Below are 115,343 nucleotides of genomic sequence, written 5' to 3'. Positions count from 1 at the left end.
GGTAATGATTTCTATCGTAATGACGTCGCGGTAGCGAACCGTTCTCGTATGAATGTACCGTTCCTGCTGGCGGATGCTGCGCTGGATAAAGTCTTCCTGGAAGAATCCGTTGCCGCAGGCTTGCATGCGCTGAAAGGCCATCGCGTAGTGGGCGGCATGCGTGCGTCGATCTACAACGCCATGCCGTTGGAAGGCGTGAAAGCGCTGACTGAATTTATGGCTGACTTCGCACGTCGCCACGGTTAATTAATACGACCTCGCTATACCCTAAATAATTCGAGTTTCAGGCAGGCGGCAAGAGAAGGCATCCCGATGAGCTTACTCAAGTAAGTGATTCGGGTGACAAATCTGCCGGGAGCAGATTTGAACGCTGCTTGCAGCGGCCCTTCAGGGCGAGGCCCACGACGGGCCGAGTATTTGAACGTAGCCAACGCACATGCAACTTGAAGTATGACGGGTATATACATTTTTATAAACCCCGGGCTTGCCGGGGTTTTTATGTCCACGTTGAAAGAATAGGCTTTACATGCAGGAATCCCTGACCCTACAACCCATCAAACTGATTAACGGTACCCTTAACCTTCCAGGCTCAAAAAGCGTCTCTAACCGCGCGCTGTTGCTGGCCGCCTTGTCCGAAGGCAAGACCCGCCTGACTAACCTGTTAGACAGTGACGATGTCCGCCATATGCTGACTGCGTTAACGGCGCTGGGCGTGGAATACCATCTGTCCTCCGATCGGACCGTGTGTGAAATTACCGGTCTGGGGGGCGCGTTTACGGCGTCGCAACCGCTGGAGCTGTTTTTAGGGAACGCGGGTACAGCAATGCGCCCACTGGCTGCCGCGCTGTGCCTGACGGATGGCGACATTGTGCTGACGGGTGAACCCCGTATGAAAGAACGGCCAATCGGGCATCTGGTCGACGCACTGCGTCAGGGCGGGGCGAAAATTGATTATCTGGAGCAGGAAAACTATCCACCGCTGCGTCTGCACGGCGGTTTTCAGGGCGGCGAAATCAGTGTCGATGGTAGCGTATCCAGCCAGTTCCTGACGGCGCTGTTGATGACTGCGCCTCTGGCCGCGCAGGATACGCAAATCAGCATTCAGGGCGATCTGGTTTCTAAACCGTATATCGATATCACGCTGCATATGATGAAAGCGTTTGGTATTGAAGTGCGTAATGAGAACTATCAACGCTTTTTTGTTGCGGGGCGCCAGCAGTATCGCTCTCCGGGCGACTATCTGGTGGAAGGCGATGCGTCATCAGCGTCTTATTTCCTAGCGGCCGCGGCGATTAAAGGCGGCGTTGTGCGCGTGACCGGTGTTGGCCGTAATAGCGTGCAGGGCGATATTCGCTTCGCCGATGTTCTGGAAAGCATGGGGGCGATCGTGCGCTGGGGTGAGGATTATATTGAATGTGAACGCGGCGAACTGCACGCGATCGATATGGATATGAACCACATTCCTGATGCTGCGATGACTATCGCGACGGCGGCGCTTTTCGCACAGGGCGGTACGACTACGCTGCGTAATATCTATAACTGGCGTGTGAAAGAGACGGATCGTCTGGCCGCCATGGCGATTGAACTGCGTAAAGTGGGCGCGGAAGTGGAAGAGGGTAACGACTACATTCGCATTACGCCGCCAGCCAAGCTGAAAGCGGCAGAAATCGGGACATACAACGATCACCGTATGGCGATGTGTTTCTCGCTGGTGGCACTGTCGGACACGCCGGTCACGATTCTCGATCCGAAATGTACCGCCAAAACCTTTCCCGACTACTTCGAACAGCTGGCGCGCCTCAGCGAACTGGCTTAATGCTTCTCTAAGGCACGGTCTCCGTGCCTTTTTTCTTACCCTGTTTATCTCAAACGGCGCTCTGTTTTTCTTCCTGAATTGCGCACTGCATTCAGAGAATGCCTTATTTTTCCCACCATTCCGGCATTGGGGTAACCTTTCTTTGCATTGATGCGTATAATGAGGCTCCGTGATGCCCTAAACGGCATAAGCGGAACTTCCCAGTATTAAAGGAGAGAGAAATGACGGTGATGGCACCGGTAGTTACGGTTGACGGACCGAGCGGCGCAGGCAAAGGTACCTTGTGTAAGGCATTGGCTGAAGCTTTACAGTGGAATTTGCTGGACTCGGGAGCTATCTATCGTGTTTTGGCTCTGGCAGCGTTACACCACCATGTCGATATCGGTTCGGAAGACGCGCTGGTCCCGCTGGCCTCTCATCTTGATGTGCGCTTTGTTGCCGAAGGTGGGCAGCTAAAAGTCATTCTGGAAGGCGAAGACGTTAGCCACGAAATTCGTACCGAAGCGGTAGGTAATACGGCTTCTCAGGCTGCAGCGTTTCCTCGCGTTCGTGAAGCCTTGTTACGTCGGCAACGCGCTTTCCGTGAGGCTCCGGGGTTGATTGCCGATGGTCGTGATATGGGAACGGTGGTCTTTCCTGATGCGCCAGTGAAGATTTTCCTGGACGCCAGCGCGGAAGAACGCGCACAACGTCGCATGCTACAGTTGCAGGGGAAGGGCTTTAATGTTAACTTTGAACGTCTTTTGTCTGAGATAAAAGAACGGGATGAGCGCGATCGCAACCGCCCCGTTGCACCGTTAGTACCGGCTGCCGATGCGTTGGTGCTGGATTCAACGGAAATGACAATTGATGAGGTGATAGCGCGCGCGTTGGCTTATGCCCGCGAAATTTTAGCGTAATCACAGAACACAGAATTTTTACCTCGCTGTAAGGATGCACAGCGGGGCATGTTAAACAACCCCATCGAGCAGGATGCCAGATGGACGTTAAATTGAAACCCTTAAGATTATCAACATGACTGAATCTTTTGCTCAACTCTTTGAAGAATCCCTGAAAGAAATCGAAACCCGTCCTGGTTCCATCGTACGCGGTGTTGTTGTTGCTATTGACAAAGATGTCGTACTGGTTGACGCCGGTCTGAAATCTGAATCTGCCATTCCGGTAGAGCAATTCAAAAATGCACAGGGCGAACTGGAAATTCAGGTTGGTGATGAAGTTGACGTTGCTCTGGACGCTATCGAAGATGGCTTCGGTGAAACGCTGCTTTCTCGCGAAAAAGCTAAACGTCATGAAGCATGGCTGACGCTGGAAAAAGCCTACGAAGAAGCTGCAACTGTTACCGGTATTATCAACGGTAAAGTTAAAGGCGGTTTCACTGTTGAGCTGAACGGCATTCGTGCGTTCCTGCCAGGTTCTCTGGTAGACGTTCGTCCGGTTCGCGATACGCTGCATCTGGAAGGCAAAGAGCTTGAGTTCAAAGTTATCAAGCTGGATCAGAAACGCAACAACGTTGTTGTTTCCCGCCGTGCAGTTATCGAATCTGAAAACAGCGCTGAGCGCGATCAACTGCTGGAAAACCTGCAGGAAGGCATGGAAGTTAAAGGTATCGTTAAGAACCTTACTGACTACGGTGCATTCGTTGATCTGGGCGGCGTTGATGGCCTGCTGCATATCACTGATATGGCTTGGAAACGTGTTAAACATCCAAGCGAAATCGTCAATGTGGGCGACGAAATCACTGTTAAAGTGCTGAAGTTCGACCGCGAGCGTACTCGTGTATCTCTGGGCCTGAAACAGCTGGGCGAAGATCCATGGGTTGCTATCGCTAAACGTTACCCAGAAAGCACGCGTCTGACTGGCCGCGTGACTAACCTGACTGACTACGGCTGCTTCGTTGAAATCGAAGAAGGCGTTGAAGGCCTGGTACACGTTTCCGAAATGGATTGGACCAACAAAAACATCCACCCATCCAAAGTTGTTAACGTTGGTGATGTAGTGGAAGTGATGGTTCTGGATATCGACGAAGAACGTCGTCGTATCTCTCTGGGCCTGAAACAGTGCAAATCTAACCCATGGCAGCTGTTCGCAGAAACCCACAACAAGGGCGACCGCGTTGAAGGTAAAATCAAGTCTATCACTGACTTCGGTATCTTCATCGGCCTGGACGGCGGCATCGATGGTCTGGTGCACCTGTCCGACATCTCCTGGAACGTGGCTGGCGAAGAAGCCGTTCGCGAATACAAGAAAGGTGATGAAATCGCCGCTGTTGTTCTGCAGGTTGACGCAGAGCGCGAGCGTATCTCTCTGGGCGTGAAACAACTGGCTGAAGATCCGTTCAATAACTACCTGTCTGTTAACAAGAAAGGTGCTATTGTTACTGGTAAAGTTACAGCAGTTGACGCCAAAGGTGCTACAGTTGAATTAGCAGACGGCGTAGAAGGCTACCTGCGTGCTTCTGAAGCTTCTCGTGACCGCGTTGAAGACGCAACACTGGTACTGAACGTTGGCGACAGCGTTGAAGCGAAATACACCGGTGTTGATCGTAAAAACCGCGTTGTTAGCCTGTCTGTTCGTGCGAAAGACGAAGCTGACGAGAAAGATGCAATCGCAACTGTCAACAACAAGCCTGAAGAAAGCAATTTCTCCAACGCGATGGCAGAAGCGTTCAAAGCAGCTAAAGGCGAGTAATCACAACGGTAGAATGAGCAACGTAAGTTGCTCATTCTTGTAACGGTAGTCAGTTATCCTGGTTATTGATAGCCACGCATTTGGAGGAGCTATGACCAAGTCTGAACTTATTGAAAGGCTTGCTGGACAGCAATCTCATATCCCGGCCAAAGTGGTTGAGGATGCAGTGAAAGAAATGCTTGAACAAATGGCTTCTACGTTAGCCGAAGGCGATCGTATAGAAATCCGTGGGTTTGGCAGCTTCTCACTTCACTACCGTGCACCGCGTGTAGGTCGTAATCCGAAAACGGGTGATAAAGTTGAGCTGGAAGGTAAGTACGTCCCTCACTTTAAGCCAGGTAAGGAACTCCGCGACCGCGCTAACATTTATGGTTAATCGTTAGTCATAAATGCCAGCCTTATAGAAGCACCCTTTATTGGGTGCTTTTTTTATGCTTATCATTCTTCTTCTTTTTTCTGAAATGCTGCACGACAGATGATTTGGCCTGATAACCAATCAGGGACTATCTTACGCTGCACGCCTCTTCTTTCCCGCTTATTCGATCGACTCAGTGACCGTCCACACACGAAATATGAATTTTTTGATTTCCAACCGTTTGGATGTTGAAGTTTTGACGGTTGTTACCTATTTTTCATTCGGTACATTAACATTTCTAATGCGTTACCTCTAAATAAGGAAAGTGTATGAGTGAAGCGTGTGGTCATTCCGGCGGCATAAGCTGTTCCTGTTGCAGTCCTCTGTGGAAATCATTTCTCCCTAAAACGTCAATTGATATTCCGGAAGAAGAAAATAGTCTGTTTACCGAAACGAAATTATTCCGCTCTGCGCCAAATAAAGATGGTAGTCCTGGAAAAGCGATTCTGACGCTAGAGGATGGGCAGGACGTGGCGGTTGAAGCGATGGGGATTCATGACGGACTGGTGGTTGCAACGGGGGCATACCAAGATGTGAAGGCCAAAATGCCGAAAAACACATCGGAGCACCTATTATCAGGTAAGCAAGCACTGTTGCCAGGCCTGATTGAACCGCATGTACATATCATTAATACGGCGATGCTATCTGCTATCGGCAATGACGTTAGCCCGTTTGAAGAACAGATATTACGCAAAGATTATAATAGGGACTGGGTGACATCCCATCTAGCTGAGAAAGCAACATCGAATACGGACAAAAACGATACTTGGCTTGTCGGCTTTGGCGCCGATCCCTCTTTGTTTATTGGTGGAGAGAAGGAATTTAATGCTGCCGTTCTTGATGATTATGTGACGGATAAACGACCCGTTTTTGTCATCAATGCCTCGATGCACATTGCCTATATCAATACCTGTGCCATTAAACTTGTCAAAACTAAAGGCGTTGTTGCTCCATCGGACGGTATCCTGAAAGAAATTGACGGGATACAACCTGTCGTGAATGTCATTGTTAGCAGTTATCCCAAAGAAAAATTGGCACTCATGCTAATTAAAGCGGTTAATACATTGTTTGGTGTGGCGAGTAAACGCGGTGTGACTTATATGCTCGATGCGGGCGTTGAACCCAAAGGTACTCAGCCGGGCTTCGATCAAGTGAGTTTTCTGGACAAATGGGCGCATCTGCCGGGCTGTCCCGTGCGGATTGGTGGCGCGCTGCTCGTGACAAGTGATAGTGATTTCAAGAGTCACGTGGTGGGTTCTTACTCCCCAGGATACGGTGACGAACACTTTCACTTACCGTATATCAAGATTATTTCGGATGGCTCTAATCAAGGGCTGACGGGATATCAATCCTCGCCATATTGCTGTAACAGCCGCTATGAAAAAACGCCGAGTGAAACAAATGTTGGTGCTTTCAACTTCAATCCTCTCACGAGCATCAATACGTTGGTGGGTAGCGTTGTGCAACATAAATGGCCGTTGATGATTCATACGAATGGTGATGAAGCCATTCGGCTGACGTTAGCGTCATTTAAAGAGGCTGGTGTGACATCGGCTACTTATGAACAGCGCCGCGATCGTTTGGAACATGCATCCCTGCTGACCGATGACCATCTGTCTGAAATGAAGCTACGCGGTATTTCACCGAGTTTCTTGATTGGTCATGTGGGGTATTGGGGCTGGGAATTTCAGCAAACCATATTGGGAGAGGAGCGCGCAGATCACCTCGACCGCTGCCAATCCGCTCTTAATCACGGGATGAGGATTACGCTACACAGCGATAACGGTGTTACGCCGCTCGGCCCGCTGCGCATGATGGAACAGGCTATTTCACGAGTGATGGAAGGCGCACCTCAACAGGCGACTGCTGCTGTGTTGCGTGAGCAAGAACGGATTTCCCGTTTCGCCGCGCTGAAAGCCGCAACCTATGATGCCGCCTGGCAATGTCATGCAGATCGGTGGGTCGGTTCGCTCGTTGCAGGTAAATGTGCTGATTTTGTGATTCTGGCGGATTCTCCGCTGACCTATGACTCAGCAGATAAGAATAATCCGGTCAAAGATATGCGTGATATCCCGGTTCTGGAAACCTGGAAAGGGGGGCGTAAAGTGCATTCAGGCGCTGGTCATTCTTAACGTCGCATCATGCTAAAGCCCCGCGTTATCATTGACCGATAACGCGGGGAAAGGCTTACTTATTGTGGCGATCTTTCAGACGATTGATGATGGTCGCCAGATCTAAATCCTGATCCTGCAACAGCACCAGCAGGTGGTACATTAAATCCGCGGCTTCATTGGTCAGCTCTTCGCGATCATGTACCGTTGCCGCGAGTGCGGTTTCCAGTCCTTCCTCACCCACTTTCTGCGCAATACGCTTGGTGCCGCTGGCATACAGGCGTGCGGTATACGAGCTATCCGGGTCAGCGTGCTTACGCTCGGCCAGCAGTTGCTCCAACTGGTAGAGGAACGTCCAGTCGCTGGCAGCAGGCGAGAAGCAGCTGCTGGTGCCCAGATGACAGGTTGGCCCGATGGGGTTAACCAGAATCAGCAGCGTATCATTATCGCAGTCTGGCGTAATCGAGACGACATTCAGGAAATGGCCGGAAGATTCGCCTTTGGTCCACAGCCGCTGCTTGGTACGTGAGAAAAATGTGACTTTACCGCTCTTCTCCGTGGCCTGTAAGGCGTCCTGATTCATGTAGCCTAGCATCAACACTTCACCGGATACCGCGTGTTGCACGACAACCGGCAGCATGCCGTCCGTTTTTTCCCAATCGAGTTGGTTCCGTTGTTCGTCGTTTAGAAAGCACTCTTCGCTTAACACACTCGAATCTCCACACCCTGTTGCTTAAGATATTGTTTCAGTTCGCCAATATTAATAATTTGCTTATGAAACACCGATGCTGCCAGCGCGCCATCTACATGAGCGGTTTGGAATGCATCCAGAAAATGTTCCATGGTGCCTGCGCCGCCGGAAGCGATAAGCGGAACATTGCAGACATCACGTACCAGATTGAGCTGGTGTAAATCATAGCCGTTGCGCACGCCGTCCTGATTCATCATGTTCAGGACAATCTCACCCGCGCCGCGCTTTTGCACTTCCTCTACCCAATCCAGCGTTTCCCAGGTGGTGACTTTGGTGCGCGCTTCATCGCCTGTGTACTGATTAACGTGGTAGCGACCCGTCGCGGCATCGTGCCAGGTATCAATCCCGACGACGATGCACTGCACGCCATAACGATCGGCCAATCGGGTAATCAACTCAGGGTCAGCCAGCGCTGGTGAGTTGATGGAAATTTTATCCGCGCCGAAAGAGAGAATTTGGCCTGCTTCTTCCACGCTTTTAATACCGCCCGCCACGCAAAAGGGAATATCGATGACTTCGGCAACGCGGGATACCCAACTTTTATCGACCACGCGGCCATCGGAAGAGGCGGTAATATCATAAAACACGAGCTCATCCGCACCTTCCTGCGCGTAGCGCTGCGCCAGCGGCACGATGTCACCGATGATTTCGTGATTGCGGAACTGCACACCTTTGACGACCTGGCCGTTACGCACGTCCAGACAGGGGATTATCCGTTTTGCCAGCATGAAATAGCCTCCGCGACGTTAAATTTACCTTCCAGCAGCGCACGACCCACGATCACGCCTTGCACACCGCTACCGCGCAAATTGGCGATATCTTCCAGGTTGCCGATGCCGCCGGATGCCTGAAAGGCGATCTGCGGATAGCGCTGGCTGATTTCACGATAGAGTTCGACGTTGGAACCGCTCAGCGTACCGTCACGGGAAATGTCAGTACACAGTACATGCTTCAGACCGAACGGCAGATATTGTTCGACGACCTGCTCAAGCGTGGCGTCAGAATTTTCTTGCCAGCCGCTGATGGCGACGAACTTTGTGCCGTTGGCGTCAATACGCACGTCCAACGCCAGCACCAGCGCTTCTGCACCGTAGCGAGTGAACCATTGCTGAACCAATTCCGGCTGTTTAACGGCGGTGGAGCCGATAACGACACGGCTGGCACCGGCTTTTAATAACGCCTCCACGTCCTGTTCGGTGCGGATACCGCCGCCGATCTGAACCGGTACGCTAACGCCAGCCAACAGCGTGGTTAATAGCGGAATCTGGCGGGCAGAAGGATCTTTTGCGCCAGTCAAATCCACCAAGTGCAGCACGCCAGCCCCTTGCTGCTGGTAATCCTGCAGGCGGGGAAGCGGATCGCTGCCGTACTGGCGCTGTTGGCCATAATCACCCTGATGCAGACGGACAACCTGTCCATCAATCAGATCTAATGCGGGAATAATCATGACGCTCTACATCTCCAGAAAGTTTTTCAGCAGTTGCGCACCCGCAGCACCAGAGCGCTCTGGGTGGAATTGCACGCCAAAGAAATTATCTTTTTCCAGCGCGGCAGTGAACGCTTCGCCGTAGTTGGCTTGGGCAATCGTGTTTTCGCACACTGGCATGGCGTAGCTGTGAACGAAATAGAAATAGGCACCGTCATCGATATCGCGGAATAAACGGTGTCCGGCCTTCGGAATCACCTGATTCCAGCCCATGTGTGGTAGCGGCAAGCCGTGGTCAACCATCTTTTGCACCGGTGAATCGACAATCCCCAGCGTGGGGATGCCACCATTTTCGTCGCTGTGTGTCCCCAGCAATTGCATGCCGAGGCAAATACCGAGAACCGGTTGAGTACAGGCTTTGATCAGCGCGATCAGTTCACGTTCTTCCAGTTGATTCATCGCCGCCTGCGCGGTGCCAACGCCCGGCAGAAACAGCTTATCTGCCTGCAGGACTATCTCGGCCTCGCGACTGACTACGGGGGTATACCCCAATCGCTGAACGGCATAGGTGACTGAAGAGAGGTTGGCGCAGCCGGTATCAAGAATGACGACCTTCATCAGAGCACTCCTTTCGAGCTCGGCAGCGTATCACCTTCGACGCGAATTGCCTGACGCAGCGTGCGTCCGAAGACTTTAAACAGGCTTTCCACACGGTGATGATCGTTACGCCCCTTGGTTTTCAGGTGGAGCGTACAGGCCATGGAATAAGACAGCGAGCGGAAGAAGTGCTCGACCATTTCCGTGCTCAGGTCTCCTACGCGCTGGTAGCTGAACTCCGCCTTATATTCCAGATGCGGACGCCCGGAAATATCCAGTGCGCAGCGCGCCAGACATTCATCCATTGGCAAGACAAAGCCAAAACGGCCGATGCCACGTTTGTCGCCCAGCGCTTTATTCAGCGCCTCACCCAGCGCCAGCCCGGTATCTTCCACCGTGTGATGATCGTCAATGTACAGATCGCCTTTCACTTCAATATTCATGCGGAAGCCGCCGTGGGTGGCGATTTGATCCAGCATGTGATCGAAGAAGCCGACGCCAGTGTTAATTTTGCTGCCGCCTTCCTGATCCAGCCAGACGTTCACGTCAATTGCGGTCTCGCGCGTGACGCGGTTAACGTGGGCATGGCGATTGCGTTTGGTTAACTGGTTGGTAATCGCTTGCCAGTTCAGCCCGCCGCGCTGGTAGAGCAGGCCGGTAATGCCCATGTTTTGCGCCAGTTGGATATCGGTCTGGCGGTCGCCGATGACGTAGCTATTTGCCACATCCATCAGGCCATTATTCAAATAGCTGGTGACCAGTTCGGTTCTGGGTTTGCGGCAAGCGCAGTTATCCGCCGGTAAGTGTGGGCAAATCAGCACTTGTTCAAACTGGATGCCCTGCGATGTCAGAATCTGCATCATCAGGTTATGTGGTGGATCGAAGGTTTCCTGCGGAAAGCTCTCGGTTCCCAGCCCATCCTGATTTGTGATCATCACCAGCGTATAACCGGCCTTTTGCAGCGCCAGCAGCGAGGGAATGACATCTGGTTCCAGCGCCAGTTTATCCAGACGGTCAACCTGAAAATCCTCAGGTGGTTCAGCAATCAATGTTCCGTCACGGTCGATAAAGAGGTATTTCTGGCCCACGTGAGCTCCTTAAAATTAAGCGTTGATGCCCGGCAGTGATTGTAATGCAGCAACAACGCGTTCGCATTCGTAGCGGTTGCCGATAGTAATGCGCAAACAGCCCGCAAGGCTCGGTTGCTTATTTTGGTCACGCAGAATAATGCCCTGATCCCACAGCGTTTTAAATACTGAAGGGGAGGCGGTAAAGCGCACCAGCAGATAGTTGCTTTCGCTGGGGAAGATTTCTTCAATGCAGGGAATGCCTTTTAAGGCATCGCTCAGCCAGCGGCGAGCGGACGTAATCTCCTCAACATTCGCCTTCATTTTGGCGATCCCTTCGCGGCTCAGCGCCTGCGCCGCAATATCCGCCACAGGGGTGGACAACGGATAAGGTGCAATAACTTTCAGCAAAAGCTGAATCACTTCAGGGTTTGCCAGCGTAAAGCCACAGCGCAATCCGGCGAGCGAAAAGGCTTTGGACAAGGTACGCAGAATCACCAAATGAGGAAACTCGTCCAGCCAGACTGCGGTAGTCGCCTGCGGGCAGAATTCAATATAGGCTTCATCGATAACGACCAGCGCTTTTCCCTGTGCCATCGTGAGCAACTGACGTAAATCTTCCTGCGCAATCAGGTTGCCGGTCGGGTTATTCGGGCTGCAAACGTAAATGACTTTGGTGGCGTCCAGCTGTGCCTCGATCGCCTCAAGATCCAACTGCCAGTCTGCTTTGCTGGCTACGGTGCGGCGTTCCACGCCAAACGTCTCGGCGCTGACGGCATACATACCGTAGGTTGGCGGACAGAACAGGATGGCGTCTTTCCCCGGTTCGCAGAACGCACGGATCAATAATTCGATCCCTTCGTCGGCACCGCGGCTGACCAGAACCTGCTCGGGCTGAACACCCGCATACTCGGCGTAACGGTTGATGACCTGTACCGGCTGACATTCCGGGTAGCGGTTCAGCGTTTGTAACGTCAACTGAAATTCCGGTGCTTCAGGGTATTCATTGGCATTCAGCCAGACATCGCCGTTGCCGCCTAGACGACGGGCAGACTGGTAGGGGGTTAACGCACGGACGTTGGCACGTGCCAGTTCTTCAATGCTGCTCATGCTTGCTCCTTCAGTGCTGCGACACGCAGGGTAACGGCGTTTTTGTGGGCAGTCAGCTGTTCGGCCTGTGCCAAAATTTCTATCGTCGGTGCCAGTTGCAGTAACCCCTGCGGCGTGAGCTGCTGTACGGTCATGCGCTTCTGGAAATCGGCCAGACCCAGACTTGAATAGGTTGAGGTATAACCATAGGTCGGCAGAACATGGTTAGTACCGGAGGCGTAGTCGCCAGCGGACTCCGGCGACCAGTCGCCAAGGAACACGGAACCGGCGCTGGTGATGCTATCAACCAGTGATTCGGCATCGCGCGTCTGGATGATCAGGTGCTCTGGGCCATATTGATTGCTGATCTCAACGCACTGCGCCAAATCACGTGCGACGATGACGCGGCTGCTGGCAAGTGCCTGACGCGCGATGTCTGCACGGGACAGTTGCGTGAGCTGTTCTTCAACGGCGTCCGCCACGGCTTTAGCCATTGCCGCGTCTGGCGTGAGCAGAATGACCTGTGAATCTGGGCCGTGCTCTGCCTGCGATAGCAGGTCGGAGGCAACAAACGCGGGCGTTGCGCCGCTGTCGGCGATCACCAGCACTTCGGATGGGCCAGCGGGCATATCAATGGCTGCGCCATCAAGCTGTTGGCTAACCTGACGCTTGGCTTCCGTGACGTACGCATTGCCAGGGCCAAAAATTTTGTCCACTTTCGGCACGCTCTCTGTGCCAAACGCCATCGCAGCAATCGCTTGCGCGCCGCCGAGCTGAAAGACTTCTTTAATGCCGCACAGTTGGGCGGCATACAGAATTTCATCGGCAATCGGCGGCGGCGAGCACAGTACGACGCGACCGCAGCCGGCGATGCGCGAAGGCGTTCCCAACATCAACACGGTTGACGGCAGCGGGGCGGAACCACCAGGAATATACAGGCCGACCGTTGCGATAGGGCGAGTGAGCTGCTGGCAGCGCACGCCCGGCTGCGTTTCGATATCGACAGCCGGCAACTTTTGCGCGTTGTGGAATGTCTCGATATTACGCACGGCGATCGCCATCGCCTGTTTGACGTCATCACCCAGACGCGCCGCGGCTGCGGCGATCTCGGCATCGGTGACGCGAATCGCCTCTACCTGAACTTTGTCAAACTGGGCGCTGTAGTCGCGCAGGGCGCTATCACCACGGCTTTTTACGTTTGCCAGAATATCGCTCACGATGGCGGTGATGCGGTCTGACGCGGAAATGGCCGGGCGAGTCAGTAGCTGACGCTGCTCTTCTGCTGAGCAGCGCTGCCAGTCGACGAGCGTGCTGAAACTGCCGGTGCTGTTGGTGTTATCAGCCATCGCCATCACTCCATCATTTTTTCAATAGGCAGAACCAGAATGGAGCTGGCTCCCAACGATTTCAGTTTTTCCATCGTTTCCCAGAACAGCGTTTCGCTGCTGACCATGTGCATGGCGACGCGACTTTGGTCACCCGCCAGCGGCAGAATGGTCGGACGCTCGGCACCGGGCAGCAGGGAAATGACTTCTTCCAGACGTTCGCTAGGCGCGTGCAGCATGATGTATTTTGATTCGCGCGCCTGAATCACGCCCTGCATACGGGTCAGCAGTTTATCGATCAGCAGCTGTTTCTCTTCTGGCATCTCGCCGTCGCGCTGAATCAGGCAGGCTTTGGAGCGGTAAATCACTTCCACTTCACGCAGGCCGTTGGCTTCCAGCGTGGCACCGGTTGATACCAAATCGCAGATAGCATCGGCCAGACCGGCACGTGGCGCAACTTCAACGGAACCGTTAAGCAGACAGGATTTGAAACTGACAGATTTTCTGTCGAGATATTGTTTGAGCAGGTGAGGATAAGAGGTGGCGATACGTTTGTTTTGCAGACATTCAGGACCGGTATAGGCTTCGTCCAGCGGCATCGCCAGCGACAGGCGGCAGCCGCCAAAGTCCAGACGGCGCAGCGTGAAGTAACGCGGATCTTCGCCCTGAGCGCGGCGGTTTAACAGTTCTTCTTCCAGCACGTTTTCGCCGATGATGCCCAGATCGACTACGCCATCCATCACCAGACCGGGGATATCGTCATCGCGCACGCGCAGGATATCAATCGGCATATTTTCTGCGAACGCGATCAGACGCTGTTGCTGTAAGTTGATTTTGATCCCGCAGCGCGCCAGCAGTTCGCGTGAATCGTCGCTCAGGCGGCCTGACTTCTGCATTGCTATCCGTAAACGTGTTTTATCCAGCATGGAAACCTCATTAACCTGTCAAATTTAAATTTTTGGAAATAGAGCGAGCATAAAAAACGTCGGGAACGTTTTTTAACGTTGCATAGCAACGGCCTGCAAGGTGCGCGCAAGGATAGCGCGCATAAAAAAACCCTCGGAAGATGATCTTCCGAGGGCTCTCTTTGTGTTCTGCGCCACTGGAAGATCTTAACGTCTTCCAGCACCAACTGCCCGAAAGACTAATCAGGATGATGGTGATGATGGTGGTTAAACAGAACGCGTGTCATAAGTTGTCTCTTGGTTGTGTCAGTATTTATTAAATCAATAACGATTTGTCTGTCGAATAACCTAAACCATGTTCGGGTTGTTGTGCAACATTTTTTTAGCAGATGTAGGCAGTTCATTTTGGGTTGTGTGATGCGCCTGCCTAACCGCACGGGATGTCGGCTTGTGATAGGCAGAAAGGGTTGCTGAAATCGGACAGGCAGCCGTAGCGATAGGTATGAAAGCCGTTTACTCTGTAGACGTGCGTAGTGTTACTTAACAAGCTCCTTGCAGGGGAGAACGGCTGATGAAAAAAGTATCGATTGTTGGATTGGGCTGGCTGGGTATGCCGCTGGCTCTGGCGTTAAATGGACACGGCTACCACGTAACGGGAACAAAAACCACTCAGGACGGCGTTGAGGCCGCACGTATGAGCGGCATTGAGTGCTATCAATTGTCTCTGACGCCAGAACTGGAATGTGACGCTGACGAGCTTAGTGCGTTATTACAACAGGTTGATGTCTTGATCGTGACGTTGCCCGCCAGCCGAACGGCGGAGGGGGGGGAAGGGTATGCCCAAGCGGTACAGCAGTTGGTGAATATGGCGCGTGTGTTTCATGTCCCGCGCATTATCTTTACCAGTTCAACCTCGGTCTATGGTGATGGCAGCGGCACGGTAAGAGAAAACTCGCCGCTACGGCCGACGACGATCGCTGGGAAGACGCTGGCGTCCCTCGAACAGTGGTTACAGCATTTGCCTGATACGTCGGTGGATATCCTGCGTTTGGCGGGACTCGTCGGCGGCGATCGCCATCCCGGACGTTTTCTTGCCGGTAAAACCAATCTGCCGCGTGGCAATCATGGCGTGAATCTGGTGCATCAGGAAGATGTGCTGGCGGCCATTCTGCTGCTGCTTAAGCTACCGAACGGTGGACATATCTATAACCTGTGTGCAGCAGAGCACCCGGCCAGACAGGATTTTTATCCTGAACAAGCGCGCAGACTGCATCTGTCTCCACCGCAGTTTGCCCCCGTGACCGAGAGCGATCAGGGCCGGATTGTTGATGGGCTGCGTATCTGCCATGAACTTGGGTTTGACTATCAATACCCTAATCCTTCAACAATGCCGTTGAACGAAGGTTAGCGGAACTGACCGCAACGCGCATCACGGATTTTGATATCACGGTTTTTGATACTACGGATAGGGTGCTTGATACGCCCGGATGCGCATGAGGTTATCCGGGCGTGAGAGGTTAAAATGACGTCCAGTCACTTTCTGACGAAGCGGTTTTCTTGTCCGCCGTGGACACACGTTTTGGCAACGCATGTCGTGGCGTAGACGATGATGTACGTGAAGCGGTGCGGTTGTCAGATTGGGACACGCGGAAGTGTTCGAGTAACTTCTCTAACAACACGGCCTGCTCTTCCAGCGAGTTGGCGGAAATAGAGGATTCCATCACCAGCGAGGCGTTCTGCTGCGTCGTGGTGTCCAGCTCGCTGATGGCCTGTGCAATTTGTCCAATCCCCCGGCTCTGTTCTTCGGAGGCGGATGAGATTTCCCCCATGATGTCGTTCACGCGAGATACGGAAGCAACGATTTGCTCCATGGTTTCTCCGGCAACCGCAACCAGATGGCTACCCGCACTGGTACGTTCGACCGATTCTGAGATCAGAGCTTCGATGTCTTTGGCTGCCTGAGAGCTGCGCTGCGACAAACTGCGGACCTCGCCTGCCACAACGGCAAAACCACGGCCTTGTTCGCCGGCGCGTGCGGCTTCTACCGCGGCGTTCAGCGCCAGAATGTTGGTCTGGAAGGCAATGCTGTTGATGACGGTGGTGATATCGGCGATTTTCCTAGAGCTGGCTGCGATATTGTCCATGGTCGTCACAACCTGTTTCACAACCTCACCGCCTTTAAGGGCATTTTTGGAGGCATCGGCGGCGATCTGGCTGGCATGCTTGGCGTTATCGGCGTTGTTTTTCACCGTCGACGTCAGTTCTTCCATACTGGCTGCGGTTTCCACTACGGCGGCCGACTGCTGCTCGGTACGTGATGAAAGATCGCTATTGCCTGTGGCGATTTTGCTTGCCGATTGGCTGACGCTGCCGACGCTGTCTCGCACTTCGGAGATAACGTGGCGCAGTTGCTCATTCATCGTGCCCATCGCGAGGGTAAGCCGACCGAGTTCATCGTGACGATCGGTATGAATCGAGGTCGTGAGATCGCCACTGGCAATACGTTCCGCCAGCGACAGGTTATGAATGATAGGTCTGGTGATAATTCGGGTGATGTAGATCGAAATAATGATACCAATGATGACGGCGATAAGGCCGATAATCATCGTAACGGTAGCGGAATGATAGGCCAGTTCATCGTTTTTCGCTTTGATAATAGCCGTCAGCGCGTTGATATCTGCGCTGCTTTTCGTTCCGGCTCTCATGACCAGATATTCTGCTTTTTTCACGTCATCGAACGCGGTGTAATAGTCTGCATTAAGCTGTTGGTACTGCTTAATGTTATTTCGTAATGCATCGGCCTGGCTTTTAAGGTCGGCAGGTAAAATCGGCAGTGCCTGATAGGCTGATTCCGTTTCGGCATAACGGTTATTCAGTGCCGTTAATGTCTTCTCATCTTTTGTTATTTGCAGTTCATAACTCAGCTTTTGTACTTCACTTAACAAGAAAGCCAACTTGCTAAGAGCGTAATAAGCATCGTTATCGGGGAATGAACTGGTGCTATGAATGGCCTGTGTAACGGGCTCTAGCGTGGCTTGTGTATGCAGTTGGGTGACTTTGTCCTGAATCCCAACGGCCTTTTGCGTCGCCACGGACATAGCGGATACTGAGGTCTGAAAACCCTCTAAATTTTCTTTTAAGCTGTTAATGTGGCCTGACTCGTCGGCGCTCCAGTCCAGCGTTTTTGCACTGTCTGTTAAATCGGTCGCGCTTTTAACAAAATTTGCCAGAATATCTTTTGTTTTCTCATCGGGCGCGTAGAAATATTTAACGCGATTTATTTTTGCCTGAAATACCTCAATATTGACGCTGTAAATAAGATTGGTTTTTTCATAGATATCTTTAATGTCTTTAAATCTTTTTGTACTCAGCGATGAGGCAATAATCACGAGTAATAAAATAATGCCAAATCCCGCATACAGCTTATGAGCAATTTTTGTGTTACGAATTCGACTGGCAAGATGCTGCATTATAACTCTCCATGTATGACGCTTTTTAGTAAAAACAATGACTACGTTTTATTGCTAACCACTATTTCACTGCTGACGGCTATTTCACTGCGAACGACAATGTCATTTTCCACTACTCAATTTCATGTCCCACTACTATTTCATGTCCCACTACTATGAGTTATCGGGCTGTGTTATCGCGATGTTAGTGTCAAAGTCGGGGATAATAACATTCTGTGATGGGTATCAAGGCAGGCTGTGCAAATGCATAGTGTTTTATGTTAATAATGACAAAATAACGTAGCTAGCTGATTATTCGATGATTTATTTATCGTTGAGATAATATTGTTCTATTGAGTTCAGCCCTGACGGAATATCAGGGCTGAGAGGTTGAGCGTTAGAACGTTGTCCAGCTGGAGTCTTGCGATTGTTTTGATGCAGGCAGCAGGCGTTTCTGCTGTGGCGGCAAACCAGGGATATTGGCTTTTGGTTTACGCCCCTCGTGATCGGATAGGCGGAAGTTCGCTACCATGCTTTCCAGGATGGCAGACTGTTCCTCCAGCGAGTTAGCGGAGATCGAGGATTCCATCACCAGCGCCGCATTCTGCTGCGTCGTGGTGTCCAGTTCGCTGATGGCGCGGGAGATTTGCTCAATGCCGCGGCTTTGCTCATCGGAAGCCGAAGCGATTTCCCCCATGATGTCGTTAACCCGCGAGACGGAGGAGACAATCTGATCCATCGCGGTACCCGCATTCGCGACCAGCTGTGTGCCCACATTGATGCGTGACACCGATTCTGATATCAGGCTGGCGATCTCTTTTGCGGCTTGCGATGTGCGTTGAGAAAGCGTCCGTACCTCGCTGGCAACCACGGCGAATCCACGACCTTGTTCACCGGCTCTTGCGGCTTCTACAGCGGCGTTAAGCGCCAGAATATTGGTCTGGAAAGCAATGCTGTTGATAACGGCGGTAATATCGGCAATCTTGCGTGAACTGTCTGAAATGCCTGACATGGTATCCACCACATCTCGTACCACTTCGCCGCCTTTGTGCGCATTTTGTGATGCTTCCGTGCTAATTTGGCTCGCCTGTTTGGCGTTCTCGGCATTGTTTTTTACGGTCGACGTCAGTTCTTCCATGCTGGCGGCGGTTTCCACGACGGCGGCAGACTGTTGCTCGGTGCGCGAAGAGAGGTCGCTATTACCGGCGGCAATCTTGGCCGCAGAGGCGGACACGCTGTCCACGCTGTCACGCACATCACTGATCATATGGCGCAACTTTTCATTCATCCGCCCCATGGCGGCCGTTAACTGGCCCAGCTCATCATCACGGTCAGCCTCGATCGTTGAGGTCAGATCGCCGGCGGCGATTTTTTCCGCCAGAGAAAGGTTATGAATTACGGGGCGGGTGATTTGGCGGGTAATCAGCAGCGAGATGATAATGCCGATCACCACGGCGATGAGGCCAATGATCATTGTGATGGTCGCGGAGCCGTATGCCAGCGCGTCATTCTTCTCTTTGACGATAGTGATAATCGCTTTAATGGAGGCGCTGCTTTTATCCCCGCCGACCTTCACACCGTCTTCTGCTTTTTTCAGGTCGTTGACGCTCTGGAAGTAATCACTGTTGAGTTTTTTATAACTGGTGACATAGCTTCGCAAGCCCTCTACGGCAACCTTCTGCTCAGGCGTCAGCGCCGCAACGGCAGCCTGATAGCTGCTGTCAACGCGGCTAAAAGCCTCATCGAGCTTCTTCGCGGCATCAGCATTTTGCTTAAGCTGCAACTCGTAGGAGAGCGGCTTCAGTTCTGAAACCTGTGTTGCCAGATCCTCAGTCAGAGACTGTGTGGCGCTATCAGAAGGCTGTTGGCGCAGTGTGGTGTAAAAATCTGCGGTAATGTTTTGCCCGTTGGCGGCGCTGATTTTGTCGCGGTTCTCTACTACGCGCTGCGTGGCTTTTCCCATCTCGGTGATAGCGTTCTGGAATTCAGTCAGGTTCTGGTCAAGGTCATTGATGAGAGCAGCCCCTTCTGGGCTCCATGAGAGTGTTTTTGCTTCGGTGGTTAATTCTGATGCGTGCTTAACGAAGCCTGCCATGGTTTCACGCGATTTTTCATCATAAGAATAAAAATACTTCAGGCGGTTTATTTTGGCCTGAAAAACTTCGATGTTGATGTTGTAAATAAGATTGGTTTTTTCATAAATATCACGAATTTCTCTGAAGCGACCTGCGCTCAGTAGCGATGCAATGATGACCAGTAGCAGGATGACCCCGAACCCAAGATAAAGCTTTTGGGATATTTTAAGATTTCTGATTTTTTTGGCTAAGAACATGACATCTCTCCGGGGATAAATTACTGGTGTCGGTAACAATCAATAAAGGTATGACCCATAGTGCTTATCGGATTTATGATGAATTTTTTTAGTGTGAGAGAAGAAACTAATAATAATTTGTGAGGCTTATCTCTCGCGACTGGACAACTGCACAGCAGACGCCGGTTGAATTACCAATATGTGTTACTGCAATCGTTTAAGAATACACACAGTGAATCGTGATTATTTTTTTAATTTTTAAAAAATAGAGAAGAAAGTAGCTGAATTAGAAATATATTGAAATATAAATGGGATGAAAATAACGAATGGTTAAATTTGTTCTTAATATCGGTAGATCTGACAGACTGATTAGTGGGGTTATTCTTTGTCCGGGGCTTTTTTCGCACTTTTTATCGTATGTGTCTCACATTGGCGTCTGTCCCTGGTGGTGTCGGATACCCTCTGGTGACAAATTCGCCGCCAGAGGATAGGGGCTACCTAGTGGGGGTGCTTTGTACGATACAGCCGACGTGGGTGACCAATCTTTCCGTAACGCATTTCGATATCGAGAAACTGGTTTTCAACGCAAAACTCCAGATAGCGGCGTGCCGTCGTTTTACTCAACCCGGTTTTTTCGACGATATCATCGACTGAATACAGTACCTCACCGCTATCGCTGGCAAAAATCTGCTTGATCAGCCCCAACGTGTTCTCCTCAATGCCTTTTGCTGACGAGGAGGGGGCGGCGCCGGACGATTGCAGCTGATAGAGAATATCGACGTTCTGCTGATCGACAATTTTGTACGTGTGCTGAGTCTTCACGAATTGAATAAATCGCTCCAGTGAAGAGCGCAGCCGCGGGTAGGAGAGTGGCTTGATGATATAGTCAAAAGCCCCACAGCGAATGGCCTGCGCGCAGGTATTCATATCGCTGGCGGCGGTAATAAAGATGACGGAACAGTCCATTCCTTTGAGCAGTTGGCTTTCAATCAGCGACACCCCTTCGCCGTCGGGCAAATAGTTATCGAGCAGAATCAGGCGTGGCCTGTGCTGCTGAAGGAGTTTTTTGGCTTCAAAAAGCGTAGCGGCAATCCCGACGACACGCAGATTGAAATGTTTTTCAATAAATTCAGCATGAATAGTTGCCAGCTTACTTTCATCTTCAACGATTAAGACATCGAAATGTTCAGTGTGCTGCATGGTGTGAATCCCTGTTATTATCTGAAACATAAAATAAAATCTGGCACCCGTTATACCTCAAGTGGCCTGTACGTTGTTCAATACACGTCGCTCAAATCATTGGGGGGATATCGGTATAAATAGAGAAAATACGCTGCCATTCGGCTGGTTGGCCGAAACTTCGATAATTCCCTGCGCCTGATTAACGTAGCTAGCCACCAGATGCAGCCCTAGCCCGTGATCGCCCTGCGTTTTACTGGTTACACCCATTTCAAACAGGCTATCGGCAATCGCCGGATCGATACCCGTTCCCTGATCGGCGACTTCAATGACTAGCTCTTGTTCGCTGTCATAGATATACACCTCGACAGGATAATGTGGCGCTGTTGTGGCTAATGTGGCTTCCATCGCGTTATCCAGCAAATTACCAATGATGGACATGAGCTCCGTCTCGCTCAGCGCGGGGGGAATATGGGTGAGCTGACAGCGTGGATCGAAAACAATTTCGATGCCTTTTTCCCGAGCCGTCGCGTACTTACCCAGCAGTAGCCCACAGAGCGCAGGTGAACAGAAGCGGCGGGAAACAAAATCCAGCACCACCTGCGCGCTTTCCGACTGCGCTTCAATATATTTGATCGCTTCGTCATAGCGTTTCAGATGCAGCAGCCCGGCCAGCGTCGCCGTCCAGTTCAACTGCTCATGGCGCAGAATGCGCAGGCTGTTCGCGTAACGCTTCACCTGACTGAGCTGCATGCTAAGCGTATGGATATCGTTCTTACTGCGGAAGCTAATGACCCAGCCCTGAAGCTCGTCTTCCAGCATAATTCGCACCCGGCTGGCAATCACGGTGGCGTGATTAAAGCGACAGATCTCATCGTGGGTATCGCTGTTCCACATGGACTCGCCGGAGAAAAAAGGCACGGGTTTAATCACGGTATCAATCGGCTTGCCGCGCAACAGATAAGAGGGGGCGTTCAGCCCGAGAATTTCTTTGGCGGCATGGTTAATGGCAGCGATACGGTGCTGTTTATCGATGGCGATAACCCCTTCGTAGATCGATTCGAGCAGGGCTTTCTGCTGTCTGACCAGCATGCGAATCTCAAGGGGTTCGAGGCCAAACATCTGCTTTTTCAGATTCCGCGAGAACCACCAGGAAAAGATAAACAGCGCGACAAACAGCGCCAGAATCGCCAGCAGAATATGCGCCAGCTTACTGAACGTCAGGTTGTCGATGTGAGTTTTCAGATAACCAACAGAGACAATACCGATAACCTGACCATCAGCGACGATTGGCGCTTTGCTGCGTAGTGAGACGCCTATGCTGCCGTGGCGCACGGTGATCACGCTTTTTCCCGCTAATACGTCGAAATTATCACCGCCGACCATCTGCGTGCCGACGAGCTTGTCGCTTTCCGCGTATTCAGAATGAAACAGATGACGTGCCTGATTATCGCCGATCACGATATAGCTGGCATCGCTACGCTGTTTTAATTGCTGAGCGAGACTGTATATCTGTTTGATATCTCTATTTTTTACCGATTCAATCAGCGTCGGGATGATGGCGATCTCTCTGGCCTGTACCTGCGCGCGCGTACCCAGTTCGGAATACAGTTGCTTATCGATATCGTGGTAATAATAAATGCCTGTCATCAGAAGTAACATAGAGAAGAAGACGATCAAATAGATAAATAATTTGATATGAAAGGAAAGTCTCAATCTCATGATGTGTGGTTGCCTGACGGTAAACGAGAAATAGCTGCTGAATTTATCACGAAAGGTAATAAGAATGGACTGAGAGGAAAAAACTTGTGAGCAATAACACGTTTAAATAGATTGCTACCACTATGGCAGTAAGAATAAAGAGATAAAATTAAACGACTCTTTTTTCTTTAGCAAACAACTTAATTACTTTTTATCAACATAATCATTTTTAGGAAATAAAAACCATAAACACCATAAAAACCTTAAAATTTATTTTGAGTGTAAATTCGGCTAACTGCCTGCGTAATAAACGATTTTCGAATATAAACCATAAAAACCATAAACACCTTTAAAACTCATTTTTTAATTTGAAGGGAATCACATAATAATATGCACCTGGCCCCTATGATGCGCTGACAAAATAAAACGGGGAGTGAGTTATGAGTACGACTGATGATTCATATATTGTTGTAAATAATGAGACGGCTGGGAAGGTCTCATTAAAGGAAAAATGGTGGCACATTCTTGATACCTATAAAGTAGGTATTATTCCGGTGCCGCTCTTTGTGCTGGCGGGGGTATTAATCGGTATCGACTGCCTGAACGGCAAGCTGCCGAGCGACATCGTTGTGATGGTGGCGACGCTGGCATTCTTCGGGTTTGCCTGTGGTGAATTTGGCAAGCGTCTGCCAATTATCGGCAAGATGGGGGCAGCGGCAATCTGTGCGACCTTCATTCCTTCGGCGATGGTGCATTATGGCCTGCTGCCGGACGTTGTTGTTGAATCCACGACCAAGTTCTATAAAAGTACCAATATCCTGTATCTCTACATCTGCTGCATCATTGTCGGCAGCATCATGAGTATGAATCGGCAGACGCTGATTCAGGGCTTCCTGCGCATTTTCTTCCCTATGCTGTGCGGTGAGGTTGCCGGGATGCTGGTGGGCATGGGCGTAGGTATTGCGCTCGGCCTGGATCCGTTCCAAATCTTCTTCTTCCTGATTCTGCCGATTATGGCGGGCGGAGTGGGTGAAGGTGCAATTCCGCTGTCTATCGGTTATGCCACGATTCTGCATATGGATCAGGGCGTTGCGCTGGGACGCGTCTTACCTATCGTGATGCTGGGCAGCCTGACTGCCATCATCCTCGCGGGCGTGCTGAATCAGTTGGGTAAACGCTATCCACACCTGACCGGTGAAGGTGAGCTGATGCCGAATAAAGGCAATAATCTGGGCGGCGGCGCAAGCAGCACTCCGGCTTCTGCTTTTAGCGGCAAAGCAGACGTTACGACCATTGCCTCAGGCGCGCTGCTGGCCATCCTGCTGTATATGGTGGGCATGCTCGGCCACAAAGTGATTGGCCTGCCTGCACCGGTTGGCATGCTGTTCGCTGCGGTGCTGGTGAAGTTGGCTCACGGCGTTTCACCGAAAATGTTGGAAGGCTCTCAGGTCGTTTATAAATTCTTCCAGACCTCTGTGACGTATCCGATTCTGTTTGCCGTTGGCGTGGCGATTACGCCGTGGCAGGAACTGGTGAACGCTTTTACGATTCAAAATCTGCTGGTGATTATTTCTACCGTGGTAACGCTGGTCGCGACTGGCTTCTTTGTGGGTAGAAAAATCGGTATGCACCCAATTGATGTTGCCATTATCTCCTGCTGCCAGAGCGGACAGGGCGGTACCGGTGACGTTGCGATTCTGACGGCAGGTAACCGTATGGTGCTGATGCCTTTCGCGCAGATTGCCACACGTATCGGCGGCGCGATTAACGTTTCGGTTTCACTGCTGGTGCTCGCCAACTTTTTAGTCTGATGTCATGCAGAAAATAAAAGGTACCGAGCCAGAAAATAGTGTGTTGAAGAAATAAGTGAGTTAACGAAATAAAAACCGCCAATACGCGTGGGTTTATTTTGCACAGGAAATATTATGAAACTTGCAAGCTATCGTTATAACGGTAAAGACAGTTACGGCATTTATACGCCAACGGGATTAATCGATCTCGGCAGTAAAATTGGTCACCGTTACCCCGATCTGAAAGCATTACTGGCGCAGAATGCATTACAGGTTGCGCATGAACTCAGTATGAGTACACCGGATATTGCGGTCGCAGATGTGACGTTCTTACCGGTTATTACCGCGCCAGGGAAAATACTGTGTGTGGGAATGAATTATGCCGCTAAACGTCAGGAATTTAATGAACTGAATCCCGCGCCAACGCTATTTGTGCGCTTTGCGGATTCGCAAACTGGACACGCGACGCCTGTCATCAAGCCGCATTATTCCAGCGAGTTTGATTATGAAGGCGAACTGGCGGTCATTATCGGTAAAGGCGGACAGAATATTGCTCAGGATGTCGCGCTTTCTCATGTCGCGGGTTACAGCTGTTACATGGACGGCTCTGCGCGTGACTGGCAGCACAGTTGGTTTACCGCAGGCAAAAACTGGCAGAAAACCGGCGCGTTCGGTCCTTATCTGACCACCACGGATGAAATTCCCGATCCGCATGTGCTGGCGATCCGTACGTATCTGAATGGCCGTATGGTGCAGGACGACAACACCAGCAGCATGATCCACAAAGTGGCTGAATTGATTGAATACATCAGCACCTTTACTGAACTGAGCCCAGGCGATGTGATCATCACCGGTTCACCGGGCGGTGTGGGGAAAAAACGCAATCCGCCGCTGTTTATGCACGCGGGTGACTGCATTGAAGTGGAAATCGAGAACATTGGCCATTTGCGCAACACGATAGTGGATGCTGCTGCGCCGTTGAAATCGGTTCCGACCGCTGCGGAAGCCGTTGCGCACTGAGTGCAAATGTAAGTACCTGGCTGTCGGCGTTAAAACCGGCAGCCTGCAATGATCGCCCTAAATAATTCGAGTTGCAGGAAGAACCCTGATGTATGCCAATGATTCCGTCTTTTTTGACACGCTGGATGTGCGCCTTCGGGAGCAGGAGAGGAATGCGGTACGCCACTTCCTTGCACACTGCCAGCTCGGCATGGATGACGATATTGACATCGTGGTGGTTGGCAAACTGGGCGGGCGACTGATTGCCTGCGCAGGACTGGCCTCCAACACCATTAAATGCGTTGCGGTCGACCCTGAATTCAGACACCTCAATCTGGGCGTGCAGGTGGTGAATGAAGTGATGCAGCAGGCAGCGCAGCGCGGGCATTTCCACCTGTTTCTCTATACCCGGCCGGAGAATGTCGACATCTTTCGCGGATGTGGTTTCTACCCGCTGGCGCGCTATCAGGACAGCGCGGTACTGATGGAAAACACGCCGATTGGCATTCAGCAGTATTGCCAGTCTCTGGCGGCTTTTGCGCACCCTGAACCGCTTGCGACGCGGGCAGATAAAAAGATCGGCGCGATTGTCATGAATGCGAATCCCTTCACGCTGGGGCATCGCTATCTGGCAGAGCATGCGGCGCAGTCGTGCGACTGGCTGCACGTCTTCGTGGTACGGGAAGACGTTTCCTTTTTCCCGTTTAGCGAACGTCTGGAAATGGTACAGCGCGGCGTGGAACACATCCGCAATCTGACGGTACATGCTGGCTCACACTACATGATCTCTAAAGCGACGTTTCCCGGCTATTTCCTGAAAGAAGAGAAGCTGATCACCCGTGCCCATGCGGCGTTGGATTTAATCATTTTCAGGAAATATATCGCGCCAGCGCTCGGGATCACCCAGCGCTTCGTCGGCACCGAACCCTTTTGCCCGGTGACGTATCAGTACAATCAGGACATGCACTACTGGCTGGAAAAAGACCAGACGGTGTCTTCCCCAGCGCTAAACGTGATTGAAATTGAACGTAAGCGGCAAACCTCAGGGCTGGCCATTTCCGCCTCGGAAGTCAGGAAATTACTCAAACTTCGGCAGTACAGCCGTATTCAGGACATCGTGCCGGCCTCAACGTTTGAACATTTACAGCACTACTACGAACCCGAATACGCGTAATTAAAATTAATCAGGATAAATCTATGAAGATTGTTAAGGAGTCCCTGGCGGGCACCTTTGAATCCAGCGATTTGCTGGTCAAAGTGGCACCGGCAGACGGGAAACTCACCGTGGTCATTAACAGCGAAGTCATGAAACAGTTCGGCCACCAAATCAAACAGGTTGTAGATGAGACGCTGAAGGCGCTAGGCGTACAGGAAGGGACGATCATTGTGGATGACAAAGGCGCGCTGGATTGCGTCATCCGTGCTCGCGTGCAAAGTGCGGTACTGCGTGCGACAGACGGACAGCAGATTGAATGGGAGACATTATAATGAATAAACTTCGCCGCAGTATGCTGTTCCTCCCCGGCGCTAACGCCGCCATGTTGTCCAATGCGTTCATCTATAAGCCTGACTCCATTATGTTCGACCTGGAAGACGCCGTTTCCCTGCGGGAGAAAGATACCGCACGCCTGCTGGTTTTCCATGCGCTCCAACACCCGATGTACCGCGACATTGAAACCGTCGTGCGTATCAACCAGCTCAGTACGCCGTTTGGCCTGCTGGATCTTGAAGCGGCCGTGCGCGGCGGTGCCGATGTGATTCGCCTGCCGAAAACGGATTCCACCGATGATGTGGATGAATTGGAACACCATCTGGTTCGTATCGAAAAAGCCTGCGGGCGTGAAGTCGGTTCCACGCGCATCATGGCCGCGATCGAGTCTGCGGTCGGTGTCATTAACGCGGTCGCGATTGCACGTTCTTCCGAACGTATGATCGGAATTGCGCTGGCGGCGTTTGATTACGTGATGGATATGCAAACGGAACGTGGTGACGGCACGGAGCTGTTTTATGCCCGCTGCGCGGTATTGCACGCGGCCCGCGCTGCTGGTATCGACGCCTTCGACGTGGTCTATCCCAATGTTAATGACGATGCAGGCTTCCTGAAAGAGGTCGATCTGATCCGCAAGCTGGGCTTCAACGGTAAATCCCTGATTAACCCGCGCCAAATTGAGCTGCTACACAACGCCTATGCTCCCACGCAGGATGAAGTGGACTATTCCCATCTGGTGATCAAAGCCGCCGAAGAGGGCGAACGTGCCGGTCTGGGCGTTATTTCCCTGAACGGAAAAATGATCGACGGGCCGATTATCGACCACGCCAGAAGGGTGCTGGAACGTGCTCAGGCCTCCGGCGTTCGCAAATAGCCGTTGCGCGATTACACCGCAACGGCCGCTCTCAGGAATCACAGGATTAGACAATGAGTCATTTTATTGAAGCACTGCAAAAGCAGTACCCGGAAAAACGTCATCTGCAACCCTTCGTCAACGCCAATCAGAATACGCCGTGGCTGAATGATGTCGCACAAAAACATGAACGTAAACTGTGCGTCGATCTGGAAGAGGCGATTCGTCACAGCGGACTGAAAGACGGGATGACGATCTCTTTCCACCACCATTTCCGCGAAGGCGATAAAGTCATTAATCGGGTGATTGATACGCTGGCACGGATGGGTTTTCGCGATCTGACGCTGGCTTCCAGCTCGCTGATGAGCTGTAACGCATCGCTGATCGACCACATTAAAGCGGGCGTGGTCAGCCGGATTTATACCTCCGGGATGCGCGGCAAGCTGGCTGATGCTATTTCTCACGGACTCATGAAAGAACCAGTACAGATCCATTCTCACGGCGGCCGTGTGCATTTGCTGCAAAGCGGTGAACTGAATATCGATGTCGCTTTTCTGGGCGTACCGTGCAGCGATGAATTTGGTAACGCCAACGGCACCGTCGGGAAATCCAGCTGCGGCTCGCTGGGCTATGCGATGGTTGACGCACAGTTTGCCCGTAAAGTGGTATTGCTGACCGAAAGTCTGGTGCCGTTCCCCAATATGCCAGCCAGCATCGTGCAGGATCAGGTGGACTATATCGTTCAGGTTGATGAAGTCGGCGATCCGGCCAAAATCAGCGTGGGCGCGGCGCGCGTCACCAGTAATCCGCGTGAGCTGCTGATTGCTCGTTCAGCGGCAGACGTCATTGAACATGCTGGCTATTTCAAAAACGGTTTCTCTATCCAGACTGGTTCTGGTGCAGCCTCGACGGCCTGTACGCGTTTCCTTGAAGACAGAATGCGTCAGCAGAATATCGTGGCGCGCTTTGCCCTCGGCGGGATCACCGGCGGTATTGTCGATTTGCACGAAAAAGGGCTGATCGAAAAACTGATCGATACCCAGTGTTTCGATGCCAATGCGGCGGCGTCGCTGGCGAAGAACCCAAATCACGTAGAGATTTCCACTAACGTTTACGCCAATCCAAGTTCTAAAGCGGCCTGCTGCGATCAGTTGGATATGGTGATTCTCAGCGCGCTGGAAATTGACACCGATTTTAATGTCAACGTGATCACCGGCTCCGACGGTGTGATGCGCGGCGCGTCCGGTGGTCACTGTGACGTCGCGACGGCCGCAAACCTGACCATTGTCGTGGCACCACTGATTCGTAGCCGTATCCCGACCGTGGTACGCCAGGTGACGACGCGCGTTACGCCGGGAGAAAGCATTGACGTACTGGTGACCGATCACGGAATTGCCGTCAACCCGGCGCGCCCTGAAGTTGCTGAACGTCTGAAACAGGCAGGGCTGACGGTGATGACGATTGAGGCGCTTTACCAGCGTGCGATTGAGCTGGTTGGTGAACCTCGTGCTATTGAGTTTCACGATCGCATCGTCGGCGTTATTCGCTATCGTGATGGCAGCGTGATTGACGTCGTTCGTCAGGTGAAAGAAGCCGACGAATAAACGTGAACGCATGAGGGAATCGATGATGACAAATGCTGTTTCCATCTCGCTGGAAACCTTACTCGCGGCGAAGGAACGCCGCGCAGTTCGCCAGCAAGAATGGCTCGCCCGGCACGGTGCGACGCTGGTGTCGCTGACGCTGGTTACGCCGGGACCGGTAAAAGATAGCGATGGTTATCGGCAGGTGATGGCCGAAGCGATCAAGGCATTCACGTTTCTATGTCAGACCAGAGGTTGGATGGTGCTGGAGCAGCAGACATGCTGGCTGGCCACCGGGGCGGAAGGGCTGTGGGCGATTACCAAAGATGCGCTGTCGGTGAAAGCGGCGACTATTGCGCTGGAAGATAGTCATGAACTGGGACGGCTGTGGGATTTCGATATCTTCAGCCCGGAAGAGGGATCGATTGGCCGGTCGATGTTGGCGCACCGTGGGCGCACCTGCCTGTTGTGCGATCAAATGGCGCACGCCTGTAGCCGTTCGCGCCGCCATTCGCTGCCTGAGCTACTCGAGCACATTGAGGAAAAGGTCAATGCCTACTTTACGCCAGCCTGACGGTGTACTGTCGGTCGCGGTGTCCCGCTCCGCCGCCTGCGATTATCGGGAATGTGACCCGTTACCGGACATCGACCTGCGGGTCGCGCACGCGCTGACGATGGAAGTGATGCTGACGCCAAAGCCCGGTCTGGTGGATCGCGCGAATAACGGCGCTCATCGTGATATGGATGTAGCGCTGTTTCAGACCAGTATTCAGGCGATTTCGCCCTGGTTTCGGCAGTTTACCGATGCGGGGTATCAGCACGCTAACACACCGCTAGCGCAACTGCTGTCTCAGGTTCGGCCTATCGGCATCGCCTGCGAACAGGCGATGCTGTCAGCGACGAAAGGCGTAAATACCCATAAAGGTGGGATTTTCGCGTTTGGCCTGCTGTGCACCGCCGCTGGCTGGCTGGCAGGACGAGGAGAGCCTGTGACGCAGCGCAGCCTGTGCGACAGCGTTGCCGCAATGTGTCACGATTTGGTGCGTAATGAGCTGGAGACCTGCGCCGGCGCGGCAACGGCGGGTGAGTATCTCTATCAACGTCATGGCCTGACGGGCGCGCGGGGAGAAGCCGCCAGCGGTTTCAATACTGTATGCCAGTATGCTTTACCTGCTTTACAGCAGGCTATTGCCGCCGGGGCGGATGACGAAACCGCACTGTTACACACGCTGCTGGTATTGATGGCCCACAATCCTGACACCAATGTCGTTTCTCGTGGTGGAATGGACGGGCTGGTGTTTGTGCAAAATTACGCGCAGAAGTTACTTGTTGGCCCGCTGGATCGGCAGGCGCTCATAAAGATGGATGACGCGCTGATTGCCAGAAACCTTAGCCCGGGCGGCAGTGCCGATTTGCTGGCGTTAACCTGGCTGCTGTATCACTATCCCGCCGAATAGCGCTGCGGTGCCAATACACTGGGGCAGAAGGGGCGCATAATGGGAATGTTGTACTCATCAACGATGTACAAGAAAACGCCATTATCTGATCGCTTCTGCTCACTTTTTTTCTATTATTCCGCTAAAGTAGTTGGGCAAACTGCCGATATCGTTTGCACCAATCTATATCGTACGATTTCAGACGCTCCGCATAATCGTTTTCAATATGCAGCCAGTACGGTGGCATCGTAGTGGCACACATGGGACTTGAAAGATAACGGAGAGGCGTGCATCAATATAAGCCATTGGCACATAATCCATGCAAAAATGGTGGGGATGAAAGCGGTGAATGAAAATTTGAAAGAGCAGTTTGTTAAGCGCAACAAACTGGCTATCTGTGCAACACTGCGCGAATTAAAGAAGAATGACACGTCTCTGATGGTTCATCATTCTCACGGCCAGTTCATCAGTAAAATTCTTGACGTTGTCCCTGACAACAATCTGTTTGTCTTCGATTTAGGCGGCATTGAACGCGAAAACAACCGCGCACTGTATGCCGGTTCGCTGTCTTTTGTCGCAGAGCCTGCTGGCGCAAAAGTCGAATTTAATGCCGAAATCGCGAAAACGGTGACGTACGACGGGCTGCCAGCCTTCAGCGCGCAGATTCCTGAGCTGCTTTATCTTATCCAACGTAGAACCTATTTCCGCATCAATACGCCGCTGTGGCCGCCGTTGACGTGCCGTGGCGAGCTGCCGGATGAGAGTGTTTTCCTGTTTACGATTAAAGATCTCTCTCTGGGTGGGTTGAGTCTGTATACCGACCGTGACACCACCGGGCTGTTGACCGAAGGCGACATCATTAAAAGCGTGGAGATGGATCTTGCCGATCACGGCTTCTTCTGCGTCGATTTGCAGTTCGTCGGTCAGGCCATGGTGAAGGTTGTCGATAACAAAGGCGAAGTGAAACTCACGCAGCGTCTGAGCTTCAAATTCCCTTCACTGAACGCGGCACAGGAGCGGGATCTTCAGCAGGTGATTTTTGAGCTGGAAAGATTACAAAACGAAAAGAAAAAGCGGTTCCAGGAATTGTAATTTTTAAGCGCGACCTTTTAGTTTGGGCTTTACACATAACAGCAACGTTTTTCATTACAAGTATTAACGTATTTACCCTGAAATGATTCAGGCTGCGGAGCAAAATATGATTGTTTTGCATGCGAAAAATCACTATGCACGCCGCTTGATGTAGGACGGGGATAAATAAATTGTTTCCAACGTTCTCAGAGCCTTGTCAGATGAGATCGTCTGGTGCAGAATACGCGCCTTGCAAAATAACCGACGTCTAATAGCGTCGGTTATTTTTTTACATTTATGCTCGTCATACTTCAGGTTACAGGGGTATTGGTGTGGTTTCTTACCTTCTCTGTAGCTCAGGTTTGCTGGGTATAGGGTCTTCAACCAAAGAGGCCGGACAACGATCCGGATAGATAATTTTGTGTGTGCCTGTGAGCACAGTGAGGAAAGGAAAGATGGGGCAATCAGTAAGTTTCGCACCGGTGCCCGCCGGTTTGGGCTGCAAAGGTATTGGTTATGGCGCGACGCCGTCGCAAGTTATTTCTGGTGCTGTTACAGCTACCTCTTCTCATCGTGATTCAGGCGAGCCCTGTATCCATTCATTTGTATCCGGTGCGTATGCTCCTGCCGTAATGAACGGAGGTGTACGCCATGTCGCTTGATACCTCTCTGCCTAACGCTGGCGCCAAACGTGCCCAGTTAAAAAGAACGCTTACGCTGTGGCCCGTTGTTATGATGGGGCTGGCGTACATGCAGCCGATGACCATTTTTGATACCTTCGGTATCGTATCTGGCCTGACCGACGGCCATGTGGCGACCGCCTATGCATTTGCGCTGGTCGCTATTTTGTTCACGGCGCTGAGCTATGGCAAATTGGTAAAACGTTTCCCGTCTGCGGGTTCTGCTTATACCTATGCGCAAAAAGCGATCAGCCCACACGTTGGGTTTATGGTCGGCTGGTCATCACTGCTGGACTATCTGTTCATGCCGATGATCAACATTCTGTTGGCGAAAATCTATCTGGAAGCGATCTTCCCCGGCGTGCCGTCATGGATTTTTGTCGCGGCGCTGGTTGGGTTGATGACGCTGTTTAACCTGCGTGGCATCAATCTGGTGGCTAACCTGAACTCCATTATCGTGGTGGTACAGGTGGCTATCATGGCGGTGTTCCTGGGTCTGGTGATCCACGGTGTTTATCTGGGGGAAGGTGCGGGTACGCTGACCAGCACGCGTCCGTTCTGGTCTGAGAACGCGCACGTGGTGCCGATGATTACCGGGGCAACCATTCTCTGCTTCTCGTTCCTGGGTTTTGACGGCATCAGCTCGCTGTCGGAAGAAACGCAGGATGCCGGTCGGGTGATTCCAAAAGCCATCTTCTTGACGGCGCTGATCGGCGGCGTGATCTTTGTTGCCGTGGCGTACTTCCTGCAACTGTATTTCCCGGATATTTCCCGCTTTAAAGAGCCGGATGCGTCTCAGCCTGAAATCATGCTGTATGTTGCGGGTAAATTCTTCCAGTCTATTATTCTGGTGTTCTCCTGCGTTACCGTGCTGGCATCCGGTATGGCCGCCCACGCTGGTGTCTCCCGTCTGATGTATGTGATGGGGCGCGATGGTGTGTTCCCTGAGCGTTTCTTTGGCTATATTCACCCGAAATGGCGCACGCCAGCGCTGAACGTCCTGCTGGTTGGCGTGATCGCACTGTCTGCAGTGTCGTTCGATCTGGTGACGGCAACCGCGTTGATTAACTTCGGTGCGCTGGTGGCGTTTACGTTCGTGAACCTGTCGGTTATTTCACAGTTCTATATTCGTGAACGTCGTAACCGTACCGTGAAAGACACCATTAACTTCCTCGTGCTGCCAGTGCTGGGTGCGTTGACGGTAGGGGCGCTGTGGGTGAATCTGGAAGCCAGCTCGATGACGCTGGGTCTGGTGTGGGCAACGATCGGGTTACTCTATCTGGCGTTTGTGACGCGCAGCTTCCGTCAGCCAGTACCGCAATGCAGTGAAGAGCCGGTGTAAGCCACCGACAACTTGCATGAAAGAAAAAGCGGAGCCAGTGTGCTCCGCTTTTTTTATGGTGTGCCATCTCTGGCCGCTACCCTTACGGCCGTTGTGTCAGCAACGTTGAAGCACGTGCTCTATGTTTCTTACTCGTTATCCCACCAGCTTCTGCGCATAAGCGTACAGGGCTTTTAACTGCGCCATCTTCTCTTTATCGTCTTCATGAAGCTGATACAGATTGCTGAGTTCTGACAGATAGTCTTGCAAGCGTTCCGGTGTAAATACCGCACGCCGATGCTGCAACCAGCGTTGCTGTTCACGGTCATCCAGTGTGCCGGGGAAATTGCGGGCGCGATAGCGGAAAAACAGCGGTTCCAGGCGATTATCAGCAAATGTGAGATCCAACGCGGGGAGATTCTGCGGGGCGGTCTCCTGAATAATCTTCATCGCCATGCGGTCGGCATCGCCAAAGAAGCCATCATAAAGGCGTAAATCGACATCATCAGACGCGACAAAGGCGGGCGCTTCGGCAAACAGCTCGACCACTTTTTCCCTGACGCTCGCGTTGTTACGCAGCAGCGCCAGATTGTCCAGACAGCGTTGACGATCGATGCCCAGTCTTTCCGCGTCTTCCGGTCGTAAGGTATTGGCTGGCGCTAAGACCGGGCACTTATTGATGTGCACCAGTTTGAGCGGAACCGCACTCTGATCGGCTTCCAGCGCATCCCGACGGGTGTATAACCGTTCACGCAATGTCTCGCTATCCAGCTCCAGCAGCGGCGTCATATCGCCAGCCAGATCGCACATGATGACCGCATTACGGTTGTCCGGGTGCCAGGCGAGCGGTACCACCCAACTGGTGTTGCTCCTTGCCGCGCCAAACATACCAGACACGTGCACGAGCGGTTTCATCTGCGGAATATCAATCAGCGCGGAAATTTTGTTTTTGTTACGCAGCGTGAACAGGTACTCAAACAGCTTGGGCTGTGCCTGCTTAAACAGTTTAGCCATGGCGATGGTGGCATAAACGTCGGACATCGCATCATGCGCCTGCTCGTGCGAAATACCGTTTGCTTTCGTCAGGTGCTCAAGGCGGAAGCTGGGCAGGCCGTCATCATTTTCAGGCCAGACGATGCCTTCCGGCCGTAGGGCATAGCAGGCGCGTAGCGCATCCAGCAAATCCCAGCGAGAATTACCGTTTTGCCAACTGTAAGCGTAAGGATCGTAGAAGTTACGGTAGAAAATATTCCGGCTGACTTCATCATCAAAGCGAATGTTGTTGTAGCCCATAATACAGGTGCTGGGCACGCTGAACGCGTCGTGGATCTGACGAGCAAACTCCACCTCATTGACGCCTTTTGCCAACGCGACCTGCGGAGTAATGCCGGTGATCATCACCGCTTCCGGCTCCGGCAGGTAATCATCGGCCGGGCGACAATAAATGACCAGCGGCTCACCGATAATATTGAAATCCATATCGGTACGGACACCCGCAAACTGCGCGGGGCGATCGCGCGCCGGATGTTTACCGAATGTCTCGTAGTCGTGTATGAAAAAAGTGGGTTGTGTTTTCTCGGCCATATATGCAGTTAGCTTTAGCTACGTGTATGCGCTGAACCTGAAATCAGGCAAAACAGTCTGGAAAACGGCAAGGATACCATTTAATCGACTTTCCTGTGGCGCTTTCCTGATTTGCATCACTTCTCTGACGTACATCAATAGACGAGTAGACATAATCGCTAGGCATGACTGTGTCCATTCGGTTACAATTTTCTTTTTAATGCGAATGATAATTAAATTCTTTATTACCCCGTAGAACACGCTGCGGGGTAGCGTTCGGCAACAAACAGCAAAATGGAGAACACACTTATGCGGTTAAATGCGGTGCGATTAAATGCGGCGTTTGCAGTGAAGGCGACGTTACTGGCATCTATGTTTGTTCTGGCTGGCTGCGATCAGCAGGCATCGTCTTCAGAGGGAAGTCACACGGTAAGCATTGAGCATGCGCAGGGCACCACACAGGTTCCACAGCCGCCGAAGAAAGTGATTGTGTTTGATCCTGCCTCATTGGATACGCTGGATGCGTTGAAAGTCGAGGGGATCGCCGGTGTACCGAAAAGCAGCACGCCGTTGCCTGCGTTTTTATCAAAATACAACAGTGATGCTTACCTGAACGCCGGGACGTTGTTTGAACCAGCCTATGAAGCGCTGAGCAGCGCTAAACCTGACCTGATTATTGCCGGTGGGCGTACGCGTGATGCCTACGACAAGCTGAGCGGTATTGCACCGACGATTTCGATGGATGTGGATGAGCACCAGTTTATGACGAGCTTCATCCAGCGCATCGAGCAACTGGGCACCATCTTCGGCAAAGAAGAAGAAGCGAAAAAACAGATTGGTGACTTTAAACAGCAGATCGCTCAAACGCGCGCCAAAACGGAAAATGCGGGCAATGCGCTGGTTCTGATGGTCAGCGGTGGAAAAATGTCTGCCTATGGGCCTAAATCGCGCTTTGGCTTTGTGTTTGATGAATTAGGTTTCAAACCTGCGACCGAGTTCCCGGAATCCGGGCGCCACGGCAACGTGGTGACCTCAGAATTCTTACTGAACGTGAACCCGGAATGGCTGTTTATCCTTGACCGTGACAGTGCGATTGGTCGCCCGGGTGGGGAATCTGCCCAGCAGGTGCTGGATAATCCGCTGATTCACAAAACCAACGCCTGGAAAAATAATCGCGTGATCTACCTGGATTCAGCATCGCTGTATATCGCCGGGGGGCTGCAAAGCTATAAAAACCTGGTGAGTACCGTCAGCGACGCGCTGGATAAGAAATAACGGCAGATTACGGCAGAACCAATGAAGTCTTTTTATTATTCGCTGGGTCTTGTGTTTCTGGCCTGCATGATTGTTGTCAGCCTGTTTGTTGGGGCAGGGCAGTTGACGATGCAGGCCGTCTGGAACGACCCGGAAATGCGCGATATTTTCTTTATCAGCCGCGTTCCCCGTACGTTGGCTTTGCTGCTGGCTGGCAGCGCCATGAGTGTTGCCGGTCTCATCATGCAACTGCTGACGCAAAACCGTTTTGTTGAACCGTCTCTGGCGGGAACGACACAGTCGGCCAGCTTAGGTTTGCTGGTGGTGATGATCGCCGTGCCCAGCGCGACGATTTTCACCAAGATGGTGGTGGCAAGTCTGTTTGCGTTGGGGGGCACTTTCCTGTTCATGATGCTGCTCCAACGGATTGTGCTGAAATCCGCACTGGTGGTGCCGCTGGTCGGCATTATGCTGGGCGCGGTTATTAGCTCAATTACCACGTTTGGCGCGATGTATTTTGATCTGTTACAGGCACTTGGCAACTGGGAATCGGGCGACTTTTCCGGTGTTCTGCAAGGACGTTATGAACTGCTTTGGCTGGTTGGCATATTAACGCTGGTGGCCTGCTGGATCGCTGACCGTTTCACTGTCGCAGGTATGGGGCGTGAATTTTCCGTCAATGTCGGCCTTAACTATCGGCAGGTAATGCTGATGGGGCTGTGCATTATTGCGGTTGTCAGCGGCGTGGTGGTTGTGGTGGTTGGCAGCCTGCCGTTTATCGGGCTGATCGTGCCGAACCTGATCAGCATGATAATGGGCGACAATGTGCGCAAAACGATTCCGTGGGTGTGCCTGCTCGGCGGCGGCTTGGTGCTGTGCTGCGATATTATCAGCCGCGTGATTCGCTATCCTTTCGAGATTCCGGTGAGCGTGATTCTTGGTGTCATTGGCGCTGCCGTTTTCCTTCTCCTATTGCTAAGCCAGAAACGCCATGTCAGTCAATGAACGTAATACGGTGCTGACCGGAACCGTCAGCGAAAAACGTACAGGGTTATCACCGACGCAGCGGCTAATGTGGTTGGCGGGTGCCGCTGCCGTGGTGATCGTGCTGTTCATGACCATCAATCTGGGCAGCAACCTGCGTTATATTTTAACGCACCGCGGGCTGATGCTGACAACGATGCTGCTGGTGGCGTTTGCCGCCAGTGCGTCCACGGTGTTGTTCCAAACGGTGACGAATAACCGGGTGCTGACGCCGTCGATTATGGGATTTGAGGCTCTGTTTATCCTGATTCAGACCTCGCTGGTGTTTGTTTTCGGCATTAGCGGCATTCCGGGGCTGGGTGTTGAAGGCAAATTCGTTCTTGAGACGCTGCTGCTCATTCTCTTCTCTGCGCTGCTGTATCGCTGGCTGTTTACCGGCAGCCGCAATAATTTGCACCTGGTCCTACTGGTCGGGATTATCTGCGGCACGCTGTTTCGCAGCATGGCGGGCTTAATGCAGCGTCTGCTGACGCCCGGGGAATTCGCTATTTTACAGGGACGAATGTTCGCCACCTTCACCCGCACTGTCCCCGAACTGGTGGCGCTGTCGGTTGTGATTACGCTGGTGGTCGCGGTGGTGATCTGGCGCATGCGTTTCCGGTTTGATGTGTTGGCACTGGGACGTAACAACGCGATTAATCTTGGTATTGACTACAAGCGTAGTGTCACGATCATTCTGCTGCTGGTTTCCGTTCTGGTCGCCATTTCGACGGCGTTGGTCGGCCCGCTCACCTTTTTAGGCTTTATGGTCGCGAACCTGGCTTATTTAGTGATTGGCTCCAGCCAGCATCGCCTGTTGCTGCCAGCGGCTTTCCTGCTGGGTGTCATTTCACTGGTTGGCGGACAACTGGTGCTTGAGCATCTGCTGGATATGTCCGGGGCGCTGTCGGTCGTTATCGAATTTGTGGGTGGGTCGCTGTTCATTGTGTTGCTACTGAAAAAGGTTTCCGTGTGATTGAGATCGGCAATGTAACTAAAACGTATAATAACGTGACGGTATTAAATAATGTCACGGCGACGGTGCCTCGCGGCGGCGTCACGTCGATTATCGGCCCGAACGGTGCAGGGAAGTCGACATTGTTGTCCATCATCAGCCGCTTGCTGGAAGCGGATCGCGGACAGGTAAAAGTTAATGGCATGGATGTGATGACAACACCAAGCGACAAGCTGGCGACGTGTTTGTCCGTGCTGCGGCAGGAAAACCAGTTTACCAGCCGTTTAACGGTGGCAGAGCTGGTAGGTTTTGGCCGTTATCCTTACACCAAAGGGCGGTTGAACGCTGACGATCGTGAGCGCATCAGCGCCGCGTTGGCGTTCCTCAATCTGACTGAATTGAAAGATCGTTTTTTAGATGAACTTTCCGGTGGTCAACGGCAGCGTGCTTATGTCGCGATGGTGCTGTGTCAGGACACCGAATACGTATTGCTGGATGAACCGCTGAATAATCTGGATATGAAACACGCGGTGGCGATGATGAAACAGATTCGCCGTGCGGCCGATGAGCTAGGCAAAACCATCGTGCTGGTTATCCACGATATCAACTTTGCCTCTGCCTATTCGGACTACATTATTGCGATGCGTAAAGGACAGATTATCTACACGGGAAAACCAGAGGACATCATGGTGTCCGACGTCCTGGAAGATATTTTCGATACTGAAGTTGCCATCGAAGAGGTTCATAATCAGCGTATCGCGGTATATTACCGCTAGTTTGATGACAGATTATCCGCTCAGCGGGGTGTTAGCGCAAAGGGCGTAAGCACTGCTTGAAAGACGCTGGGTATAACCTGTATGGTGAATGCATAAAGAATTTATGTATGACTTAAGGTAAGGGTAAAAGATGGATAAGGACACTAAGCCGTGTTTCCAGGATGTACTGGAATTCGTGCGCATGTTTCGTCGTAAAAACAAACTTCAGCGTGAAATCGTCGACAACGAAAAGAAAATTCGCGATAACCAGAAGCGCGTTCTGCTGCTGGACAACCTGAGCGAATATCTGAAACCGGGTATGTCCATTGAGGACGTGCAAAATATCATCGCCAACATGCGCAGTGATTATGAAGATCGCGTTGATGACTACATCATCAAGAACGCGGATCTGTCGAAAGAACGCCGTGAACTGTCCAAGAAATTGAAAGCGATGGGCGAAGTTAAGTAACGTAACGCCCCGTTTTACGGTAAAACCGCTTTCTGCTGTAAATTATTTCCTACTGTAAAAGGATCGCTTCTGCGGTCCTTTTTCTTTTGGCTTTTGCGCCACAACCTGCTTTTTTGCTTATCCGCTTGTTTGACCGTCGGTGGTGACTGTTAATGATTTTGTCGCTGCTGATGATGTCAAACGCCCCCAAAATTGGAATCCAGCTCGCACGCCGAACGCCATTTTTCGCAAGTTAATCACTTTCTTGCGAGGCGTTTTCCTACCTGCATTTTTCGTTCTGTTGCATGAGGTTGAGTTATTGCAACATTCCTGAGCGAACAACAGGGAACGAGGGAAGGATGTGTCATGGCAAGGGACGATATCAGTAAAAAAAGGGATGATGTCAGTAAATAGTCTGGCGTGGGCCAGCGTGCTGGGTATCCTGCCGCTGCTTTTTTTGCCGCAGCTCCCAGCGCAAACACTGCTGTGGTGGGGGGTGGGGCTATCTATCTGTGTGGTATTGGGTGGATATCGTCATGCAAGCGTACGGTTTGTCGCCCTTGTTGCCGTGAGTTTTTGTTGGGCAGCGTTGAATGCGCAAACCCTGCTGCTACAAATCGATCGTTTCACGCAGGATTCGGTTAATGCTGTCGTGACAATAAGCAGCATACGGTTCAGTGAACACGGGGATGAGGGGATCACGGTTCGGCTGGAAGAGATCAATCAGCGGCGAATCTTCCCGCCGCTGTATGCACAACTGACCGTATCACCAGCGATGGAAAACTGGTGCGGCGGCCAACGCTGGGCGATAACCGCCAGTTTTCGACCTATCCATAGTCGGCTAAATGAAGGTGGCTTTGATAGCCAGCGCTGGGCGATAGCCAAACGGCAACCGCTATCGGGGCGTGTACTCGTGGCAAAGGTGGCTGATAGCCGCTGTGATTTCCGCCAGCGTACGATCACCCAGGCGGAACAGCAGGTGCAGGGGTTACCGTGGCGTTCTATTTTACTGGCGCTGACGTTCGGCGAGATGAAAACGGTTAGCTCAGCGCTCAAGGCGCTCTTTCAGAATACCGGGACGATGCACCTGATGGCGATCTCCGGCCTCCATATCGTGCTTGCGGGGCTGGTTGGCTGGGGAATGGCGCGGGTGTTGCAGTATGGCTTTCCCGTTCAGTGGATTGGCTATCGTTTCCCATTGCTCACGAGCGCGGTGGTTGCCTGGGGATATGTCTGGCTGGCAGGAGGAAACCCTCCTGCGGTGCGATCTGCTCTGGCACTTAGCGTGTGGGTTTGCTTAAAAGTGTGGAGCGTTAACTGTTCAGCTTGGCAGGTCTGGCTATGGTGCGTTGCGCTGATTCTGGTCAGCGATCCGTTGAGCGTGCTGTCAGACAGTTTCTGGCTATCGTGCCTCGCGGTGGCATCGCTGATTTTCTGGTTTCAGTGGGCACCGCTTCCTCATCGATTACAGACGCGGCGCCGATGGTTCTGGCTACGTTGGATCCACCTGCAAACGGGAATCACTCTGCTGTTGATGCCCTTGCAGCTTCATATTTTCCACGGTTTTAGCATTACCTCTCTGCCGGCCAATCTATGGGCGGTGCCTTTAGTGTCGTTCGTGACGACGCCGCTTATTTTGCTGGCGTTGAGCACGATGGCATTCGCGCCGCTGAGCGGCATGCTCTGGTGGCTGGCGGATGTTTCGCTGCGTGTGGTGTTCGCACCGCTGACGTATTTGCAAACGGGTTGGGTATATCTTGATGCATCACTGCTGCTAGGAAGCGTCGCGGGGTGGGGAGCCGTTGTCATATGGCGCTTTCGCTGGTGGCGTATTCATCCGGCGAGTGTCGGCGTGCTGATTCTGGTTTTATTGGCCTTCCGCATAAAGAGCGATGAACCGGATTGGCGTGTGGACATGCTGGATGTCGGGCATGGTCTGGCCATCGTGATTGAGCAACGTGGAAAGGCGGTACTGTACGATACGGGAAACCGTTGGGAAGGGGGCGATATGGCGATGCGAGAAATTCTGCCTTACTTACGCTGGCGGGGCGTCGACGTGGAAAACATTATCCTGAGCCACAGCCACATGGATCATATCGGGGGACTGGAGACGCTACAGAAAGCCTACCCTGAAGCTACGACATATAGCGCCACCAACGCGATTAATCATCGCTCTTGTCTACGCGGTGAGCGTTGGCGTTGGCAGGATCTCACGTTTACCGTGCTGTGGCCGCCAGCACTCGTTGAACGAGCGGAAAACAACCACTCCTGTGTGATCCGCGTTGATGATGGTAAATACCGTGTTTTATTAACGGGCGATCTGGAATCGGATGCGGAAAGGGCGCTGATTCGGTTAGAACGCAGTGACCTGCGTGCGAATTTGTTACAAATCCCTCATCATGGCAGTAAGACATCCTCCTCGCCTCCCTTCATTCGTGCAGTTAATGCCGAGTTCGTTATCGCCTCGGCGGCACGCTATAACCCGTGGCGGCTGCCTTCAGTAAAGATTGTCGAACGATATCGACAATATGGTTACTCATGGCTTGATACCGCATCATTTGGTCAGCTAAGTGCGCGTTTTTTCAGCGATTCATGGCACATTCTACGGTTCAGGGATCACATATCGCCTCGTTGGTATCATCAGTGGTTTGGCGTAGGGCGGTATAATGAGTAAAATAGTCGGCTATTTCTTTCCGCTTCAGGTTTACTACATGCTGAATGATAAAGATCTCTCCACCTGGCAGACCTTCCGTCGCCTTTGGCCGATGATCTCTCCTTTTAAAGCAGGGCTTGGTGTTGCTGCGATTGCTCTCGTTATTAACGCCGCCAGCGATACATTAATGCTCTCTCTGCTTAAACCCTTGTTAGATGACGGATTCGGCAAGGCGGAACGTGCCGTATTGATCTGGATGCCGCTGGTTGTCATTGGCCTTATGATATTGCGTGGGGTGTCAGGATTTATATCCAGCTACTGCGTCGCCTGGGTTTCAGGCAAAGTGGTGATGAATATGCGCCGCCGTCTCTTCGCCCATATCATGGGTATGCCGGTGTCGTTCTTCGATCAGCAATCAACCGGGACGCTGCTCTCCCGCATCACTTATGATTCAGAACAGGTTGCGGCCTCTGCGTCCGGCGCGTTGGTGACGGTTGTCAGGGAAGGGGCATCGATTATCGGCCTGTTCGTTCTGATGTTCTACTACAGTTGGCAGCTGTCTATCATTCTGATTGTGATTGCGCCGATCGTGTCGATCGCTATGCGCGTGGTGTCTAAACGGTTCCGCAGTATCAGTAAAAATATGCAGGACACCATGGGGCACGTCACCACCAGCACGGAGCAAATGCTGAAAGGCCACAAAGAAGTGCTGATGTTTGGCGGCCAGGATGTTGAGACTAAACGTTTCGATCAGGTCAGCAACCGGATGCGCCAACAGGGAATGAAACTGGTATCTGCCTCCTCCATTTCCGATCCTATCATCCAACTGATCGCTTCTCTGGCGCTGGCATTTGTTCTGTATGCCGCCAGCTTTCCTAGCGTAATGGAAACGTTGACTGCCGGGACGATCACGGTGGTGTTCTCTTCCATGATCGCGCTGATGCGCCCGTTAAAATCACTGACTAACGTTAACGCGCAGTTCCAACGCGGGATGGCTGCATGCCAGACGCTGTTCGCGATTCTGGATATGGAGCAGGAGCGCGATACGGGTAAACGCGAAATCGAGCGTGCGAAAGGCGAACTCGAATTCCGTCAGGTGAATTTTGCTTATCCTGGGAAAGAAAATCTGGCGCTGAAGGATATCAATCTGCATATCCCAGCGGGGAAAACGGTGGCGTTGGTTGGGCGCTCTGGTTCGGGTAAATCAACGATTGCCAGTTTGATCACGCGTTTTTACGATATTCAATCAGGAGAAATTCTGCTTGATGGGCACGATCTACGCGAGTATCGCCTGTCGTCTTTGCGTAATCAGGTGGCGCTGGTTTCTCAAAACGTGCATCTGTTCAACGATACGATAGCGAACAACATCGCCTATGCCCGCAATGAACACTATAGCCGTGAAGAAATTGAGCGTGCGGCGACAATGGCCTATGCGATGGATTTCATCAATAAGATGGAACACGGTTTGGATACGATCATTGGTGAAAATGGCGTGATGCTTTCTGGCGGACAGCGGCAGCGTATCGCGATTGCCCGCGCTTTGCTGCGCGATAGCCCGATCCTGATCTTGGATGAGGCCACATCGGCGTTGGATACGGAATCGGAACGCGCGATTCAGGCGGCATTAGACGAACTGCAAAAAGATCGTACCTCACTGGTGATTGCACACCGTCTCTCCACGATTGAAAAAGCGGATGAGATTTTGGTCGTTGAAGATGGCAGAATCATTGAACGTGGTAACCATGTTGCATTACTGGCGGCGAATGGTGCTTATGCCCAGCTACACAGAATGCAGTTTGGCGAATGATTGAGCGTATCTGGTCTGGTCGCTCGCGGCTTTATTGGCTGTTGCTGCCGTTTTCATGGCTATACGGATTCATCACGTTTCTGATCCGCCAGAGCTATCGGCTGGGGTGGCGGAAAAGCTGGCGATCTCCCGTTCCTGTCGTGGTTGTAGGAAACCTGACGGCAGGCGGCAACGGGAAGACTCCGCTGGTCATTTGGCTTGTCGAGCATCTACAGCGCAGAGGTTATCGTGTCGGCGTGGTGTCACGTGGTTACGGTGGGAAAGCTGAACATTATCCTCTGCTGCTGGATGGAGCAGTGACGACGGCGCAGGCTGGCGATGAGCCTGTGCTGATTTTTCAGCGCACTGGCGCGCCCGTTGCGGTGGCCCCTCGTCGCCGGGATGCCGTGAGTGCGTTATTGGCGCAGCACACGCTAGATGTGGTGATCACCGATGATGGATTACAGCACTATGCGTTGGAAAGAGATATTGAGCTGGTTGTGATTGATGGAGTGCGGCGTTTTGGCAATGGATGGTGGCTGCCCGCAGGTCCAATGCGGGAAAGAGAAAGCCGTCTGGCCTCGGTGGATGCAGTCATTGTTAACGGCGGTACGCCGCGAGCAAACGAGATAGGCATGACATTAACCGCGGGTATGGCGGTTAACTTACTTTCTGGTGAGTCCCGACCGTTGAGTCAGTTGCAGGATGTGGTCGCGATGGCGGGCATCGGACATCCACCGCGTTTTTTTGCTACGCTGCGTGAGGCTGGCGTCAGCATTGCACGTGAAATTGCTTTTGCTGACCATCAATCATACCAGCCAGAACAGCTCAGCTCGTTGACTCAGGATGCGACACAGCCGCTGCTGATGACGGAAAAAGATGCCGTAAAATGTAAGGCATTTGCTCAGGGTAACTGGTGGTATCTGCCCGTTGATGCCGTGCTGGCTGAGCCCCACAGCACGCAGTTGCTCGATAAACTGGAAAATGTGATTAAACGGCATACTAGTAATAGAACATAAATCGAACCTGTACCACGGTTTTAGATATCTTCCTGAAGGTATCGCCATAGTAGATCGCTGCCATAGCGAGAAAGAGCATGCCGATCATCGATCGGCCAAAGATGGAGGAAGCATGGATCACCGTTTACTTGAGATTGTTGCCTGCCCTGTTTGTAATGGTCGGCTGTATTTTAATAAAGAGAAACTGGAGCTGATATGCAAGGTCGATGGTTTGGCCTATCCGGTTCGTGATGGCATCCCTGTGTTGCTGGAAAACGAGGCGCGTAAACTCGGCGCGGACGAGATAACGCAATGACCTTTACCGTAATCATTCCTGCGCGTTTTGCGTCAAGCCGACTGCCCGGTAAGCCGCTGGCGGACATCAATGGCAAACCAATGGTCGTCCATGTGATGGAACGGGCGTTGGAATCGGGTGCGCAGCGCGTTATTGTCGCTACCGACCATCCTGATGTTGAAACGGCTGTGCGGCAAGCGGGCGGTGAAGTGTGCCTGACCCGCGCCGATCATAATTCCGGCACGGAGCGTCTGGCTGAAGTCATTGAGCGCTACGGTTTTACCGACGATGACATCATCGTTAATGTTCAGGGCGATGAACCACTCATTCCTTCCGTGATCATTCGTCAGGTGGCAGAAAACCTCGCAGCCAGTAAAGCGGGAATGGCAACGCTGGCGGTGCCGATTGAAACCAGCGAAGAAGCATTCAACCCGAATGCAGTAAAAGTGGTTACCGACGCCGAGGGATACGCGCTGTATTTTTCCCGTGCGACGATTCCTTGGGACAGAGAGCGTTTTGCTCAGTCGAAAGAAACCATTGGCGATCATTTCCTGCGTCATATCGGCATTTATGCCTACCGTGCGGGGTTTGTGCGCCGTTATGTCAGTTGGGCCCCGAGCCAACTGGAGCAAATCGAATTACTGGAGCAACTGCGCGTGCTGTGGTACGGCGAGAAGATTCACGTTGCGGTTGCGAAAGCGGTGCCTAGCGTCGGCGTGGATACGCCAGAAGATCTGGCCCGTGTGCGGCACGTCATGGCGAATCAGTAAGCTGTAAGCCCTATCACGCTATGCTGCGATAAATACGTCATGGGGGAATCTATTCTTACCGGAATAGATTTTTCCCATGACGTTTTTTCTTTATACGACATATTATCTTTTAAATGATTTAGCACTTATTTAGATAAGTATTCTTAAAAACTCTCAAATTACGCTGTACCGCTTTATTCCATAGACGATTTATTTTCATTCTGAATTGATGAATAGCGAGTGGAACTTTTATTTTCATATTTAAATGCTACTATCAATTCGCCATGTTTTTGCATGGCGTTTTTGTTATTTCAACTAAGGATGGTAATGATATGAATGCTAAACGTTATATCGCAAAATTTTTTCTCGGCGGTATGCTGATGGGAGCTGCGGCCAGCAGCAGCGCGGCGGTGTATTACATGGCGCCCAACGGTAATGACGCGAATAACGGCAGTAAAAACTCCCCCTGGAAAACGATCGATCGCGCGCAGAAAACATTAAATCCCGGTGACCGTCTGTGGATCCGTGGCGGTAACTACGTGTTTACCAAGGGGCTGAACGTCTGTGCAACGCGTACTGATGTGGTGAACGCGATTACGCTGAACAAGAGCGGTACTGAAGGTAAGCGCATTGAGTATTGGGCGTACAGCGGAGAAGTGCCCGTGTTTGATTTCAGTCAGATGCAGGATGATTGCCGCGTCAAAGGCTTCAACGTTGTGGCAGATTGGATCTCTCTGAAAGGACTGGAAATAACCGGTGTCCCGCAGCGCAATAACCTTAACCATGAATCCTGGGGGGTGTGGATTCGGGGCAGCAATAATATATTCGAACAGTTAAATATCCACCATATTATGGGTACGGGTTTGTTTATCCAGCGTGGGGGATATAACCTGGTATTGAATAGTGACTCCCACCATAATTACGATCCGCTAACCTCTAATGGCGCTGGTCAAAGTGGTGATGGATTTGGTGCGCATATTCCGGCTAATCAACCAGGTAATATTTTCCGCGGTTGCCGGGCATGGTCAAACTCGGATGATGGCTTCGATTTAATTAATGCCTATTCTCCGGTGCTGATTGAAAACTCCTGGGCGTGGTCACACGGTTATTTGCCGGGAACGACGCAGTCGCTGCCAGCAGGTAATGGTAATGGCTTTAAAATCGGTGGCTACGGTGGCGTTTATGTGGCAAATGCGGTGAAGCATACCGTGCGTAACTCGGTTGCGTTTTTAAATAAAGCAGCCGGTTTTTATGCTAACCACCATCCGGTAGCGAACGATTTCTTTAACAACACTGGCTATAAAAATAACCCCAACTTTAATATCCGCGGTATTGATGCAAACGGAAAAGCAATTGGATTAGGTACGCTACGCAATAACGTTTCTCATGGCGGTAAAGACCTGTCGTTCTCCGATGGAGCGAACATGCGCTATAACTCATGGGATCTGAAAATTGCGGTATCAGATTCTGATTTCGAGAGCGTGTCCGTGACCGGATGGGATGCACCGCGTCAGGCAGATGGCAGCTTGCCGGTACTGAAGAGTCTGCATCTTGCGTCGGGTAGTGCGCTAATCAACAAGGGTGGGGATGTCAAACTGCCTTACAAAGGTTCAGCGCCAGATCTGGGTGCCTTTGAACGCGAATAATGGCGGCGTATTAATTCACTAGCCTGTCACTCACAATGTTCCCTGCTCGTCAGCAGGGAACATCGCTGCAACAACTCTGGCAAGGCGTGTTCCCTGTCGGAGTTGATCCCCGTTTATACTCTAACTAAGTCGAGTTTCAGGACAAAACGTTAGCGCTTTAAACAACGCACATGCAACTTGAAGTATGACGAGTATATTTGATCTGCGTTGAAGTATTTGTCGCCTGCTCGCCGCATCATGGTGGATGGAGTCATTTGGCTCAACGGAGGTATAGCTGTTTATGGAACAGTTGAAATCGGAGCTTAGCACGGTGTTGGGGGAAAGCCTCAGCCGGCTTGAGCGTATAAGCGAACAGCCCTATGCAGATCTGTATGCCTTGTATGATAAAGAAGGAAACGCGATACCCTTGTTGGCTAAGAGCTATGTATGCCAGGGGGTGGCTCAGCAGGAAGCCTACAAGCTCTCGATGCTGGCGCGTGAGGGGGATGTCCGTTTACCAACTGTTTACGGGTTGGTGTTGACGCAACAGCAGCCTTATCGGGAGCTGTTGCTGATTGAGCGCTTGCGCGGTGTGTCGGTGGAGGCGCCACCACGAAGCGGCCAGCGCTGGACGCTGCTGATGGATCAGATTGTTGAAAGCATATTAGCCTGGCACCGCATTGATAGTCATGGTTGTGTTGGTTCTGTCGATAGCACACAGGACAACGATTGGGTCAGTTGGTACCAACAGCGTGTGGAAGTGCTGTGGTCGACGTTACTCAACGTCAGTGCGCCACAGCTGACGCAACAAGATCGGGGCGTACTTTATCGTTCTCGCCAGTGTTTGGCGATGCTATTTGAAGATTTCGAGGATGGCTGTGTACTGGTTCACGGCAACCTTTCGCTGCGCAGCATGTTGAAAGACGCGCGTAGCGATCAACTGTTGGCGATGATTAATCCAGGCATGATGCTGTGGGCGCCCAGAGAGTATGAACTCTTCCGGCTTTGTGAATCCGGCATGCCGGAGCAGTTGCTTTATCACTACCTGAAACAGGCGCCGGTCGCCGAGTCCTTTGTCTACCGACGCTGGTTGTATGCTATCTGGGAAGCCGTGGCCCGCTATATTCACACGGGCCAATTAGACCGTCAGCTCTTTGATATGGCTTCCCGAGAGCTGTCCCCTTGGCTGGAATGAGTCTGTGGCTGTTCGGCGTTGTGCGGTGTCGTCGAGGTTCCCTTCAGCGCTTGCCAGAGGCGACCAAGTGTTTCATACCAGACGCGCTCGCTGTGCGATAAATAGTAAGCGGATGGAAAAATTTTCTCCCACGGGTTGAGCGCGGACGTGATCGCCATCTGATTCGCCGGAGCCGGAATTGGTGCCAGCCCCTGAGCCTGGAAGAATCGTATGGCGCGAGGCAGGTGGTTGGCCGAGGTCACCAATAAGAAAGGGCGATCGCCAACAATCTTGGCGGTTGCCGCCGCTTCTTCTTCCGTATCCCTTGGCGTATCCAGAATGACGATATCCTGTTGCGGAATCCCCAGACTCTCTGCTACCAGCGCCGCGGTTTTCGCACTACTGACAGGGTTACCCTGTGCCGCCCCGCCGGTAAAAATCAATTTTGCGCCGGGGTTGGCATGATACAGGCGGACACCTTCCGTCACGCGCGGGAGGCTGTTGCTGATCAGATTGGAGCTGGGTGCCCATTCCGCGTTATAGGTATACCCCCCGCCTAGCACGACGATATAGTCGGCTTTGCTCGCCTGCGGCGTTTGCCGCCAGGTCGGGTAGTGTGATTCCAGTGGTAACAACAGCCTATCGGCGACAGGTTGCAGACTGAGCAGAATAAGCGCCAGCCAACTGGCTAATATTATCGTTCTTCCCGTGCGCTGCCGTTGGGTAAACCAGAGCAGCAGCAGGCCGACACCCATCAGAAGCAATAGCAATGGCAGAGGCTGCAGAAGGCCACCGACGAACTTTTTGAGTGTGAAAAGCATAAAATTGCATTCCTTTTGAGTGAAAAACCCGCATCCGGGAAGATATCATGCGGTAAGGCCATTTATTCTAAGCCAGCCTGTGCCAAAATGGCAGGCTGGAAAAATCGCATCGCGCAGACATATGCTGCACGAGCTCCCCCGTTTATATGATGCGGAACAATGACTGATGCAGGATCGCAATTTTAACGATATCGCCGAAAAATTTGCTCAGAATATCTATGGCACAACGAAGGGGAAGCTTCGGCTGGCGGTATTGTGGCAGGATCTTAGCGAGCTTTTGACCCAGCTTCCGGCACGGCCGTTGCGTATCCTTGATGCGGGGGGCGGTGAAGGGCAGATGGCGTGTCGTCTGGCGGCTTTAGGACATCAGGTATTGTTGTGCGATGTTTCCGATGAGATGATTCAGCGCGCCAAAAATGCGGCAGCAGCGCAGGGCGTTACCCATAATATGCGTTTTGTGCAGTGTGCCGCGCAGGATATCGCGCAATATATGGAAAGCCCCGCCGATCTGATATTGTTCCACGCGGTGCTGGAGTGGGTCGCGCAACCGCAGCAGATGCTGAAAATATTGTATGATTGCCTGTCGCCGGGGGGCGCGCTGTCTTTGATGTTTTATAACCATCATGGGCTGTTGATGCGTAACATGGTGCTGGGCAACTTTGATTATGTTCAGGCCGGCATGCCGAAGAACAAGCGGCGTTCGCTATCGCCAGATCACCCGCTGGATCCGCAAGAGGTGTACGGCTGGCTTGATGAAATGGGGCTGACCATTAGCGGAAAAACTGGCGTGCGTGTGTTTCATGACTACCTGCAGAATAAGCAGCAGCAAATTGATAAGTTTGCCGACATTCTGGAACTCGAACAGCGGTATTGTCGGCAAGAACCTTTTGTGAGTTTGGGTCGTTATATCCATGTCATGGCGCATAAACCCGATTTGAAGGATGCATTATGAGTGATTTTTCCCAGACTGTACCCGAACTGGTCGCCTGGGCACGAAAAAACGATTTCTCCATTTCCCTCCCCACCGAACGCCTGGCGTTTTTGATGGCGATCGCCACCCTTAACGGCGAGCGCATGGATGGTGAAATGAGTGAAGGTGAGCTGATTGATGCCTTCCGCCATGTGAGTCAGGGATTTGATCAGACGAACGAAACCATTACTGTTCGCGCCAATAACGCGATTAACGATCTGGTGCGCCAGCGGTTGCTTAACCGTTTTACCAGCGAACAGGCGGAAGGCAATGCGATTTATCGTCTGACGCCGCTGGGGATTGGCATTACCGATTATTACATCCGGCAGCGTGAGTTCTCGACGCTACGCCTTTCTATGCAGCTTTCTATCGTGGCGCAGGAGTTAGGCCGTGCGGCCGATGCAGCGGAAGAAGGCGGCGATGAGTTCCATTGGCATCGCAACGTGTTTGCGCCGCTGAAATATTCCGTCGCTGAAATTTTTGACAGTATCGATCTGTCACAGCGCGTGATGGATGAGCAGCAGCAGGGTGTGAAAGACGATATCGCGGCGCTGTTAAATCAGGACTGGCGGGCAGCGATCAGCAGTTGTGAACAACTGCTGACGGAAACCTCGTCTACGTTGCGTGAATTGCAGGATACGCTGGAAGCCGCGGGCGACAAGTTGCAGGCGAGCCTGTTGAGCATTCAGGATGCGATTATGAATAATGCGCATAATCTGGAATCTGTCGACAAACTGGTGTTTGACCTGCAAAACAAGCTCGATCGTATTGTGAGCTGGGGACAGCAAACGATAGACCTGTGGATTGGTTACGACCGTCACGTACATAAGTTTATCCGTACCGCGATTGATATGGATAAAAACCGCGTCTTTGCCCAGCGCTTGCGTCAGTCGGTGCAGAGCTATTTCGATAGCCCCTGGGCGCTGACGTTCGCCAACGCGGATCGTCTGCTGGATATGCGTGACGAAGAGCTGACGCTACGTAGTGAAGAAGTAACCGGTGAATTGCCGCCGGAGCTGGAATACGAAGAGTTTAGTGAAATGCGCGAGCAGTTGATCGCGCTGGTCGAGCAGGCGCTGCATAAATATAAAGCGCAACAGATTCCGCTGGACTTGGGGGAAGTGATGCGTGAATACCTCGCGCAGCATCCTCGCTCGCGGCATTTTGATGTTGCCCGAATCGTGGTCGACCAGGCAGTACGTCTGGGCGTAGCCGAAACAGATTTCACCGGATTGCCTGCACTGTGGCAGGCGATCAATGATTACGGAGCCAAGGTGCAGGCCCATGTCATCGACAAATATTGAACAATTTATGCCAGTGAAGCTGGCAACCGCGCTGTCGAATAACCTCTTTCCTGCGCTGGACAGCCAATTGCGCGCCGGGCGTCATATTGGCATTGAAGAGTTGGAGAACCACGTATTTCTGATGGATTTTCAGGAAGTGCTGGAGGAATTCTACAGCCGCTACAACGTGGAGTTGATCCGCGCGCCAGAAGGCTTTTTCTATCTGCGTCCGCGTTCCACCACGCTGATCCCTCGCTCGGTGCTGTCCGAGCTGGATATGATGGTAGGGAAAATTCTCTGCTATCTCTACCTGAGCCCGGAGCGTTTGGCGCACGAAGGCATTTTCAGCCAGCAGGAACTGTATGAAGAGCTGCTGAGTCTGGCGGATGAAAGCAAGCTGTTGAAGTTGGTTAACCAGCGCTCTACCGGTTCCGATCTGGATCGCCAAAAGTTGCAGGAAAAAGTCAGAACCTCGCTGAACCGCTTGCGTCGGCTAGGCATGATCTACTTTATGGGGAATGACAGCAGCAAATTCAGAATTACCGAATCGGTATTCCGCTTCGGGGCTGATGTGCGCAGCGGCGATGATGCCCGCGAAGCACAGCTACGCATGATTCGCGATGGTGAAGCGATGCCTGTTGAAGGTAGTTTGTCGCTGAAAGATGACAGCGACGATAACGATCGCACCGATGATACCGCGCCAGAAACGGGCGAGGATGAATAAGTGTTGAGGATGAACAGGAATGATTGAACGCGGTAAATTTCGCTCACTAACGCTGGTCAACTGGAACGGCTTTTTCGCCCGCACCTTCGATCTGGATGAACTGGTTACCACGCTATCCGGCGGTAACGGTGCCGGGAAATCCACGACGATGGCCGCCTTTATTACGGCGCTGATCCCTGACCTGACGCTGCTGCACTTCAGAAACACCACCGAAGCCGGTGCCACTAGCGGTTCTCGCGATAAAGGTCTGCACGGTAAATTACGTGCCGGTGTCTGCTACTCCACGCTGGATGTCGTTAACTCGCGTCATCAGCGCGTGCTGGTTGGCGTTCGCCTCCAACAGGTTGCAGGGCGCGATCGTAAAGTCGATATCAAACCTTTCACCATTCAGGGATTACCGACGGCGATACAGCCGACGCAAATCCTGACGCAGGTGGTCGGCGATCGTCAGGCACGGGTGCTCTCGTTGCAGGAGTTGAAAGATCGCGTTGAGGAAATGGAAGGCGTTCAGTTCAAGCAGTTTAACTCCATCACCGACTATCACTCGCTGATGTTTGATTTGGGCGTGGTGCCGCGTCGTCTGCGTTCTGCTTCTGACCGTAGCAAATTCTATCGCCTGATCGAAGCCTCGCTGTACGGCGGTATCTCCAGCGCCATTACTCGCTCGCTGCGTGATTATTTACTGCCGGAAAACAGCGGCGTGCGTAAAGCGTTTCAGGATATGGAAGCGGCGCTGCGTGAAAACCGCATGACGCTGGAAGCGATTCGAGTCACCCAGTCCGATCGCGATCTGTTTAAACACCTGATTTCCGAAGCGACGTCCTATGTTGCCGCTGACTATATGCGTCATGCCAATGAGCGACGCATCCATCTTGATGGGGCGCTGGAATTGCGCCGAGATCTGTTCTCCAGCCGTAAGCAACTGTCGAGCGAACAGTACCGTCATGTGGAAATGGCGCGAGAACTCGCTGAGCAGAGCGGTGCGGAAGGCGACCTGGAAACGGATTATCAGGCAGCCAGCGACCACCTGAATCTGGTGCAAACCGCGATGCGCCAGCAGGAAAAAATCGAGCGCTATAACGCCGATCTGGAAGAACTAAGCTATCGCCTTGAAGAACAGAACGAGGTGGTAGAAGAAGCGCGTGAGCAGCAGGCGGAAAACGAAGAACGCGCCGATGCTGCTGAGCTGGAAGTGGATGAACTGAAAAGCCAGCTTGCCGATTATCAGCAGGCGCTGGATGTACAGCAAACGCGTGCCATTCAGTACCAGCAGGCGCAACAGGCGTTGGAGCGCGCTCGCACATTGTGCCAGTTGCCGGATTTAACGGCAGATAACGCGGACGAGTGGCTGGACAGTTATCAGGCCAAAGAGCAGGAAGCGACAGAAATTCTGCTGATGCTGGAGCAGAAACTGAGCGTCGCCGATGCGGCGCACGGCCAGTTTGAACAAGCCTATCAACTGGTGAGCAAGATAGCCGGTGCGGTTAACCGTAACGAAGCTTGGCAGGTCGCACGTGATTTGCTGCGCGACAGCTCTTCGCAACGCTATCAGGCGGAGCGGGTACAGCCGTTGCGGATGCGCCTGTCCGAGCTTGAACAGCGCCTGCGTGAACAGCAGGATGCCGAGCGACTATTGCAGGATTTCAGCAAGCGTAACGGTCAGGATTATCAGCCGGAAGAGCTGGAGTCGCTCCAGCAAGAGCTTGATGCCCGTATCGAAACCCTGTCGTCGCTAGTGGCGGAGGCGGGTGAACGCCGCATGGCGCTGCGTCAGGAGCTGGAACAAATCCAGCAGCGTATTCAGAAGCTGACGACGCGTGCGCCTGTCTGGCTGGCTGCGCAGGAAATGCTGACGCAGTTGAGCGAGCAAAGCGGCGAAACGTTTGAAGATAGCCGTCAGGTGACGGAATTCATGCAGCAGTTGCTTGAGCGTGAGCGTGAAACGACCGTTGAGCGTGACGATATCGCTAGCCGCAAACGGCAGATTGAAGCGCAGATTGAGCGACTGAGTCAGCCGGGTGGTTCCGAAGATCCGCGCTTAAACGCATTGGCGGAACGCTTTGGCGGTGTGCTGCTATCTGAAATTTATGATGACGTGACGCTGGATGATGCGCCGTTCTTCTCGGCACTTTATGGCCCGTCCCGTCATGCCATTGTGGTCGCCGATCTCTCGCTGGTACGTGAACAGCTTGCTGGTCTGGAAGATTGCCCGGAAGATCTGTATCTGATCGAGGGGGATCCGCAGTCGTTTGATGACAGCGTATTTGCCGTTGAAGAACTGGAACGCGCCGTCGTCGTCAAAGTCGCGGAGCGCCAGTGGCGTTATTCCCGCTTCCCGGAAGTGCCGCTGTTTGGTCGCGCCGCGCGGGAAATGCGTCTGGAAAGCCTGCGTGATGAGCGCGAAACGCTGGCCGAGCAGTACGCGACGCTGTCGTTTGACGTGCAGAAAACGCAGCGCTTGCACCAGTCCTTCAGCCGGTTCATCGGTACACATCTGGCTGTCGTTTTTGATGAAGATCCCGAAGCGGAAATTCGTACACTCAGTTCCCGTCGCGGCGAGTTGGATCGTGCGATTGCCAGCTTTGATGGTGAGAACCAGCAGCAACGTCAGCAATATGAACAAGCGAAAGAAGCCAGCGTACAGCTGAATAAACTGATCCCGCGTATTAGCCTGCTGTGCGACGATACATTGCAGGATCGCGTGGAGGAGATTCGTGCGGAGCTGGATGAGACTGAAGAATCTGCCCGCTTCATTCAACAGCACGGTGCGACACTGGCTAAGCTGGAACCGCTGGTTTCTGTCTTGCAAAGTGACCCGCAGCAGCATGAGCAGTTGCAGGAAGATTATGCTCAGGCACAGAACGCGCAGCGCCAGGCAAAACAGCAGGCGTTTTCGCTGACCGAAGTTGTACAGCGTCGTGCGCACTTCAGCTATGCCGATTCGGCCGGCATGCTGGGTGAAAATTCCGGTTTGAATGACAAACTGCGCCATCGTCTGGAACTGGCTGAGGCGGAACGGACAAAAGCACGCGAACAGCTCCGCCAGCATCAGGCTCAGTTGACGCAGTACAGTCAGGTTCAGGCATCGTTGAAGAGCGCTTACGATGCCAAGCAGGACATGCTGAAGGAGCTGACGCAAGAGCTTCAGGATATCGGCGTACGTGCGGATGCCGACGCCGAAGCGCGCGCCCGTCAGCGCCGTGATGAGCTGCATGCCGCATTAAGCACCAACCGCTCGCGGCGTAATCAGTTGGAAAAACAGATTACGTTCTGTGAAGCCGAAATGGACAGTTTGCAGAAGAAATTGCGCAAGCTGGAGCGTGATTATCACCAGATGCGTGAGCAGGTTGTTACGGCGAAAGCAGGCTGGTGTGCGGTCATGCGTTTGGTGAAAGACAACGGCGTTGAGCGTCGCCTGCACCGTCGTGAGCTCGCCTATATGGAAGGCGATGAACTGCGTTCCATGTCGGATAAGGCGCTGGGGGCGCTGCGTCTGGCGGTTGCAGATAACGAACATCTGCGCGATGTGCTGCGGCTTTCCGAAGATCCGAAGCGGCCGGAGCGCAAGATCCAGTTCTACATTGCCGTTTACCAGCACCTGCGCGAGCGTATCCGTCAGGATATTATCCGCACTGATGACCCGGTAGAGGCGATTGAGCAGATGGAGATCGAGCTTAACCGTCTGACGGAAGAGCTAACGGCGCGTGAACAGATGCTGGCCATCAGTTCACGCAGCGTGGCAAACATCATTCGTAAAACGATCCAGCGTGAGCAGAACCGTATTCGTATGCTGAACCAGGGGCTGCAAGCGGTAGCGTTTGGTCAGGTGAAGAGTGTTCGTCTCAACGTCAACGTGCGGGAAACGCATACCACGCTGCTCAATGTGTTGTCCGAACAGCAGGAAATGCATCAGGATCTGTTTAACAGCAACCGCCTGACCTTCTCGGAAGCGTTGGCAAAACTGTATCAACGCCTGAATCCTGAAATTGATATGGGGCAGCGCACGCCGCAAACGATCGGCGAAGAGCTGCTGGACTACCGCAACTACCTTGAAATGGAAGTTGAGGTTAACCGTGGTGCGGATGGCTGGCTGCGAGCGGAAAGTGGGGCGCTGTCTACCGGGGAAGCGATTGGTACCGGGATGTCGATTCTGGTCATGGTAGTGCAGAGCTGGGAAGAAGAGTCTAAGCGTCTGCGTGGCAAAGATATTATTCCGTGTCGTCTGCTCTTCCTCGATGAGGCCGCGCGTCTGGATGCCAAATCGATCGCCACGCTGTTCGAGCTTTGCGATCGTCTGGAAATGCAGTTGGTTATCGCAGCACCGGAAAATATCAGCCCTGAGAAAGGGACCACCTATAAGCTGGTGCGTAAAGTCTACCAGAACAACGAGCACGTCCATGTAGTCGGGCTGCGTGGTTTTGGAGCAGAAGCCCCTGAGACGCAGGAGCAAGCCTCATAGTGGGGAGCGATAACGTTTATCGCAGCAAACCTTACTGCTCTTTTCCTCTATAATGATAAAGCCGCTTTTTTAAGCGGCTTTATTTTTACGTAAAAAGAATGCTGACAGTGAATAAGTTCATCAAGCTCGAAAGATAATAACCAGAAGAAGAAGCAAAAATATTTTTCTCTTTATATACTGACGGTAAAACGATGGCAGGCTGCGGAAGGATTTGCGGTTGTATATTGTACAGTGGCGACCGTAAATAACGGGCGCGATATAAAAACGATCATATTTCATTCTTTATCGTTTTCTACAATGGAAAACGAAAAAATGAGTTTACGCCAGTGCGAGCGAATCCGGTTTGTTATTTCCATGTTCAACGTGGATTGTCGTAAAAGCATAGTGATTAATAAGTACAGGGGATAAATGGATGTTGTTGTTACATAAACGAAAAATGGTCAGGCTGCTGTTGCGCGTGGGTTGTATTTGGGTCGGAAGCCTGTCTCCTTCGTTTTCGGTGCTGGCAGCATCTCCGGCGGTGATATCTGGCTTATCGCAAAGCTCGGGCGCAGTTTCTGTAGAAAAGAGTCGTGCAGGGCTTCTTTCAGCGCTGCCGCACGGCGTGTCGGTACATTATCTCTCTGATTTATCATCGCTTTATGCCCAACATCAGATGCAACCGATGTGGGCGGATAATCGCGCGGTGCAACAGTTTCAACAGCAGCTTGCCGAATTGGCGATAGCGGGCGTACAGCCGCAGTTCACTACGTGGGTGACCTGGCTGACCGATCCGCAATTGACCGGGTTTGCGCGCGATGTCGTGCTATCGGATGCAATGCTGGGCTATTTGCAGTTTGTTTCTGGCGTGGAGCGTAACGGCAATGACTGGCTGTACAGCAGCGTGCCTTATCGTCTGCAATCGCCTGCGTTGAATATCGTTTCTCAATGGCAACAGGCCGTAAAATCCGGCACCAGCGCGGCTTATGTGGTTTCGCTGGCACCGCAGCATTCACAGTACGCCAAAATGCATGAGGCGCTGAAGACGATGCTCACGGACAATCGCCCGTGGCCGAGTCTGAATTTGACGGAATCTCTGCGTCCGGAACAGCAGAGCCGAGAGCTGGCGGTACTGCGTGAAATTCTGCAGCGTACTGGCATGCTGTCGTCAACGGAGAGCATTACGCTGTTTAACGAAAATGCCGCCGCGACGACGATACCGGCAGGTCAGTCTCCGTTGGTCGAGAATGGTGCTGCTATCTACACGGGTGAACTGGTTGAAGCGGTGAAACGCTTCCAGCATTGGCAAGGGCTGGAGGACGACGGCGTTATCGGTAAGCGTACCCGTGATTGGCTCAATGTTTCCCCACAAATGCGCGCGACGCTGCTGGCGCTGAATATCCAACGCCTGCGCCTGCTACCGGATAATGTTCACACCGGTATTATGGTGAATATCCCCAATTATTCGCTGATCTATTATCAGGACGGCGCTGAACGCTTATCGTCACGCGTTATTGTTGGGCAGCCCAAGCGTAAGACGCCGTTGATGAGCAGCTCGCTGTATAACGTGGTGGTCAATCCACCGTGGAATGTCCCTACGACGCTGATTCGACAGGATATCATTCCTAAAGTAGTACGCGATCCCGGTTATTTACAGCGTCATGGCTATACGGTGTTGTCCGGCTGGAGTCAGGATGCAGAAGTGATTGATCCATCGATGATCGATTGGCAGATTGTATCACCAGAGCGCTTCCCCTATCGCTTACGTCAGGCTCCTGGCGCGAACAATTCGCTGGGGCGCTATAAATTTAATATGCCAAATTCGGAAGCGATTTATCTGCACGATACGCCCAATCACAACCTGTTCCAGCGTGATATTCGGGCGCTGAGTTCCGGCTGTGTGCGGGTCAATAAGGCATCGGAATTGGCTAGTATGCTATTGCAGGATGCGGGATGGAATAATAGTCGAATTTCTTCCACGCTGGATCAGGGGAACACGACCTTTGTTTCAATGAAGCACCGGATTCCGGTTAATCTCTACTATCTGACAGCGTGGGTAGCGGAGGATGGCAGGCCTCAATTCCGCACAGATATTTACAATTATGATGATACTGCCCGAGCCGGGACGAAAGTTCTCTCCAAAGCAGGGTTATTGCTTCAGTAAGTATTGAAAATACGGGCATTAGTCGTCTTGGTATTTTATCGTTTTACGGGGGATCGATGCGATCTCCCGCAAACCCGTAAGCAAAGCGGGTTGACTCACTTTTCTCTGGCAGTTAAGGTTCAAGGCGGTGCGCTTTTTGCCTCCTTTTATACCGTTATTTTAGCCAGGGTACTCGTTCTATGGATCACATTGACAATCATCGCCGTAAGTGGCTTGCACTGGGTGGTGCCGCGTTTGGTATCGCACTGCTTCCCGGTCAGGCATTTGCAACGTTATCTACGCCCCGACCACGAATTTTGACGCTGGACAATCTGAATACCGGAGAACGGCTAAAAACGGAATTTTTTGATGGTAAACGGTATAACAAATCAGAACTCTCCCGCCTGAATCACTTTTTCCGCGACTATCGCGCCAATAAAATCAAAACGATTGATCCACAACTTTTCGATCAGCTCTATCGCTTACAGGTAATGTTGGGCACCAACAAGCCCGTACAGCTGATTTCTGGTTATCGCGCGATTGATACAAATAATGAATTACGTGCGCATAGCAGAGGTGTGGCAAAGCAGAGCTACCACACGAAGGGGCAGGCGATGGATTTCCATATTGAAGGCGTTCAACTGGCCAACATTCGTAAAGCGGCGATGAAGATGCGTGCCGGTGGGGTTGGCTACTATCCGCGCAGTGACTTCGTTCACATCGATACCGGCCCGGTTCGTACCTGGTAATTCGCTACCGCAGCACTATATTTTTTCTGATACGGCTCGCTTACAGCGCGAGCCGCTCAGCTTATTCTTATTCAACATGGAGTGATATGAAATATCAAATTGTCTCAGTGACGGCATTTAGCCAGAACTGCACGTTGTTATGGTGTGAAAAAACCAATGACGCGGCGATCGTCGATCCCGGTGGTGATGCAGAGAAAATTAAACGCGCCGTTGCGGACGCAGGGATTTCGGTTAAGCAGATTTTGTTAACGCACGGACACCTGGATCATGTGGGTGCGGCAGCGGAATTGGCCGAACACTATCAGGTAGCAATTATTGGCCCGCAGATTGAAGATGCCTTCTGGCTGGAAGGGCTACCGGCACAGAGCCGGATGTTTGGTCTGGAAGAGTGCGCACCGCTGACGCCATCGCGTTGGCTACAGGAAGGGGATGAGGTCAGCCTGGGCGAAACCACGCTGGCGGTTTTCCACTGTCCTGGCCATACACCCGGCCATATCGTTTTCTTTGATGCAGCATCGCGTCTGGCACAGGTGGGCGACGTTATTTTCAACGGTGGTGTAGGGCGTACCGATTTTCCACAGGGAGATCATCAGGCGCTGATCGCATCTATCAAGAATAAGCTGCTGCCGCTGGGTGACGATGTGACGTTTATTCCAGGGCACGGCCCGATGTCAACGTTAGGACATGAGCGCAAAACGAACCCTTTCCTGCGTGAAGATGCCGCGATTTGGTAGTTTAAGCTCCCTTTATCAGCAAAAGGGCAGAAATGAAAAAGCCGACACACTGTGTCGGCTTTTTTGATCGCTAAACGATCAGAGTACAGCAACAATTGCTTCGCAGAGCGGTGCCATATTTTCCGGCGTCATTCCTGCAACGTTGATACGGCCAGAATTCACCGCGTAAACGCCGAATTCGTCACGCAGACGCAGAACCTGCTCTTTGGTCAAGCCGCTGAATGAGAACATCCCATTCTGGTCGATGATGAAGGAGAAATCCTGCTGCGCGCCTTTTTCCTGCAAGGTATTAACGAACAGCTGACGCATACGCTGAATGCGTTCACGCATTGCCGTTAATTCCTGCACCCAAATGGTTTTCAGCGCGTCGTTGCCCAGAATAGTAGCCACAACGGTCGCACCGTGTGACGGCGGGTTAGAGTAGTTTGCGCGAATAGCGGCTTTCACCTGACTGAATGCTTTGTCTGCCGTTGCAGCATCGGCAGCAACCAGCGTGCAGGCACCGACGCGCTCATTGTACAAACCGAAGTTTTTAGAGTACGAGCTGCATACGATCAGTTCATCGTGCTTCGCGGCAAAGAGGCGCAGGCCTTCCGCATCTTCTTCGAGCCCACGGGCAAAGCCCTGATAGGCGAAGTCAAACAGCGGCAGCCAGCCTTTGGCTACTGACAGCTCGGCCAGCGTAGCCCACTGCTCAGCGGTAGGATCGATACCGGTTGGGTTATGGCAACAGCCGTGGAACAGCACCACGTCACCCGCTTGGGCTGCGCTCAGGCTATTCAGCAAGCCATCAAAATCCAGCGCATGGTTCGCTGCATCGTAGTAGTCATACTGGCACACTTCCAAACCGACAGCGGAGAAGACGTTGTTGTGATTTGGCCAGGTTGGGTTGCTGATCCAAATGCGCTTTGCAGACGTCTGATTGGCAATGAAATCAGCGGCTACGCGCAACGCACCGGTTCCGCCTGGCGTTTGCGCCGTGCGGGCACGTTTGTCGGCAATGATGGCATTCTGCTTGCCAAACAACAGCTCCTGCGTGCACTGACCGAATGCTGGCAGACCGTCAATGCCCAGATAGTTTTTGGTGGTTTCATTTTCCAGCAGATACTGTTCTGCTTTTTTTACGCTGGTCAGAACCGGAGTTTTACCGGTTTCATCTTTATAGACACCAATACCCAGATTGATTTTATTCGCGCGGTCATCGGCGCGGAAAAGATCGGTCAGCCCGAGAATAGGATCGGCCGGTGCGGCAGAGATATTTTCAAACATTGCCAGAATGTTCCATAACTGAGATGAAATAAGAATTCTCAGAGTACCGTCAGTAAAAGGCTTTGCCAACCGTTGATGTTAAAAAGAAAGGGAAATAACAGGGAGAAGGAGAGAGACGAAATAAAAGACTGGTTAGGCGAGAATAATTGGCGCAGCGTGGCGTAAAACAGAAGCAAAAAAATGTGAGGGGGTGTTTTTCAGTATTGCTGGCGACGGTCCGGAAAGAGGCTATCTAGCACGCAATAAAAAAGACAGAGCCGAGGCTCTGTCTTTTCCTGCAGTACGAACGATTAACTCGTTACGTTATGCTGAGGCAACTTAGAACTGGTAAACAACACCGACGTTCACGATATCGCCGTTCTCTTGACCGAATGATTTGGTACGGTCTTTATCGAGCAGGGTGATATCGTACTCAACATAGGTAGAGAAGTTTTTGTTGAATGCGTAAGTACCGCCGATGCTTGCGTATTTAACAGCGTAGTCGTTTGCGACGTTTTCGATCTTGTCTTTACGTGTTACGTAAGCGATGGTTGGAGTCAAACCGAAATCGAAGTTGTACTGTGCAACCAATTCGAAGATTTTGCTCTCATCAGCAATTCCAAATGTGCTGCTAGAACGGAAGAAATTACGAGCTTCGCCGTAAGTTGCTGCAACGTAGATGTTGTTTGCGTCGTATTTCAGACCAGTAGCCCATACGTCAGCGCGGTCACCTTTAGCGCCAAAAGCCGCAGCCTGCTGACCTTGAGTACGGTCATACGTACCATAAGATGCAACCATACCTACGCCGAAATCGGTATCATAAGACAGAGAAGTCGCCCATGCATCACCGTGTTGACGATCTAATCTTGCAATCGCAGCATTACCGCCATCGTTAGTGGTATCTTTAGCAACGTATTGCAGACCGAAACCTAAGCCATCAACCAGACCAAAGAAGTTAGAGGTATTATAAGTTGCGGCGTTGCCGATACGGCCAGTCAGAGTATCAGTGACGCTGCTATCGCCGCCGTTTTCTGGCAGCACGTCGGTATAAGCCAGACCGTTATAAGCTACACCTACGTTACGACCGTAGTCGAAAGAACCGAAGTCACCAAATTTCAGACCCGCAAACGCTTTACGGGTTTTGCCTGTAGAAGCATTATCGCTTTCAGTATCGTTACCGTCGAACTGATATTCGAAAGTACCGTAGCCTGTCAGGTCGCTGGTGATCTGAGTCTGACCTTTAAAGCCCAGACGTGCATAGGTGTTGTCTTCATTTTGAGTGCTTTGGTTATTGAAAGTATAACCCGCGTGTACACGACCAGTCAGATCCAGCTTGTTCGCATCTTTATTATAGATTTCTGCTGCGTTGGCGGTGCCTGCGACTAACAGAGCTGGGATTACTACTGCAAGAATGTTGCGTTTCATCATTATTACCCTCATTGGTGTTATTTAGACACCTGCCACTGCCATAAATAATTCTTTACGGAACTATTCCTGAAAGTTTGGTGTCTTCCTGTGTCTGAACGCAGTTTTCCATTCACTCGCGAGTTAATCCACCCTAAAGATGCTACAAACTTCGTAATCGAGTAACAAATGGAAATAATGTGTGTCTAAATGTAAAATTCAGGGAACTTTGTGAGACATAACAAAAATTAAAAAAAAAGAGCCGGGAAACCCGACTCTTCTTTTCTACATATTTGTTTTACTTATATTAAATTTTTATTTAGAAACTGGCGTTCCTTGGTGTGCGTGGGAAAGGAATGACATCGCGCACATTTTGTACACCGGTAACATAAGCAATCAGGCGCTCAAAACCTAAACCGAAACCGGAATGGGGAATGGTGCCGTAACGACGTAAATCACGATACCACCAGTAATCTTCTTTATTCAGTCCCATCTCTTCCAGACGGCTATCCAACTGAGCCAGACGCTCTTCACGCTGAGAGCCACCGATGATTTCACCGATTCCCGGTGCCAGAACATCCATCGCGGCAACGGTTTTACCGTCGTCATTCATACGCATGTAGAAGGCTTTGATGTCTTTCGGGTAGTTTTTAACGACAACCGGTGCTTTGAAGTGTTGCTCCGCCAGATAACGTTCATGCTCGGAGGAGAGGTCAACGCCCCAGTAAACCGGATTCTCGAATTGTTTCCCGCAGTTCAGCAGGATTTCGACGGCATCGGTGTAATCCACCTGAGCGAAATCGGAGCTGACGAATTTTTCCAGTCGGGTGATGGCTTCTTTATCTACGCGCTCGGCAAAAAACGCCATATCATCGGCACGCTCGTTCAGTACGGCCTGGAAAACATATTTCAGCAGGTTCTCAGCCAGACCCGCGACGTCATCCAATGTGGCAAAAGCGACTTCCGGTTCGATCATCCAAAACTCAGCCAGATGGCGGCTGGTGTTAGAATTTTCCGCGCGGAACGTGGGGCCAAAGGTATAGACGTTGGACAGTGCACAGGCGTAAGTTTCGCCATTCAACTGGCCAGATACGGTCAGGAACGCTTCTTTACCGAAGAAATCTTCACTGAAATCCACTTTGCCCTGTTCGGTACGCGGCAGGTTTTCCAGATCGAGGGTAGATACGCGGAACATTTCACCCGCGCCTTCGGTATCGGATGCGGTAATCAGCGGAGTCGATACCCAGAAGTAGCCGTTCTCGTGGAAGAAACGGTGAATGGCCTGCGCCAGCGTATGGCGAACGCGCGCAACGGCGCCGATCAGGTTGGTACGCGGACGCAGGTGGGCGACTTCACGCAGGTATTCGATGCTGTGACGCTTTGCCGCCATCGGATAAGTATCGGGATCGTCAACCCAGCCGACGACGTTGACGTTGGTTGCTTGCAGTTCGAAGCTCTGGCCTTCACCCGGAGAGGCGACGACGTTACCGGTGATTTCTACAGAGCAACCGGTGGTCAGGCGCAGTACGTCATCCTGATAATTGGAGAGATTATTATTAACGACAGCCTGTAACGGATTAAAGCAGGAGCCGTCATAAACGGCGATAAAGGAGATACCGGCTTTAGAATCTCTCCGGGTACGTACCCAGCCGCGCACGGTGACTTCGCTGTCAACGGCGACACGGCCTTGCAGTACATCGACTACAGGCACTACGCTCATAAAATTCTCTCTTTAATTAATCGTGTTTAAGAAATATATCGTGTTTAAAACGCCAAATGGCCCAATCCGAGCCATTTGCTATGTTACTTGCGATGCAACAGGACACAAGCAGAAATCACCGGAATGGCGCGAAGTTTTCGCGTATTACAGTGAATCTGCTGCAAAGTTGGTCAAATACCCGTCATACTTCAAGTTGCATGTGCGTTGGCTACGTTCACTCACCCGAATCACTTACTTAAGTAAGCTCATCGGGATTCCCTCTCTTGCCGCCTTCCTGAAACTCGAATTATTTAGGGTATACGGGAAAGCTTAACTGGCCTTTTTCACGCGGGGTAAGTCAAACGCTTTGCGTAACTCACACACGAAGTTCTGATCCTGGCAGATGGTTTTACCCGGACTATCGGAGAGCTTTGCCACTGGCTTGCCGTTGCATTCCACCAGTTTGATGACGATATTCAGCGGTTTCACGCCGGGGATATCACACGTCAGGCGTGTGCCGATGCCAAACACCAGATTCACGCGCTGCCCGAAATGGCGATACAGCGCTAGCGCTTTATCCAGATTCAGATTGTCGGAGAAGACCAGCGTTTTGCTCATCGGATCGATACTCAGGCGCTGATAATGTGCGATGGCTTTCTCTCCCCAATCGACCGGGTCGCCGGAGTCGTGACGTAGCCCCTGATAGGCTTCGGCGAACGGTAAGTCGAAATCGCGCAGGAAGGCATCCATAGTGATGCAATCGGTCAATGCGATGCCTAAATGCGAGGGATATTCATGCAACCACATTTGCAGCGCGGCGCGCTGGCTGTTGGCCAACGTTGGACTAATTTGCTGGTGAGCCTGAAACCACTCGTGCGCCTGTGTGCCGACTGGCGTGATATCCAAACGGCGCGCCAGATCGTAATTGCTGGTGCCGATGAGGTAAGGGAAATCAGCTTGCAGTGCAGTCACAATTGTCTGCTGGACATCGCGAGAGAAACGCCGGCGTGTGCCGAAGTCCATTAGCTTGAACTGGCTAAGATCCACATCCGCGCTGTGCCGGCGGAAGCTTTCCAGTGAGGCTGACAATTGAACGAGCGCTTGTTCAGCCGTAACGTTGGGCGAACGATGCCGATGAACGACTTCACTGATCACCGCCAATAGGGGAACTTCCCACAAAATTACTTCACGCCACGGTCCGGTGATACGGATATCCAGCTTGCCAGCATTATTTTTGATCGAAACCTGCTGCGGATTGAAACGAAAGCTTCGCAGCCAGTGCAAATAATCCGGCTTAAAGAATGGCAGAGAAGAAAGATAGACAAACTCGTCGTCACTTAATGACAAGAAGCGCATCAGATCGACCTGATGGGCTATGTCGTCGGCATAAATGCCTAATAACTCATCACCGCGGCAGCGAAATTCAGCCGCAACGTCAACATCATAATAGTGATGATACACCGCCTGTTGCATATGCAGCTTGTAGGCATCGGTATCCAGCAATGCGTGTAGAATCGGGGAAGTGTGCAAAGTCATAATGCGTTACAGCATCCTCGTAAGATGCATATCCACCATCGGGACAATCAGCAATGTCCGGTCAGTATACCTTGATTATCTGTTTATTACATTACGACAACATAGCGAGACGTGCGGGAGCGAACCACGGTACGATGATTATCCTCATTATTTTGTCGTGGTAACATTAAGATAACAGGCTTAGACTTGATCTTTGATGCTTATGACGAGGTGGAAACTTTATATGAATCAACAGCCGCAAATAAAATATCGCCATGACTACCGTGCGCCGGATTACATCATTACTGATATTGCATTGGATTTCGATCTCCATGCCGAGAAAACTCGCGTAAAAGCCGTTAGTCAGGTGGTGTTGCAGGGGAATGCTGGCGCGCCGTTGAAGCTGGATGGTGAAGGGTTAACGCTGGTTAGCCTGAGCGTGGATGGACAGCCGTGGACACATTATCAGCAGCAGGACGATGGCCTGATTCTGACGCAATTGCCCGCGCGTTTTACGCTCAGCATCGAAACGGACATCAATCCTGCCGCCAATAGCGCGTTGGAAGGGTTATACCTCTCTGGTGAAGCACTGTGTACGCAGTGTGAGGCCGAAGGTTTCCGCCACATTACCTACTATCTCGACCGACCGGACGTGCTGGCAAAATTCACCACGCGCATTACGGCCGATAAAGCACGCTATCCTTATTTACTCTCTAACGGCAATCGTATCGCGCAAGGTGAGCTGGAAGGCGGTCGCCATTGGATTGAGTGGCAGGATCCGTTCCCGAAACCGGCTTATTTGTTCGCGCTGGTTGCCGGCGATTTTGATGTCCTTCAGGATCGCTTCACGACACGTTCTGGCCGTGATGTTGCGCTGGAGTTGTATGTTGATCGTGGCAACCTCGATCGCGCGGGCTGGGCGATGACCTCGCTGCAAAATGCGATGAAGTGGGACGAAGAGCGTTTCGGTCTGGAATACGATCTCGACATTTATATGATCGTCGCCGTTGATTTCTTCAACATGGGGGCGATGGAGAACAAAGGGCTGAACGTATTCAATTCTAAATACGTGCTGGCCAAAGCTGAAACCGCGACGGATAAAGATTATCTGAACATTGAAGCGGTGATCGGCCATGAATATTTCCACAACTGGACGGGTAACCGCGTGACTTGCCGCGACTGGTTCCAGCTTAGCCTGAAAGAAGGGCTGACGGTGTTCCGCGATCAGGAGTTCAGCTCCGATCTGGGGTCGCGCCCGGTGAACCGTATCGATAACGTACGTGTGATGCGCGGTGCGCAGTTTGCCGAAGATGCCAGCCCGATGTCCCATCCGATTCGTCCCGATCAGGTGATCGAGATGAATAACTTCTACACGCTGACGGTCTATGAAAAGGGATCGGAAGTGATCCGCATGATGCACACCTTATTAGGTGAAGAAGGCTTCCAGGCTGGTATTCGTCTGTATTTTGAGCGTCACGACGGCAGCGCGGCGACCTGTGATGATTTTGTGCAGGCGATGGAGGATGCTTCCGGTGTCGATCTCACGCAGTTCCGCCGCTGGTACAGCCAGTCGGGTACGCCGGTGCTGACCGTACGTGATGATTACGATCCGCAGACGCAACAATATCTGCTGAGCGTGAGCCAGATGACCCCAGTCGGTGCCGACAAACAGCCGAAGTTACCGCTGCACATTCCGTTGGATATCGAACTGTACGACCCGCAAGGGCAGGTCATTCCGCTACAGAAAGACGGCCAGCTGTTGGCATCGGTACTCAATGTGACCGAATCCGAACAGACGTTCATTTTCGATCAGGTACCTTGCCGCCCGATTCCTTCTTTATTACGTGAATTTTCTGCGCCGGTAAAACTGAACTATGCCTGGAGCGATGAACAACTGACGTTCCTGATGCGTCATGCGAGCAATGCGTTCTCACGTTGGGATGCGGCACAGAGCCTGTTGGCCAACTATATTCGTCTGAACGTTTCCCGTTACCAGCAGAAGCAGCCGCTTTCCGTGCCGATGCATGTTGTCGATGCTTTCCGCGGTGTGTTGCTGGATGACAAACTGGATCCGATGCTGGCTTCTCAGATTCTGACGTTGCCGAGCGAAAACGAGATTGCGGAACTGTTTGATATTATCGATCCAACGGCGATCGCTGCCGTACGCGACAGCATGACGCATACGATGGCGAAAGAGATGGCGGATGAGTGGCTGGCGGTATACCACGCGAATCAGGCGCCACAGTATCGCATCGAACATGCGGATATGGGTAAACGCGCGCTGCGCAACGTCTGCCTGCATTATCTGGCATTCAGCGATGAAGCGCAGGCGGATAAACTGGTGCAGGTGCAGTTCCGTCAGGCGGATAACATGACCGATTCGCTGGCGGCGCTGTCGGCGGCGGTTGAAGCGCAGTTACCCGTGCGTGATGAGTTGCTGACGCAGTTTGATAACCGTTGGCATCAGGATGGTTTGGTTATGGATAAATGGTTTGTGCTGCAAGCCACCAGCCCGGCAGCCGATGTACTTACCCGCGTGCGTGAACTGCTGCAACACCGTTCATTCAGCCTGAACAACCCTAACCGGCTGCGTTCGCTGGTGGGAGCGTTTGCGGCCGCCAATCCATCGGCTTTCCATGCTGAAGACGGCAGTGGCTATCGTTTCCTGACGGAAATTCTGAGCGATCTGAACACCCGCAATCCGCAGGTCGCGGCACGGATGATTGAACCGTTGATCCGCCTGAAACGCTATGATGCTAAGCGTCAGGCGCAAATGCGTCAGGCGCTGGAGCAACTGAAGACGTTGGAAAATCTGTCTGGCGATCTGTTCGAGAAGATCAGCAAGGCACTGCAAGACTAATCCTGTCACGCGATTGACACAGCCACACGCGGTATCCTGCCGCGTGTGGCGATTATTTCCACATCACGATTTCCACGTCCCGCAAACGTTTTACTTTCCGCAAAGATGGAATTACCATCACCGCCCGTGAGTTAAACCGTAATCCACGATTGCTTACTTTCAGCGTAGGCAAGATACCTTTGCGATAGGGATCTCAGGAGACAATATGTTCTATCCCGTTATCAAAAAAGCCCTGTTTCAGCTCGATCCAGAGCGTGCGCATGAGCTGACCTTCCAACAATTACGTCGTATTACCAACACGCCTTTTGAATTTCTCGTCCGTCAGTCTGTTCCAACTAAACCGGTTACCTGCATGGGGTTATCTTTTAAAAACCCACTCGGTCTGGCGGCGGGATTAGATAAAGATGGCGAATGTATTGATGCATTAGGCGCAATGGGATTTGGTTTTATTGAAGTAGGGACGGTAACGCCGCGTCCACAATCTGGTAATGATAAGCCGAGATTATTCCGCGTAGTGGAAGCGGAGGGATTGATCAACCGGATGGGTTTCAATAATAAAGGCGTGGATTATCTGGTTGAGAATGTAAAGAAAACACACTTTGGCGGTGTATTAGGGATCAACATCGGCAAGAATAAAGATACGCCAGTTGAGCAAGGTAAAGACGATTATTTGATCTGCATGGATAAGGTTTATGCTCACGCTGGCTATATCGCGATCAATATTTCGTCCCCCAATACGCCGGGATTACGCAGCTTGCAATATGGTGAAGCGCTGGACGATCTTTTGCTGGCGATAAAGAACAAGCAGGCAGAATTAAAAGAGAAACATCAAAAATATGTCCCCGTGGCGGTAAAGATCGCGCCGGATCTTTCGGAAGAAGAATTGATCCAAATTGCCGATAGTCTGGTGCGTCATAACATCGACGGTGTGATTGCCACGAATACCACGCTCGACAGAAAACTGATTCAGGGATTAAACCATTGCGGGCAGACGGGGGGATTAAGTGGACGTCCGTTGCAGACAAGCAGCACGGAAATTATCCGCCGTTTGTCACAGGAATTAGCAGGGCGTTTACCGATTATTGGCGTTGGCGGAATTGATTCTTTGGTCGCCGCACGCGAAAAAATGGCGGCTGGCGCATCGCTGGTGCAGATATATTCGGGCTTTATTTTCCACGGCCCTCGTCTGATTAAAGATATCGTTACACATATTTAATCCGAAAGTCCTTTCATTTTTAGCTGGGGGTTTATTTATCCCCCCAGCTAGTCTATATTTTATCCGTTTGCGTAAATAATCTATCAACCGATGTCTGATCTTCTTACCGCGACGTTTATGTTGGCGAACGATTAATGGAGTGTAAGAAAACACCATCAGCCATTTCTGATATTTCTACTGTGAAGACGAAGGGTAAATAATATGAAGTTAAAACCTGACGATAACTGGCGCTGGTATTTTGATACTGAACACGATCGCCTGATGTTGGATCTGGCTAACGGCATGTTATTCCGTTCTCGTTTCCCCTCTAAAATGTTAACGCCGGATGCTTTCAATGAATGCGCATTCTGCGTTGACGACGCTGCGTTATTTTTTACTTATAACGACAAATGTCAGAAAGCAGCGCTGCACCGCGACCTTCAAGGCGAATTAGTCTTGAACGCGCTAGTGGCGACCCGATTCCTCAAACCGTTAATGCCTAAAAGCTGGCATTTCATCCAACAGCCGGATGCCGTGACCCATTCGCCGCAGGCGGGGGACATTGTGCAGGTTCAGCTCACTGAGACCCATGAAACGGCCTGTTTCCTGGTAGCGGAAGCGGGGGATAAAGCCTGCCTCTGCCTGTTGGCGCAAGAACAGCTGTCATTAAATGGGAAAACGATGGGATTGGGTGATGCTATAAAAATCATGCACGACAGGTTAATGCCTGCCGCTATTCAACATAGCGCTGAGTGGGAAACCGCATTAGGTGAAGGCACGTCGGCATTTGAGTATGCCAAGGTCGTTTAGACCTTCGGCGATACCCGTCATACTTCAGCTGAATATACGCTGGCTTTTGTCTATTGCAGATGCTTTTTATTGCAAATGAAGGTCACTCTGTGGAATACAGCTACAGCTAAGAATCTCGCCGTTTCCCCTGATGGCGCTTTGCTTCAGAGCAGAAACCTCTCCGCTGACTAACGTCAATTTACAGCACCCGCACAGTCCTGCACGGCAAGAGTAGGGGACCCGAATGCCCTGTTGCTCTAACTGCTCCAGTAAAATCTGCTGATTGTTCCCTTGTAACGCTTTTCCCTGATAGTGAATGGTGACGGCCTGTTCGCTTTTTTCGGGAACCGCAAGGCTTTCGACTACCTGACCAGAACCGTAAGGACGTGGCGGCTTGGTCGCTAAAACTTCCAGCGTATCGCCTACGCGAATGATACCCGTATTTCGGGCGACCAGATTTTGCCCAAAATCAACGTCGCCGTTTTCGGCAGTGCGGAACGATTGCAGCGTTGCCAGCGGTTCTCCTGATGGGTGCTTACGACCGCGTTCAATGCTGACGGTGGTGAAAATGCAGCGGCTACAAGGTTTGACGACGTCAAAAATAACCTCGCCAATACGAATGGTCTTCCAGCTGTCTTCAGCAAAGGCGTCCGCACCCGTTACCACCAGATTGGGGCGAAATTGTTCGATCTTAATACCGGCGGAACAGCGTTGGCGCAGGGCTTGAAATGATGCGTCATTGATTAACAAAAACGGATAGCCGTCAGCAAATGCCAGAGGAACGTCTGGATAATGCTTAACCCGCCGCGACGGTTCATTGCCCACCCAGCGCAGTTGGACGGCGCGCTGAAAATAATGGCTTAACCATGTGTTGATGGCATCGGGAGCGACGATCGCCGTAAAGTGCGTGCCCCAGACTTCCGTCGGCTGCGGTGCGGCGGTGAAATCGGCGAAGCGTATCGTGGCCGTTTGACCATCCGGTGCAGCAATAAACAGCCCGTCCGGCAGTAATGCCGGTGTAAACAGCACCATTTGTGGATACTGGCGAGCGGTAATAAATGTGCCATCCGATTCGGTAATCATGAAGGCACGATCGTTCGCCAAACCGCTGACAGACGCCATCGCGTGGGACAACTGTAGCCCCCGCATCGATTTTACCGGATGAATATAAAGCCGCGTTACGCCAATCACTAATCAGTTCCTTGCCAAAGTAAAACGGCAACTTTATGACAAGCGTCTGGGATTAGCTATAATGCGCCTCAATTTCTTTTTTTTTACATATTTTGGTGATAGTGACGACATGAATGCTTTGTTTGCCAGCACGGCGCGGGGACTGGAAGAGTTATTGAAAAGCGAACTCGAATCATTGGGCGCACAGTCCTGTACGGTGGTGCAGGGTGGTGTCCATTTTGAGGGTGACAACCGCCTGCTGTACCGGAGCCTGCTGTGGAGCCGTCTGGCGTCGCGTATTCTGCTGCCGCTGAATGAATTCAAGGTACATAGCGATCTGGATTTGTATCTGGGCGTGCAGGCCATTGACTGGTCAACGGTCTTCAGCATCGATAAAACCTTTGCCGTGCATTTTACCGGTACCAATGAAGATATCCGCAACAGCCAGTATGGCGCGTTAAAAGTCAAAGATGCGATTGTGGATAGCTTCACGCGTAAAACCGGGCAGCGGCCGGACGTGGCGAAACAGCAGCCGGATATTCGCGTTAACGTCTTTTTGCAGCGCGACACGGCCAGCGTGTCGCTGGATTTAAGCGGTGAGGGCTTGCACCAGCGCGGTTACCGCGATCTGGCGGGGCTGGCGCCGCTAAAAGAAAACCTGGCCGCGGCGATTGTATTACGTTCCGGTTGGCAAAACGGTACGCCTCTTGTTGATCCGATGTGTGGTTCCGGTACGTTGCTGATCGAAGCGGCGATGATCGCCTCCGATCGCGCGCCCGGTTTGCATCGCACACACTGGGGATTTAACGCCTGGTTAAAGCACGATGCCGAACTGTGGCGTGAAGTGACGTCGGAAGCGCAGCAGCGCGCCCGTCAGGGGTTGCAGACAACTACGTCACGCTTCTTCGGATCGGATAATGACCGTCGGGTAATTGACATCGCCAAAGCCAATGCACGTCGTGCAGGCGTGGCCGAACTGATTTCTTTTGGCGTCAAAGATGCGGCACAGCTACAGAACCCGCTGCCGGAAGGTCCTAAGGGTACGGTCATCAGCAACCCGCCTTACGGTGAGCGTCTGGAAAGTGAACCCGCGCTGATTGCCCTGCATAATATGCTGGGCCGTAAGATGAAAAGTGATTTTGGCGGCTGGCAACTCTCGCTGTTCAGCGCGTCGCCGGAGCTGTTGAGCTGTCTGCAACTGCGTGCTGAACGCCAATTCAAGGCGAAAAACGGCCCATTGGACTGTGTACAGAAGAATTATCAACTGGCAGAAACACAGAGCGAATCCGCAGGGCAAATCGCAGAAGACTTTGCCAACCGCCTGCGTAAGAACCTGCGCAAGCTGGATAAATGGGCGAAGCAGCAGGGGATTGAATGCTATCGCCTCTATGATGCCGATTTGCCTGAATATAATGTGGCGGTCGATCGCTACGGCAGTTGGGTTGTCGTACAAGAGTATGCGCCACCGAAAACTGTTGATGTTCAAAAAGCCCGTCAGCGCCTGTTTGATGTCATTAACGCGACGCTGAGCGTGTTGGAATTGCCGTCGAACCGTCTGGTGCTGAAAACGCGTGAACGTCAGAAAGGCAAAAACCAGTATGAAAAGCTGGCGCAGAAAGGCGACTTCCTGCTGATGGAAGAGTTTGGCGCCAAGCTGTGGGTCAACCTGACCGACTACCTCGATACTGGTTTGTTCCTCGACCACCGTATCGCTCGCAAAATGCTGGGTGAGATGAGCCGTGGCAAAGATTTCCTTAACCTGTTTGCCTACACCGGCACGGCGAGTGTGCACGCGGGACTGGGCGGCGCACGTTCAACGACGACCGTCGATATGTCACGCACCTATCTGGAATGGGCGGAGAAAAACCTGCGGGTGAATGGCCTGACCGGGCGTCAGCATCGCCTGATTCAGGCGGATTGCTTGTCATGGTTACATAACGCCAATGAACAGTTCGATGTGATCTTCATTGACCCGCCGACTTTCTCTAACTCAAAACGCATGGAAGAATCGTTTGATGTGCAGCGCGATCATCTGGCGTTGATGAAAGATCTCAAACGTCTGCTGCGTCGTGGCGGCACCATCATGTTCTCGAACAATAAACGCGGCTTCCAGATGGATAGCGTTGGCCTGACCGCGCTGGGGCTGAATGCCAAAGAAATTACCGCGCAGACCCAATCGCAGGATTTTGCCCGTAATCGTCAGATTCATAACTGCTGGCTGCTGACGCATGCCGGTGAGGAAAAGTAACCGATGTCTTTAATCAGTGTTTCAGGTGCGTGGCTGTCGTTCAGCGATGCGCCGCTGTTGGATAACACCGAACTCCATATCGAAGAGAATGAACGCGTTTGTCTGGTTGGACGTAATGGCGCGGGCAAATCAACCCTGCTAAAAATTCTGGCCAAAGAAATCCCGCTGGATGATGGTCGTATTACCTATGAGCAGGATCTGATTGTTGCGCGTTTACAACAGGATCCTCCGCGTGATGTTGCGGGTAGCGTCTTTGATTTTGTCGCCGAAGGGGTGGCCGCGCAGGCGGGTTACCTGAAAGATTACCATGCCATGCTGCGCCTGGTAGAGAGCGACCCGAGCGAAAAGAACCTGAATCAGCTGGCTAAGTTGCAGGATGTTCTGGAGCATCAGGGCCTGTGGCAACTGGAAAGTCGCATTCACGAAGTGCTGGAACAGCTTGGTTTGTCAGCCGATGCGCCATTGGCGTCGCTTTCTGGCGGCTGGCTGCGTAAAGCGGCGCTGGGTAGAGCGCTGGTGAGTTCACCGCGTGTGCTGCTGCTGGATGAACCGACCAACCATCTGGATATCGAGACGATTGACTGGCTGGAAACTTTCCTGAAAACGTTCCAGGGCAGCATTATCTTTATCTCCCATGACCGTTCGTTTATTCGCAACATGGCAACCCGCATTGTCGATCTTGACCGAGGCAAACTGGTTTCCTGGCCGGGCAACTACGATAAATATCTGGAAGGGAAAGAAGAAGCGCTGCGGGTGGAAGATCTGCAAAATGCGGAGTTCGATCGCAAGCTGGCGCAGGAAGAAGTGTGGATCCGTCAGGGCATCAAAGCCCGTCGTACCCGCAACGAAGGCCGTGTACGTGCGCTGAAGGCTATGCGTCAAGAACGTGCTCAGCGCCGTGAAGTGATGGGCTCGGCGAAAATGCAGGTTGAAGAGGCCGCCCGCTCCGGCAAGATTGTATTTGAGCTGGAAGACGTGAACTATCTGGTTGATCAGGGCCCTCAGGGTGAAAGGAAAGTCCTGGCGCGCAATTTCTCCGCTCAGGTACAGCGCGGCGACAAAATTGCGTTGGTGGGGCCGAATGGCTGCGGTAAAACCACGCTGCTAAAATTGATGCTGGGTGACCTGGAACCGATCAGCGGCCGCGTACATTGCGGGACGAAGCTGGAAGTCGCCTATTTCGATCAGCATCGTGCCGAACTCGATCCAGAACGTACGGTGATGGACAATCTGGCGGAAGGTAAACAGGAAGTCATGGTCAACGGTCGCTCACGTCATGTACTGGGCTATTTGCAGGACTTCCTGTTTCACCCCAAACGCGCCATGACGCCGGTAAAAGCGCTGTCAGGCGGGGAACGTAACCGCCTGCTGCTGGCGCGTTTGTTCCTCAAACCCAGCAACCTGCTGATTCTTGATGAACCGACCAACGATCTGGATGTGGAAACGCTGGAACTGCTGGAAGAGTTGATCGAAAGCTATCAGGGAACCGTTCTGCTGGTCAGCCACGATCGTCAGTTTGTCGATAATTCGGTGACCGAATGCTGGATTTTTGAAGGTGAAGGCAAGATTTCTCGCTTCGTCGGTGGATATTACGATGCACAGCAGCAGCGTGCTACGGCAACGCCCCTGAGAACGACGACTGCGCCGGCGGCGGCTACAACCACGACGGCAGCGAGTACCGCACCGTCCGCTAAACGCAGCACAGGAAAATTAAGTTATAACCAGCAGCGCGAATTAGATCAGTTGCCGCAACGTCTTGAGCAACTGGAGCAGGACATTGCATCGTTGCAGACGCAGATGAATGATGCGGGTTTTTTTAGCCGCCCACGTGAAGAGACGCAGCAGGTCTTAAACGCTCTGGCGGAAGCGGAAAGCGCGCTGGAAACCTGCTTCGAACGTTGGGAAGAGTTGGAAGCGCAGAAAAACGGCTAATCCACGTGATTGCATGACCCCATCAAGGCGGACGTAATGTCCGCATTGATGGGGTTTTCAGTCATACGCTGACGAGTTTTGAAGGAGATAATGCGTGTGTTCCCATCACGATAGGCATGACCCTGGTCTTCAACCAAAACAAAGTCATCAACATGAGCCTGCACATGGGCACCGCTATGAACACGAACATCATCACCATGATGACTATATGCTTTGCCCGCAGTGCGACCTGCTGGTGGAACTGCCTGAACTCTTGCACGGCCAGAAGGCGACCTGCCCACGTTGTAAAACTGCACTAACCAGCCGACAGACGGAACCACGCAAGCGGCCGGTTGGCTACGCGGTGAGCGCGCTATTCATGCTATTGCTGGCAAACCTCTTCCCCTTCGTTTCTATGCGCGTGGCGGGAATCACCAGCGAAATTACCCTGATACAAATTCCCAAAGTGATGGTGGCGGAAAACTATGCCAGCGTCGCGACGCTGTTTATGCTTTTTGTTCAGTTGGTTCCGGCCTTAAGTATGCTGACCCTCATTCTGCTTTGTCTGCACGCCTCGCTGCCGCTGGCGTTGAAAAAAAGCATGGGTAAGATGCTGTTCCATCTCAAAAGCTGGGGAATGGCGGAGATTTTTCTGGCTGGCGTGCTGGTCAGTTTTGTCAAACTGATGGCCTATGGCGATATCGGCATCGGTACCAGTTTTATGCCTTTTGTCCTGTTTTGTCTGTTGCAACTGCTGGCTTTCCAAAGTCTCGACCGCCGCTGGTTATGGAATGACATCGTGCCACCTCCGGCCTTGCCTGCGCCCCCGGTCTTGGGGGAAAGCGGGCTATCGCAAGGGCTACGCTCGTGCTCATGTTGCACCGCTATTCTGCCAGCCAGTCAGTTAATCTGCCCGCGCTGCCACTCACGTGGACATGCTCGCAAGAAGCATAGCCTGCAATGGACGCTGGCCCTGCTGATCACTTCTGTGATGCTGTATATCCCCTCGAATCTGCTGCCGATCATGGTGACTGAAGCCTTCGGCGATCGCATGGGATCGACGATTATGTCGGGTGTCATCCTGCTGTGGGGAATGGGATCTTACCCTGTCGCGATGGTGATTTTTGTCGCCAGCGTCATGGTGCCATCGCTAAAAATGTTGGCCTTAGGCTGGCTTTGTTGGCAGGCCAACGGCAAAACCAAAAAAGCGGAAGACAGCGAGCGGATGCATGTCATCTATGAGATGGTTGAGTTTGTCGGACGCTGGTCGATGATTGATGTGTTTGTGATTGCTGTCCTGTCTGCGATGGTGCGCATTGGGCGCCTGATGAGTATTTATCCCGCCGTTGGGGCGGTGCTGTTCGCGGCCGTGGTGATTTTGACCATGTTTGCCGCGATGATGTTTGATCCCCGTTTGTTGTGGGATCGTCGCAATGATGTTCTTCATAAGGAGCCTGCCGTTGGCGAAAGATAATCATGCCGTTGCGGATGTAGAAACGATTAAACGCTGGTCGCCGGTCTGGATTGTGCCGATTGTCACGGTGCTAATCGGCGCCTGGATACTGTTTTACCATTTCAGTCATCAAGGGCCACAAATCACGCTGATGACCAGCAACGCCGAGGGCATTGAAGCGGGAAAAACTGCGATCAAGAGCCGTAGCGTAGACGTTGGGGTGGTAGAGAGCGTGGTACTGAGCGACGACCTTCATCAAGTGGAAATTAAAGCGCGTCTGCATGACGGCATGGAGAAACTGCTAAAGCAGGACTCCGCTTTCTGGGTGGTGAAACCACAAATTGGTCGGGAAGGGGTTTCCGGATTGGGGACGCTGCTATCCGGCGCGTACATTGAGCTCCAGCCCGGAGCCAATAAGGATGAGAAACGCGAGTTTACCTTACTGGATGCGCCGCCGCTGGCCTCGCCGGATGCGAAAGGCATCAGGGTGATACTGGACAGTGAACAATCCGGGCAATTGAATGCGGGCGATCCGGTCCTGTTCCGCGGCTACCGTGTGGGATCGGTGGAAACCAGCGAGTTCGATCCGAAAGCGCGTAAGATGCGCTATCAGCTGTTTATTTCAGCACCGTATGACGGGTTGGTCACCAGCAATGTTCGTTTTTGGAAAGACAGCGGCGTTGCATTTGATATGTCGGCACAGGGTATGCGTGTCGAAATGGGCTCGCTGACCACGCTGTTTAGCGGTGGCGTCAGCTTTGATGTCCCAGCCGGATGGGAACTGGGTGATGCGGCCAAGACCATGGCGCAATATCGGCTCTTTGATAGTCAGCGTAGCATTCAGGACTCGCTGTATACCGAATATAAAGAATATCTGCTGTTCTTCAGCGAATCGATCCGGGGCTTACAGGCGGGGGCTCCGGTTGAATTTCGTGGTATTCGACTGGGTACGGTTGCCGAAGCGCCATTTTTCCCAAAAAATATGAAGCAGGATCTGGATGATGATTATCGCATTCCGGTGCTGATTCGTATTGAACCCGATCGCTTCGAGAAGAAGATTGGCGGCTCGTTTGATTTTGAACAGCACCTAAAACAAGCCCAATCGCTGGGACTACGCGCCTCGATGAAGTCGGCTAACCTCCTGACGGGCGCGCTCTATATCGATTTCGATTTTTATCCAAAAGAGAAAGTGGATAAAAATCTATTGGTTCTGGATGGCTATCCAATTCTGCCTACCATTGACGGCGGTCTGTCACAGATCCAGCAGAAGCTGATGGCGGTGTTAGATAAGGTGAACAACCTGCCGCTGAATCCGATGGTCAATGAAGCGACGAAGACGCTGACGGAAAGTCAGGCCACGCTGCGTGAAATGCAAAAAACGCTGGCGACGCTAAACAAGCTGACGTCCAGCAAAGCGATGCAGGATCTGCCGGAAGACATGCAAAAAACGCTGCTTGAACTGAATCGCAGTATGAAAGGCTTCCAGCCCGGTTCACCGGCGTATAACAAGATGGTGGCGGATATGCAGCGGTTGGATCAGGTGTTGCGAGAGCTACAGCCTGTGCTGCGTACCCTGAACGAGAAAAGCAACGCCTTGGTGTTTGAAGCCTCGGGTAGCCAGGATCCTCAACCGAAGAGGGCAAAACAATGATGAAAGCATGGACACTGGCTTTGGTGTTGGTGTTGAGCGCGTGCAGCAGTAGCAATACGCAGAAAACGTATTATCAACTGCCGATCATCGCGGATACCAATACAGTGCAGGTTGCGGTGACTCAGGGTCACCCGCTTTGGGTTGAACATGTCAGCGTGGCGGACTACCTCGTCAATGCAGGCTTGGTCTACCAGACTAACGACGTGCAGTATGTCATTGCCAGCAACAACCTGTGGGCCAGCCCTCTGGATCAGCAATTGCAGCAGGCGCTGGTGACGAACCTGGGGCATAAACTGCCCGGTTGGGTCGTGACCACACAGCCGCAGGGAAGCGATCAGGCGGTGCTGAACGTCGCTGTTACGGGGTTTCATGGCCGCTATGATGGCAACGTTATCGTACGTGGAGAGTGGATGCTGACCTATCAGGGAAAAGTGGTTAAGCGCCCCTTTAGCGTAGTGCTGCCACAAACGGAAGACGGCTATGACGCGTTGGTCAGAACGTTGGCGCAAGGCTGGCAGCAGGTTTCTCAGTCGGTTGCCCAGCAGGTAGCGGCGCTGAACTAGCTGTTACTTGGCAAGAATCGTTACAGGTGCTCGGTATCGTCCGATCATAATTTGAAACAATGACGTTTCTAAAAAATCAGGCCTCTAAAGATGTAATGCTGTGATTGCATTACGTTTTTAGAGGTTTTTTATTATTTTCAATTGGTTACGATTTTTCGTTATTGAGTGGGGAAAATTCCTATTTTGGATCACAAATATGACACTGGCGTGAATTTTGCGCCTTGACCTTTGGCGACAGAATCGGTATTGATAGTCTGTGGTTGCTTATAAAGTAATCATTGTTTTCTTTCCACCAGATAAATAATGAGGGAAATAAGGCATGAAGAGACAGAAACGCGATCGCCTGGAACGGGCTCATTCACGTGGTTATCAAGCAGGTATTGTCGGTAGACCAAAGGAATTTTGTCCTTATCAATCAATTAATGCTCGGTCTTACTGGTTGGGAGGCTGGCGAAAAGCCATGGAAGACAGGGCTGTTACCGCTTAGCGCGCCTTGTCATTAGAGGGAACGCCTCCGCTTTTGCGGAGGCTTTTGTTTTTAGGGGCCAAATGCCCTGATTCTTCTTCTCTCTGTTCGTCGATGTAAAGCCATCGACAGACACGACCTACGAACGTCATCAACGCACGTCATAGACAGACACGACCAATAAACCTGTCAGGTTTCAGATAACGATCTGGGGTGTTGTCATTTCTGTAACGTTATTTACCTATTAATTTCGATTTCGATCATTTTTATCATGATTTTTAGTCTTTATTGTTCGATATCGTCTTTATATTGAGTGAATAGGGTGATTTTTCATTATTTTTTGTTAAAAAATCTATCATTACTACCTGGATGGTATGGTTCAGAACGCCAATGTAGTGTAATTTTTTATTCGGAATTTTCTGAAAAGCGGTTAGAGAGAAATATATAGTGAAATTACGAACCAGAATTGCACTGCTATGCGGTACGACCTTGTTAGGGATGTTAATTTTATCTGCGGTGGCGCTGAATACGCTCTATAAAACGATGATGAGCGAACGCATCGGCCAGCTTTCTACGTTAGTTCAACTGGCTCACTCGGCGGCACAAAAGGCATATGACCTTGAAAAAAGCGGTCAGCTGTCGCACGAGGAAGCGGAAAAAGAGGCTAAACGCGCGATCGGCAGTTTCCATCAGGGCGATCGCTATTTCTTCGTGCGCGGTTACACGAATGATGTGAACTACGTTCATCCTAATCCTAAACGTATCGGCATCATCGACGCCAATGGCGGCAAAGAGGCAGGGGAACGCTATCGTGCTTCGCTTCAGGGCAATACGATCGGCACCGTGATTGCTGAAGGGACGCGCCCGGGGCAGCAGAATAAGGTTGAGAAACTGTATGCCGTCATTAAATTTGAGCCTTGGGACTGGACGATTGGGTACGGTGATTACATTGACGATATCCAGCAAACATTCTGGCGCAATGCGCTGATCCTGTTGTCCTTAGGGTTGGTTCTGCTGTTAATCATTTCCGCGTTTGCGTGGAACATGTTCCGTACGCTGATGCGTCAGCTTGGCGGTGAGCCGCAGTATGCCGTGGATGTCGTACGCGAAATTGCGGAAGGTAATTTACGCGTCGATGTTGAAACAAAGCCGGGCGATCAAACCAGCATTCTTTACGCTATCCGCGCGATGCGCGACAACCTGTCGCATCTGGTTAATCAGGTTCGCAGCAGTACCAACTCCATTGCTACTGCTTCAACACAAATCGCATCAGGTAACGGCGATTTGTCTGCGCGTACTGAGTCGCAGGCTAGCGCATTAGAACAGACGGCTGCGGCAATGGAACAACTGACCGCGACGGTGAAACAGAATGCGGACAATGCACGCTATGCGAATGAACTCGCGGTATCAGCGTCGGACGTGGCAGTGCGCGGTGGTGACGTTGTCAGCCGGGTTGTCGTGACGATGGACTCCATCAGCCTGTCGTCGCGTAAAATTGTGGATATCATCGGGGTTATCGACAGCATCGCTTTCCAGACAAACATTCTGGCGTTGAATGCGGCGGTAGAAGCGGCACGCGCCGGTGAACAAGGCCGTGGCTTCGCCGTGGTCGCGAGTGAAGTCCGCACGCTGGCGCAGCGTTCGGCATCTGCCGCCCGGGAAATTAAAGGCCTGATTGATGACTCTGTTGCCAAGGTGGGTGAGGGCACGGATTTCGTGAAGCAGGCTGGCGATACGATGAGTGAGGTTGTTGAAAGTGTGCATCGCGTCACGTCCATGATGGGTGAAATCAGTGTGGCGAGCGCAGAGCAGCGTTCCGGGATTGAACAGGTCAATCTCGCGATATCGCAGATGGACCAGAGCACTGAGCAGAACGCTGCGCTGGTTGAGGAAGCGCTGGCGGCGGCACACTCACTGAGCGAGCAGGCACAGGAATTGTCACGCACCGTTGAACAATTCCGCGTCGATGAGTCTGCGGGCAACTATTTGGCGCTAGGGGCAAGATAGCTGCAACGAAACGGCAGCGTTCAGGCAGTATCGAACTTTGCCGACGTTTTTCATCAGTCATGACATAAGATTGAACCCGACACATATGTGTCGGGCTGTTCTTAAAACCAGCGATCAGCTTAAGTCTCTCACTCGTTGCTGGAGGGAAAATCTTCAGAAAGACTCCCAGTCTTCTTTATTCGCTGGCGGCAGCGCCGCGGGTTTCAGCCTGGCAGATAATTGTGTGCCAGATGATGGACGACTTTGCGTCGTGGGCTCCGTTCCCAGCCTGAATACTGAGATCAGTTGTGACAACTGATCGGCCTGTTGCTCCAGGGAAGAGGCCGCAGCAGAAGATTCCTGCACGAGAGCGGCATTCTGTTGAGTGGTAGAATCCAGTTCTGTCACAGCTTTACCTATCTGATCAATACCTCGACTCTGCTCTTCAGATGCACTCGAAATTTCATTCATGATCTCACTGACATTGGTGACTGAGGAAATGATCTGTTCCATAGTGCCTCCCGCTTTATTCGCCATTTCTGATCCGGTGTGCACGCGTTGGACTGATTCCTGTATGAGACTCTCTATTTCTTTAGCTGCCTGCGCACTACGTTGTGCAAGGTTTCTTACCTCACCGGCGACAACCGCGAAGCCCCGGCCTTGTTCACCGGCCCGTGCCGCCTCTACCGCCGCATTCAACGCCAGAATGTTCGTCTGGAATGAGATGCCATTAATCACGCTGATTATTTCAGTAATTTTCTTCGAACTTTCAGTGATCACACCCATAGTATTGATCACATCCCAAACAATTTTGCCACCTGAACGGGCGTGGTTTGCGGCCACATCAGCAAGATGACTGGCTTCACGGGCATTATCTGCATTACGTTTTACGGTTGAGGTTAATTCTTCCATGCTGGCTGCAGTTTCCACAACGGCGGATGATTGCTCTTCAGTGCGTGATGCCAGATCTGTGTTACCTGCAGAAATTTCTGATGATGCCGTAGCGACATGCATGACAGATTCTTTGATCTGAGAAATCATCTCGCGTAACCGCTGATTCATTACCGCCAAAGCGGTAGTCAGGCGACCTAGTTCATCGGAGGGCTGAGGTTCAATTACGGCAGTCAAATCACCATCGGCAATATATTCGGCAAGGGTCAGGCTGTTCCTTATTTGGCGGGTCATCTGGCGTGTAATTAGCCATGCGACTAATAGGCCGATTACAACTGCGCACAGCGCAACCAGTGCTGTCATGGATATCACTTGCTGGGTGGTATCCAGGTTTTTTTGAGTTTGTGACGCTACCAAATTTTGTATCGTGTTAGTGAGTTTTTCGGCAAAGCCCGTTAGTGCGTTAGCAGCATCTTGTGACTGCTGAAGTGCTGCAGAATAGTTATTGACATTGTTTTTAAGCGTATTAAGAAACAGTTGTGCAGCTTTTTTATCTGCTTCGGTTAGCTGTAGATTTTCTGTCGTTAACAGATTCAAAGCAGAACGGTAATCTGCCTCAAAAATATCCTGTCCGCTTTTTCCGCCAGATGACTGTATCTGAAGCACGTCGCTCCACAAGCGATTGAGTACATTCAGTAGTATCAGGTCCTGCTTTGTGGATTGTTCATGAGTGATTAACAGCTGATTCAATTTGTCCAGTACAGACTTCTGTTCTGGTGCTGTCAACATTTTAGACGTATCCACTAATTGGCGTTCAAATTTGACAAAAGTATCCCGTGCATCGGTATAGGCAGAGATGGTGTTTCTTAAGTCATTGAATAATGTTCGTGTGTCTGCTTCCCATGCGAAGCTTTCCCCTTGTACCGCCTTGCTATACATTTTATCAACAGCAACTTTATTTGCCTGAATGACACTTTCATCGTGATTAATTTGATAGGCAAGACGGTTTCGCCGTGCGGTGTTCAATTCATCATTGATTTCACCGATCAATGCCCCCTTTAGCGCATATTCCCGGATGTTAACTGATTGCTGTATACTGAAAGTTGATGAGATAATAATAATTATTATCAATATGGCAAATCCGCCGAACAGTTTGGCTGCAACGGAAAGGTTTCTGAACCCTGAAGAAAGGTATGTCATAGATATATCCTCAAAAATATTTTCATTTTAAAACATGCTAATGACTAGAATTGTTGGTTTTCTACGTGGTTTGTTAGTTTTTTGTGTTTTACTCTAATGGAAGTTTCATTATTGTTTATCGCGATGCATGAGATAAAATAATTCATTCATTATGTTTTCGGATACAGATTAATAATCTTTAGTGCTCATTTAAAATAAATAAAGCGTTTAAAAAAAACAGCTTCTTACGTATTTTTAAGAATGGTTTTCATCATGATTCAATAAAATCATGATGTTGTCTTTTAGCTTGAGGATATAAATCATTCTATGTGTGATTTGTTTTTTTGTTAATCGAATGTGATTTTACTCACAGCCGAAACGTTGATCCCTGATGTTGGCGTAATGTGAGCATAGTATGGGGGCGATGCTCTATCCAGTTGATACCTATATTTATTTTTACTTGAAGTATTATCTTTATTATTCAATGATATAACGCATATTTTAAAAGTGAATAAGAAATATTTTTTTATTTATAAAAATACCTAAAGCAAGGCACGAAATATGCTCCACTGAATAGTGAAGGTTTCAGGAAGATGGCGTGATTTCGTTAAAGAGAGGTGAGCCTAAGTAAAATGCTGATTTCAACAGTTTCAGATGAGATAACCCCCTGTGATTTCACGTTAATAAATTGTGAATTGCTGTCTGGCTTATGAATGACGGTGCTATAACTCATAAAGACTGAGTGAGCAGGTGCTGGTATCAGAGAATGTCTTGTGGAAATTCAGGAGAGTGTTGCTTATGGGGTTCCCATGATGGTATTTATACTTATTTTCAGCATTCGTTTTGCTCTTCTTATCCCTGAGTTATTTATTACTATGTTAATAATTTTTTCTTGGTTTATTCTCGTAATACTTCAGTAAGTACAGGGGACAAGACTGACAGTAATATCGAGGAAAATCTGTTTTTTCTGCGCGATGCTTTATGGATGGCTTCTATTTTGTAGAGAATCAGTCAGTTAATGTGCAGGCCGTCGTTGGCGGCGGGACCTTGTCATTTTATCGAACCCAGTTTGTTCCATCACTATAAAAGAAAACGCCCCTGACTTGCGTCAGGGGCCGCTCGGTGTACGTATGTGGGGGATTGACTCGCGGCGTCCTGCCGCTCGCCCTGCGGGCCGCCGTTGGCGGTCCAAAACGCCAGTCCTGTCGTTTTGTCGAACCCTGTCAAGGCTTCTCATCCGTTCCAACGATATAAAAGAAAACGCCCTTAACGCAAGTTAAGGGCGTTTTCTTTTATATGGCGGTGAGGAAGGGATTCGAACCCTTGATACGTTTTCACGTATACACACTTTCCAGGCGTGCTCCTTCAGCCTCTCGGACACCTCACCGTGGTCTCGCCGTATCGCATATCAGCGGACGGCGCTAATGTAGGTAAATTGCCGAACAGCGTCAACAAACTTCTGCATTCAATACGCGCGATTAGCTAAAGTTAACGCAATTTGTTGCTTTGCTCACCGTTTTTGCGCTTGCCTTCCATTTATTCCCCCGTCGTTACGCAAAAACCGGATGTTTCATTTGTGTTAATCATGCGTTGTAATTCCGCTCACTGGCTGCGGAATACCCCCGAAAATGGTATGCTGACTGGCAAACGCTGACCCAGGAGAACCTATGTATCCCGTCGATTTGCATATGCACACCGTTGCCAGTACGCACGCTTACAGTACCCTGCATGATTACATCGCTGAAGCACAGCAGAAGAATATCCGCCTGTTCGCCATTACCGATCATGGCCCAGATATGGCAGATGCGCCGCATTACTGGCACTTCATGAATATGCGCGTTTGGCCGCGTCTGATTGATGGCGTCGGTATCCTGCGCGGTATCGAAGCGAATATAAAAAACATTGAAGGCGATATCGACTGTACCGGACCCATGCTGGATCAGGTGGATGTGATTATCGCGGGCTTTCATGAGCCGGTTTTTCCACCACAGGATAAAGACACGCATACAACGGCGATGATCGCGACCATGGCACGCGGCGACGCACATATCATTAGTCACCCCGGTAACCCGAAATTTCCTGTCGATATCCGCGCCATTGCGGAAGCAGCTGCGAAATACAACGTGGCGCTGGAGCTGAATAACTCCTCTTTCATGCATTCGCGCAAAGGCAGTGAACCAAACTGTCGGGCGATTGCGGAAGCCGTGCGTGATGCCGGTGGGTTACTTTCTTTAGGTTCTGATTCCCATATCGCGTTTTCTCTGGGAGACTTTACCCACTGCGAACGTATTTTGCAGGAAGTAAACTTCCCGCAGGATCGGATATTGAATGTAAGCCCTCGGCGCGTGTTGGATTTCCTCGAACAGCGGGGAATGCCTGCTATCGCTGAACTTGCTGATTTGTGACATTGTCACTTAAAAGTACTGTCACTTAAAAGTACTGTCACTTAAAAATACTGTTACTTAAAAAACAAACAGGGTTATCAATGAACGAGTTTTCTATTGTGTGCCGCCTATTGGGCACGCTGTTTTATCGCCAGCCGCAGGATCCTTTGCTGACGCCGTTGTTCACGCTGATTAAAGAGGGGAAATTGGCGCAGCACTGGCCGTTGGAGCAGGATGCCTTGTTGGCCCGTTTGCAAAAGGGATTGGATTTACCCGCGATGGAGGCGGATTATCAGGCGCTGTTTGATAGTGAGAACGGCTCGGTTTCGCCGCTGCGCTCGTCCTATGAAAGTGATACTGATGATGCGGAAATCCGTACCTTCCTACAACAGCGCGGCATGCCGTTAAGTGACGGCGCGGTTGGTCATTTCGGTAGTTTGCTGCTTGCGGCGTCATGGCTGGAAGATCAGGCACAAGAAGACGAAACGGCGGCGCAGATTACCCTGTTTGATGAATATCTCTTACCGTGGAGCGATCGTTTTCTCGGGAAAGTAGAAAGTCACGCTACCACCGCATTTTATCGTACGCTGGCGATCGTTTGCCGTGAAGCGCTGGAAGCCATGCGAGATGAGCTGGGTGAAAGCGATGAAGACGACGACGAGTCGGAAGCAGAAGAATAATACGCTGGAATGAAACCCCGCAGTATGAAAACGAGTACGCCGATAGCAGACATGATGTGTGCTATCGGCGAGTTGGTGTTAGTCAGTAAACAGGATAACGATCTGGCCAGGTTTGATTTCGATGCCTTTCGCCATCTTCTTCGCCAGCGATTCCGTCGTGCTCTTATCTGCATTCAACACGTAAGCCGGTTTTTGATCAAAATAGCTTTTCAGCGATTGATTGAGGTAAGGGCTTAGCGTTTTCATTACCGTCTGCATTTTTTCCGGTTGAACGGTGTAATCGACCAGTTCCATGTCTTTCAGGTAAATCGCGCCTTGCGTTTTATCAAATACTGGCTGTGCTTTCAGGGTCAGCTTCATATCAGCAGCCTGATTGCCCAACAGGGACGAAATATCGACCTTGGCATTGCCCGCTAGCGTGACTTTCCCCGGTTCTGCCCGACCAATCTGGCTGGAGAGCTCGGTTAACACGATATGCGCATCCACCACGCCAGGCACGCCCAGCTGTTTCTGGTAATCATTGTGCTTTTGCAGGTACTCATTCACTTCCTGTTCACTGAGCGTGTATTGCGTGAGTTTATTACAGCCGCTGAGTGTAAAAGCCAGCAGCACTGCGGCCGCTGCCATCCATCCTGATTTTTTCATTATTCTGACCTCTTAATGCTATTGACGCGCACAATCTACTCATAGGTGGCGTGTGTTCATACGGGCAATCTATTTGTGTTAGCAATCAACACGATTACACATCGGCAGCGTGCGCCTGATGTACAGGGTAAACAATAGGATAGCACTGAAATAGCGGGGAAACGCCGCCTCATGACGAAGCGGCGGAGTAAAATCGAAGAGCTAGATTGCCAGACTGCTGAGCAGCGTGACCTGAGTCTGTTTTGCCATGTTGTCCCGATAGCCTGCAACGCGCGAAGGAGGCGTGACGCCCGCCACGATAGACAGCGATCGGAGCAGCGGGAAGAGGTCGATATCGTCCGTCGATAGCACGCCATTACAGGCGTTTGGTTGGACAATCAGCGGATCGAGATCCTGTAAGTCATTGTTCAATTTCTTAATCAACCCCTGAGAATGACTCAGGTGGTCAGCAAAACTGCCTAGCTGGGCTTCCTTCTTATTAATAAAGTATTGCCGGGCGGAAGCGGAGGCAAATTCTTCAAAGGCTGCCTGAGCGAAGCGAGGGATAATCAGGCGCGGCGTATACTCGGTGACTTTACGCAGCCAGGCGGTGATGGCGGGATTAGTGGAGCCGGTCAGCAGCGGCTTGCGATCGTAATTATCAATAAAATGAACAATGTCCATGCTTTCAGGCATGTGGCTGCCATCGTCTTTTTGCAGAATAGGCACCATTTTCTGGCCGATCAGCCGCTCTGGTGTTGCAGCATCATCATTCGCCAGTATTTGCAATTCGACAGGGAGATTTTTCAGGCCGAAGATCATGCGTGCTTTAACGCAGTAGGGACAGTGATCGTAAATGTAGAGCTTCATACGTTGTCTCCTTAATCACAGGGTATAGACAAAGGCCGCGGTGCGGCCACGCGAGTAACCCATCATCAAACAAAGTATACCGAGCGTGTGAGAAGGCCTGCGACGAAACAATTGTTTGAATGTATTAGGAAAGTATAGAAGGGCTTTACCGACGAGATCAAACTCGTCGGTAAAATTCAGACTAATGGCCGCCCAGCATCGCAGGTTCGATGCGGCGTTGATTGAACTGCCAATACAGCGCGGCTAACGTCAAGAACCCGATAGTGCCGAGCATAAACCACGGCAGTTCCGGCTGGTTCAAGGCATGTCCGGTATCGAATAACCAACCGCCGCCGCTGTAGCCAATCGCGCCGCCAAGCGCCAGCCCAAGTCGGCTGAATCCCATATAGCTGCCTCTGGCTCTGGAATCTGCCAGCGAGGCGCTCAAGGTTTCACGCGCGGGTTCGGCGATAATCGATCCAATATAAAACAGACTGATCAGCATCAGCAGGGTTTGCAGCTCTGATGTCATCCCGATTGGGAACATGCTGACGGACATGATGAAAAGCCCCGCCATCAGACGTTGTTCCAGACGGAAGCGCTTCTCGCTCCAGCGAGCGATAGGGTACAACAGCGTCAGCGACAACGTTGCTTCAATGGCGTACATCCATTTCACCGCAGACGGCGTTCCGGCGATTTCGTTGACCATAATGGGCAGCATCAACAGCACCTGCACGGCCAGCATGTAGTAACCCGTCAGGGTTAACACATACATCAGGAAACGGCGGTCGCGAATAACGCGCGTCAGGCCTTCCCGTATCGGCGTCTTGACCGTTGAGATGCGATAGGCTGGCAGCAGCCAGGCATTGAGCGCCGCCGCGAGAACGAAGATGACGGCACCTGCCCAGCAAACGATCTCAAAATCGTACTGGAGCAGCCAACTACCAATGAGGGCGCCGATAACAGCACCTGCGCTGTCCTGCATCATTAACAGCGAGTAAAAACGGCCGCGTTCCTGTGGACGAATCAATTTGATGACCAGTGCGGTGCGCGGCGGATCGAAGAGGGTGCCGCCGAGGCCGGATAGCGCACAAGACAGCCAAAGCAGCCAGGGTTCGTCGGCAATTGCCATAAAAACAAAACCGGAGGCGCGTAGCAGCATCCCGGTAATAATCATCGGTTTGGCGCCAAACCGGTCAGCAATGGCCCCGCCGAAAATACCGAGCCCTTGCTGAATAAACTGACGCAATCCCAATGCGATACCGACTAATAATGCAGCCCAGCCGAGATCGTCGACAAAACGAATGGAAATAAGGGGAAAGACAACAAAGAATCCCAGAACCACCAGCATATTATCGAGTAATAAAAAATATTTACCCAAGCTCCGAGCTTGCGACATCAGAGGCATGTTTCACCACAACGAAGAAAGGAGGAAAATAACAGACGTGACTATTTTGTACTCTAATTCGACTTTGGTATAGCCTATTGTTGGATAATATTTTTTTATCGATTTAACGTTATCCGAGTAGCATTTCGGCGAGAAAAAATGGCTTTCCTGATGCAACTGCGCAATAACTCGGCGACGAGGATTTTACGTCTATGAATTTATGTGGTTATAGTAAGGATTATCGGAAATACCGATATTTTCTGCTTATGTGAAATAGTGATTTTTCCAGCGGCGATGAATTTTACTTATCGATAACATGGAGAGGTAGGGGGAAAAATGTTTGGCTACCGTTCAACGCCAGCAAGAGTGCAATTGACAACCGACAGGCTGGTGGTGCGTCTGGCCCATGAACGTGATGCATGGCGTCTGGCTGAATACTATTCTGAAAACCGTGATTTCCTTAAGCCGTGGGAACCCGTGAGAGACGCCAGCCATTGCTATCCATCAGGCTGGCAGGCGCGGCTGAGCGTGATTAACGATATGCATAAGCAGGGTAGCGCCTATTACTTCCTCCTGTTGGATCCGAATGAAAACGAAGTGTATGGCGTGGCTAATTTTAGCAACGTGCTGCGAGGATCGTTTCACGCCTGCTATCTGGGCTATTCGCTCGGCCAAAAATGGCAGGGGCAGGGGCTGATGTACGAAGCGCTGCAACCGGCAATACGTTATATGCAGCGTCAGCAGCATATGCACCGCATCATGGCTAACTATATGCCGCATAACCAGCGTAGCGGAAATTTACTGGCGCGTTTGGGGTTTGAACGTGAGGGCTATGCGAAGGATTATCTGCTCATTGACGGCAAATGGCAGGACCATGTATTAACCGCGCTGACCAACGCAGAGTGGAAGTCTCCGCGTTAAGGAAAAATGATGAAATACCAATTGGATGCTCGTGAAGCCCGCGTGATTGGCTGTATGCTGGAAAAGCAGATCACGACACCGGATCAATACCCGATGTCGTTAAACGGCATCACCACGGCCTGTAATCAGAAAACTAACCGTGAACCCGTGATGGAACTGAGTGAAAGCGAAGTGCAGCAAACGCTGGATTTACTCGTGAAGAAGCATTTCCTGCGCACGCTCAGCGGTTTTGGTAATCGTGTCGTGAAGTATGAACATCGTTTTTGCAATTCTGAGTTTGGCGACCTGAAACTGTCGCCAGCGGAAGTGGCGCTGGTGACGACGCTGCTCTTGCGAGGCCCGCAGACGCCAGGTGAACTGCGTACGCGCGCGGCCCGACTGTATGATTTTTCAGATGTCGGTGAGGCTGAATCCACGCTTGAACAGTTGCAGCAGCGCGACGACGGGCCGTTTGTCGTCCGTCTGGCGCGGGAAGCGGGTAAGCGGGAAAGCCGCTATCGACACCTTTTCAGCGGTGAGACCGGTGATGCGGCGACGCCTGAAGCGGAAAGCACAAGCGATGATACGCATCCGCTGACTGAACGCGTTGAGGCGTTAGAAAAAGAGGTCGCTGAACTCAAACGTCAGCTTGCCGCGCTGTTAGCGTAATGAATCTGTATCAGGGAGAAAGTCGGTTATGAAGCCTCAGATTACGTCTGCGGAACGCGTCTCAGAGAGGAACATCGTTACCCAACGCCCTCGTATCGGCGTTGTCGGGCTGGGTTCTATCGCGCAGAAAGCGTATTTGCCGATTCTTAGTCAGGCCGAGCGCTGGGAACTGGTCGGTGCCTTTTCTCCCGATCGGCAAAAGACGCAGCGGATTTGTCAGCACTATCGGATGACGAGTTTCTCCGCGCTGGACGAGTTGGCAGCACAATGCGATGCCGTCTTCGTGCACAGCAGCACCGCCAGCCATTTTTCTGTTGTGAGCCAACTGCTGAAGGCTGGCGTCGATGTTTATGTGGATAAACCGCTGGCAGAGACACTGGAACAAGCGGAAGCGCTGGTCGCGTTGGCGGAACAACGACAAAAAATTCTGATGGTCGGTTTTAATCGTCGTTTCGCGCCGTGCTATCAGCAGTTAAAACAGCGGCTGGCTCAGCCTGCATCCCTGCGCATGGATAAACACCGGATTAATGGCGTTGGGCCACAGGATGTGCGTTTTACTCTGCTGGATGACTATCTGCACGTGGTGGACACGGCGCTCTGGCTGGCGGGCGGCGAGGCCAAACTGATTGATGGCGTCTTGCATGCGAATGCGGGCGGCCAACTGCTGTATGCCGAGCACCATTTCCAGAGCGGTCGATGTCAGGTGACGACCAGCATGCATCGTCAGGCTGGAAGCCAGCGGGAATGGGTGCAGGCCGTGACCCACGGCGGGCTCTACCAGGTGGATGAGATGCGTGAATGGCGTGAAGACCGCGAGGGGATGACGCTCCGCCCGGCAGTACCCTCCTGGCAAACCACGCTGGAACAACGCGGATTTGTCGGTGCGGTGCAGCATTTTATGGCGGCAATTGAACAACGGAAACCAGCGGAAACATCAGGTAACCAGGCGTTGCTGTCCCAACGCATGATTGAAAAATTGCTGGGAAAAAGCTGAAAAGTTCAGCGGTTATGACAATGTGCGGTAGCTATTACTCGCGCAATGCGTAGACTAGTCGCACCTCGCAATCAGGATGGCCTCAACGGGTTACTAATCGGTCCTGAACCGTTCAGAATATAATCGGATGAATTTACTTAAATCACTGGCAGCCGTCAGTTCCATGACCATGCTATCGCGCATTTTAGGGTTCGTGCGCGATGCGATCGTCGCCCGTATTTTTGGTGCAGGTATGGCGACGGATGCCTTCTTTGTGGCATTCAAACTGCCCAACCTGCTTCGCCGAATTTTTGCGGAGGGCGCATTCTCACAGGCTTTCGTGCCCATTCTTGCCGAATATAAAAGCCAGCAGGGTGATGAGGCGACACGAACCTTTCTCGCTTATGTTTCCGGTATGCTAACGCTGATTCTGGCGTTGGTCACCGTCGCGGGGATGGTTGCTGCGCCCTGGGTCATCATGGTGACCGCTCCCGGTTTTGCCGCGACGCCAGAGCGCTTTGAGCTGACCTCGGATCTGTTAAGAGTCACGTTTCCCTACATTCTACTGATTTCGCTGACCTCTATGGTAGGGTCGGTGCTGAACACCTGGAACCGTTTCTCGGTGCCGGCGTTTGCTCCGACATTGCTTAACGTCAGCATGATTGGCTTCTCGCTGTTTGCCGCGCCGTATTTTAACCCACCGGTGATGGCGCTGGCCTGGGCGGTGTTGGTTGGTGGTTTACTGCAACTCGGCTACCAGCTACCGCATCTGAAAAAGATTGGCATGCTGGTATTGCCACGTCTGAAATGGCGGGAACCGAGCGTCTGGCGAGTCATGAAGCTGATGGGGCCTGCGGTTCTGGGCGTCTCGGTGAGCCAGATTTCGCTCATCATCAACACCATTTTCGCGTCCTTCCTCAGTGAAGGTGCGGTGTCATGGATGTATTACGCCGATCGACTGATGGAGTTTCCTTCCGGTGTTCTGGGCGTGGCGTTGGGAACGATCTTACTCCCGTCGTTGGCGAAGAGTTTTGCCAGTGGCAATCATGACGAATACTCCCGTCTGATGGATTGGGGGCTCCGCCTGTGTTTCCTGCTGGCGCTGCCGAGTGCGGTGGCATTAGGTATTTTGGCTAAACCCTTAACGGTGTCGCTGTTCCAGTACGGTAAATTTAGCGCCTTTGATGCGCTCATGACTCAGCGGGCGCTGATTGCTTACTCGGTTGGGCTGATGGGATTGATTGTCGTCAAGGTGCTCGTGCCCGGTTTTTATTCCCGGCAGGATATTAAGACGCCAGTCAAAATAGCGATCGTCACGCTGATTCTGACGCAAGTTATGAACCTGATCTTCATCGGCCCACTGCAACATGCGGGTCTGGCCTTGTCCATCGGTCTGGCCTCCTGCCTGAATGCAGGGTTGCTGTACTGGCAACTGCGTAAGCAGGATATTTTCCAGCCGCTGCCGGGCTGGCGGGGGTTTCTGGTTCGCCTGTTGACGGCAGTTATTGTGATGTCGCTGGTTTTACTGGGTATGCTGTGGTGGATGCCCGCGTGGGATGACGGCAATATGACGATGCGAATCCTGCGTTTGCTGCTGGTTGTGGTCGTGGGTGCGGGCTCTTATTTTGCCACGTTGGCGCTGTTGGGATTCCGCCCTCGGGATTTCGCCCGCCGTAGCGTGTAACAACGGCAAATCGTTATTCGGTTGTTTTTTGCCTGCAACGCAAAACGCCATTGGTGGCAGCACCAATGGCGTTTTTTTGTCACTTGATGAAGAATTACATCTTCTCGACGGTTTCGATGCCCAGGGTATCCAGACCTTGCTTCAGCGTCTTCGCCGTCAACAGAGCCAGTCTCAGACGGCTTTGGCGCACGTCGTCACTTTCGGCATTGAGGATCGGGCAGTGCTCGTAGAAACCGGAGAACAGACCCGCCAGATCATACAGGTAGCCACACATCACATGCGGCGTGCCTTCACGGGCGACGGTGGTGATGGTTTCTTCAAATTGCAGCAGGCGCGTGGCAAGGGCAAATTCGCGCTCATCGCTCAGCGTAATCGGCTGCGTTAAGCTGTCTTCCTGTATGCCCGCACGCTTGAAAATAGACGCGACGCGGGTGTAGGCGTATTGCATGTAAGGTGCCGTGTTGCCTTCAAATGCCAGCATGTTGTCCCAATCGAAGACATAGTCTGTGGTACGGCTTTTCGACAGGTCGGCATATTTGATCGCACCGATAGAAACTACTTTCGCCAGTGCGCTTAACTCATCACTTTCCATTTGTGGATTTTTCTCTGCGATGAGTTTCAGTGCGCGATCGTAGGCTTCATCTAACAGCTCGGACAGTTTGATCGTCCCGCCTGCACGCGTTTTGAATGGCTTGCCGTCTTTGCCCAGCATCATACCGAACATATGATGTTCCAGACTGACGGAGTCAGGCACATAGCCGGCTTTACGCACGATAGTCCAGGCTTGCATCAGGTGCTGATGTTGGCGGGAGTCGATGTAGTAAAGCACGCGATCGGCGTTCAGGGTTTCATAACGGTATTTGGCGCAAGCGATATCCGTTGTGGTGTAGAGGTAGCCGCCATCCTTTTTCTGGATGATGACGCCCATCGGTTCGCCTTCCTTGTTCTTATATTCATCAAGGAAAACCACCGTAGCGCCTTCACTTTCTACCGCCAGACCTTTTGCCTTCAGATCGGCAACGATACCCGGCAGCATGCTGTTATACAGGCTTTCCCCCATCACATCCTGCTTGGTCAGCGTGACGTTGAGGCGTTCATAGTTAATCTGATTCTGTGTCATGGTGATATCGACAAGCTTGCGCCACATCTGACGGCAGTATTCATCACCGCCTTGCAACTTCACCACGTAGCCGCGTGCGCGTTCGGCGAAATCGGCATCGTCGTCGTAGTGTTTCTTCGCTTCACGATAGAACGCTTCAAGATCGGACAGATCCATCTCGCTGGCGTTTTCGTTTTGCATTTTTTCAAGGTAGGCAATCAGCATGCCGAACTGCGTACCCCAGTCACCGACGTGGTTGGCGCGAATGACATTGTGGCCCAAAAGCTCCAGCGTACGGGCTGATGCGTCACCAATAATGGTTGAACGCAGGTGGCCGACGTGCATTTCTTTCGCGACGTTAGGGGCAGAGTAGTCAATCACGATCGTTTGAGGCTCAACGGGAGTTAAACCCAGTTTTGGTGCATTCAGGGCGTTCTCAACCTGGCTCGCAACCCACTGCTTATCGAGAAAAATATTAATAAATCCCGGGCCTGCGATTTCTGTTTTTTCCGCAATGCCCTCCAGCGCCAAAAGTTGGACGACTTTTTCGGCCAATTGTCGCGGCGGCATGCCCAGTTTTTTTGCCACGGCCATAACGCCATTGGCCTGATAATCACCAAACTGTGCTTTTGCCGACTGACGAATCTGAGCTTCGCTGTCTGCTGGCGCGCCCGCGGCGGTTAACGCCTGGCTGACTTTTTCGGAGAGAAGAGCCTGAATATTCACCGGTTTACCTTAAATAAAAAATTAAGCCTTGCTTATACCATATTTGCCTTTCTTCGTCAGCAGATGGGGAGGCTCAACGGGATGTTCAGGCGAAAAAACACCCGCCAGGCGGGATATGAAAAAGGAACGATGATAGGAGAAAAAGAGACAAGGAGAACACGACAAAAAAAGAGAATGTGGTTTTAGGTAGAATAAAAATAAATCAAAATTACAATCTTAACGTTTTCTTGAACGACCATTTACACCAATTTTATGTGAGTCTCTGGTTTTAAAATGACGAAAAATAGCGTATATCGCAATAGCGATAAGCGCGATGGATATAATGAGTAAAACCATGATGATATCTCTGTGTTATTATTTGTTTTCTTAATTTATACGTTTTCTTTTAGGCGTTCAATGGGGCGACTCTTATTTAAGATTCCTCCCAGAATAGGTTGCGAGACGTATCGCAGATTAACGCCGAGTAAAAAACATTTCCGTTTATTAATCAAACGACGTGGTTATCTTTTCTTTACATTTAATGCGTTTCACGTAACGGAGGTGTAAATAAATGTACAGGGAGAAAAGTGGAATTTAATTAGAATGTGTCACGGGTGTGATATTCTCACCGCGCAAATGGTTATTGATAATGTGAGATGCCGCGAGGAGTTTTACCCGATATGTTACCCAATGATTTGATAACGGATTTAGCGCGTTTTGAGCAGGCGTTACAGGAATTGGCCGATGTGTTACAGCTGGATTTAGGCGCATTTCATGCTGACCATATTTCTCTGCGCTGTAACCAGAATACGACGGCTGAATCCTGGAAAGTGGCGCTGCTGAAGGCTGGCCGCTTACTGTCTGAAAACCCGATCAATGGTCGCCCAATCTGCTTGTTTATACTGGATAATGCTATCTCTGTCGGCCCTTGGAAAATGACGTGTATCGAGCTACCGTGGCCGGGGAAAAAACATTATCCGCATGAAGGGTGGGAGCATGTGGAGCTGGTGCTGCCAGGGGAGGCAGAAACGCTGCATCAGCGTGCGCTGGCCTGCTTGTCTGATGAGGCACTGCGTACGCCAGGCATCAAGCTGAAATTCAGTTCTCCGCAAGGCGAAAAAGAACGAATACCTAATCCGACGCTCGCGGTAACCAACGGGAAAGTGACAATAAAATTCCATCCATTTGATATACGCGAGGTTGTCGCGAGCGAAATGTCGACGCTATAGCGATAGCGTATGGCTCGTACGTAGCGTAATCATAAAGATAACATTGGCGGAAAGGTAAAATGGCATGTCACGTTATTCATGCCATTTTCTTCTACTTTATACCCTAAATAATTCGAGTTTCAGGACAAAACGAGTTCGTTTTGAATAACGCGGCGAGAGAGGGTCAAATTCGTCGGGAACGAATTTGACCAGCCAACGGCTGGCCTTCGGTGAGAGACAGGACGTCTCTCATTTCATCCCGATGAGCTTACTTAGGTAAGTGATTCGGGTGAGTGAACGTAGCCAACGCACCTGCAATTTGAAGTATGACGGGTATAGAACAGATTAATAAAATTGTGGTTTATGTCATGTTTATTTAGGCAATGTATCACGTTCATTGTGACCCCTGTCTCCTCACGATATGAATGTGAATGCCATAGTTATTACTTTAATCGGCCTGATGATTCGCCGATTTTTCGCTAATTAAGAAAAGTAGTCTGGGTGTTTACATGGAGGAGCAGCGATGACGAAACTGGAAGTATGCTGTTATAGCCTTGATTGTGCCATAACAGCAGCACAGTCTGGGGCTGACAGGATTGAACTCTGTGCAGGACAGCGGGAAGGCGGATTAACACCATCCTATGGTGCGCTGCGTGGTGCTCGTGAAAAAGTTGCGATTCCTGTTCACCCGATTGTGCGCCCGAGAGGCGGCGATTTTTGCTACAGCGCGACGGAACTGGCTGTCATCAAATACGACATTGAGCAGATTCGCGAGATGGGGTTTCCCGGCGTCGTTGTCGGCGTGTTGAATGAGGAAGGGCACATTGATTTGCCCAAAATGCGCGAAATCATGGCGGTGGCGCAGGGAATGGCGGTCACTTTTCATCGCGCGTTCGATATGTGCCTGAACCCTTATATTGCGCTGGAACAGCTCACCGAGCTTGGCGTATCGCGCATATTGACCTCCGGGCAGCAGCAGACGGCGGAGAATGGGCTGCGGTTATTGCGTGAACTAACACAGGCCAGTCGTGGTCCAATTATTATGGCGGGTTCCGGCGTGCGGTTAACTAACCTGCACAAATTCCAGCAGGCCGGTATTCGGGAACTGCACAGTTCTGCCGGTCAGTGGACACCATCCCCTATGCGCTACCGAAAAATCGGCGTGTCGATGTGTTCTGATACGGAATTAGACGAATTTAGCCAGTATTGCGTGGATGGCGATGTGGTAGCAGCAATGAAACGAGCGGTCAGCCCGGATCGTGAAATACAGTACGTATCATAACGTAAGGAATTTCACGGTGTAGCGATATAGTGACTGATTTAAACAGTATTGCCATCAACACGACATCGTCATTCTTCAATTTTGCCGCGCAGCATACCCTTCGGTTTGCATGGCAAGTACCAGGCCCCAGCGTGTTGCTGGGGCTTTTTTTGTCGAGCGCAGTAATTTAGGACTGGTAGATTCCGGGCTTACGGGCAACCAGTACGGCGCGTACCGGCGCGGGGTAACCTTCCACTGTTTTCGTTGGATCCTCAGGATCGAGGAATTCAGCCAGCGATTCCGTGATCATCCAGTCTGTCCGACGCTGTTCCTGCGTTGTCGTGGTGCAGACATCGACGACGCGGACATCAACAAATCCGCATTTCTCAAGCCATGTGGTCAAGGCCGCAGCGGAAGGAATGAAATACACATTGCGCATTTGCGCGTAGCGTTCTCCTGGTACCAGCACCTGGTTTTCATCGCCTTCAATGACCAGCGTTTCCAGCACCAGTTCACCCCCCGCCACCAACTGATTCTTCAATTGCCACAGGTGATCGAGCGGGGAACGGCGGTGATACAGCACGCCCATCGAAAACACCGTGTCAAACGCGGCAAGTTCGGGAAGTTGTTCAATGCCGAGCGGCAAAACGTGCGCCCGCTGATCGTCACCGAGCAGTTTACGTACCGCTTCAAACTGACATAAAAACAGCTGCATAGGATCAATGCCGACCGCCATCGTGGCGCCTTCACCGACCATCCGCCACAGGTGATAGCCGCTGCCACAGCCCACATCGAGAATCAGACGGTTCTTCAACGGGCTGATGTGTGGTAGAACACGCTGCCATTTCCAGTCAGAACGCCACTCCGTGTTGATATCCACACCGTAGAGCGAAAAGGGACCTTTACGCCAGGGCATCAGGTTACGCAGCAGCTTTTCAATGCCTTCACGCTGACCCACGGAAATATCGGGTTCCATACGTGCTGTGACGCTGTCGTTCAAATCCAGAGAGGTTGGCGTCAGCGAGGGAAGATGCTCCAGCGAGTTAAACCAGAGTTTGAACTTACCGTGCAAGGATTCCTGTTGCCAACTGCTGAGCTGTGAAGGCAGCGTGTTAAGCCAGTGGCTGAGCGGGCCTTTTGCGATTTGCTGATAAAAATTGCCGAAATCGATCACGCCTTTTCCTCTGCTTTCACGGCTAATAACGAACCAAAATTAAAACATTGAAACCAAACTTCGCTGTGCTCAAAACCGGCGCTTGCCAGCCGAGCCTTATGGGCTTCTACCGAATCGGTCAGCATGACGTTTTCCAACATACTGCGTTTCTGACTGATTTCTAACTCGCTGTAGCCATTTGCTCGTTTGAAGTCGAGGTGCATGTTGAACAGTAATTCGCCGACGTCTTTGTCCGTAAAATTGAATTTTTCAGAGAGGACGAGCACGCCGCCGGGATTTAATCCCTGATAAATACGTTCGATGAGCACCTGTCGCTGGGAGGGTTCCAAAAACTGAAGCGTAAAGTTCAGCACCACCATCGACGCATTTTCGATATCAATGTTGAGGATATCGGCTTCTAGAATCTCGACGGGCGTATCGGAACGAAAAGCGTCAATATGGCTGCGGCAGCGCTTTACCATGGCCGGAGAATTGTCTACCGCGATAATTTTGCAACCTGGAACATGGATATTGCGTCGCATGGACAGCGTAGCTGCACCCAGCGAGCATCCTAGATCGTAGACGTGGCTATCCGGGCGGACGAACCGTTCTGCCAACATGCCAATCATCGAGATGATGTTGGAATAGCCGGGTACAGAACGTTGGATCATATCGGGAAAGACGTCAGCAACGCGTTCGTCGAATGTCCAGTCGCCTAAATTAGCAATTGGCACAGAAAAAAGCATATCGCGGTTTGGCATGGCAGAAAGTGCACTGAGAGTGATAGTAATTAAAGAGGGCATATTCTAGCAGAATACACCGCGGCCTTCACCTTTCACATTGTGTAGACGCATGGTGTGGACGCGGTTTTTGATTCCCGGACACATACTGTCTGTGCGACCGGGAGAGGCAGCTGTCGTTCTTGTTTACGCTATCAATACAGCGTGAAAACCAGATCCCAAGGGAGGTAATAGAGGTTTGCTGCAATCATCAGGATGAGCGAGGCATAGGTTGCCGCCATACCTGAGCGCCGCCAGCGAAATTCACGGTGCCGCAGGCCGTAGTAGTGAACTAAACGTCCGGTAATCAATAAAATACCGCAAAAATGGATCATGATGATAAGGGCGCCGTTCATTTCCATCAGCACCAGCAAAATCGCCGCAATCGGGATGTATTCCACCGCATTGCCATGCACCCGGATTGCCGTTTGCAATTCATAAAATCCGCCGTCGCCGTACGCAACGCGATACTGCATTCTGAGTTTCACAACATCAATCGACAGCTTTATCAACAAGATTGCGCCAAGCACGATATAAAGCGCACTTACCATGTTTTACTCCGTAACCTAACCGAAAACGGCTTGCAGAATAATAGCTTTACCTAACGCAACTGTCGCCTGTAAAGGTCGATTTTTTTAGCGGAAATACGTTGCGTTGCCAAATGGTTTATAACCAAACGGGCTAACCCGCCAGGCTGGTGATCAAAATAGTGTCGCCTGCTGTGGCCAATCCGGCTGGGGCGGTAAAGTCGGGTCGATCTCGGCAAGTAGCGGCCAAAGCTGCTGCGCCAGCGGCGGGGCATCACCAATATCCGGCGTGTGAATAAAGAAGAAGGGATTGGCCTCGCGCCACTGCGGCAGCTTGTTACGCCATGATTCGAACCAGCGAAGATTTTCTTCCTGCGTTTCACTACCGATAAAGCGGATCAGCGGCTGTGTGGCGGTGAGCACGGCGTGTACCGGCACGCGAGGTTTCTTACGCTGGGCTTCACGCATCGCGGCACTGTCTGGCGCGGCGTGATGAACCGGTCGACTGTCGAGGATTACACGGTTAATGCCGCGCTGCTGTAGCCCCTGATTCAGTGCACGCTCTTCATCGCCTTTGGCAAAAAACAGCGGGTGGCGCACTTCCACGCCGTAGCCAAACCCCTGCGGTAAGGCATCAAGAAAACGCCACAGAACAGGTAGCTGCGCGGGGCCGAAGGCGGCAGGGAGCTGTAGCCAGAGCTGCCCGATACGGTGTTCAATCGGTTCAAGACATTGATAAAAAAGGCCGACATCGCTGTCACAGCTCTGCAAGGCGGCTTTATGGCTGATCGTTGAAGGAAATTTGAAGCAAAAGCGGAAATCGTCATGCGTCATATCACGCCAGCGCTCGACGACTTCGCGTGAAGGCAGTGCATAAAAGGTTGTATTACCTTCAACGCAGGTAAAGTAGCGGCTGTAGTCGGCAAGATCGTTTAACCCCAGCCGACTCCAGGCGGGGTGTTGCCATTGCGGTAATCCGATGTACATCATCGCACCATCATGTCATTGAATCTCAAGCAGGATGGCGGTGATTATCGCGCAATTGTCAGCGCCGTGCGAGTGAACCGGCAGACATCGTTTATAAAATCTCATCTGCCCACTGCGTTGCTTCCCTTATCATGGTAAAGAAGTCTTCTTCATTGAGACCTAATTGCGTTAAAAGTGGTTCAAGCTCTTCCCATTCTTGCTGTTCATATTTAGAAATTAGCGTCAGATAAGGTGCGAGCTCGCCAGTATGATCCAATAAACTCTGGTTAATTTTTTCGGATAGCGCGATTTGTGAGAGTAGCAGGGGCATCGGCGAGTCTAATACGGCATCAAGCAGCGACAATAACCCGCACAAAAATGCCTCGGTGGTATCCTCCTTTACATTAAAAGAGGCATACAATAATTCAAAGAATCTGGCGCGAATTAAACTGGTGCGATAAAGCTCGCTGGGCTTATTTTCATTACTGCTGGTTATGCTGATTAACGAGACAAAACGTTTGAGCTCCCGTTGCCCAAGCAGCATGGCCATAGAGCGGAACGACATTGAGGTTGCGGTGATGCCAAAACGGGTGTTGTATTTGATATTGGTGATGTGGCGCATCAATTTATAATAAAGCGACAGATCGGCGCACACTAATTCCTCGATCGTGGCATAGTTGATTTCGGGCTTATTGACTTCTCTCAGTAATCTGATGGTATTAGTGGAGTTATTGACCAGCTTCTTCGATTTAATCATTTCAGGACGGCTGAAAAAATACCCCTGAAAAAGTGAGATCCCCAGCTTTTTGCTTTGCAGGTATTGCTCATGTGTTTCTACTTTTTCGGCCAGATAAGTTAATTTACGTTGTGAAGTTCTGTTGATGAAGTTTTCAATATCATCAAACGTCGACAGGGTTAAATCGAACTTGATGATATCAATGTAAGGTAAAAAACGATCCCACTCTGAATCCATCGAGAAATCATCCAGTGCAATCCTGAAGCCTTTCCTTTTTAGCTTTTTTACGGCGGCCAAGAGATCGTTGTTGGGGGGCGAATTTTCAAGAATCTCGATAACAACTTTTTCTTGTGGCAAGACCTCGGCCTGACCACTGATTAGCAACTGATGGGGGAAGTTAATGTAGTAAGGTTGTTCTTCAACCACGGATTTTGTTAACGGGTTGGTTAAGAACTGATCGGAAATAAGCTGTGCGGTCGCAAATTCAGGGCTGACATCAGGAAATTTATTGGTGATGTCCATGCGAAAAAGGAGCTCGTAGGCAACCGTTTGAAGATGGTTATTTAAAATGGGTTGACGGGCAACAAATGAATACATAGCTGTTCTCCATGTAAATCATACGCATTTGCCAGTAGTGGAAAGCGCTTTTTATTAAAATTTTTATAAAAATCAGCAAGTACTTGGTAATTTTAGCAGGTTTTATTAAAAAGGAAGGTCGGTTTCCCTAAATCCTCACGCGAGACGTATTGATGAGTTCTGCGTCTTTGGGTTGATGATTTAGGCTTCCTCTGGCGTTCAGTTTTGCAACAACTCTATGCCGATTAGTGAACATCCCGTTAACCGGAAAGGAAATTTCGTAAAAAGAGTAGGCGGCAGCGTCGCAGAGCGTTACCTTCATGCTTATCGTTCGGGCGAATATCCTTTATAATAGTCGCCTTTTTTCACCGGACAGTAATCCAGAAAAACCATGCCGTGCAGCGAAAATGCCACTGTTTTTGCGCTGTGATCTACCGTGAAAAGTAGTCCATCGTGAAAACGTGTGAGCTGGCGGATGAGTAAAAGGACATCGTGATGCGTACTAATTATTGCGGGCAGTTGAATTCGTCCCATGTGGGCCAGGAAGTGACATTGTGCGGTTGGGTTAACCGCCGCCGCGATCTGGGTGGTTTGATTTTTATTGATATGCGTGACCGCGAAGGGCTGGTTCAGGTGTTTTTTGACCCGGATCGTCAGGACGCATTTAAACTGGCATCCGAGTTGCGTAACGAGTTCTGCATCCAACTTACCGGTGTAGTACGCGCCCGTCCAGAAAGCCAAATCAACAAAGATATGGCGACGGGTGAAGTCGAAATTTTTGCCAGCGCACTGACTATTGTTAACCGCTCAGAAGCGTTGCCGTTGGATTCCAACCAAACCAATACCGAAGAAGCACGTCTCAAATACCGCTATCTGGATTTGCGCCGTCCTGAAATGGCACAGCGCCTGAAAACGCGCGCACGTATCACCAGTTTTGTTCGCCGCTTTATGGACGATCACGGCTTCCTGGATATTGAAACGCCGATGTTGACGAAGGCGACGCCGGAAGGCGCGCGCGATTATCTGGTGCCAAGCCGCGTACATAAAGGCAAATTTTATGCGCTGCCGCAGTCTCCACAGCTGTTCAAACAGCTGCTGATGATGTCCGGTTTTGATCGTTACTATCAGATCGTTAAATGCTTCCGCGACGAAGACTTGCGTGCTGACAGACAGCCAGAATTCACCCAGATCGATGTGGAAACCTCTTTCATGACCGCGCCGCAGGTGCGTGAAGTGATGGAGAAACTGGTGCGTGAACTGTGGCTGGACGTGAAAGGCGTCGATCTGGGTGATTTCCCGATCATGACATTCGCAGAAGCGATGCGCCGTTTTGGTTCCGACAAGCCGGACCTGCGTAACCCGCTGGAACTGGTTGACGTTGCCGATCTGGTTAAAGACATCGACTTTAAAGTGTTCTCCGGTCCGGCAAATGATGCCAAAGGCCGTGTTGCCGCGATCCGCGTTCCAGGCGGCGCGCAGCTGAGCCGTAAACAGATTGATGAATACGGCAAGTTTATTGAAATTTATGGCGCGAAAGGTTTGGCTTATATCAAGGTCAACGAGCGCGCTAAAGGGCTGGAAGGCGTTCAAAGCCCGGTAGCGAAATTCCTGAGTGATGACATGCTGTCTGCGCTGTTGGATCGTACTGCGGCACAAGATGGCGACATCTTATTCTTTGGCGCAGACAGCGCGAAAGTGGTGACCGATGCGCTGGGCGCGCTGCGTCTCAAGCTGGGCCGCGATCTGAGCCTGACGAAAGACAATAGCTGGGAACCGCTGTGGGTTGTCGATTTCCCGATGTTTGAGGAAGATGGCGAAGGCGGGCTGGCTGCGATGCACCATCCGTTTACCGCACCGCGTGACATGCTGCCTTCTGAACTGGCCGCCAACCCGGTTTCGGCGATCGCCAACGCGTATGACATGGTGATTAACGGTTATGAAGTGGGCGGCGGTTCCGTGCGTATTCACAACGGTGAAATGCAGCAAACCGTGTTCAGCATTCTGGGTATTACCGAACAAGAACAGCGTGAGAAATTTGGTTTCCTGCTGGACGCGCTGAAATATGGTACGCCGCCACATGCAGGTCTGGCGTTTGGCCTTGACCGTCTCGTTATGCTGCTGACGGGCACCGATAACATTCGTGATGTCATCGCCTTCCCGAAAACGACGGCGGCAGCGTGCCTGATGACGGAAGCGCCAAGTTTCGCCAACCCGGCTTCGCTGGAAGAGCTTGCCATTGCGGTTGTCGTAAAAGGGAAAGCGGCTCAGGATGGAAAATCCGAGAACGAATAAGATGGTATATAAGCGACCCGTTTCGGTTCTGGTGGTGATCTATGCCCGCGACACCGGGCGGGTGCTGATGTTGCAGCGGCGTGACGATCCTGAATTCTGGCAGTCGGTGACCGGCAGCATAGAAGAAGGGGAAAGTGCGCCGTATGCCGCACAGCGTGAAGTCAAAGAAGAAGTTAACATTGATATATCCGCGGAAGCGTTATCACTCTTTGACTGTCAGCGCTGTATTGAGTTTGAGCTATTTGCTCATTTGAGACGTCGCTATGCGCCGGGGGTGACGCACAATACCGAACACTGGTTTTGTCTGGCGTTACCTGCTGAGCGCGAGGTGCAATTATCCGAGCATCTTGCCTACCAGTGGTTGGATGTGCCCCACGCGGCACAGTTGACCAAGTCCTGGAGCAACCGGCAGGCGATTGAGGAATTTGTTATTTATCCGGCCTGAACAGGCTTTTTTCGGAGATTTTTATGGCAGGTCATAGTAAGTGGGCTAACACAAAGCATCGTAAAGCAGCACAGGACGCCAAACGCGGTAAAATCTTTACCAAGATTATCCGCGAACTGGTTACCGCAGCCCGTCTGGGCGGTGGCGATCCGGGTTCTAACCCACGTCTGCGCGCAGCGATCGATAAAGCACTGTCCAACAACATGACGCGCGATACCCTGAACCGCGCGATTGCCCGTGGCGTCGGCGGTGACGAAGATGCCAACATGGAAACCATCATTTACGAAGGTTACGGCCCTGGCGGCACCGCTGTCATGGTGGAGTGCCTGAGTGATAACCGTAACCGTACCGTTTCCGAAGTACGCCATGCGTTTACGAAAACCGGTGGTAATCTGGGGACTGATGGTTCCGTTTCCTACCTTTTCACCAAGAAAGGCGTTATTTCTTACGCGCCAGGTCTGGATGAAGATGCGGTGATGGACGCGGCGCTGGAAGCGGGTGCAGACGATGTCGTGACGTATGACGACGGTGCGATTGACGTCTTCACTCCGTGGGAAACGTTCGGTAACGTGAAAGATGCGCTGGATGCGGCGGGTCTGAAAGCGGAGTCTGCAGAAGTATCGATGATTCCGTCCACCAAAGCGGATATGGATGCGGAAACAGCGCCGAAACTGATGCGTCTAATCGACATGCTGGAAGATTGCGACGATGTGCAGGAGGTTTACCATAACGGTGAGATCTCCGATGAGGTGGCTGAACTGCTGTAATGGCAGATCGGTAATGCAGAGTAGAAACGGCTACCTACACGGGCGAATCGGCGGAGCGGCACGATGACAATCGTAGCACTATGACAATAATAGTAGGCATCGACCCCGGTTCGCGCGTGACGGGTTATGGCATTATCCGTCAGCAGGGGCGTCATCTGACGTATCTCGGCAGCGGCTGTATCCGCACCGTGGTGGATGATATGCCCACGCGACTGAAGCTGATTTACGCTGGCGTCAGTGAAATCATTACGCAATTTCGTCCAGACTGTATGGCGATTGAGCAGGTTTTCATGGCGAAAAACCCGGATTCAGCCTTGAAGCTGGGGCAGGCACGCGGTGTGGCTATCGTTGCAGGGGTGAATCAGGATCTGCCCGTGTTTGAATATGCTGCGCGTTTGGTTAAACAAACCGTGGTGGGAACGGGCGCGGCGGATAAAAAGCAGGTGCAACATATGGTGCGCTCGCTGCTGAAACTGTCGGCTAGTCCGCAGGCGGATGCCGCCGACGCGTTGGCGATTGCCATTACCCACTGTCATTTTAGCCAAAGCCTGCTGCGTACATCGGCGGCGAAAGTGAACCCGCTGGCAGGACGACTGCGCTGAAACAGGAGGCTGGATATTCATCCAGCCTTTTTTATGTTATATACTCGTCATACTTCAAGCCATTCATTCCCTAAGTAAAAGGAAGCGCAACGTGATAGGTCGTCTCAGAGGCATTATCCTGGAAAAACAGCCGCCGCAGGTGCTGATCGAAGCTAACGGCGTGGGTTACGAAGTCCATATGCCGATGACGTGCTTTTACGAACTCCCTGAGCTCAATCAGGAAGCGATTATCTTTACCCATTTCGTGGTCCGTGAAGATGCGCAACTGCTGTTCGGTTTTAATGATAAGCAGGAGAGAGCGCTGTTCCGCGAGCTGATCAAAGTGAATGGCGTTGGGCCGAAGCTGGCGCTGGCGATTCTCTCAGGAATGTCCGCGACGCAGTTTGTCAGCGCGGTTGAACGCGAAGAAATCGGTGCGTTGATTAAACTTCCGGGCGTGGGTAAGAAAACGGCGGAAAGGTTAGTCGTTGAAATGAAAGATCGCTTCAAAGGCCTGAGCGGCGATCTGTTTAATCCGGTCAGCGATATTCCGCTGGCATCACCCGCTGCCGCAGACAGCCGCGTTAGCGATCCTGAAGCGGAAGCCGCAGCAGCACTGGTTGCGTTGGGCTATAAACCGCAGGAAGCTAGCCGCATGATTTCCAAGATTGCGCGTCCCGACGCTGACTGTGAAACCCTAATCAGGGATGCACTGCGCGCGGCGCTGTGAGGTATTCATGATAGAAGCCGATCGTTTAATTTCCGCTGACGCCGTTCCCGAAGAAGAATTTATCGACCGTGCGATCCGCCCTAAATTGCTTAACGAGTATGTGGGGCAACCGCAGGTACGTGAACAGATGGAAATTTTTATTCAGGCGGCCCGTAAACGCGGAGATGCACTGGATCATCTACTCATTTTTGGTCCTCCCGGTCTGGGGAAAACGACGCTGGCGAATATTGTCGCCAATGAGATGGGCGTGAATATGCGCACGACGTCGGGTCCGGTGCTGGAAAAAGCGGGCGATCTCGCCGCGCTGCTGACTAATCTCGAACCGCATGATGTACTGTTCATCGATGAAATCCACCGCCTGTCACCCGTTGTGGAAGAAGTGCTGTATCCGGCGATGGAAGACTATCAGTTGGATATCATGATCGGCGAAGGGCCGGCCGCCCGTTCGATCAAACTCGATTTGCCGCCTTTCACGCTGGTTGGTGCAACGACGCGTGCGGGCTCGTTAACCTCGCCGCTGCGCGATCGTTTCGGCATTGTGCAGCGCCTGGAGTTTTATAAAGTTGAGGATTTGCAGTATATCGTCAGCCGCAGCGCCCAGTGTTTAGGGCTGGATCTGACATCCGAGGGCGCGCTCGAAGTGGCGCGGCGTGCGCGGGGGACGCCGCGTATTGCCAACCGACTCTTGAGACGGGTGCGCGATTTCTCCGAAGTTAAATCGGAAGGGGCGATTACTGGTGACGTGGCGACGCAGGCGCTGGATATGCTGGCGGTGGATACCGAAGGGTTTGACTACATGGACCGTAAGCTGCTGTTGGCGATCATCGATAAATTCATGGGTGGCCCCGTTGGTCTAGACAATTTAGCGGCCGCGATTGGCGAAGAGCGCGAAACTATTGAAGACGTGCTGGAGCCGTTTCTGATTCAGCAAGGGTTCATTCAGCGTACGCCGCGCGGTCGGATGGCGACGCAGCACGCCTATCGGCATTTTGGCTTAACGCGCGAAGATTTGGGTTAACAAGTGACGCCGCGTAGCGCCTAATTGCTGTTTTGCCAGATTCAGGGAGACCACAGGGTCTCCCTGAATGTATGTGATTAGAACCAGGCTTCCCACATTGCCCCAACGTTGAACGAGTCGAGCTTCGTGTTGACGCCGGTCGTTGTCCGCGCGGTATGTTTGTTATCCACCTCCCCGCCAGTGACATAGAAGCGCAGCATCGGTCTGAACTCCGGTCCCATCGCGATCGAGACATTCTGGGAAAGCGTCAGTTTCCACCCTTTGTTATCACCACCCTGACCGTAATCTACATGCTGATAGCCTGCTTCAAGCCAGGTGGAATGCACATCATTCCAGAAATACATGGGGCGAACGATGGCATTATAGTTGCGACGATCGTCCTGACTTACGGAGTCGTTCGAGTAGTCATGGTAGGCCAGCAGGTATTCGACCTGCGTTTGCGGGGTAAATTTGTATTTACCTTCGAAGCTGGCGTAGAAGGTTTTCAGGTTGTTCGTTTTGTTGTAAACGCTGTTATCCGCATTATCCGAATAGCGGGTGATAAACTGATTGAGGCTATTTTTTCCTGTATGGCTCAAGACCGCACCGCCTTGCCAGGCTTTCAGGCGCGCATTGTTATCCACTGCTTTTGAATCAAAACCGTAGTTCGCGTATAGCGCAAGATCCAATGGCCCCAGCTTCATGCCGTGTATTTTGGAGGTCAGTGCGTAATTACCTTTATCGCCCGTGCCGGAGCCTCCGGTACAGCTGATGCGTGAGGGGTTCGCATTATTTGCTATCACTTGGGGATTACAGGATTCGACGGCCGCGACGGCAGCGACATCGAATTGAATGCCACCAAGTTCAAAATTCTTTATTCCCGCGCCCTGACCGTCATGGTTCATCCAGAAGTAGTCGTTAATCCCCTGCTGTGGACGCTGGTGGAAATCGCGTCCGGCCCAGAGATAGGCATTGGGCTGAGAGGCAAAAAGGTTGGTGACGCCCGCATAGGCTTTTTTCAGGTTAACTTCGTCGCCCCAGTGGTCGATCATCACGACGACATCCCAGATTGCACCGTTGTCACTCTTGAAGGCCTTGGAAAGCTGGAATTCACCGCCATTGCCTTCATTGCCCAGACGACCCAGCGCGGAGGCACCGTTATAGGAACCGTCAACTGCAACATATTTCTGGTCACCGCTCTGGAATTGCGCGCCGTAACGCGCATAGCCGGTAAAGTTGATGCCATAGGGTATCGCCATGTCAGGCGTCTTGGGGGCATCCGGCGTGGTCAGCGGGTCGGCCTGTTTACTGGCGATGGCGTCTAATTTGGCCTGACGCTCCGCCAGTGCTTTTTCTACTGCCTGAGCAACAATGCGATCTAATTGATCCTGAGTAATCGTTTCTTGTGCGAGCGCGGAACCGGAGCAAAGGGCAGCCAGCACCGCCAGTGTAACGGGGAGTTTTTTAGCGTTTTTCATAGTCATCTCAATTCGGTAAGTTATTTTCAGGCAATAACCATCCCGCTCTGATTAGCGTGAATAATGGCACGACGCTCAGAACAAGGTGATTGTTATTTTTTTTAACGGGTACAGCGTAATTAAATAACTGACGTAATCGACCCTCCCTATAGGGTATTAAAATGAACTATTGCCGCTGGTATAGATGAATAATCTCTTCTGATAATTCGCGGGCGAGCAGGGATGTCATTAAATGGTCTTGAGCATGAACCATAATCAATGTCATCGGCTGTCTGGCTTCTCCTGCATCCTGTTCGATCAGTTGGGTCTGCATCTGGTGGGCCTTGCGCGCGTAGCCATCGGCTTCCTTTAACAGATTCTTGGCTTCATCAATGTTGCCTTTACGCGCAGCGTGTAGTGCCTCAAAACACAGGCTGCGTGACTGTCCAGCATTGACGATAATTTCCATTACTGCATCTTCTAATGTAATCATCATATGACCTATTTTTATGCGAACGAATATTCGCAGCACGTATTTTCTATGCTGCGTTCTTAAATAGCATTCAGGTCGGTGAATATGAATAATAAAAATATCTCGACGCTGAATGCGTTATTTCCCTTTTTATTTAATGTCTTTGGCGAGTTCTTTATTTATGCCATTAATTACTGCTCACCGTTTTTGTCAGCGATAAATCACCCTGTATTTTTCGCTCCTCGGTTTTCATTAACGTCCGTTCGTAGGCTCGCAGGAACGGCAAATACATCAGGGCGGAAAATACCATGCACAGCAGGCACATAATTAGCGGGCTGAAACTCCAGTTTGCGGCCCACGATGCGCCAATGGGAGCCGGTGTTGTCCAGGGCGTGAGCGATACCACCTGCGCCAGCCACCCCATTCTGGTTGCGGTGTAAGCCAGTACGGCATTCACCATCGGGACGAAAACAAAGGGGAGGAATAGCATCGGGTTCATGATGATGGGCGCGCCAAACATGATCGGTTCGTTAATGTTAAAGAAGCTCGGTACGACGCCCATTCTGCCGATGGTCCGCAAGTGCGTGACCTTGCTGCGTAACAGCAGGAATGCCAGCGGCAGCGTCGAGCCGACGCCGCCAATCAACAGATAGTGATCCCAAAAGCCCTGTAAATAGATGTGTGGCAAGACTTCGCCAGCCGCCAGCGCGGCCTGATTCACGGCCAGATTGGTCATCCAGAATGGGTTCATGATGCCTGTGACAATCAGCGAACCGTGGATTCCTGAGAACCAGAAAAGCTGGCACAGCAGCACGGACAGAAGAATGGCTGGCAGCGAGTCTGAGGCGGACACCAACGGGGCCAGCAAGTGCATAATCGCTTCGGGAATGATCATGCCCGTTTGTGCTTCAACGAAAAGATTGAGTGGGTGCAGCGTCGCGACAATCACCAACACAGGAATGAGGATTTCAAACGAGCGGGCGACTCCCGTCGGCACTTCTTTTGGCAAGCGAATGGTAATGTTGTGCTGTTTCAGCGCCGCGTAAACACGGGTGGCGTAGATGGAGGTCAGTAAGGCAGTGAAGATCCCTTGCCCTGACAGGTACTCGGTAGAAATTTTGTTATCGGCGTAAGGGGCGGCGACGAGCAGGAAAGCCATAAACGCCAGCAGACCGGACATGACGGAATCGAGATTAAGCTGCCGTCCCAGACTGGCACCCACACCTACGGAGATGAAAAATGTCATTAGCCCCATACTCAGTTCGAAAGGCAGCATCAGCTGTGCGCGATAGGTGATAGAAAAATCGAGCCAGGTGCGAGCGAATCCGACAGTGGTATCGGCGGAAAAGGGAGGAAAAATAAACACCAGCATAAATGAGCCGATGATCATAAAGGGGAGGGCAGCGGTAAAGCCATCGCGGATAGCGATCACATACTTTTGTTGTCCTAAACGCCCGGCCAGCGGGGTAATCGATTGTTCGATAGCGGCAATCGTTGATTGATATAAGGAACTCATGTGAACACCTTTCTCGTGTGTCGCTGTAGCAGCGACAGATCGTCACCAAGTATGTTATCGCCACGTTTTACGCCGTAACCCGTTGTATTAACAGGTCGGATGAAAATATCGTGTGTGGCAGCCTTTTGTTAAAGTGAGCCTATATCCGTTATGTTTCTTCTGTGGCGGACCGCATTTTCCGCTAAGCAGAATGTAAAAAGTTATTGCTAGTATGATTGGATATCATATGGAAACCGTTTTCCATGCAAAGAAAAGAGAAGTGTGATGGCGGTCAATGTGTGATGTTTTCTGGCGATATTAATTAGATTTACATCACATCTTATTGGCAAAAATACTTATTGGATGTTAAACGGATAATCGGTTTCCATGCTGGATAGAAACGGTTATACTGCAAAGCAATACAATGCGCTGTTGGTGTTCAGGATTTTGGGTCGGATTTAGCGTTTTCCAGGGGCAAATGATGTCTACAATCAACGATGTATCGCGTTTAGCTGGGGTGTCCAAAGCCACAGTCTCCCGGGTGTTGAGTGGTTCACGTGGCGTAAAGGAAGCCAGCCGTCTTGCGGTGCTAAAAGCGGTGGATGAGCTTAAATATCGGCCGAACGTTATCGCTCAATCGCTATTGAGTCAGTCAACCGGCTGTATTGGCGTTATTTGCGCTCAGGACAACATCAATCAGACGACCGGCTATCTTTACGCGCTGGAAAAACACTTTAGCCGGCATCAAAAGCATCTCTTACTGCGGTTTGCCAGCAGCAGGGCAGAAGTGATGAGCGTGCTTGATGAGCTTACCAGCGGCCTGTGTGATGACATCTTAATCATCGGTGCGCGTTTTCCGCTGAATTTGACTGATAAAAACATCATTCTGATTGATTGCATGGAGACGGATACCGCGAACAGCCTGCAATTCGATCACGCTTTCGCCACAGAAACGGCGTGTAATTACCTGATTCGGCAAGGAAGACGGCAAATCGCATTGATTAATCCCGCCGCCAGCAGTTCTGCAGATCAGGTGCTTTTAGGGTATAAGCGGGCACTGGAAAATAACTTTTTGCCGTTTAACCGCAATCTGATTTTTATGGATGCGTCTTCATCGTCATCGGTGGCGCTGCAAGTATTGCTCAATAACAGCACGACGCTGAATTTCAATGCGCTTCTGGTGGCAGATGAGCTGGAAGCCAAGCGTGTTATCACACAGCTTCAGGCGTTTAATAAATCCGTGCCAAAAGACATCATGGTATTCAGTCTGGCGGGATCTCTCGATATCCCTGGCATTCCGGCGATACCGGCCATTGAATATTCGATGGATGCGATAGCGGCCAGAATCGTGTCCTGGCTCAATGAGAAAACGCAAGACGTGCTGGGTTCGTATGTCTTGCGAGGGGATTTAATCATTCCCGATATGGCAAACCGGAAATAAACGCGGTTCATCCACTGCCCAAAATATAAAGCCCTTCTGGTATCGATACTCAGAAGGGCTTTTCTTTTTAATTGTGCGTCTGGCTA

General features: G+C 51.5%; 95 protein-coding genes, 1 tRNA gene and 1 other annotated feature (1 of these 97 running past the window's edge). Of the genes, 62 read left to right on the top strand and 34 right to left on the bottom strand.

Features of this window, described 5'->3' with window-relative positions:
- The 6 genes from serC to WCT94_RS10125 all read left to right on the top strand — a co-directional run.
- Positions 1-246 carry the 3' portion of a 3-phosphoserine/phosphohydroxythreonine transaminase gene (serC, locus tag WCT94_RS10150; protein ID WP_263059440.1) on the top strand. It extends 840 nt beyond the left edge of the window, so 246 of the gene's 1,086 nt are visible here — the last part of the coding sequence; the start codon falls outside the window, past its left edge; it ends in the stop codon at positions 244-246.
- A gap of 280 nt (positions 247-526) precedes the next feature.
- Entirely contained in the window at positions 527-1,816 is a 1,290-nt protein-coding gene (gene aroA / locus WCT94_RS10145) for a 3-phosphoshikimate 1-carboxyvinyltransferase (RefSeq protein WP_336869439.1), read from the top strand.
- Positions 1,817-2,037: 221 nt separating this feature from the next.
- Positions 2,038-2,715, top strand: coding sequence for a (d)CMP kinase (gene cmk, locus WCT94_RS10140; protein WP_336869437.1), 678 nt, complete (start codon positions 2,038-2,040; stop codon positions 2,713-2,715).
- A 115-nt stretch (positions 2,716-2,830) separates the two neighbouring features.
- Complete coding sequence (gene rpsA, locus WCT94_RS10135) at positions 2,831-4,504, top strand: 30S ribosomal protein S1 (RefSeq protein WP_015839988.1); 1,674 nt, start codon at positions 2,831-2,833, stop codon at positions 4,502-4,504.
- Between the two features lie 91 nt (positions 4,505-4,595).
- A complete protein-coding gene (gene ihfB, locus WCT94_RS10130; protein ID WP_005967571.1) occupies positions 4,596-4,880 on the top strand; it encodes an integration host factor subunit beta in 285 nt (94 codons plus the stop codon).
- Positions 4,881-5,188: 308 nt separating this feature from the next.
- Positions 5,189-7,051, top strand: a complete 1,863-nt coding sequence (locus WCT94_RS10125; RefSeq protein ID WP_336869435.1) for an amidohydrolase — start codon at positions 5,189-5,191, stop codon at positions 7,049-7,051.
- Between the two features lie 55 nt (positions 7,052-7,106).
- On the opposite strand, the gene hisIE is transcribed toward WCT94_RS10125, so the two are convergent.
- The 9 genes from hisIE to hisL form a co-directional block, all read right to left on the bottom strand.
- Positions 7,107-7,739 (bottom strand): bifunctional phosphoribosyl-AMP cyclohydrolase/phosphoribosyl-ATP diphosphatase HisIE, encoded by a 633-nt coding sequence (gene hisIE / locus WCT94_RS10120; RefSeq protein WP_336869434.1) that lies wholly within the window; start codon positions 7,737-7,739, stop codon positions 7,107-7,109.
- Complete coding sequence (hisF, locus tag WCT94_RS10115) at positions 7,733-8,509, bottom strand: imidazole glycerol phosphate synthase subunit HisF (RefSeq protein WP_039481360.1); 777 nt, start codon at positions 8,507-8,509, stop codon at positions 7,733-7,735. Before hisF ends, hisIE begins: the two co-directional genes overlap by 7 nt.
- A complete protein-coding gene (hisA, locus tag WCT94_RS10110) occupies positions 8,491-9,228 on the bottom strand; it encodes a 1-(5-phosphoribosyl)-5-[(5-phosphoribosylamino)methylideneamino]imidazole-4-carboxamide isomerase (RefSeq protein ID WP_127156802.1) in 738 nt (245 codons plus the stop codon). The genes hisF and hisA overlap by 19 nt, the downstream gene beginning before the upstream one ends.
- A gap of 6 nt (positions 9,229-9,234) precedes the next feature.
- Positions 9,235-9,825 carry an imidazole glycerol phosphate synthase subunit HisH gene (hisH, locus tag WCT94_RS10105; RefSeq protein WP_015839992.1) on the bottom strand — a complete coding sequence of 197 codons (591 nt, stop codon included), beginning with the start codon at positions 9,823-9,825 and terminating at the stop codon, positions 9,235-9,237.
- On the bottom strand, positions 9,825-10,892 hold the full coding sequence (gene hisB / locus WCT94_RS10100; RefSeq protein WP_180776973.1) for a bifunctional histidinol-phosphatase/imidazoleglycerol-phosphate dehydratase HisB: 1,068 nt from the start codon (positions 10,890-10,892) through the stop codon (positions 9,825-9,827). The genes hisH and hisB overlap by 1 nt, the downstream gene beginning before the upstream one ends.
- 15 nt (positions 10,893-10,907) lie before the next feature.
- Positions 10,908-11,981: a histidinol-phosphate transaminase gene (gene hisC / locus WCT94_RS10095; RefSeq protein WP_336869430.1), complete on the bottom strand. Its 1,074-nt coding sequence runs from the start codon at positions 11,979-11,981 to the stop codon at positions 10,908-10,910.
- Positions 11,978-13,306: a histidinol dehydrogenase gene (gene hisD, locus WCT94_RS10090; protein ID WP_336869427.1), complete on the bottom strand. Its 1,329-nt coding sequence runs from the start codon at positions 13,304-13,306 to the stop codon at positions 11,978-11,980. Before hisD ends, hisC begins: the two co-directional genes overlap by 4 nt.
- 5 nt (positions 13,307-13,311) lie before the next feature.
- Positions 13,312-14,211 (bottom strand): ATP phosphoribosyltransferase, encoded by a 900-nt coding sequence (hisG, locus tag WCT94_RS10085; protein ID WP_336869426.1) that lies wholly within the window; start codon positions 14,209-14,211, stop codon positions 13,312-13,314.
- Between the two features lie 121 nt (positions 14,212-14,332).
- Positions 14,333-14,454: a sequence feature (His leader region), on the bottom strand.
- Positions 14,430-14,477 (bottom strand): his operon leader peptide, encoded by a 48-nt coding sequence (gene hisL / locus WCT94_RS10080; RefSeq protein WP_106389040.1) that lies wholly within the window; start codon positions 14,475-14,477, stop codon positions 14,430-14,432. Its footprint overlaps the feature before it by 25 nt.
- A 284-nt stretch (positions 14,478-14,761) precedes the next feature.
- Between hisL and WCT94_RS10075 the strand changes: the two genes are divergently transcribed.
- Complete coding sequence (locus WCT94_RS10075) at positions 14,762-15,598, top strand: SDR family oxidoreductase (protein ID WP_336869425.1); 837 nt, start codon at positions 14,762-14,764, stop codon at positions 15,596-15,598.
- Between the two features lie 109 nt (positions 15,599-15,707).
- Here WCT94_RS10075 and WCT94_RS10070 read toward each other — a convergent pair whose 3' ends face one another.
- The 4 genes from WCT94_RS10070 to WCT94_RS10055 all read right to left on the bottom strand — a co-directional run bounded on the left by WCT94_RS10070 (position 15,708) and on the right by WCT94_RS10055 (position 22,851).
- On the bottom strand, positions 15,708-17,660 hold the full coding sequence (locus WCT94_RS10070) for a methyl-accepting chemotaxis protein (protein ID WP_336869424.1): 1,953 nt from the start codon (positions 17,658-17,660) through the stop codon (positions 15,708-15,710).
- A 376-nt stretch (positions 17,661-18,036) separates the two neighbouring features.
- On the bottom strand, positions 18,037-19,971 hold the full coding sequence (locus tag WCT94_RS10065; RefSeq protein ID WP_336869422.1) for a methyl-accepting chemotaxis protein: 1,935 nt from the start codon (positions 19,969-19,971) through the stop codon (positions 18,037-18,039).
- A 477-nt stretch (positions 19,972-20,448) separates the two neighbouring features.
- A complete protein-coding gene (locus WCT94_RS10060; protein ID WP_336869420.1) occupies positions 20,449-21,150 on the bottom strand; it encodes a response regulator in 702 nt (233 codons plus the stop codon).
- 96 nt (positions 21,151-21,246) lie between these two features.
- Positions 21,247-22,851 carry a sensor histidine kinase gene (locus tag WCT94_RS10055; RefSeq protein ID WP_336869418.1) on the bottom strand — a complete coding sequence of 535 codons (1,605 nt, stop codon included), beginning with the start codon at positions 22,849-22,851 and terminating at the stop codon, positions 21,247-21,249.
- 419 nt (positions 22,852-23,270) lie between these two features.
- Here WCT94_RS10055 and WCT94_RS10050 point away from each other — a divergent pair, with 419 nt between their 5' ends.
- The 11 genes from WCT94_RS10050 (at position 23,271) to WCT94_RS10000 (ending at position 34,073) form a co-directional block, all read left to right on the top strand.
- Positions 23,271-24,641, top strand: a complete 1,371-nt coding sequence (locus tag WCT94_RS10050) for a 2-hydroxycarboxylate transporter family protein (RefSeq protein ID WP_336869417.1) — start codon at positions 23,271-23,273, stop codon at positions 24,639-24,641.
- A gap of 114 nt (positions 24,642-24,755) precedes the next feature.
- Complete coding sequence (locus tag WCT94_RS10045; protein WP_336869415.1) at positions 24,756-25,640, top strand: fumarylacetoacetate hydrolase family protein; 885 nt, start codon at positions 24,756-24,758, stop codon at positions 25,638-25,640.
- 88 nt (positions 25,641-25,728) lie between these two features.
- Positions 25,729-26,793 (top strand): [citrate (pro-3S)-lyase] ligase, encoded by a 1,065-nt coding sequence (citC, locus tag WCT94_RS10040; RefSeq protein WP_336869414.1) that lies wholly within the window; start codon positions 25,729-25,731, stop codon positions 26,791-26,793.
- A gap of 23 nt (positions 26,794-26,816) precedes the next feature.
- The gene (gene citD / locus WCT94_RS10035; RefSeq protein ID WP_180776965.1) at positions 26,817-27,107 is read left to right on the top strand and encodes a citrate lyase acyl carrier protein; all 291 of its coding nucleotides are present in this window, start codon (positions 26,817-26,819) and stop codon (positions 27,105-27,107) included.
- Positions 27,107-27,982: a citrate (pro-3S)-lyase subunit beta gene (citE, locus tag WCT94_RS10030; protein WP_014915099.1), complete on the top strand. Its 876-nt coding sequence runs from the start codon at positions 27,107-27,109 to the stop codon at positions 27,980-27,982. Before citD ends, citE begins: the two co-directional genes overlap by 1 nt.
- Positions 27,983-28,035: 53 nt before the next feature.
- Positions 28,036-29,565, top strand: a complete 1,530-nt coding sequence (citF, locus tag WCT94_RS10025; RefSeq protein WP_336869412.1) for a citrate lyase subunit alpha — start codon at positions 28,036-28,038, stop codon at positions 29,563-29,565.
- A gap of 25 nt (positions 29,566-29,590) precedes the next feature.
- Entirely contained in the window at positions 29,591-30,118 is a 528-nt protein-coding gene (gene citX / locus WCT94_RS10020) for a citrate lyase holo-[acyl-carrier protein] synthase (RefSeq protein WP_336869539.1), read from the top strand.
- The gene (gene citG, locus WCT94_RS10015; protein ID WP_336869411.1) at positions 30,096-31,001 is read left to right on the top strand and encodes a triphosphoribosyl-dephospho-CoA synthase CitG; all 906 of its coding nucleotides are present in this window, start codon (positions 30,096-30,098) and stop codon (positions 30,999-31,001) included. Before citX ends, citG begins: the two co-directional genes overlap by 23 nt.
- A 315-nt stretch (positions 31,002-31,316) precedes the next feature.
- A complete protein-coding gene (locus WCT94_RS10010) occupies positions 31,317-32,072 on the top strand; it encodes a flagellar brake protein (protein WP_336869410.1) in 756 nt (251 codons plus the stop codon).
- Between the two features lie 434 nt (positions 32,073-32,506).
- Positions 32,507-32,713, top strand: coding sequence for a hypothetical protein (locus tag WCT94_RS10005; RefSeq protein ID WP_336869409.1), 207 nt, complete (start codon positions 32,507-32,509; stop codon positions 32,711-32,713).
- Positions 32,703-34,073, top strand: coding sequence for an APC family permease (locus WCT94_RS10000; protein WP_336869407.1), 1,371 nt, complete (start codon positions 32,703-32,705; stop codon positions 34,071-34,073). Before WCT94_RS10005 ends, WCT94_RS10000 begins: the two co-directional genes overlap by 11 nt.
- Positions 34,074-34,208: 135 nt before the next feature.
- Here WCT94_RS10000 and sbcB read toward each other — a convergent pair whose 3' ends face one another.
- Entirely contained in the window at positions 34,209-35,636 is a 1,428-nt protein-coding gene (sbcB, locus tag WCT94_RS09995) for an exodeoxyribonuclease I (RefSeq protein WP_336869406.1), read from the bottom strand.
- A 288-nt stretch (positions 35,637-35,924) separates the two neighbouring features.
- Here sbcB and WCT94_RS09990 point away from each other — a divergent pair, with 288 nt between their 5' ends.
- The 12 genes from WCT94_RS09990 to WCT94_RS09935 all read left to right on the top strand — a co-directional run bounded on the left by WCT94_RS09990 (position 35,925) and on the right by WCT94_RS09935 (position 49,351).
- Positions 35,925-36,890, top strand: a complete 966-nt coding sequence (locus tag WCT94_RS09990; RefSeq protein ID WP_336869405.1) for a siderophore ABC transporter substrate-binding protein — start codon at positions 35,925-35,927, stop codon at positions 36,888-36,890.
- Positions 36,891-36,911: 21 nt separating this feature from the next.
- Positions 36,912-37,874 (top strand): ABC transporter permease, encoded by a 963-nt coding sequence (locus tag WCT94_RS09985; protein ID WP_336869404.1) that lies wholly within the window; start codon positions 36,912-36,914, stop codon positions 37,872-37,874.
- A complete protein-coding gene (locus WCT94_RS09980; RefSeq protein WP_336869402.1) occupies positions 37,861-38,868 on the top strand; it encodes an iron chelate uptake ABC transporter family permease subunit in 1,008 nt (335 codons plus the stop codon). Before WCT94_RS09985 ends, WCT94_RS09980 begins: the two co-directional genes overlap by 14 nt.
- Positions 38,865-39,623 carry an iron ABC transporter ATP-binding protein gene (locus tag WCT94_RS09975; protein ID WP_039300599.1) on the top strand — a complete coding sequence of 253 codons (759 nt, stop codon included), beginning with the start codon at positions 38,865-38,867 and terminating at the stop codon, positions 39,621-39,623. Before WCT94_RS09980 ends, WCT94_RS09975 begins: the two co-directional genes overlap by 4 nt.
- A 130-nt stretch (positions 39,624-39,753) precedes the next feature.
- Positions 39,754-40,071, top strand: a complete 318-nt coding sequence (tmaR, locus tag WCT94_RS09970) for a PTS system regulator TmaR (protein ID WP_039276381.1) — start codon at positions 39,754-39,756, stop codon at positions 40,069-40,071.
- 379 nt (positions 40,072-40,450) lie between these two features.
- Positions 40,451-42,724 carry a ComEC family protein gene (locus WCT94_RS09965; RefSeq protein ID WP_336869537.1) on the top strand — a complete coding sequence of 758 codons (2,274 nt, stop codon included), beginning with the start codon at positions 40,451-40,453 and terminating at the stop codon, positions 42,722-42,724.
- A gap of 37 nt (positions 42,725-42,761) precedes the next feature.
- Positions 42,762-44,510: a lipid A ABC transporter ATP-binding protein/permease MsbA gene (gene msbA / locus WCT94_RS09960; RefSeq protein WP_336869536.1), complete on the top strand. Its 1,749-nt coding sequence runs from the start codon at positions 42,762-42,764 to the stop codon at positions 44,508-44,510.
- On the top strand, positions 44,507-45,508 hold the full coding sequence (gene lpxK / locus WCT94_RS09955) for a tetraacyldisaccharide 4'-kinase (protein ID WP_336869401.1): 1,002 nt from the start codon (positions 44,507-44,509) through the stop codon (positions 45,506-45,508). Before msbA ends, lpxK begins: the two co-directional genes overlap by 4 nt.
- A 112-nt stretch (positions 45,509-45,620) precedes the next feature.
- Positions 45,621-45,803: a Trm112 family protein gene (locus WCT94_RS09950; RefSeq protein WP_005967647.1), complete on the top strand. Its 183-nt coding sequence runs from the start codon at positions 45,621-45,623 to the stop codon at positions 45,801-45,803.
- The gene (gene kdsB / locus WCT94_RS09945; RefSeq protein ID WP_319847492.1) at positions 45,800-46,552 is read left to right on the top strand and encodes a 3-deoxy-manno-octulosonate cytidylyltransferase; all 753 of its coding nucleotides are present in this window, start codon (positions 45,800-45,802) and stop codon (positions 46,550-46,552) included. The genes WCT94_RS09950 and kdsB overlap by 4 nt, the downstream gene beginning before the upstream one ends.
- Positions 46,553-46,863: 311 nt before the next feature.
- A complete protein-coding gene (gene pelN, locus WCT94_RS09940; protein WP_336869400.1) occupies positions 46,864-48,177 on the top strand; it encodes a pectate lyase PelN in 1,314 nt (437 codons plus the stop codon).
- A 280-nt stretch (positions 48,178-48,457) separates the two neighbouring features.
- On the top strand, positions 48,458-49,351 hold the full coding sequence (locus WCT94_RS09935) for a YcbJ family phosphotransferase (RefSeq protein WP_336869399.1): 894 nt from the start codon (positions 48,458-48,460) through the stop codon (positions 49,349-49,351).
- Here WCT94_RS09935 and elyC read toward each other — a convergent pair.
- Positions 49,303-50,151 (bottom strand): envelope biogenesis factor ElyC, encoded by an 849-nt coding sequence (elyC, locus tag WCT94_RS09930; RefSeq protein WP_336869398.1) that lies wholly within the window; start codon positions 50,149-50,151, stop codon positions 49,303-49,305. The two genes, WCT94_RS09935 and elyC, sit on opposite strands and share 49 nt — an antisense overlap.
- Before the next feature lie 166 nt (positions 50,152-50,317).
- On the opposite strand from elyC, the gene cmoM reads away from it, so the two are divergent.
- The 7 genes from cmoM (at position 50,318) to WCT94_RS09895 (ending at position 61,192) form a co-directional block, all read left to right on the top strand.
- Positions 50,318-51,103 (top strand): tRNA uridine 5-oxyacetic acid(34) methyltransferase CmoM, encoded by a 786-nt coding sequence (gene cmoM / locus WCT94_RS09925; protein WP_336869397.1) that lies wholly within the window; start codon positions 50,318-50,320, stop codon positions 51,101-51,103.
- Positions 51,100-52,425, top strand: a complete 1,326-nt coding sequence (gene mukF, locus WCT94_RS09920; RefSeq protein WP_336869396.1) for a chromosome partition protein MukF — start codon at positions 51,100-51,102, stop codon at positions 52,423-52,425. Before cmoM ends, mukF begins: the two co-directional genes overlap by 4 nt.
- Complete coding sequence (mukE, locus tag WCT94_RS09915) at positions 52,406-53,128, top strand: chromosome partition protein MukE (protein WP_010277044.1); 723 nt, start codon at positions 52,406-52,408, stop codon at positions 53,126-53,128. The genes mukF and mukE overlap by 20 nt, the downstream gene beginning before the upstream one ends.
- Positions 53,129-53,147: 19 nt before the next feature.
- Complete coding sequence (gene mukB / locus WCT94_RS09910) at positions 53,148-57,587, top strand: chromosome partition protein MukB (RefSeq protein ID WP_336869395.1); 4,440 nt, start codon at positions 53,148-53,150, stop codon at positions 57,585-57,587.
- Between the two features lie 412 nt (positions 57,588-57,999).
- On the top strand, positions 58,000-59,730 hold the full coding sequence (ldtD, locus tag WCT94_RS09905; protein ID WP_336869394.1) for a L,D-transpeptidase: 1,731 nt from the start codon (positions 58,000-58,002) through the stop codon (positions 59,728-59,730).
- 179 nt (positions 59,731-59,909) lie between these two features.
- On the top strand, positions 59,910-60,458 hold the full coding sequence (locus WCT94_RS09900; RefSeq protein ID WP_015840029.1) for a YcbK family protein: 549 nt from the start codon (positions 59,910-59,912) through the stop codon (positions 60,456-60,458).
- A gap of 86 nt (positions 60,459-60,544) precedes the next feature.
- Positions 60,545-61,192, top strand: a complete 648-nt coding sequence (locus tag WCT94_RS09895; protein WP_336869393.1) for an MBL fold metallo-hydrolase — start codon at positions 60,545-60,547, stop codon at positions 61,190-61,192.
- 78 nt (positions 61,193-61,270) lie between these two features.
- Here the strand turns inward: WCT94_RS09895 and WCT94_RS09890 are convergent, their stop codons facing one another.
- From WCT94_RS09890 to pncB, 4 genes are all read right to left on the bottom strand, one after another.
- The gene (locus WCT94_RS09890) at positions 61,271-62,461 is read right to left on the bottom strand and encodes an amino acid aminotransferase (RefSeq protein WP_336869392.1); all 1,191 of its coding nucleotides are present in this window, start codon (positions 62,459-62,461) and stop codon (positions 61,271-61,273) included.
- A gap of 318 nt (positions 62,462-62,779) precedes the next feature.
- Positions 62,780-63,868: a porin gene (locus tag WCT94_RS09885; protein ID WP_336869391.1), complete on the bottom strand. Its 1,089-nt coding sequence runs from the start codon at positions 63,866-63,868 to the stop codon at positions 62,780-62,782.
- Between the two features lie 295 nt (positions 63,869-64,163).
- Positions 64,164-65,564 carry an asparagine--tRNA ligase gene (gene asnS / locus WCT94_RS09880; RefSeq protein WP_116186670.1) on the bottom strand — a complete coding sequence of 467 codons (1,401 nt, stop codon included), beginning with the start codon at positions 65,562-65,564 and terminating at the stop codon, positions 64,164-64,166.
- A gap of 309 nt (positions 65,565-65,873) precedes the next feature.
- Positions 65,874-67,079, bottom strand: coding sequence for a nicotinate phosphoribosyltransferase (pncB, locus tag WCT94_RS09875; RefSeq protein WP_336869390.1), 1,206 nt, complete (start codon positions 67,077-67,079; stop codon positions 65,874-65,876).
- A gap of 223 nt (positions 67,080-67,302) precedes the next feature.
- Between pncB and pepN the strand changes: the two genes are divergently transcribed.
- The 3 genes from pepN to WCT94_RS09860 all read left to right on the top strand — a co-directional run bounded on the left by pepN (position 67,303) and on the right by WCT94_RS09860 (position 71,923).
- The gene (gene pepN / locus WCT94_RS09870) at positions 67,303-69,918 is read left to right on the top strand and encodes an aminopeptidase N (RefSeq protein ID WP_336869389.1); all 2,616 of its coding nucleotides are present in this window, start codon (positions 67,303-67,305) and stop codon (positions 69,916-69,918) included.
- 205 nt (positions 69,919-70,123) lie between these two features.
- The gene (pyrD, locus tag WCT94_RS09865) at positions 70,124-71,134 is read left to right on the top strand and encodes a quinone-dependent dihydroorotate dehydrogenase (protein ID WP_336869388.1); all 1,011 of its coding nucleotides are present in this window, start codon (positions 70,124-70,126) and stop codon (positions 71,132-71,134) included.
- Between the two features lie 201 nt (positions 71,135-71,335).
- On the top strand, positions 71,336-71,923 hold the full coding sequence (locus WCT94_RS09860) for a cell division protein ZapC (protein ID WP_336869387.1): 588 nt from the start codon (positions 71,336-71,338) through the stop codon (positions 71,921-71,923).
- Between the two features lie 66 nt (positions 71,924-71,989).
- Here the strand turns inward: WCT94_RS09860 and WCT94_RS09855 are convergent, their stop codons facing one another.
- Positions 71,990-73,093 carry a YcbX family protein gene (locus WCT94_RS09855; RefSeq protein WP_336869385.1) on the bottom strand — a complete coding sequence of 368 codons (1,104 nt, stop codon included), beginning with the start codon at positions 73,091-73,093 and terminating at the stop codon, positions 71,990-71,992.
- Between the two features lie 109 nt (positions 73,094-73,202).
- Here WCT94_RS09855 and rlmKL point away from each other — a divergent pair, with 109 nt between their 5' ends.
- The 7 genes from rlmKL (at position 73,203) to WCT94_RS09820 (ending at position 83,371) form a co-directional block, all read left to right on the top strand.
- Positions 73,203-75,320 carry a bifunctional 23S rRNA (guanine(2069)-N(7))-methyltransferase RlmK/23S rRNA (guanine(2445)-N(2))-methyltransferase RlmL gene (gene rlmKL / locus WCT94_RS09850; RefSeq protein WP_336869383.1) on the top strand — a complete coding sequence of 706 codons (2,118 nt, stop codon included), beginning with the start codon at positions 73,203-73,205 and terminating at the stop codon, positions 75,318-75,320.
- A 3-nt stretch (positions 75,321-75,323) separates the two neighbouring features.
- Positions 75,324-77,252, top strand: coding sequence for an ABC transporter ATP-binding protein (locus WCT94_RS09845; protein ID WP_336869382.1), 1,929 nt, complete (start codon positions 75,324-75,326; stop codon positions 77,250-77,252).
- Positions 77,253-77,346: 94 nt separating this feature from the next.
- Entirely contained in the window at positions 77,347-78,705 is a 1,359-nt protein-coding gene (pqiA, locus tag WCT94_RS09840) for a membrane integrity-associated transporter subunit PqiA (RefSeq protein WP_336869380.1), read from the top strand.
- The gene (gene pqiB, locus WCT94_RS09835) at positions 78,665-80,335 is read left to right on the top strand and encodes an intermembrane transport protein PqiB (protein WP_431889606.1); all 1,671 of its coding nucleotides are present in this window, start codon (positions 78,665-78,667) and stop codon (positions 80,333-80,335) included. Before pqiA ends, pqiB begins: the two co-directional genes overlap by 41 nt.
- Entirely contained in the window at positions 80,332-80,898 is a 567-nt protein-coding gene (pqiC, locus tag WCT94_RS09830; RefSeq protein WP_336869377.1) for a membrane integrity-associated transporter subunit PqiC, read from the top strand. The genes pqiB and pqiC overlap by 4 nt, the downstream gene beginning before the upstream one ends.
- A gap of 319 nt (positions 80,899-81,217) precedes the next feature.
- The gene (gene rmf, locus WCT94_RS09825; RefSeq protein WP_010276992.1) at positions 81,218-81,385 is read left to right on the top strand and encodes a ribosome modulation factor; all 168 of its coding nucleotides are present in this window, start codon (positions 81,218-81,220) and stop codon (positions 81,383-81,385) included.
- A 426-nt stretch (positions 81,386-81,811) separates the two neighbouring features.
- Positions 81,812-83,371 (top strand): methyl-accepting chemotaxis protein, encoded by a 1,560-nt coding sequence (locus tag WCT94_RS09820; RefSeq protein ID WP_336869375.1) that lies wholly within the window; start codon positions 81,812-81,814, stop codon positions 83,369-83,371.
- Positions 83,372-83,524: 153 nt separating this feature from the next.
- On the opposite strand, the gene WCT94_RS09815 is transcribed toward WCT94_RS09820, so the two are convergent.
- Together WCT94_RS09815 and WCT94_RS09810 are read right to left on the bottom strand one after the other, a co-directional pair.
- A complete protein-coding gene (locus WCT94_RS09815) occupies positions 83,525-85,441 on the bottom strand; it encodes a methyl-accepting chemotaxis protein (RefSeq protein WP_336869373.1) in 1,917 nt (638 codons plus the stop codon).
- A gap of 1,276 nt (positions 85,442-86,717) precedes the next feature.
- Positions 86,718-86,807, bottom strand: a tRNA-Ser gene (locus WCT94_RS09810).
- A gap of 280 nt (positions 86,808-87,087) precedes the next feature.
- Between WCT94_RS09810 and WCT94_RS09805 the strand changes: the two genes are divergently transcribed.
- Both WCT94_RS09805 and WCT94_RS09800 read left to right on the top strand, forming a co-directional pair.
- Positions 87,088-87,825, top strand: a complete 738-nt coding sequence (locus WCT94_RS09805) for a phosphatase (protein WP_336869371.1) — start codon at positions 87,088-87,090, stop codon at positions 87,823-87,825.
- 80 nt (positions 87,826-87,905) lie between these two features.
- On the top strand, positions 87,906-88,484 hold the full coding sequence (locus tag WCT94_RS09800) for a TorD/DmsD family molecular chaperone (protein WP_336869370.1): 579 nt from the start codon (positions 87,906-87,908) through the stop codon (positions 88,482-88,484).
- Positions 88,485-88,562: 78 nt separating this feature from the next.
- On the opposite strand, the gene WCT94_RS09795 is transcribed toward WCT94_RS09800, so the two are convergent.
- From WCT94_RS09795 to mdtH, 3 genes are all read right to left on the bottom strand, one after another.
- Positions 88,563-89,129: a lipoprotein gene (locus WCT94_RS09795; protein ID WP_015840047.1), complete on the bottom strand. Its 567-nt coding sequence runs from the start codon at positions 89,127-89,129 to the stop codon at positions 88,563-88,565.
- A gap of 201 nt (positions 89,130-89,330) precedes the next feature.
- Positions 89,331-89,978: a glutaredoxin 2 gene (grxB, locus tag WCT94_RS09790; protein WP_336869368.1), complete on the bottom strand. Its 648-nt coding sequence runs from the start codon at positions 89,976-89,978 to the stop codon at positions 89,331-89,333.
- 181 nt (positions 89,979-90,159) lie between these two features.
- The gene (mdtH, locus tag WCT94_RS09785; protein ID WP_336869366.1) at positions 90,160-91,365 is read right to left on the bottom strand and encodes a multidrug efflux MFS transporter MdtH; all 1,206 of its coding nucleotides are present in this window, start codon (positions 91,363-91,365) and stop codon (positions 90,160-90,162) included.
- A 315-nt stretch (positions 91,366-91,680) separates the two neighbouring features.
- Between mdtH and rimJ the strand changes: the two genes are divergently transcribed.
- From rimJ to murJ, 4 genes are all read left to right on the top strand, one after another.
- Positions 91,681-92,265, top strand: coding sequence for a ribosomal protein S5-alanine N-acetyltransferase (gene rimJ / locus WCT94_RS09780; RefSeq protein WP_225087889.1), 585 nt, complete (start codon positions 91,681-91,683; stop codon positions 92,263-92,265).
- A gap of 9 nt (positions 92,266-92,274) precedes the next feature.
- Positions 92,275-92,913 carry a YceH family protein gene (locus WCT94_RS09775; protein WP_336869364.1) on the top strand — a complete coding sequence of 213 codons (639 nt, stop codon included), beginning with the start codon at positions 92,275-92,277 and terminating at the stop codon, positions 92,911-92,913.
- A gap of 28 nt (positions 92,914-92,941) precedes the next feature.
- Positions 92,942-93,907 carry a Gfo/Idh/MocA family protein gene (locus tag WCT94_RS09770; protein WP_336869363.1) on the top strand — a complete coding sequence of 322 codons (966 nt, stop codon included), beginning with the start codon at positions 92,942-92,944 and terminating at the stop codon, positions 93,905-93,907.
- Positions 93,908-94,034: 127 nt separating this feature from the next.
- Positions 94,035-95,570: a murein biosynthesis integral membrane protein MurJ gene (murJ, locus tag WCT94_RS09765; protein ID WP_336869362.1), complete on the top strand. Its 1,536-nt coding sequence runs from the start codon at positions 94,035-94,037 to the stop codon at positions 95,568-95,570.
- A 94-nt stretch (positions 95,571-95,664) separates the two neighbouring features.
- On the opposite strand, the gene argS is transcribed toward murJ, so the two are convergent.
- The gene (gene argS / locus WCT94_RS09760; RefSeq protein ID WP_336869360.1) at positions 95,665-97,395 is read right to left on the bottom strand and encodes an arginine--tRNA ligase; all 1,731 of its coding nucleotides are present in this window, start codon (positions 97,393-97,395) and stop codon (positions 95,665-95,667) included.
- 659 nt (positions 97,396-98,054) lie between these two features.
- Here argS and WCT94_RS09755 point away from each other — a divergent pair.
- Positions 98,055-98,603 carry a VOC family protein gene (locus tag WCT94_RS09755; RefSeq protein ID WP_336869359.1) on the top strand — a complete coding sequence of 183 codons (549 nt, stop codon included), beginning with the start codon at positions 98,055-98,057 and terminating at the stop codon, positions 98,601-98,603.
- A gap of 502 nt (positions 98,604-99,105) precedes the next feature.
- Entirely contained in the window at positions 99,106-99,864 is a 759-nt protein-coding gene (cutC, locus tag WCT94_RS09750; protein WP_336869358.1) for a copper homeostasis protein CutC, read from the top strand.
- Between the two features lie 166 nt (positions 99,865-100,030).
- On the opposite strand, the gene cmoB is transcribed toward cutC, so the two are convergent.
- The 5 genes from cmoB to WCT94_RS09725 all read right to left on the bottom strand — a co-directional run bounded on the left by cmoB (position 100,031) and on the right by WCT94_RS09725 (position 104,601).
- Entirely contained in the window at positions 100,031-101,017 is a 987-nt protein-coding gene (gene cmoB, locus WCT94_RS09745) for a tRNA 5-methoxyuridine(34)/uridine 5-oxyacetic acid(34) synthase CmoB (protein ID WP_336869356.1), read from the bottom strand.
- On the bottom strand, positions 101,014-101,757 hold the full coding sequence (gene cmoA / locus WCT94_RS09740) for a carboxy-S-adenosyl-L-methionine synthase CmoA (protein WP_336869354.1): 744 nt from the start codon (positions 101,755-101,757) through the stop codon (positions 101,014-101,016). Before cmoA ends, cmoB begins: the two co-directional genes overlap by 4 nt.
- 173 nt (positions 101,758-101,930) lie before the next feature.
- Positions 101,931-102,326, bottom strand: coding sequence for an MAPEG family protein (locus WCT94_RS09735; RefSeq protein WP_014915147.1), 396 nt, complete (start codon positions 102,324-102,326; stop codon positions 101,931-101,933).
- A 150-nt stretch (positions 102,327-102,476) separates the two neighbouring features.
- Positions 102,477-103,289, bottom strand: coding sequence for a DUF72 domain-containing protein (locus WCT94_RS09730; protein ID WP_336869535.1), 813 nt, complete (start codon positions 103,287-103,289; stop codon positions 102,477-102,479).
- Between the two features lie 91 nt (positions 103,290-103,380).
- Positions 103,381-104,601 carry an EAL and HDOD domain-containing protein gene (locus tag WCT94_RS09725; protein ID WP_336869352.1) on the bottom strand — a complete coding sequence of 407 codons (1,221 nt, stop codon included), beginning with the start codon at positions 104,599-104,601 and terminating at the stop codon, positions 103,381-103,383.
- A gap of 474 nt (positions 104,602-105,075) precedes the next feature.
- Here WCT94_RS09725 and aspS point away from each other — a divergent pair, with 474 nt between their 5' ends.
- From aspS to ruvB, 6 genes are all read left to right on the top strand, one after another.
- Entirely contained in the window at positions 105,076-106,872 is a 1,797-nt protein-coding gene (gene aspS / locus WCT94_RS09720) for an aspartate--tRNA ligase (RefSeq protein ID WP_336869350.1), read from the top strand.
- A 1-nt stretch (position 106,873) separates the two neighbouring features.
- Positions 106,874-107,317 (top strand): dihydroneopterin triphosphate diphosphatase, encoded by a 444-nt coding sequence (gene nudB, locus WCT94_RS09715; protein ID WP_010275904.1) that lies wholly within the window; start codon positions 106,874-106,876, stop codon positions 107,315-107,317.
- A gap of 23 nt (positions 107,318-107,340) precedes the next feature.
- Entirely contained in the window at positions 107,341-108,084 is a 744-nt protein-coding gene (locus WCT94_RS09710; RefSeq protein WP_015840062.1) for a YebC/PmpR family DNA-binding transcriptional regulator, read from the top strand.
- An 80-nt stretch (positions 108,085-108,164) separates the two neighbouring features.
- Positions 108,165-108,686 carry a crossover junction endodeoxyribonuclease RuvC gene (gene ruvC / locus WCT94_RS09705; RefSeq protein WP_039496035.1) on the top strand — a complete coding sequence of 174 codons (522 nt, stop codon included), beginning with the start codon at positions 108,165-108,167 and terminating at the stop codon, positions 108,684-108,686.
- A gap of 91 nt (positions 108,687-108,777) precedes the next feature.
- Positions 108,778-109,395 (top strand): Holliday junction branch migration protein RuvA, encoded by a 618-nt coding sequence (ruvA, locus tag WCT94_RS09700; RefSeq protein WP_319847531.1) that lies wholly within the window; start codon positions 108,778-108,780, stop codon positions 109,393-109,395.
- 7 nt (positions 109,396-109,402) lie between these two features.
- Positions 109,403-110,413: a Holliday junction branch migration DNA helicase RuvB gene (gene ruvB / locus WCT94_RS09695; RefSeq protein WP_336869347.1), complete on the top strand. Its 1,011-nt coding sequence runs from the start codon at positions 109,403-109,405 to the stop codon at positions 110,411-110,413.
- Positions 110,414-110,490: 77 nt separating this feature from the next.
- On the opposite strand, the gene WCT94_RS09690 is transcribed toward ruvB, so the two are convergent.
- From WCT94_RS09690 to WCT94_RS09680, 3 genes are all read right to left on the bottom strand, one after another.
- Positions 110,491-111,870: a carbohydrate porin gene (locus tag WCT94_RS09690; RefSeq protein WP_336869345.1), complete on the bottom strand. Its 1,380-nt coding sequence runs from the start codon at positions 111,868-111,870 to the stop codon at positions 110,491-110,493.
- 166 nt (positions 111,871-112,036) lie between these two features.
- A complete protein-coding gene (locus WCT94_RS09685) occupies positions 112,037-112,342 on the bottom strand; it encodes a PTS lactose/cellobiose transporter subunit IIA (RefSeq protein ID WP_141209932.1) in 306 nt (101 codons plus the stop codon).
- A gap of 166 nt (positions 112,343-112,508) precedes the next feature.
- Entirely contained in the window at positions 112,509-113,837 is a 1,329-nt protein-coding gene (locus WCT94_RS09680) for a PTS sugar transporter subunit IIC (protein ID WP_336869343.1), read from the bottom strand.
- Between the two features lie 460 nt (positions 113,838-114,297).
- On the opposite strand from WCT94_RS09680, the gene WCT94_RS09675 reads away from it, so the two are divergent.
- Complete coding sequence (locus WCT94_RS09675) at positions 114,298-115,257, top strand: LacI family DNA-binding transcriptional regulator (RefSeq protein ID WP_336869342.1); 960 nt, start codon at positions 114,298-114,300, stop codon at positions 115,255-115,257.
- Positions 115,258-115,343: the final 86 nt, after the last annotated feature.

Source organism: Pectobacterium sp. 1950-15 (assembly GCF_037136835.1).
Lineage (GTDB): Bacteria > Pseudomonadota > Gammaproteobacteria > Enterobacterales > Enterobacteriaceae > Pectobacterium.
Note: the sequence above shows the minus strand (reverse complement) of the source record. Positions and strands in the feature narration are given on the sequence as shown.

Excerpts from the sequence above, each read along its gene's own strand:
- aroA (WP_336869439.1), top strand. The coding sequence starts at position 527 with ATGCAGGAATCCCTGACCCTACAACCCATCAAACTGATTAACGGTACC.
- cmk (WP_336869437.1), top strand. The coding sequence starts at position 2,038 with ATGACGGTGATGGCACCGGTAGTTACGGTTGACGGACCGAGCGGCGCA.
- rpsA (WP_015839988.1), top strand. The coding sequence starts at position 2,831 with ATGACTGAATCTTTTGCTCAACTCTTTGAAGAATCCCTGAAAGAAATC.
- ihfB (WP_005967571.1), top strand. The coding sequence starts at position 4,596 with ATGACCAAGTCTGAACTTATTGAAAGGCTTGCTGGACAGCAATCTCAT.
- WCT94_RS10125 (WP_336869435.1), top strand. The coding sequence starts at position 5,189 with ATGAGTGAAGCGTGTGGTCATTCCGGCGGCATAAGCTGTTCCTGTTGC.
- hisF (WP_039481360.1), bottom strand. The coding sequence starts at position 8,509 with ATGCTGGCAAAACGGATAATCCCCTGTCTGGACGTGCGTAACGGCCAG.
- hisA (WP_127156802.1), bottom strand. The coding sequence starts at position 9,228 with ATGATTATTCCCGCATTAGATCTGATTGATGGACAGGTTGTCCGTCTG.
- hisH (WP_015839992.1), bottom strand. The coding sequence starts at position 9,825 with ATGAAGGTCGTCATTCTTGATACCGGCTGCGCCAACCTCTCTTCAGTC.
- hisC (WP_336869430.1), bottom strand. The coding sequence starts at position 11,981 with ATGAGCAGCATTGAAGAACTGGCACGTGCCAACGTCCGTGCGTTAACC.
- hisD (WP_336869427.1), bottom strand. The coding sequence starts at position 13,306 with ATGGCTGATAACACCAACAGCACCGGCAGTTTCAGCACGCTCGTCGAC.
- hisG (WP_336869426.1), bottom strand. The coding sequence starts at position 14,211 with ATGCTGGATAAAACACGTTTACGGATAGCAATGCAGAAGTCAGGCCGC.
- WCT94_RS10075 (WP_336869425.1), top strand. The coding sequence starts at position 14,762 with ATGAAAAAAGTATCGATTGTTGGATTGGGCTGGCTGGGTATGCCGCTG.
- WCT94_RS10070 (WP_336869424.1), bottom strand. The coding sequence starts at position 17,660 with ATGCAGCATCTTGCCAGTCGAATTCGTAACACAAAAATTGCTCATAAG.
- WCT94_RS10065 (WP_336869422.1), bottom strand. The coding sequence starts at position 19,971 with ATGTTCTTAGCCAAAAAAATCAGAAATCTTAAAATATCCCAAAAGCTT.
- WCT94_RS10060 (WP_336869420.1), bottom strand. The coding sequence starts at position 21,150 with ATGCAGCACACTGAACATTTCGATGTCTTAATCGTTGAAGATGAAAGT.
- WCT94_RS10055 (WP_336869418.1), bottom strand. The coding sequence starts at position 22,851 with ATGAGATTGAGACTTTCCTTTCATATCAAATTATTTATCTATTTGATC.
- WCT94_RS10050 (WP_336869417.1), top strand. The coding sequence starts at position 23,271 with ATGAGTACGACTGATGATTCATATATTGTTGTAAATAATGAGACGGCT.
- WCT94_RS10045 (WP_336869415.1), top strand. The coding sequence starts at position 24,756 with ATGAAACTTGCAAGCTATCGTTATAACGGTAAAGACAGTTACGGCATT.
- citC (WP_336869414.1), top strand. The coding sequence starts at position 25,729 with ATGTATGCCAATGATTCCGTCTTTTTTGACACGCTGGATGTGCGCCTT.
- citD (WP_180776965.1), top strand. The coding sequence starts at position 26,817 with ATGAAGATTGTTAAGGAGTCCCTGGCGGGCACCTTTGAATCCAGCGAT.
- citE (WP_014915099.1), top strand. The coding sequence starts at position 27,107 with ATGAATAAACTTCGCCGCAGTATGCTGTTCCTCCCCGGCGCTAACGCC.
- citF (WP_336869412.1), top strand. The coding sequence starts at position 28,036 with ATGAGTCATTTTATTGAAGCACTGCAAAAGCAGTACCCGGAAAAACGT.
- citX (WP_336869539.1), top strand. The coding sequence starts at position 29,591 with ATGACAAATGCTGTTTCCATCTCGCTGGAAACCTTACTCGCGGCGAAG.
- citG (WP_336869411.1), top strand. The coding sequence starts at position 30,096 with ATGCCTACTTTACGCCAGCCTGACGGTGTACTGTCGGTCGCGGTGTCC.
- WCT94_RS10010 (WP_336869410.1), top strand. The coding sequence starts at position 31,317 with ATGAAAGCGGTGAATGAAAATTTGAAAGAGCAGTTTGTTAAGCGCAAC.
- WCT94_RS10005 (WP_336869409.1), top strand. The coding sequence starts at position 32,507 with ATGGGGCAATCAGTAAGTTTCGCACCGGTGCCCGCCGGTTTGGGCTGC.
- WCT94_RS10000 (WP_336869407.1), top strand. The coding sequence starts at position 32,703 with ATGTCGCTTGATACCTCTCTGCCTAACGCTGGCGCCAAACGTGCCCAG.
- sbcB (WP_336869406.1), bottom strand. The coding sequence starts at position 35,636 with ATGGCCGAGAAAACACAACCCACTTTTTTCATACACGACTACGAGACA.
- WCT94_RS09990 (WP_336869405.1), top strand. The coding sequence starts at position 35,925 with ATGCGGTTAAATGCGGTGCGATTAAATGCGGCGTTTGCAGTGAAGGCG.
- WCT94_RS09985 (WP_336869404.1), top strand. The coding sequence starts at position 36,912 with ATGAAGTCTTTTTATTATTCGCTGGGTCTTGTGTTTCTGGCCTGCATG.
- WCT94_RS09980 (WP_336869402.1), top strand. The coding sequence starts at position 37,861 with ATGTCAGTCAATGAACGTAATACGGTGCTGACCGGAACCGTCAGCGAA.
- tmaR (WP_039276381.1), top strand. The coding sequence starts at position 39,754 with ATGGATAAGGACACTAAGCCGTGTTTCCAGGATGTACTGGAATTCGTG.
- WCT94_RS09965 (WP_336869537.1), top strand. The coding sequence starts at position 40,451 with ATGTCAGTAAATAGTCTGGCGTGGGCCAGCGTGCTGGGTATCCTGCCG.
- msbA (WP_336869536.1), top strand. The coding sequence starts at position 42,762 with ATGCTGAATGATAAAGATCTCTCCACCTGGCAGACCTTCCGTCGCCTT.
- lpxK (WP_336869401.1), top strand. The coding sequence starts at position 44,507 with ATGATTGAGCGTATCTGGTCTGGTCGCTCGCGGCTTTATTGGCTGTTG.
- WCT94_RS09950 (WP_005967647.1), top strand. The coding sequence starts at position 45,621 with ATGGATCACCGTTTACTTGAGATTGTTGCCTGCCCTGTTTGTAATGGT.
- kdsB (WP_319847492.1), top strand. The coding sequence starts at position 45,800 with ATGACCTTTACCGTAATCATTCCTGCGCGTTTTGCGTCAAGCCGACTG.
- pelN (WP_336869400.1), top strand. The coding sequence starts at position 46,864 with ATGAATGCTAAACGTTATATCGCAAAATTTTTTCTCGGCGGTATGCTG.
- WCT94_RS09935 (WP_336869399.1), top strand. The coding sequence starts at position 48,458 with ATGGAACAGTTGAAATCGGAGCTTAGCACGGTGTTGGGGGAAAGCCTC.
- elyC (WP_336869398.1), bottom strand. The coding sequence starts at position 50,151 with ATGCTTTTCACACTCAAAAAGTTCGTCGGTGGCCTTCTGCAGCCTCTG.
- cmoM (WP_336869397.1), top strand. The coding sequence starts at position 50,318 with ATGCAGGATCGCAATTTTAACGATATCGCCGAAAAATTTGCTCAGAAT.
- mukF (WP_336869396.1), top strand. The coding sequence starts at position 51,100 with ATGAGTGATTTTTCCCAGACTGTACCCGAACTGGTCGCCTGGGCACGA.
- mukE (WP_010277044.1), top strand. The coding sequence starts at position 52,406 with ATGTCATCGACAAATATTGAACAATTTATGCCAGTGAAGCTGGCAACC.
- mukB (WP_336869395.1), top strand. The coding sequence starts at position 53,148 with ATGATTGAACGCGGTAAATTTCGCTCACTAACGCTGGTCAACTGGAAC.
- ldtD (WP_336869394.1), top strand. The coding sequence starts at position 58,000 with ATGTTGTTGTTACATAAACGAAAAATGGTCAGGCTGCTGTTGCGCGTG.
- WCT94_RS09900 (WP_015840029.1), top strand. The coding sequence starts at position 59,910 with ATGGATCACATTGACAATCATCGCCGTAAGTGGCTTGCACTGGGTGGT.
- WCT94_RS09895 (WP_336869393.1), top strand. The coding sequence starts at position 60,545 with ATGAAATATCAAATTGTCTCAGTGACGGCATTTAGCCAGAACTGCACG.
- WCT94_RS09890 (WP_336869392.1), bottom strand. The coding sequence starts at position 62,461 with ATGTTTGAAAATATCTCTGCCGCACCGGCCGATCCTATTCTCGGGCTG.
- WCT94_RS09885 (WP_336869391.1), bottom strand. The coding sequence starts at position 63,868 with ATGATGAAACGCAACATTCTTGCAGTAGTAATCCCAGCTCTGTTAGTC.
- asnS (WP_116186670.1), bottom strand. The coding sequence starts at position 65,564 with ATGAGCGTAGTGCCTGTAGTCGATGTACTGCAAGGCCGTGTCGCCGTT.
- pncB (WP_336869390.1), bottom strand. The coding sequence starts at position 67,079 with ATGACTTTGCACACTTCCCCGATTCTACACGCATTGCTGGATACCGAT.
- pepN (WP_336869389.1), top strand. The coding sequence starts at position 67,303 with ATGAATCAACAGCCGCAAATAAAATATCGCCATGACTACCGTGCGCCG.
- pyrD (WP_336869388.1), top strand. The coding sequence starts at position 70,124 with ATGTTCTATCCCGTTATCAAAAAAGCCCTGTTTCAGCTCGATCCAGAG.
- WCT94_RS09860 (WP_336869387.1), top strand. The coding sequence starts at position 71,336 with ATGAAGTTAAAACCTGACGATAACTGGCGCTGGTATTTTGATACTGAA.
- rlmKL (WP_336869383.1), top strand. The coding sequence starts at position 73,203 with ATGAATGCTTTGTTTGCCAGCACGGCGCGGGGACTGGAAGAGTTATTG.
- WCT94_RS09845 (WP_336869382.1), top strand. The coding sequence starts at position 75,324 with ATGTCTTTAATCAGTGTTTCAGGTGCGTGGCTGTCGTTCAGCGATGCG.
- pqiB (WP_431889606.1), top strand. The coding sequence starts at position 78,665 with ATGATGTTCTTCATAAGGAGCCTGCCGTTGGCGAAAGATAATCATGCC.
- pqiC (WP_336869377.1), top strand. The coding sequence starts at position 80,332 with ATGATGAAAGCATGGACACTGGCTTTGGTGTTGGTGTTGAGCGCGTGC.
- rmf (WP_010276992.1), top strand. The coding sequence starts at position 81,218 with ATGAAGAGACAGAAACGCGATCGCCTGGAACGGGCTCATTCACGTGGT.
- WCT94_RS09815 (WP_336869373.1), bottom strand. The coding sequence starts at position 85,441 with ATGACATACCTTTCTTCAGGGTTCAGAAACCTTTCCGTTGCAGCCAAA.
- WCT94_RS09805 (WP_336869371.1), top strand. The coding sequence starts at position 87,088 with ATGTATCCCGTCGATTTGCATATGCACACCGTTGCCAGTACGCACGCT.
- WCT94_RS09800 (WP_336869370.1), top strand. The coding sequence starts at position 87,906 with ATGAACGAGTTTTCTATTGTGTGCCGCCTATTGGGCACGCTGTTTTAT.
- WCT94_RS09795 (WP_015840047.1), bottom strand. The coding sequence starts at position 89,129 with ATGAAAAAATCAGGATGGATGGCAGCGGCCGCAGTGCTGCTGGCTTTT.
- grxB (WP_336869368.1), bottom strand. The coding sequence starts at position 89,978 with ATGAAGCTCTACATTTACGATCACTGTCCCTACTGCGTTAAAGCACGC.
- mdtH (WP_336869366.1), bottom strand. The coding sequence starts at position 91,365 with ATGCCTCTGATGTCGCAAGCTCGGAGCTTGGGTAAATATTTTTTATTA.
- rimJ (WP_225087889.1), top strand. The coding sequence starts at position 91,681 with ATGTTTGGCTACCGTTCAACGCCAGCAAGAGTGCAATTGACAACCGAC.
- WCT94_RS09775 (WP_336869364.1), top strand. The coding sequence starts at position 92,275 with ATGAAATACCAATTGGATGCTCGTGAAGCCCGCGTGATTGGCTGTATG.
- WCT94_RS09770 (WP_336869363.1), top strand. The coding sequence starts at position 92,942 with ATGAAGCCTCAGATTACGTCTGCGGAACGCGTCTCAGAGAGGAACATC.
- murJ (WP_336869362.1), top strand. The coding sequence starts at position 94,035 with ATGAATTTACTTAAATCACTGGCAGCCGTCAGTTCCATGACCATGCTA.
- WCT94_RS09755 (WP_336869359.1), top strand. The coding sequence starts at position 98,055 with ATGTTACCCAATGATTTGATAACGGATTTAGCGCGTTTTGAGCAGGCG.
- cutC (WP_336869358.1), top strand. The coding sequence starts at position 99,106 with ATGACGAAACTGGAAGTATGCTGTTATAGCCTTGATTGTGCCATAACA.
- cmoA (WP_336869354.1), bottom strand. The coding sequence starts at position 101,757 with ATGCCAAACCGCGATATGCTTTTTTCTGTGCCAATTGCTAATTTAGGC.
- WCT94_RS09735 (WP_014915147.1), bottom strand. The coding sequence starts at position 102,326 with ATGGTAAGTGCGCTTTATATCGTGCTTGGCGCAATCTTGTTGATAAAG.
- WCT94_RS09730 (WP_336869535.1), bottom strand. The coding sequence starts at position 103,289 with ATGTACATCGGATTACCGCAATGGCAACACCCCGCCTGGAGTCGGCTG.
- WCT94_RS09725 (WP_336869352.1), bottom strand. The coding sequence starts at position 104,601 with ATGTATTCATTTGTTGCCCGTCAACCCATTTTAAATAACCATCTTCAA.
- aspS (WP_336869350.1), top strand. The coding sequence starts at position 105,076 with ATGCGTACTAATTATTGCGGGCAGTTGAATTCGTCCCATGTGGGCCAG.
- nudB (WP_010275904.1), top strand. The coding sequence starts at position 106,874 with ATGGTATATAAGCGACCCGTTTCGGTTCTGGTGGTGATCTATGCCCGC.
- WCT94_RS09710 (WP_015840062.1), top strand. The coding sequence starts at position 107,341 with ATGGCAGGTCATAGTAAGTGGGCTAACACAAAGCATCGTAAAGCAGCA.
- ruvC (WP_039496035.1), top strand. The coding sequence starts at position 108,165 with ATGACAATAATAGTAGGCATCGACCCCGGTTCGCGCGTGACGGGTTAT.
- ruvB (WP_336869347.1), top strand. The coding sequence starts at position 109,403 with ATGATAGAAGCCGATCGTTTAATTTCCGCTGACGCCGTTCCCGAAGAA.
- WCT94_RS09690 (WP_336869345.1), bottom strand. The coding sequence starts at position 111,870 with ATGAAAAACGCTAAAAAACTCCCCGTTACACTGGCGGTGCTGGCTGCC.
- WCT94_RS09685 (WP_141209932.1), bottom strand. The coding sequence starts at position 112,342 with ATGATTACATTAGAAGATGCAGTAATGGAAATTATCGTCAATGCTGGA.
- WCT94_RS09680 (WP_336869343.1), bottom strand. The coding sequence starts at position 113,837 with ATGAGTTCCTTATATCAATCAACGATTGCCGCTATCGAACAATCGATT.
- WCT94_RS09675 (WP_336869342.1), top strand. The coding sequence starts at position 114,298 with ATGTCTACAATCAACGATGTATCGCGTTTAGCTGGGGTGTCCAAAGCC.